This is a genomic window from Dyadobacter sp. 22481, assembly GCF_052044875.1.
In the GTDB taxonomy this organism is placed as follows: Bacteria; Bacteroidota; Bacteroidia; order Cytophagales; family Spirosomataceae; genus Dyadobacter; species Dyadobacter endophyticus.
Window position 1 is genome coordinate 980,414 of record NZ_JBQENV010000003.1, and the last position, 115,343, is coordinate 1,095,756.

Here is a 115,343-nt window from a genome sequence, read left to right on the forward strand (position 1 = left end):
ATCATGTACCACGAAGCCCCCTCGATCCATTCGTCGAGCACTTCGGGGGTCATCAACACAGGTCTCGACATCAGCCCTGCCAGGTACATCGCATCTGAATTGCCGGTTTTGAACAATTCCAGCGCCAGTTGGTGGTTATTTCGATGTTTTTTGAGGATCGGCTTCATGTCGCCGATCTTCACGCCGTACAATGGCTCCGCCGCCCCATGGTTCCTGAAAGTTTTGAGGGTCTGCTCACTTCCCAGCAGCGCCAGCTCGTTCATTATTTCCCTTACCTGGTCCATTTCCGGATGATTTGGTTTTCATTCAAAATATAATGTTTTTAAAGAAAAATTTACTTTTCATCCCATTCTAAAAATACATTTATCATGACATATACCGAAGGAATGCTTCGCGATGGGGCACTCGAAAACAAAACGATCATCGTCACCGGAGGCGGCACCGGGCTGGGAAAGTCAATGGCCTCCTATTTTCTCCGTTTGGGCGCGAATGTGGTGATTTGCAGCAGAAAAGCGGAAGTGTTGGAAAGAACCGCATCCGAGTTGAGAGTGGAAACCGGCGGCAACATCATTTTTGCAGAATGCGATGTCAGAAAGACAGAGCAAATCGAAAATGTGATCGCAAAAGCCATTGAAACATTCGGCCGGGTCGATGGGCTGGTCAACAACTCCGCTGGGAATTTCATCAGTCCCACGGAACGGCTTTCGTACAAGGCTGTCGATACCGTGGTCGACATCGTGCTGCGCGGAACCTACTATTTTACATTGGCTCTGGGTAAATACTGGATCGAGAACCATATCAAAGGAACTGTGCTCAATATCGTCACCACCTATGCCACCACCGGTTCGGGCTGGGTAGTACCGTCGGCCATGGCCAAGGCAGGCGTATTGACCATGACCAAGTCGCTGGCATTTGAATGGGCCCGGCATGGTATTCGCCTCAATGCGATCGCTCCCGGCCCGTTTCCTACCAAAGGTGCCTGGGACCGGTTGTTTCCCGAGGAGCTGGCCAGGAAACTTTCCTTCGAAAACCGCATTCCGCTCGCGCGCACCGGTGATCATCAGGAATTGGCTAATCTCTCCGCCTATCTGATTTCCGACTTTTCGGCCTATATGACGGGCGAAGTCATTACCCTCGACGGCGGAGAAGTATTGGGTGGCGGGCAATTCAATTTCCTGAAAGAAGTAACTGACGATCAATGGGATGCCATCGAAGATCAGGTCAAATCGGCAACCCGCGGCGGGAAGAGTCCCGAATAAAAATTTTATTACCGTTTTATTGGGTAATTTTGCCCGTTCGTTCGTTATTTGACAAACGATGAATACACGTACATGAGAACAAATCTTCGCTTTTGTATCTATATAATGTCTGTTTTGGTGATGGCCGGGTGCGCATCATCGAATAAGCCGATGAAGCAGATCCCGGAGGCGCAAGTGCGTCCGATGGAGCAACAGCAGGCATCGGCGCCGGTCAATGAGGAGCTTACCCTGGTGGCAATTCAAAGCAAGTATTTGTTGAAAGACACGACGCAGACGTCGGTATTTCTGTATGTGGACGCTTTGAAAGGCAAGAATCCCATTAGCGTGGCCGATTTTGTCAGGCTTTACAACCTCAACTACGTCATTTATTCGGATTACGGTACACGCGAACGCCTCGGTTACGGCAATGTAAAGCTCGATTCGACGAATGTTTCCCGCATGGGCGATAAAATCGTGATTTCCTACGAATTGAAAAGTCCGAACCGTGACTATGGTGTGTTGCTCAGCGAAATCAGCCAGACCGGTACGCTGAAAAAAGTACTGAACGACCTCACGATCCGGTTCAAAAAACTGGCCGTGAACCAAATGTATGGCGTCTATACGGGCAACTCCACTCAGCCGTTACAGAGGCATTATATAAGTTCAAACGAGCAGTTTACGATCAAAAAAGCGGGCGAAAGTGCCGATCAGCTGCATGTTTACTACTATAACCACGACTTCGAACCGGCAGGTTCGCCGATGAACATCGCTCCGAAGGGGGGCAACAAATCACTCGAAGTGGATAGCACATTTACGATCTCCGCCAATCAGCCTTTGCAATTCACCAGAGAAGGACTTTACAATATTTTCGCAGACACCACCCAATCGGAAGGACTGGGACTTTTGGTCGTAAATGAGCGCTTTCCGAAAGTCACACGCCCTCAATTGCTGCTGGGGCCCTTGCTTTATATGAGCACCAACAACGAAATCAACGAGATTAAGAAGGCAGAGGATTATAAAAAGGCGTTGGATAAATACTGGCTGACGCTCATGAATGGCAATGCGCCGCTGGCTCAGCAGTCGATCCGCTCGTTCTATGGCAGGGTTGAAGAAGCCAACCAACTGTTTACGACTTACAAAGAAGGCTGGAAGACCGACAAAGGAATGATTTACATCGTATTAGGCCCGCCGGATAAAGTACAACGCAGCAAAGACCGCGAAGTGTGGACCTACGATCACAGAGGTAACGCTCAAAACGTCAATTTTACATTTAACAGAAGAAACAATCAATTTGTGGATGATCATTATGAACTGGTTCGCTATGCCGAATACCAGCCGATTTGGTATCCAGTAGTAGAAGCATGGAGAAACGGAAGTATACGGTAAGAAAACCAGCCCCCAGACAGTCCCAGGCCGACATGGTCTTTGGTACGCAATCGGTATTAGAAACCCTTCGTTCGGGTAAAGAAATCGAAAGGCTATTTATTCAGCGCGAGTTCGGGCTCGCGGAAATTGAAAAGCTCGCCAAAGAGCTCGGCGTCCCCTATCAGCGCGTACCGGTCGAAAAACTGAACCGCGTAACCCGCAAAAACCATCAGGGAGTCATTGCATTTGTGTCGCCGATCCAGTACATGCCATTGCACAATGTGCTTACGCAGGTATATGAGGAAGGCAAAACCCCACTTCTGCTCCTGCTCGACCGCGTCACCGACGTGCGGAACTTCGGTGCCATCGCGCGTACGGCCGAATGCGCAGGCGTGCAGGCGATCATTGTCCCTACCAAAGGTGGTGCACAGATCAATGCAGACGCAATGAAAACCTCATCCGGCGCATTGAATTTCCTTCCCATATGCCGAGAGCCTAACCTCTGGGAAACACTCATGTACCTCAGAAACAGCGGCTTGCAAATCATCGCTTGCACAGAGAAAACCGACAAATCGCTCTATGATATTGATTTTTCCATCCCTACGGTGATCATCATGGGCTCGGAAGAAGATGGTATTTCAAAAGAATTCATCGACCTCGCCGACAGCGGCGCGAGAATCCCGCTCGCAGGGCACGTGGAATCGCTGAATGTGTCGGTAGCGAGTTCTATTGTTTTGTATGAAGCTGTGAGGCAGCGAATAAAATAGCCAAAAGATAGCTTTTTATGTAAATGTTTGCTATATTCGAATAGCACCTGAACCGGCATTGGATTGCAACTCCTCTAAGCACGTCGGGTGCTTTTTTTATTCGAGGAATCCCAACGTAAAGATTCAGTAATTGAGTATAGGAAATACCGTCCCTGAACGGTCATCTGGGATATTAAAATAGGCGGTTCTCCCGCCTATTTCTGTTTCAAAATAATGATATCCGGCCACATGCTCTTTGGGATGTGTTTGATAAGTTGTAAAGCCAAGGTAAACAGCGCTAGCTAACGCTTCTTCAAGTCCTTCCAGTCCAGATAGGAATTAAATGGCTGGTTAATGCATTCTTTAATTCCCGACATGTTGAACTTGATCTCAGCACCAAGCTCATCGCGAAAGATCCCGATATTTTTAGCCACCAAATCTTCCTTTACCCTTTTTCTCGCCACCCGGCGCAAGTGATTTAAATCCATCTGTAAGTTTGTTGATGACGAAACTGTACAGAGGAACTATTGAGTAGGATGAATGATGTAGAGAACTAAATTACAGACTAAACCAAATTATCTCACTCCTGCCGGAAACTCTTCATAATCCAGCCACCGCCGATAACGTCGTCGCCTTCATAAAAAACAGCCGCCTGACCCGGCGCGATGCCATTGACGCCGTCGTGAAAACGTGCCACGATTTGATCAGGGCCGGTTTGCTCGATAATAGCGGGGGTTCCATCGTGCTTATAGCGCACTTTGGTTACCGTTTCCAGCGGCTTCTCAATCGATGCGTATTTTTGAAGATTCAATTTGCTTACATTCATCCCGTCGCGGAAAAGGTCGGGCATGTCGCCCAGCACCACTTCATTGGTATCTTTCCGGATCTCGGTCACGAACACCGGGCGGCCTAATGCAATACCAAGCCCTTTTCGCTGGCCAACCGTGTAGAACGGGTAACCCTCATGCTTTCCTACGACCGTACCATCGGCGTAGACGAAGTTACCGCCTGCTACTTCCGCTTCCAGGCCCGGAATGCGCCTTTTCAGGAAGCCACGGTAGTCGTTATCGGGCACGAAACAGATTTCATAGCTCTCCGATTTGTTTACCAAATCGATAAAGCCTCTCTGACGGGCCATTTCGCGGATTTCTGTTTTATGCAAATAGCCTAACGGCAGTTTAGTGCGCGCCAGACTTTCCTGCGATACACCCCAAAGTACGTAGCTCTGGTCTTTCCAGGCATCGATACCTTTGGATACATAATGACGGCCGTTATTAAACTGCATATTGGCATAATGCCCGGTAGCGATAAACTCGCAATCGAGGCGGTCGGCGCGGCGGAGCAGCGCATCCCATTTGATGTGGGTATTACAAAGCACGCACGGGTTAGGTGTGCGGCCTTCGAGGTATTCGCCTGTAAAATGGTCGATTACATAATCGCCGAATTCGGCACGAATGTCCAGAATATAATGCGGGAAGCCAAGCTCTACCGCGATATTACGCGCGTCGTTGATGGAATCCAGCGAACAACAGCCGGTCTCCTTCTTGGTACCACCGCTACTGGCATAATCCCAGGTTTTCATGGTCATACCAATGACCTCATAACCTTGTTCGTGGAGAAGAACAGCTGCAAGCGAGCTGTCGATGCCGCCGCTCATGGCGACAAGAATGCGTCCGTGTTTACTCATTGTAGTAATCTGCCGAAGGTTGAATGCCTTCCGATTGATGATTTGAATTGACAACTTCAACAGCTGCGAGCTGCCGAATGGTTCCGCAAAGGTAGGGATTAATCGCCGGAATACTGCCTGAGCGTTAAAACTTCACGCACTCACCATCCTGATCACATTCTTAATATTCAATTCGATGATCTCGGTCATCGTCTCGCATTTGTGATAGTGCCCGTCCGAATAATGCATGGCAAGGCTTTCGCGCAATTGATGGATATTGTCCGACGTCGAGATTTTGTCTTTGATACTTACGTCCCGCAGGTCGCGCAGGCGATAACGCTCGGCTTTGGCCTGATACATAATCGACGATTGCTCTTCCTGCTGGTATTGGACCACGGTTTTATCGGTCAGATATTCCATAGCCAATTGCACATATGCCCGGTTTTCTTTAAAAAACTGAGGCATATATACTTTAAGATTGCCCTCGTAAAACTGCTGGTCGAAGTCGATGGCGCGGAGGCGGAACTGAAAATCGTCGAAATCGGGGGTAATCTGCATCACAAAATTGTAGGAGCGCATATCGCCCAACAAGGTGATCTTGCAACGCTCGTTGAACTTCACAAATTCTTTTGCAATCCGGATCGGGTTATAGTCGGGGTCGCGCATGCGTGTACGCGCGAACTCGTCGCCGGGAATGCCGGCAATATGCTCCTCGATCAGCGTTTCTCCGTCAACGATATAATTGACCTGGTTGGGCGAGAAGATTTCTTCGAGCTCCAATCCGTAAATGCGGGAAGAATCGGCCTTCTTCACATAGAAATAGTCGTAAATATCGTTCAGCCGGTTCACGATCTTGACGCGGAACGGGTTGGAATTGCCGAACTTGCAGTAGTCGATGCGATCGATGTATTTATGCTCGACAATGCGCAGGTTACCGGACGCTTTGAGCATCGCATACACCTTTTTCAGCCCGGAATGCAGCCTTTCCAGCTCATGCGGCGGGTAGAGCGGACTCTCCCATAACGTATCCCTGCCGTTCTTGTCGGTCACCGGAAACGACTCGTAGAAGTTCTGCAGATCGTGGTAAGCTACCGGCAACCGGGCGTCGCGCTGGTAAAAACGCAGGTATTTGCGCAGCTCCGGACTCACCGGATAGATCGGTTTTTTCTTTAATATTTTAACATCACCCATTTCCATAAAAGGAAGTTACGCATATTTGATCGATTAAAACCATCGAACTGCCACTATGAGCTTATACGGACTGGTGATTTGCGGCGGCGAAAGCACGAGAATGGGTACCGACAAAAGCCTGCTGGTTTATTACCAAAAACCACAGTACGAACACGTTGCCGATCTCCTCGCACCTCTGTGTGAGCGAGTAATCCTCTGCTGCAATGCGGAGCAGCACAAGACCTTCCGTACCGGCTACCCAAAATTGACTGACATGCCGAAATTTGGTGGAGCAGGACCTATGAGCGGATTGCTAACCGCATTCGAAACCTTTCCGGGAAACGACTTCCTGGTGGCCGGTTGCGATTATCCTTACCTCACGACCACCGATCTGGCTAATTTTCTGCATGATACTGATAAGGATTTGACGGCTGTGGCCTTTTATAACCAAAACGCATTCTATGAGCCGTTGTTAGGATGGTATTCCCGGTCGGCAGGTAATGCTTTGCTGAAAACATTCGAAAACGGCTCGCGGTCGTTGCAGCGTTTTCTTCAAGCGGAGAAGGCGGGAAAATACCGGCCCATGTCTGAACAAACGATGCTCAGCGTAGATACAATGGAAGATTTCCGGGCCGTAAAGCAAGCGCTTGAAGCCCATAATGACTTTCAAAATGGAAACCAGTTCGATAACCAACCATAAAATCGTCCGCATTAGCGGATACGACGCCGAAGTGCTCGACGACCAGCTCGCCGTGGAGGAGCCGCTCGAAATACAAATTGCGTTTCGGTCAGGAGGGCGAAAAGAGCGTAAAAGTATTTCGGTTACCATGCGTACGCCAGGTAACGATCGCGAACTCGCCGCCGGGTTTCTGTTCACGGAAGGCATTATCGATTCCCAAAAACAGATCGACGGTATTGCGCATTCACCATTCGACGAAAACCGGGTGATAGTAACCTGCGCACCTGATTTTGAGCCACAACTGGGTTCCATGGAGCGCAACTTCTACACCACATCCAGCTGCGGTGTGTGCGGCAAGGCGAGCATCGATGCGATCAGGACCCGATCCGCTTATACGAATGTAAATGAGGGCCTGGTTTTGAAAAAAGAACTGTTGTACCAGCTCACGGAGCAGATCGCCCAACACCAGAATACGTTCGAAACCACCGGCGGGCTGCATGCCTCTGCGCTTTTCGACGTTTCCGGACAGTTTATGATGTTGCGGGAAGATGTAGGGAGGCATAATGCGCTCGATAAACTTATTGGTGCGGCATTGATGTCGGACCGGTTGCCGCTTAACGAACACATTCTCCTCCTCAGCGGCCGCGCGAGTTTTGAACTCATTCAAAAAGCTACGATGGCTGGCATCGCAGTCGTAGCTACGATAGGTGCTCCGTCGAGCCTGGCGGTGCAACTGGCAGAAGAGAGCGGCATTACATTGGTAGGGTTTCTTAAAAAAGACAAGTTCAACATTTACACCGGTCACCACCGGATCTTATAACTATGAAAATCCGCATTCACCGGAATTCCGTGCGTTTCAGGCTTTCCAAAACGGAGGTCTCACTGCTTGAAAATGAAGGGTATCTGGAAGAAATAACCGATTTTGGTTCCGCTCAATTGCGCTATGCAATCGCAGAATCAGCCGGTGCTGACCTGCAAGCGCGGTTTGAACAAAACAAAATCACGCTGGACGTCCCCGGGAAACTCCTCGCAGGCTGGGGGGCGAACAATACCGTCGGGTTCGAGGGAAATATGCTGTTGGGCGACGGTAGTTCGTTGTTTATGTTGATTGAAAAAGATTTCAAATGTCTGGATAATGTCGATGAAGATCAGTCCGACAATTATGACAATCCCAAAAGCTGCTGAACCATGTCCGAAAACATACTCCCTGTTCCGGGTGCCGAAAATCCCGAAAAACTGACCGGTTTGAAACAAGGCCCGATCAAAAAAGTGGCTGCCGGCATTCCTGCCGTGGTTTCCGCATTGGAAATGACGGTCAGTGAAGCAGGTTTGCAGCGCGGGATGAAAGCGCTTTTCAACCTCAATAAAAAAGGCGGCTTCGACTGTCCCAGCTGCGCCTGGCCCGACCCGGACGATGAGCGCTCGGGCATCGCCGAATATTGCGAGAACGGTGCTAGGGCCGTCGCAGAAGAAGCCACCACAAAAAAACTGACCGCTGAATTCTTCTCGCAGCATTCCGTGCATGAGCTGGGGAAACTTTCGGATTACGAAATCGGCGGGAAGGGTCGCATTGCCGAACCGATGTTCCTGCCCGCAGGCGGCACGCATTATCAGCCCATTACCTGGGATGCTGCTTTTGAAAAAATTGGAACACAACTGAACGGCCTTGCCTCGCCCGACGAAGCCGTATTTTACACCTCGGGCCGCACCAGTAATGAAGCCGCATTCCTCTATCAGCTTTTTGTGCGGGAATTTGGCACGAATAACCTGCCCGATTGCAGCAATATGTGCCACGAAAGCAGCGGAACCGCATTAGGCGAGTCGTTGGGCATAGGAAAAGGCTCCGTTACCCTAAACGACTTCTACCAGGCCGAGGTGATCATGATCCTCGGGCAGAACCCGGGTACCAACCACCCGCGCATGCTTTCCGCATTGCGAAAGGCGAAAGCGAACGGCGCCACCATCATTTCCATCAACCCATTGCCCGAAACGGGGCTGATGGGTTTCAACAATCCGCAAACCGTTGCGGGAGTGCTGGGCATTAACCCCACGTTGACGGACATTTTCCTGCAAGTGAAGATCAATGGCGATTTGGCATTGATCAAAGCCATTGAGCTGCTGTTGCTGAAAGAAGAAGAAAAAAAACCGGGTGGCGTTTTCGACCAGCATTTTATAAACCAGCATACACAAGGATACAACGATTTCCTGCGGGACCTAAAAGAATACGATGCCGAACAACTCGCCGCGCAGGCGGGCATACCTTACGCGCAGGTGCAGGAGGTGGCGAGCGTGCTCGCAGGGAAAAGCAAAATCATTGCCTGCTGGGCCATGGGACTCACGCAACACAAGAATGCGGTGGCGACCATTAAGGAAGTTGTGAATTTGTTGCTGCTTAAAGGCAGCATCGGCAAGCCCGGCGCGGGTACTTGTCCGGTACGTGGGCATAGCAACGTCCAGGGCGACCGTACGATGGGTATTTTCGAGCGTCCGTCCGCCAGGTTCCTCGATTCGATTGAAAAGAATTTCCATTTTTCGCCGCCTCGAGAGCATGGGTATGATGTGGTGGAATGTATTAAGGCAATGCATGCCGGCGAAGCGAAAGTGTTTTTCGCGATGGGCGGCAATTTCCTTTCCGCCACGCCCGATACGCGTTTCACTGCCGAAGCATTGCAGAACTGCAAACTCACCGTCCACGTTTCGACGAAACTGAACCGCAGCCACCTGGTTCACGGCCAGGAAGCATTGATATTGCCCTGCCTCGGCCGGACTGACAAGGATATGCGCAATAACGAGAACCGGTTTGTGTCATGCGAGAACTCCATGGGTGTGGTTCAGTTATCGCGCGGCGTGCTGGAACCGGTTTCAAACGAGCTTTTGAGTGAACCGGAGATCGTTTGCAGGGTGGCAAAAGCTACATTAGGCTCGCGGAGCAAGGTTAGCTGGGACAAGTACATCGAAGATTACGATCTCATCCGTACTGACATCGAACGTACCATTCCCGGTTTTGCGGATTACAACGAGCGGGTAAGGCAGCCCGGCGGATTCTATCTGCCCAACTGCAACCGCACTGGCGACTTCGACACGCCTACCCGCAAGGCGCATTTTCACATCGCTGCACCGCAAATGCAGGAGTTGAAAGCAGGCGAGCTCATGATGATGACCATCCGCAGCCACGACCAGTTCAATACCACTATCTACGGCCTGAACGATCGCTACCGGGGCATTTACAACGAGCGGCGGGTTATTCTGATGAATGCGAGGGATATGCAGCAACGCAAACTCAAAAACGGAGACCTAGTCGATTTGCATAACAACTACGATGGCGTGGAACGCGTGGCGCACAAGTTCGTGGTGGTCGAATATCCCATTCCCGAGCAATGCACAGCTACCTATTTCCCCGAAACCAACGTGTTGGTACCCATTACGAGCGTCGCGGAAAAGAGCAACACACCAACGTCCAAAATGGTGATCCTGACGCTTAAACCTCACCAGGGCTTTTAGGATAAACTTAATATTACCCTAACAGACGGACGCACAAGTTGCCGTAATTTCGGGCCTGTTTGCCTGATGGGGGTAAAAAGAGCCGGAAAATATCTTTTTAAAGGAAGTTTAATTTGAATACAATGAAAAAAGGATTTTTAATGCTTGCAATCGGGCTGATGAGCCTGGTGTCGATGGAAGGTATGTCTCAAAAGAAAAACAAGGTGATCGCGCACCGCGGTGCCTGGAAAAATACGGGTGCTACCGAAAATTCAATCGGCGCGCTGGAACACGCCATCAAGCTGGGTTGCTATGGCAGCGAGTTTGATGTGCACATGTCGGCCGACTCGGTTTTGTATGTTTTGCACGACCATTCGATCCAGGGAACCAATATCGAAACGACCAATTCAGCCGAGCTTTCGAAGATCAAATTGGCGAATGGAGAAGCATTACCGACTTTGGAGGCCTATTTGAAGGCGGGTTCGAAGCAAAAGAAGACTCGTTTGATTCTCGAAATTAAAACTTCCAAAATCAGCAAGGAACGCTCGTTGGCATTGGCTACCAAATGCGTCGAACTGGTGAAGAAAATGAAGGTGGAAAAGATTACCGACTACATTGCATTCAGCTGGGACGTTTGTCTGAAAGTGAAAGAACTCGCGCCGAAAGCACACGTGGAATACCTGAACGGCGACAAAACGCCTGACGAAATCCAGGCGGCCGGCCTCGACGGTATCGATTACCATTTGAGTGTTTTGAAGAAAAAAGAGGATTACATTCCCGCAATGCGCCAGAAAAAGCTGACTACCAACGTGTGGACAGTAAATGATGAGGCAGATTTGAAATACTTCCTCGAAAAGGATGTGGATTACATCACCACCAACGAGCCGGAGCTGTTGCTGAGCCTTTCGAAGTAGTATTTTGGAATACATTCAAATCAAAACTCCCGACCGGCAACCGATCGGGAGTTTTGATTTATAATATCACCAGGAATGCATTAACGAATGCGCGCCATCTGCAACTGCCCGTTCGTTTCCTGCCACGCCCTGATCACCTGCGTAAGCTGCTTGTACTCGATCAGGAAGCCATCGTGGCCGTACAGCGAATCGATCTCCTGGAATGCGGCATCCGGAATGTGCCGGGCCAGGAATTGCTGCTCCGAAAGTGGAAAAAGCAAATCGGACTTAATGCCCAATACCAGCGTTTTCGCCTTCACGAGCCCGAGCGCATGCACGATCCCGCCGCGGTTGCGACCCACATTATGCGAATCCATGATTTTGGACAACGCCCAGTAAGAGAATGCATTGAACCGTTTCACAAATTTGTCGCCCTGGTATTGCTGGTACGACGACGCACGGAACTCGTCGATCTGGTCGGGATTGTCGCGCGCTTGCGTAAAGTTGTAAGTATCATAATTACGGTACGAAAGCAATGCAATCGACCGCGCCGCGCGCATGCCCATTGCTCCCGCGTCCGGGCCTTCCTCCGCAAAAGTCGGATCGGCCTCGATCGCCATCCGCTGGGACTCATTGAACGCGATACCCCAGGGTGAATGGAGTGCATTGGAAGCGATCAGGATCAGTTCTTCGAACAAATCGGGCTTTTCGACCGCCCACTCCAGCGCCTGCTGCCCGCCAAGCGACCCGCCGATGCAGATCTTGATCTTGTTGATCGCCAGCTCCTGCCGCAAAAGATCTAATGTTCCTACGACATCCCGTACGGTAAGTGTCGGAAAGTTGCGGTAATAGGGATGGTTCGTCCTTGGATTTACAGAAAGCGGCCCCGTGGAGCCGTATGCCGAGCCGAGCACATTCACACAAATGATAAAATGCTGCGCAGGATTGAAATATTTGTCGTCGCCTACGAGCCCATCCCACCACTCGGTCGCATTGGAGCTACCGGTAAGCGCATGGCAAATCCAGACGATATTGGTGTCGCTGGCGTTCCTTTCTCCATAAGTGGTGTATGCGAGTTCAAACCCTGGCAATTCACCACCCATTTCGAGTGTGTAGGGATACGGGTATTTAAATGTCTTCTGTTCCGCTTGCATAAGAGCCACAGCACGTGGTTAAATTCAACACATGGTAAAATGGACAGCCGAAATACAAATTTTCGGTTGTAGCTGCGAGACTAAAGCCAATCGGCTTACGGAAATTTCTAACTGTAAGAGCACACGAATTGATTTTATATCTCCTAATAACTTAGGTGGGAATTAGCACCTTTCTCCGATGTGGTAGCAGGTTGCCAGAGGTTCATAGAGCCCATTCTCTCGCCTCTTCTTTATAAATCAACCGCCGTTCAAGGGAAGCAATTGATTGATGGTGCAATATTAAGTGCGGATGCCTGAAAATACAAATAAATGCAAAAATTCTGTCGGTCGCCGGAGCTCGCCCGGGCTGCGAGAGCTTATCTTTGCCCGTCAACTATTTTATATCGAATGAGAATCTTTTTTCACAGTCTGCTGCTCGTTTTGGGCGCTATGCAGGCATCCGGACAGTCTGTAACCCCTTCACCGGAAAGCATCCGCAAGCACATTTCCTACCTGGCTTCCGACAAAATGAAAGGCCGCGGTACGGGAAGCAAAGAGAACGAGAAAGCTGCGAAGTATGTGGCGAAACAATTCAAAAAGTACCATCTTTTACCCAAAGGAACCGAGGGCTATTACCAGCCTTTCACCGCGAAAATCCGACGAATAGTCGTTCCCGATAGCGTTCGCCAAACCCGGAATGTGATCGGCTTTCTCGACAACGGGGCCCAATATACCATCGTCATAGGCGCTCATTTTGACCACCTTGGCCTCGGCCGCCAGGGAAGTTCCAAAGCCGAAAAACCCGAAGGACAAATCCATAACGGCGCCGACGACAATGCCTCCGGCGTGGCCGGATTGCTCGAACTGGCGCGGTATTTTTCAGGAAATGATAAAAAGGAGCCGTATAACTTCCTGTTTATCGCTTTCGGAGCGGAAGAACTGGGGCTCGTCGGCTCGCGGTATTTTGTGAATAACCCGACGTTACCCTTGGCCGATATCAACTTTATGTCGAATATGGACATGATCGGCCGTTACGATCCAGGCCGGGGCGTGGGCATCGGCGGGTATGGTACCAGCGCGGAATGGCCCGTAATTTTTAAGGATGTGAAAAGCGATACGAAGTTTTTTACAGACAACGCGGGAAGCGGCGGCTCGGATCACGGTTCGTTTTACGCCAAACAAATACCCGTGCTATTCTTCCATACCGGCGGACACGACGACTATCACAAGCCGACCGACGACACGGAGAAGGTCGACGCAAATGCGGAGGCTGGCATCCTTGGTATTCAGATCAAACTCATTGAGAATGCGATGTTATTACCAAAACTTAAATTCACAGAAGTCAAATAAGTTATAATCCAGTCTGAAACCCTTTAAAGTCAGTTTGTTTTGTACGGTTTTGTTGCTCCATCATTCACTTATGGCCAGGCTCACATCTCTCCCGAGGAGTTGTACGGAACGCTGTTTCGTGACGTCCAATGCAGCCACATTTTCTCCGACTCCAAAACATTCGCGGATGCCGTCCCACTAGAAGATCCGGTCCTGATCATCGAACGGTATCACCAGGAAAAGGACGAGCCCGACTTTGATATGGAAACATTCATTCGGGCGCATTTCAGAATGCCGGTGCATATTGCTTCCGATTTTGTTACTGACAAGGATGATGCGGTGTCCGAGCATGTTGGTAAGCTCTGGTCCATTCTAACGCGGCAACCCGAGAATCAGGAACGAGGCGGGTCACTCATCCCCCTGCCCCATCCGTATGTGGTGCCGGGTGGGCGTTTCCGTGAGATTTATTACTGGGACAGCTATTTTACAATGTTGGGGCTCAAAGAGTCGGGCCGGGCGGAACTCATTGAGAATATGCTCAATAACTTTGCTTATCTGGTGGATACCCTGGGTTTTATACCCACTGCCAACAGAACGTACTACCTCAGTCGCTCGCAACCGCCGTTCTTCTCATTGATGGTGAGGCTGTTCAGTGAAATGGAAGGCAAAAAGGTTTTGAAAAAATACCTGGCCCAGATGCAAAAGGAGTATGATTACTGGATGGATGGCTGCCAGGAGCCCTGTGAGCCTTTTACGGCACACCGGCGCCTGGTATACTTGCCCGACGGCGCACTGTTGAACCGCTATTGGGATGACAAAGCAACACCACGGCCGGAGTCGTACAGCGAGGACATGGATCTCGCGCACGAGGCGCAAGAAAAGTACGGCACCCCGCCTGACGAGCTTTTCCGGCATATCCGAGCCGCCGCTGAATCGGGTTGGGATTTCAGCAGCCGCTGGTTTGCCGATGAAAACGATTTTGCATCCATTCACACCACCGACATCCTGCCCATAGACCTGAATTGCCTGCTATACCACCTCGAAAAGGCCATTGCGGAAGCCTACCTGTTGAACGACAACCGGCGGATGCATTTGCTCTACGAAGAGAAAGCCAGACAGCGGAATATCGCCATTCAGACCTATTTCTGGGATGAGTCGAAGCACTATTATATGGATTATGATTTGAAGAAAAGGGATTTCACCAAAGCCGTGACCATCGCAGGTGCCTTTCCGCTATTTTTCAAACTTGCGCCCAAGCCCCACTCACATTATGTGCGGGCGTATATCCGCCTGAACTTTCTGAAATCGGGTGGGCTGCTGACCACCACGGTACGCACCGGCCAGCAATGGGACGCGCCAAATGGCTGGGCCCCGCTGCAATGGATCGTTTACAAGGGGTTACGGAACTACAATTTTCACAGGACTGCCAACGAACTGAGCGACGAATGGCTAGGGCTGATCGAGAAAGAGTTCAGACATTCGGGAAAAATGCTCGAAAAATACAACGTGTCCGACACCAACCTGATCGCCGGAGGAGGTGAATACGAAATCCAGGAGGGCTTCGGCTGGACGAACGGCGTTTACCTTCGCATGAAAAACAGAAAACGTTAGGAGTACTTCGTCGTCTAAATGCTTTGATTTTTTATCCATTTCCAATATATTATATTAAAAATTGCCAAAAAAAGCACCCCGTAGCCGATATTTTTAATACATTGCCGTCACCAAGCCCATTTGACTTCATGAAACTCCCCATATACCAAATCGATGCTTTTACTGACAAGTTGTTTGGTGGAAACCCTGCTGCGGTAGTTCCTTTGGAACAATGGCTACCCGAGGAAACGATGCTCGCCATCGCCTCCGAAAACAATCTTGCCGAAACGGCTTTCTATGTCCCGACAGAAAACGGTTTCCATATCCGCTGGTTTACGCCCTTGGTGGAAGTTGATCTCTGCGGCCACGCCACACTTGCGGCTGCCTATGTGATTTTCAATATTCAGAACTACGAAGGGCAGTCGATCAGCTTCGAGTCGAGAAGCGGCGTGCTCACCGTCGACTGCAAGGAAGATTGGCTTACGCTGAACTTCCCTGTCGATCAATACCACATCGCCGTGCCGCCACCAGGGCTGGTTGAAAGCCTGAAAAACACGACGCTTCTGGAAGTTTACAAAGGCAAAACTGATTACCTCGTTGTACTGGAATCGGAGGATGAGGTCAGGAACCTGGATCTTGACATCATTATCCTGTCGACCATTCCTGCGCGTGGTGTGATCGTAACCGCCACCAGCGACGACGTGGATTTCGTTTCGCGCTTCTTCGCGCCGCAATCGGGCATCGATGAAGATCCGGTAACCGGCTCCGCGCACACGACTTTGATACCCTACTGGGCCGACAAGCTTTCTAAAACGCAACTGAATGCACGCCAGCTCTCGCGCCGTGGCGGCTTCCTGAAATGCGAACTGGATGGCGACCGCGTTTACATCGGCGGCCAGGCGAGGTTGTATCTCAAAGGCGAAATCCTCGTAGATTAGGCGCGGACGGCTAGTCGCGGACGGCCATTCGGGGACGGCTAGTCGCTCTTTTTCCCGGAAAATTTCGTCCGTTGGCCGGCATACAAGCCTGCAACGACAAGTACCGTCCCGAAAATGGTGTAAATCGTCACGGGCTCGCCCATGAGCCACCAGGCGAAGAAAAATCCGAACAACGGGCAGAGGAAGAGCCACAACGATGCCTTTACGGTATCAATGCGGAGCAGGTAAAACCAGCAGATCAATCCTACGATCGAAACCGCCAGGCTGAGCCAAAGTACTGAACCCCAGAAAACAGTATCCAATTTGGTAGTACTGAGATCGGCCATTAACAAGGTGACCGGCAGCAGAAAAACGCCACCCAGGAACACCTGCCAGCCGTTGATAAGCAAGTTAGGGAGCTCCCATTTCACGGTTGCATAATAAACGCTGGCCGCAGAAACGGTTACCATGCTGACGAGCAAGAGGGTAATGCCGCCTATTGTCGTGTAACTGTCGGCGAGCAGTGGATAAGTCGCTACGGCCACGCCACCCATTCCGAGGATTATCCCCGTCCATTCTTCTGCTTTGGGTTTTCGTTTCAGCCACCACGATGAGAGCAATACGATCATCAACGGGTTGGTGGACACTGCCAGGCTGCCGATTCCGGCCGCGGTATACTTCATCGCGTACACGTACAGGCCCAGGTAGAGCGTTGTATTCAGAAAACCGAACAACGCCAGTTGCTGCCATTCTTTTCTGGTGGGCAACCGGTAAGCTTTATTTTTGACAAATACGTACGAAAATGATAGCAGCAAGATACCAGCTATAAAGAACCGAACGTTTGCCAGTATCAAAGGAGATGCCGATTGCACGCCAAACTTCGTTGCTACGGATGCCGACGACCAGAGAATGGAAAAGAGAAGACCGATACCAATGTTTTTCACGCGCAAGAATAATAAGAGTCCAAAATTACAAGTTGTACTTCGGCTTCCGCCCCCACTTTTTATATTTTTGGGTATGATTAACAAAAAGAATGCGCTACGGGCGGTGCTGATTGCTCTGTTTTCTGCCCCGGCGCTGCATGTTCACGCCCAGAACCAGTGGACTTATGACTTCAATAATGGCTTCCTGCCTATCGAAAGCGGCGGACCGGCACTGAAACCGCTCGGGCAAGCGGGGCAGATCATCAAAGAGCAGATTCCCGGCTCCGATTATCTTTCACGATCGATCTATGTTTTCGAGAAAAACAGCGGGCTGCAATTCAACAATGCCGAAACCAAGGGTTTCCTGAACAAGTCGTTTACTGTCGAGATCTATTTTAAACTCGACGAACTCGATAGCTGGAAGCGCGTGCTCGATTTCAAGAACCGCAAAAGTGACTACGGCACCTACATTTACAATGGCAAGCTCAACTTCTATGACTTTGCCGTGAGCGAAAAAGCACCCGTGCGCGCAAAACAGTACGTACATTATGTGTACTCGCGAGATCATGAGACAAAGATCATCAAAATGTACATCAACGGGCTTTCGAAAGTGGAGTTCAAAGATCCGGGTACCGAAGGCGTTCTCGACGCGGACCAGGTGCTGAACTTGTTTCAGGACGATCTGATTGCCGGCAACGAATCCAGCGCGGGCACTGTGGCACTCGTACGCATTTACGACCGCGTGATGACGCCTGTTTTTGTGCGCCGGAGCTACCAGACAATCGCCAAGAACTTTAAAGAACCGGTCGCCAAAAAAGAGGAGCCCAAGGAAGATCCGAAGCCGGTGGAAGAAAAACCCGAACCCACCCGGAATAGAAACCTTGCTATCGTCACAGGAAGAGTTTATGACAGTCGTAACCTGAAACCCGTCAATGATGCCGAGGTTCATGTCCGGAAATCAGCGAATGATTCCCTGGTAGCGCACACCAAAACCGTTGACGGCGTCTATAACGTAGAACTGCCGCCGCACGAAACCTACCGCATTACCGCACAGGCCGACGGTTTCCAGTCGAAAAGTGTGGTTGTCAGCACCAATAATCGCTTCGAAGAGATCAAAGCATTGATGAATATGGTTCCTGAAACGCATTCCACGCCGCTTTCGACGCTGTATTTCAGTCAGGGTACCGAGGTGCTGGAAGACAGCGCCCTGACCGACCTGGATTCGATCGTCACCTATTTCCAGAGACGGCAGGATTTGAGGCTAGTACTGAAAGGCCATACCGACAATACCGGAAGCTTCGAGAAAAACCTGGAACTTTCCAACAAGCGGGTGGAGACCGTGAAAGCCTATCTGATCGGAAAAGGCATCCTGGCCGATCGTATTGAAGCATCAGGTTACGGCTCGGCACAACCGAAACTGATGAACCAGACTGAATTGACAAAAAAATCAAACAGACGAGTGGAAGTGTGGGCAGAGCAGATAAAAAGATAAAGCCATCTCATGGAGATGGCTTTATACTGACTATTCCTAAACCCTTAACCTTTTCTTATCTTATATATTTTCTAGCTTTAAAAGCTGTCTTTTCTTTATCTGTTAACGTTTCAGGCCTGCTGATCGTTTCATTGTTTCTGTAAAGTAAGAATACTATCAATAATACTCCAATTTTTCTTCTTTACAAAATTCAGAGAACTTAACCAATATACGGCGTTAATTATTCTCCAGATCTGACGAAATTTTGCTGTTTCGCTCTTTTAAACGTTTTCTACACACTTAATTTCGCAGACATAGAACTCCGAAATTCCATTATTATGCAAAGATAACAGTATTTCAGTCTGGCGTCATGGATTTATTCAATTCCCCTTCTGCCTTATTGCATTACAAATGTCCGCATTAATTTTGAAATTACAAATTATCCAAAATGCAGTCATCAAAATTTTCTTTGGAATTTTCTCGCAATTTCAACAATTTAAAACTTATTTTATATTAAAAATCAGCGATTAACTTTTATTAAATTTCGAAAAAATGATCAAAAACCAAATAAATACAATTCTTGAAATATTTATATTTTCTTTAAAAAGTACAATCATTGGTTATAATTATTCATTGTCGATTGTATCCCCAAAGTGCAAAATGATGTAACCATATCCCCGGCTTTGTCCAAAATAATGGGCAGCTCCGCCATTTCCTCTTTGGAAAAAGGTTTAAGTACATAATCTACTTGCCTGCCTCGCGGAAAATTATTTCCGATCCCGAAACGTAGTTTGGGGTATTCTGTAGTGCCCAGTAATTCCTCAATATTCTTCAACCCGTTGTGCCCGCCATGGCTGCCTTTGGGCTTGATCCGCAGTGTTCCAAACGGCAATTGCAGCTCATCCACAATGGTTAACGTATTTTCGGTCGTGACTTTGTACTGGTCCATGTAATACCGGATTGACTTACCGCTCAGGTTCATGTAAGTAGTCGGCTTGATAAAATAAATATGCCTGCCTTTATACTTCCACTCGGCCACAAAGGCTAGTTTTTCAAAGGAAAACTTGAAGTCGTGCTGCGCAGCAAGGCGATCGAGCACCATAAAGCCGGCGTTATGTCGGGTGAAAGCATACTCCGGACCAATATTTCCGAGCCCGGCAATCAGATATTTCATTGAATAAAAGTTTTAATTTCGTCTAAGAGCACATTAATTTAGGCTAAAATTCAGGGAAATTTCATGATACCCCAAAAACGATTAGTACTTAGCAGCCCTCTTCTGGAAATAATGATCAGCCGGCTATGCCAGCAATTGATTGAGAATCACCAGGATTTTTCAAACACGGTCGTCATGGGTTTGCAGCCCAGGGGAATCCATTTTGCCGAACGTATTGTGACGGAGCTGCGTGAAAAAACCGGGCAGAATATCTTGGTAGGGCATTTGGACGCTACGTTCTATCGCGACGACTTCCGCCGCCGCGAGTCCCCGCTTGTGCCGAACAAAACCAATGTGCCCTTCCTGATCGAAGGCAAAAAAGTGATCCTGATCGACGACGTGCTGGCCAGCGGCCGCATGGTACGCGCCGCGCTCGACGCCATGACGGCATTCGGTCGCCCCAAAGCAGTGGAATTGCTCGTGCTCATCGACCGCCGCTACAACCGCGAGCTGCCCATCGACCCTGATTACGTGGGAATGGAGGTTAGCACGGTTGAAACGCAACGCGTGCAAGTCGAATGGAAAGAGCAGGGATTCGACGCCGATCATATCTGGCTCGTCGACTAAAATGCATTATGGTTGGTGACCGGGCCGGGAAGCTTCTTCCTTGGCCTCTATTTTCCCGATTTCGTCGGTCTTGTAAGTCAGCTTATTGACGTAAAACACCTCGCGCCCCTGCACTACCGACGACGTGCCGATGCGCTGCATGCCGTAGGCAAGAAAATATTGGCCATACCAGGGCGAAAGGTAGCCGTCTTCATTGTTCAGGACCTTTTCCTTTTCCGATTTCGGATTGATTTTGAATTTTTCCGTCTCCACCACCACTTTATTGCGACTGATCACCTCGGTATGGATCTCGCCTTCCTGTGGATAAGCCAGTACAAAGTAATCGTCGACCGGCGTCACCTGTACCATTTCCTGTAAATCGAAGCTGGTGAGGTCTTTAATCGTAATGGTGTTATCCCAGATAAATTTTCCGCTCCGGTCGAAGCCGCATACGATGGCATGGGTGTAGCGGTAGCCTTCGAGCGCTCGCGCCACGTACGGGCGCGAAATGCCTCCGGAAATAATCGGGCTAGTGGAGCGCTGATTGGGGTAATACACTTCCGCTACCAACACAATTTCCTTCTCCGTCTGGATCAGCTGGTGCACCAGTAACCGATACCTGAACCGGTTCTCCTTGCCGAGACTTTTCCGCTTCCCGATCTTTTCGAGCACCCGAGCACGGCGCTTGGGTTTCATGTAATTGAAAAAATTCTGCAATTCGGAAAACTCGATGAACTGCGGCTCCTCGGGCGTATCGTCCGAAATGTGGGTCACGTAAAGCCCCTGCGAATACTGGGTACATCCTACGGAATAGTTACCGATCAGGTAAGAATCATTGGGGTTCAACGGGACGATCTGACCGGAAATGAAGCTGTAACGAGGATCGCTTAATGTAGTCTTTTTCAGTAGCTTACCGTCATAATTATAGGTCTTTATTTCAAAAACACAATTCTTCTTCCTGTAAGCATAAGTGATCACGTTGATGTATCCGTCGATCTCATTGATATCCACATTGTTCAGTTCGGTATTCTTTTCAAAAAGACCCGGCAGCACGCGGGTGGTATGGTCGAAAAACGAATGCACGATCACGACCGGCCGCGAGCGGTAGTAGCCGGAGACCAGCGCCTTGCTACCGATCACCTTGAAATGCTGCACATCCACCCCCGAAAGCAGGTTGCCTTTATAGGTATCGATGGAACCGTCGTTGAAATTCAGTTGCAGAAACAGGAACTTGTCGGTATCCGGCTCGGCGAAGAGCCAATAACCGCTTTCGTCGGCCTTGTAAGCCATTACGGGGATGTATCGAAAGTCAAGCTTGTACGAAGTACGCCAAAGGGCTTTCAGCGTCGTATCGTATTTCACAAATTCCCATTGTTCGTTGCGATTCGAAAACTCATTGCCCCTGATTACCGACAAAATACCCCGCTCGCCCAGGCTGAAAACCTCAAATTGCTCGGAAGAAGAAGAACTAGTCGGGATTTCGAGGCGGTCGGATTGTTGCAATTGCGCCCAGGCACCCCAGAGCGGCGCGAACACCAGTAGCAGCATTAATTTCAACCCGGAATAATTTATAGAACGGTTATGCATAACTTCTTCCTTCTGGGGTGTGACACAGATCAATAATTAGCCTAATTTTGCATCCTGCAAGGCTTACATTGCTATTAATATTAGAAATAATTTCACTTAAATAAAAACTTGCGGGAATGTATCTTTTAAAACGAGAAAGCGTTTCCGGAATACCCGATTTTTCATGACAATTGAAGCAATACTTAAAGAGGATATTCAAAAAGCGGTCCAAAAACATTTCCAGCTGGACAATCAGGAGATCCTTCTGCAACCCACCAAGAAAGAATTTGAGGGATTTTACACATTTGTCACTTTTCCTTTGACCAAAGCCGCCCGCAAGGCCCCAGCCGAGATCGGGCAGATCATTGGTGATGAGCTCCTTGCATCTTCATCAGTCGTCGCAGGCTTCAATGTCGTACAGGGATTCCTGAATATTAGTCTCAAAGACAGCACCTGGCTCGACCTGTTCGGCAAGATCTTTACCGACGAAAAATTCGGCTCGCTGCCTTCGAACGGAAAGTCTGTCATGGTGGAATTCTCTTCCCCTAACACCAACAAGCCGCTTCACCTCGGCCATTTGCGCAACAACTTCCTTGGCGATTCGCTTTCGAGGATCCTGAAAGCAAGTGGTTACGATGTGGAAAAAACCTGTTTGGTCAACGACCGCGGTATCCACATTTGCAAGTCGATGCTAGCCTACCGCGAACTGGGCAACGGCGAAACGCCTGAATCCAGCGGTATTAAGGGCGATCACCTTGCAGGCAAGTATTACGTCTTGTTTGATGTTGAATATAAACAGCAGATCAAGACACTGGTCGAACAAGGTTTGAGCGAGGAAGAAGCCGCTAAAAAAGCTCCCTGGATTTTGGAAGCGCAGAAGTTGCTTCTGCTTTGGGAAAATAATGACCCGGAAACGGTAGCGCTCTGGCAAAAAATGAACAACTGGGTTTATGAAGGCTTTGCGGAAACTTACAACAAAATCGGCGTGAGTTTTGATAAAACCTATTATGAATCAAACACTTACCTATTAGGCAAGGATATTATCGAGGAAGGACTCGAAAAAGGGGTATTCTTCAAGAAAGCGGATAACTCCGTCTGGATCGACCTTTCGGAAGAAGGGCTCGACGAAAAGCTGGTACTCCGCGGCGACGGCACATCCGTCTACATTACGCAGGACCTGGGTACAACCGAGCTAAAAAACAGCGATTTCGGCAATGACCGTTACCTGTGGGTGGTAGGTAATGAGCAGGATTATCACTTTAAGGTATTATTTGCCATTTTGAAACGCTTTGGCCGGACTTACGCCGATGGCTGCTACCACATCAGCTACGGAATGGTGGATTTGCCCTCCGGCAAAATGAAATCCCGCGAGGGCACAGTTGTCGACGCCGATGACCTGGTAGCGCAGATGGTGCAAACCGCCGCCTCTCGTACGCAGGAACTTGGTAAAATCGACGACTTCAACAGCGAAGAAGCCAAACGGCTCTACAACCAGCTCGCATTGGGCGCATTGAAATATTTCCTGCTGAAAGTAGACCCGAAGAAACGAATGCTGTTCAATCCCGAAGAATCAATTGATTTTCAGGGACATACAGGACCATTTATCCAATACACGTACGCACGTATCCGCTCGATCATGCGCAAGGGTGAGCAGGCGGGCATCCCTGCGGAAATTCCGGGTGACAGCTACGTGATGCACCAGGCCGAACGCGAGCTGGTATTTGCGTTGTCGCAATATCCTGTGAAGGTATTAGCGGCAGCCAACGAGTTCGCCCCGTCACTCATTTCCCAGTATGCATTCGACCTCGCGAAGGTTTATAACCAGTTCTATGCGGAGGTTTCGATCTTCTCCGACCCGGATCCCGAGGCGGTAAAACTGCGCGTCGCATTATCAGGTGCTGTTGCGGAAACGATTCGCAAGGCTTTGGGGTTATTGGGCATAGACGTTCCCGAAAGAATGTAGGAAAATAGTTACCAAAATCTGCTGATCAGTGCGTTTTGGATATGGTAACAACTCAAATATGTGCCAACCGTTTTATTCATATATGTACTAACCATAACCAAAACTACGATGAGCCTTATTAAGACACTTTTCATTATGATTACTTCACTGATTACCGGACTTTTCGTTGATAAATCCGAAATAGCGAGCCGTCCAGAGAATGCTCCTGTTGCAAAGCAAACGCTTTATGATTTCAAGGTAAAGTCGCTGGTAGGCGGCAAAACCGTTGATTTGAGCAAATACAAAGGCAAAAAAGTAGTGATCCTGAATGTGGCTTCCAAATGCGGTTACACGAAGCAGTATGCCGACTGGGAGAAATTCTACAAAGATCACGGCGACAAAGTGGTGGTTTTGGGCTTCCCTGCCAACAACTTCGGTGGACAGGAGCCGGGCACGAGCGATGAAATCGCTACTTTCTGCTCTGCAACCTACGGCGTTACATTCCCGATGTTTGAAAAAGTATCGGTACTCGGCGACGACCAGGCACCTATTTACAAATGGCTGAGCAGCAAAGATTTGAACGGCTGGAACGACAAAGTTCCTACCTGGAATTTCTGTAAATACGTGATCAACGAAAAAGGCGAGCTGACCAACTTCTTCGCCTCCAAAGTATTGCCTACCGACGAGGAATTTACGAAGGCGGTTGGGATTTAATTTGCAACTGCCGTAGGTCGCACCCGAAGACGGCTTACGGCAGTTTTACTCACACATAACTACACGCAACTATGAAAGACATTAACGAAGCCCGCCGCTACCTCTCCAATGCCAAAGAAATCCTTCGCGAAAAAGCTGTCAAAGAAGACGGAGTTTACAAAGACCGTAAGTATGTAAAAATAGCCGGACATACGGCTTATGTCGGTGTTCTGGAAGCATTGGATGTGGTTTTCGGAAATAAGAGGAAAGGCAGAAAAAGTGTTGACTGGTACAAGGAAGAGTTGGCAAATATCGACCGCAAAGTTTTGACCAACTTCTTGGTTGCATACGACGTTCTTCACCTTTCCATGAGCTACGACGGTAATTTAAGTGCCGCTGTATCAAAAGAAGGCATTGAAGTCGCCGAAAAAATTATTGAATGGGCTGAACAAAAAACAGCAGCCTGATACTACCGATCAAAATTACCTCTGATGAATCCCTGGATTGAAGCCGCACGTCCCCGTACATTACCTCTTGCATTATCCTGTATTTTAATGGGCTGCTTCCTGGCTGCGGCCTCGGGGCAATTCAGCTGGCCGGTAGCGGGTCTGAGCGTTCTGACGACGATACTTCTGCAAGTACTTTCCAACTTCGCCAACGATTACGGCGATGCCGTGAATGGTAAGGATACCGAACTCCGGGAAGGGCCGCAGAGGGCTGTGCATTCCGGGCAAATTACGGCTGCCAAAATGCTGCGGGCGATCATTATTTTCTCGGTACTGGCATTGATTTCAGGCATTACCTTGCTGACGATCGCATTGAAAGGCGCGCCAGCCAATACATTCTGGGTGTTTCTGGGCATTGGAATTGCCTGCATTATCGCGGCTATCACCTACACCGCCGGCAAGCGGCCTTATGGCTACGTGGGCCTGGGCGACCTTTCGGTACTGATCTTCTTTGGTTGGGTGGGCGTCATCGGCAGCAACTTCCTGCATACCCATATCTGGAATTGGGGATTGCTCCTGCCGGCAACAAGCTGCGGCCTATTCGCCGTAGGCGTATTGAATATCAACAATATCCGCGACATCGATTCGGACCGCGCGACCGGGAAAAACTCGATTCCCGTACGCATCGGCCGCGAAAAGGCAATTGTATATCACTGGTGCATTCTGCTGATCGGCATGCTTTGCGTGACGGTTTACACGGCGCAGCATTTTTCCAGCTACACCAGCCTTATCTTTTTCCTCAGCTTTCCATTGTTTGTCAAAAACGGTCTGGCCATTTCACGCCTCACCAAAGCAAGCGACCTCGATCCGTACCTGAAACAAATGGCACTTTCGACGCTGCTTTTTGTGATCCTTTTCGGGATTGGAATTGTACTTTAATGCCTATTTCAAGTAAGGTTTGATCGCATTGCCCAGCAGGCTGTAACCTTTTTCATTCGGATGTAAGCCGTCGGAAAATAGCGCTTCGTCGATCTTGCCGTCGGATTTCAGGAATACTCTCCCCGGATTTACAAACATCACATCGGCCTCACCGGTGATCTGTACCAGTTTTTCATTCAATCCCGCTACGCGTTCTTCCTGTTGGCGACGTGGGTAAATGCCCATCATTACAACCTGTGCCTGTGGCTGACGATATTTGATCGCTTCGATCAGCTGCTTCCAGCCCGCCGCGATCTCTTCGTCGCTGTTAAAACCGATATTGTTTGTACCAATATTAATGAAGATCTGTTTAGGCCTAAAACCGTCCAGCTCGCCATGGTAAATGCGCCATAGCACGTTCTCAATGCGGTCCCAGCCGTAGCCCATATTCACCGAATTCTTGCCGAAAGTGCTGCCCCACGACGATTCGCCGACCGCCCTAGGTCCCTTCGGCATACCGCCCCAAAAATGCGTGATCGAGTTGCCGATCACTACCGTTGCAGGTGATGATTTGCTGTTTAGCTCCAACACTTCGGAATGTCGTTTCTCCCAATCATAATTGTGCAGCTCGCGCATTTGGGTTGTCGGACGTGTTGTAGAAACATCACCTGACGACTCATGCAGGATCTTTCTCAAATGCATTTCGTAGCCATCGGCATATTGCAGCATTCCAAGGTCGGTAGGATGTGTTCCGTCCACAGTCGACTCGTAGGTTTGGCCGAAATCCTCTTTCGGGATCAGATAAATATCCTGAAAGCCCTGCGACTTCAATGCCGCAAAAGCGTCTTTCAATACTTCATTTACCTCTACATAATAATGCTTGCTTTGCGGATTAATATCCTCGTCGGTGTAACCTGCATGCTCCGCGAGCGCAATAGGCACGTCCGGCCGCTTCTTGCGCAATGCCGTAACAGTGTTGATCACCCGCTTCTTAATCTCTTCGGTAGTCAGTCCCAGCTTGGAGTCGGGCCTGATCGTCAGATTGGGAAGACAATCCAGTACATAGACTTTCGCGTCGATCTCCGCTACGAGGTCTACAACTTCCTGTTCCAGTCTGCCATTTCCTGAAAAACCGAGGTTGATCGTCGGCCGATCCATTTTACGGCCTAATATCGACGTCCACGCCATTCCCGGCCGGGATGCGCAAGCGCCTTGCGCAATGGACGTCCCGTAAATGACGATTGGCTTATCAGGCCTTACAGTGAGCGGCATGAACTCGGTTCCCGCGGGCGTGCCAACTTCCAGCCATTTCACACTATTGTAGAGGGGAAGGAACAAACGATACTCTCTCCCATGCTTATGGTAATTGTCGTTCGGGGCCAGGTTTTTAAAATCGTAGGTAATGGTATCTCCGAATGCATACTTCCCCGCGCACCAGCGCCATTCGCCATCATTGCTTACCGCATACAGATCAACCCCGCTCACACCCGTCGCGGGCATATGCGGGAGCGCGTGCTTGCCTCCGACTGTATAACGGATCTTGATCTCGGAAGAGTTGGCGCGAAACCTGATCATCAATCCGGCCGATTGGTTAGACAAATTCCACACCACATCACGCACCTGCTTTTCAGCACGCGCCGGCAGACGGTCGTACGGATTTTTCAGCTCCTTTGGCCAGGCTTGCCCCTCGACGACAGGAAAAGGTGCAGATTGCGGATTCCACCAAACATACTGGCTATTTTGTGCCAAGACCTGAATACCCAGCAACAGGCACAGGCACACACTTGAAATAGATCTGAAAAGCATAAAAATGAAAACGGACACCGATGTATCGCTACAAAAGTGCCCGTAAGGCTATTTCTCCCGTTTAAGGAAAGATTATTATTTCACGATTACGCCCTCGGCAACAAACGTCAGTTCATCCTTCGGTTCGGTAATTTTCGCAATTTCTTCTTTGCTCTGGCCCGCATCCTGCGCGTAATGCCTCAAATGCTCTACCGACGCTGTCGTTTTCTTCGCCTCTCCCTCAAAGACCACGGTTTTGCCGGTTATGTCTTTCGGCACAAAAAACGCATAATCCTTGAATACAACGCGCATGGTCTCGCCATTATCCAGGTTCACCTTCATCCAGCAACCTTTTGCCTGGCAAACCGATTCTACGACACCCGTCACTTTGGCCTGCATTTCGTTCTTATCGCCCATCTTAGCCGGAAGCGCCGTCGCTGCAATCGCGCTTTTATCATCAATATGCTTCCCGAAGTTGCTTTGAGCTTTTGCGAAGGTTACTGTTAATACTAAGCAGAGTATCGAAATAAGTTTTTTCATTTTGATCGAATGTTTAAAAGTGTGTTAATCAACATAAAGTTAACACCTCTCCCAATACAATCAAAACCCCGCTATTCCAAGACCTCTACCCAGCCTTTGCAATGATTACCCCGCGGCGTGTCGACTACGTAGAGGTAAGTCCCATTGGCAATTCCCCTCCCCCAATCATTCTTGTAATCAGCCGATTTGAAGATCGATTTGCCCCAGCGGTTGAAAACTTCCAGGGACGACGAGGCCACCGGGACGATAAAAAAGTCGTTCTTCCCGTCGCCGTTGGGGGTAATGACGTTGCTTAATGTAAATGCAGGCTCAGCGCTGATTTTTTTGGACGCCGTAAGCGAGCAGCCGGCTGCATTGTAGGCTGTGAGTGTAATCGTGTATTCCCCCGGGACTTCGTAAATGTAGTTCTTCACCTCTTGGGCAGTCATGGGGTTACCGGTACCCATATTCCACTCGTAGCGCTGCGCATGGCCGCCTTTGCTGGCCAGTGAATAGGAAAACGGCTCGTTACAGGCACCACCGGATTGCACTACTTCAAAATCGGGAGCATAAGACTGGTCGACCTTCACGGTAATCTCGCGAAGCGGTCGGCAGCCGTCCTCATATAAGCCTTCGATGATGTAGGTCGTCGTTTGCGTTGGTTTTACGGTCACGGATTTCCCCGTCGTTTCCTGCAAACCGGTCGTAGCATGCCATTTGTATTGCGGGGCCGTGCCCGACACGGTGAGCGTCACAGTCGCGCCCTGGCATACTTCGGTATCAGGCATGTCCACGAAGTCCGCCTTTTTCTCGACGCCTACTTTCACCCGCTCAGTGACTTTGCAGCCCGTAGCATTGCTGATTTCAACCGTGTATTCAGTTGTTTCTTTGACCGTTGCAGTCGGCGCGGCGATGTTTGCATTGTTCAACCCGGCGGTCGGTGACCATTTATATTGCGTACCGCCGCTGGCGCTCAGTTTTACCGTGCTGTTTTCACAGACCGTGGTATCCCCTGTTACCTTTGTCGCCAATGTCTCGACAATGATCTTCTTTTCAGCCACATCCATTCGCTTGCAGCTCAACCGGTTGTAGGCCGTAAGGGTCACTGTATATTCCCCCGGTTTCGTAAAAACATATTCCGATTGCCCCTCTTCTCTCGAAATGGTATTTCCATTGACTTCCCAGATATAATCTACCCCGCCTTCGCTCGTATTCACGAATGTCAGTTCCAGCGGCGGGCAACCGCGCAGCACGTCTTTGGTTTGCCCGGCATACACGTCGAAATCCGCTTTCAAACGGTCGATATCAATCTTGAATGCCGCATTGTTACAGTTGTCGCTATTGTTAGTTTCCGACCAGGCCTGGGGCGTGGCGGGAAAGTGGCTGCCTCCGCAGGCGCATGTAGCGTGGTAAATCATACCATTTTTATCGAACCGGCTGGTTCCGCCGTCCACATGATCGCCTTGCAGGCGCGGGTCTCGCGCGAGGCTTCCGAAAAATGTGGCATATAGCAATGATTTTGCGCCTTGTTCTAGAATTGCGATGTAAAAGTTGTTTCCGTTCGTGGTAGGCTGAATAGCATCCTCGGTGACGGGCAGGCCCGTGGTACTGCTGGTCACGTTGTTATTGGTGCCGCTGTTTACATTTCCACCCCAGCCGGCGAGGTAAATATTCCCGCATTCACTCACCAGGAACGCCGTCGGGGAAATATCCGGGGTGCCGCGTCCGGAGCCTATCACCGTCGAGAACAACGATTGCGACAATGAAGCATTCAATGCTTGCACAAACTGCCCGCTTTTTGCATTCTGGTACACGCTCTGGCTGACCGGATAGCTGCCCATCGTAAGACCGTACACATAAACCTGATTGGCCTGATCGATATCTAGCAAATAGGCCCCATCCTGCTTATCGGTTCCAAGGTAAGTCAATGCCGAGAGCTGGTCATTCACAAAACGGGCCACAAAACCGTCCTCGTTCCCTTTCAATGCCTGTTGGTAAGCGCCTGTTTTGGTGGGCAGGTTACCGCTTTGCGAAATGCCCGCGGTGTATACTTCTCCACTAGCTGTTACTTTTAATGAATAGGCTGCATCCCATTTATCCCCGCCCAGGTAGGTCGACCATAGCAATTGATCAAGCCCGGCGGAAAGTTTGACCACTATCCCGTCCTGGCCACCTCCCAACTTGCCTTGCGAAGGATTTTTCAGTGGGAAATTGGCTGAATTGGTGGAAGAAACAATATAAACGCGGTCGCTGTTGTCGACTCCTATTTCGCCACGAAAACTATCGCCGTAATTCCGGATCGCCACATCGTCCGTGACGCTCACGCCGTCATTACCGCTTCCTCCCAGAAATGTCGAACCGGTAAGCTGTTTTCCGTCTGTACTGAGCTTTGAGATGAAAAGGTCACTGCCATTGAGCAGGTCGAGGCCCGAGATAGGCGTCATACGCGTTCCTCCGCCAAATGTTGATTGAAATGCCTTCGTTAAGGGATAATCTTTGGAGGAGGTTGTTCCCAGAATGAGCAGTTCTTTTTTACTGTTCACGATCAGGCTGGTAGGCACGTCTGTCGCGTCGCCCCCCAGGAAAGTAGCATACAGGAGGTCCGAACCGGCGGGGTTGAACTTCATGATCGAAACATCGACAAATCCAGCAAATTTGACCTGAAATGCACCTGTCGTCGCGGGAAAATTATTACCGAATACCGTGCCGCCGGAATAGAGGTTACCTTCATCGTCATACGTCGCGGTGTGGCCCCAGTTGTCGACCATTGAACCCGAGTAGGTCGAGAAAATCAGTTCCGGGTCGATCGTAAGCGGCAATGCTTTGTTATAACCGGCAGGCAGTTCGAAATGCGCGATATGATTTTCGGACATGCGAAATGCAGAAGCCACCTCCGCAGTGCGGGCATTGCTACCCGTTTGAAATGAATACGGCTGGGCTTCTTTGATATCCCCCACCGAAGTTTTAATCACAATCTGTCCTGATTCATTCAAAGACACCTCCTCAGCGCCTTTATACTGAAAACTGATCCGGGAAGCGTCGGCCCCGGGCTTGACAATGAATTCATATTTCAGCTTCGCCTGGTTGACGTAAATGCGGAGGTCGATATCGGGGTAAATATTTTCATATACAACCTCTTCAAAACCCTTCACACCGCTCGCCCAGTTTTTGGCATCATTTCCGAGAAAGTAATTAAAATGCCCTTTGCCTTCCTTTAAAGGCTTATATCGCACATTCGGAGATGCATGGAGGAACGATACTTCCACTCCGTGCGCGCGCAGGTCAGGTACGCTCGCGTCCCCCCGTGCACCCGGCGCCTGGGTGTGTCCCTTCGCGTGCATTGCGGAGATTTTCGAGCCCTCATACAATACGTAAAGCAGTGAATGCGATTTCAAAAACAGGAACCCGCCCGGAATGGCGGCGCGGAAACGGACGTCACTGTCCCATTGCCCCTTGTTTTCGATAAAATAAGCCGAAGCAGCCTGCGAATGGTCGGCTGTGCGGACGATGATCAGAAACGATATGAAGAGAAGCCGTAAAGTTTTCTGCATAGTCCGCGCGGCATGTTTTTTCTATTTGAACGCAGAAACCGAGATGATATTTTTACAAAATTCGTATTCCTGCTGCACATTTGAACCCAGTAAAACCAACTGGTTCTGTGTATTATCCATTACGTGATCGAGGTACCAATTGATGCCTTGCACGTCCAGATTTGTTGTTGGCTCATCCAGAAAAACCACTGGCACATCCGACAGGAATGCCAGCCCCAGTTTCACCCGCTGCTTCATACCCGACGAAAAATGCCGGATAATCTTCCCGCTCGCATGAGGCAGTTGGATAAAATCCTCAAAATCTCTCGCCGAAATGCCGTTTTTAAAGGGTTTGAACTTGTTATGAAATTCGATCTGCTCCCGCAACGTAAACTCCTCGATCAGTTCCAGATAAGGCGCCGCGATGACAAGGTGTTTATACCAATGGTCGGTTTCGATTTCCTTACCGGTAACGTCGGTATAAGCGATTTTCCCTTCCGAAACCGGGATCACACCCGTTAACAGTTGTAACAATGTAGATTTCCCGCTTCCATTCGGGCCCACAAATACATATTTCTCGCCAGCAGCGAGTTCGAAGCTGGCATTTCTGACAATCCACTCTTTGATGAACTTCTTGCCTATTTTCTCGACTGTAATCCGCACAGGTTTTCTTTAATATTCTTATTTATTTGCTGCCGTAGTAGTCCCAAACGGACTTCGCGATGCGGGCAATCACCAGCTCGCGCGTATCCATGTTCGCGGCAGCGTCGGAAACGAACACTACGACCGCAATGTCCTTTCCATTGGGCAGCCTGATAATCCCCGCATCGTTGGTTGCTGCGGATATTCCTTTGTCATTCGTGCCCGAAGTGCCCGTTTTGTGCGCCACTTCCGTGCCTTTTGGAAGCAACCCTTTTATCCTTTTTAATCCGGTAGGCCCTTCCACCATCATTTTCCAAAGATAATCATGGCTCGCTTTCGACAGCTTTCTACGTTCATACGCGATTTGCAGCAATTGCAGGTAGGCCGAGGGGCGGGCATAGTTGGTATACTGCACGTCCCAGCCTGCTTTCATTTCCTTTTCGGTCGCTACGATCGCAATATCTTTCACGCCCAACGAATGAATATACTCATTCACTTTTTTAGTGCCGCCGGCGAGCTCGAAAAGAATGTCGCATGCATTGTTGTCGCTTTCAGAAACCGAGTAGCTCAGGAGTTCGCCGATCGTAATGTCGAAATCCTGGTTCGGACGTTTGTCGCGCATCGGGCTGTGCGTCTCCGGGTCGAGCCCGGCACTTTTTACGTGAATTTTCTGGTTGATTTTATATTTCCCCTTATCCACCAGATCCAGCACCGCTATTGCCAGCGGAAATTTAAACGTGCTCTGCATGGGAAACTTATGTTCCTGGTTCATCAGCAGCGTTTCCCTTGTCTTTAAATCCATTACCCCCACGCCCACAATGCCTTTTGCGTCCTTACTAATGGTCTCGATTTCAGATTTGAGCTTTGCCTGCTGGGCAAATGCGAGGATTGGAAATAGTAGTATTAAAACTAAAATCCGGGCAAATCTGATCATAGGAATCGTTTTAGGCTTGATAATCTCTGATTAATTGTGACCGGTGCGCTCGGATCTTCGGTCTTCGATCGTCAGTTTTACTAATTCAATGCGCGTATCCTGTACGGAAACGATCTGAAAAGAATACGGCGGCATTTCGACAACTTCGTTTTCATCGGGCAAATCGCCGTAGAAGTGGATCAGCATACCGGCGACGGTGTCGTAGTCTCCTTCCGGAAGCTCCCAGCCATATTTTTCATTCAGGTAATCGAGCTCATGACGTGCGCTGAGCATATAGGTGTGTTCGTCGAGCTGGCGTTCCGTCCAGTCTTCCGTCGTATCGTATTCATCCTGGATCTCCCCGAAAATCTGCTCTACCACGTCCTCTACGCTCACCAGGCCCGATGTCCCGCCGAATTCGTCCACTACCAACGCAATACTCCTGCGCTCTTCCAGAAAGCGCAGCATCAGGTCGCGCGCAGCCATGGCTTCGGGCACGATCAGAATGGGCGTAATGATGCTGCTGATCTCCTTGGGCTTTTTAAACAACGACAATGCATGGCAGTAGCCCAGCACCTCGTCCACCGATTCTTTATGTACAATGATTTTGGAGTGACCGCTGGTGAGAAAGGCCGTCCGCAAATCCTCGATGCTCGCATTCACATTCACGGCCGATATTTCCGTGCGCGGGATCATACAATCCCTGATTCGCAAATCTTTGAAGTCCAATGCATTGATAAACATCTTTTCCTCAATACTGTGGTCGTCGAAATCGGGGTCATCGGCGGATATGATGTCGTCACGTAATGAAGGCGACAGAATATTTTCTTTCACAAACGGCTCGATCACCCAATACAGCGGCGTCATCAGCCACTCACCGAACCTAACCGGAAATGCTTTTAAATCGAGCACCTTTGGAAAACTCCGGCCGATTTTGACCCAACTCGAATAGCAGACCATCCACAAAACTGCCATCGCCGCAAAAAGCAGGGCGATTAGCAACCAATTCTGCGTTTCTGTGTTCAGTTCAAACAAAGGAAAAACGGTGATTACACCCATAAAGCAGCCTAATGCAACGGCCAGCAGACGGATCATCCTCAGAATGCGGCGCCAGTAGAGCGTTTGCTCCACCTGCTCGTTTTTTTCATGGCGGAGCGAATACCGGTCGATCCACACATCCAGCAACACCGACCGCACGGCCCCGTAGTAGCCCGCCAGCATGAAGAATATGATGGTCGTAACCAGGAGTATCAGGTTCATTTCTTCGGATTTTTACCAGGTTTGGAATGGACCAACGGACTGGTGGATTTTTTAGATACAGCCTCCGGCTCCCCTGCCTGTTTCGCAAGCGTGGCAGCTTTCAACCGGCTGAATTGGAATAGCAAAAAGCAAACAATGCACAACAGTAACAGCCAGTAGCTTTCTAACAGCCCGGCGCGCCGGAATTCGAGCACCCAAAGCACCAGAAAGCCGAATGCGAGGGCCAGGAAAATCGTCCGGATCAGTTTGGAATTCATTCGTGAAGGTTCTTCTTAAACATGCGGGCTGCGGCCCCATTTTTTGCAATGATTTTCAAAGATACACAGATTGCGCCAAAACGGTCAATGCTGGATTAATCTTCGTTTCAACCCATAATAAACCATACATAACTCGGTCATTTCGCCCTAAAATAGCTAACTTGCGAAGATTGCCGTACAATTCAGGGCCGACACTTGAATTGTAAAATTAATTCTTGAAAAAATATCCTTTATTACTATGAGCGAAACGACAAAACGCTTTGCACCCGGTGTTGTAACCGGCGATGGAGTTAGTGAAATTTTCCGCCACGCCAACGAAAACAACTATGCCCTTCCGGCGGTTAACGTGGTAGGTACCAACTCGGTAAATGCGGTCCTGGAAACAGCCAAAGCGGTTAACAGCCCTGTCATTGTACAGTTTTCGAATGGCGGTGCTATATTTTATGCAGGAAAAAGCCTTTCAAATGCCAACCAGCAAGCGGCTATCGCAGGCGGTATCTCGGGTGCGATGCACGTACACCAGATGGCGGCATTGTACGAAGTTCCGGTGATCCTTCACACGGACCACTGCGCTAAGAAACTCCTTCCCTGGATCGACGGTTTGCTGGATGCTGGCGAGCGTTATTTCGATCAATACGGTAAGCCATTGTACAGCTCGCACATGCTCGACCTTTCGGAGGAGCCTATCGAGGAAAACATCGAGATTTGCGCTAAATATTTCGAGCGCATGGCGAAACTGGGTATGACACTTGAAATCGAACTTGGCGTGACCGGTGGCGAGGAAGACGGTGTTGATAACTCAGATGTTGACAGCTCGAAACTGTACACGCAGCCTGAGGAAGTGGCATTCGCTTACGAAGAACTTTCTAAAATCTCCCCTAACTTCACCATTGCAGCTGCATTCGGTAATGTTCACGGGGTATACAAGCCAGGTAATGTGAAGTTGGAGCCGAAAATCCTTCGCAACTCACAAGAGTACATCAAACAGAAATTCGGAACCGGCGACCTGCCTGTTAACTTCGTATTCCACGGAGGATCAGGCTCATCCCGCGAAGAAATCCGCGAAGCGATCGAATACGGTGCGATCAAAATGAACATCGACACCGACATGCAATGGTCGACCTGGGAAGGTGTTCTCAACTATTACAAAGCGAAAGAAGGCTACCTGCAATCCCAACTCGGCAACCCCGAAGGCGCAGACTCGCCAAACAAAAAATACTACGATCCACGCGTATGGCTACGCAAAGGCGAAGAGAGCATGATCTCGCGTCTGAAAGTGGCGTTCGAAGATTTGAACTGCATTAACCAGTTGGGGTAATCGGTTTTCTGATTTTGACATTAAGTAAAAAAGCAACCTTCACCGGTTGCTTTTTTGTGTTATCAGCGCTTAACTCTCCACCATCATCCGCTTCCGGTGCGCGGCACCCCAATCCCGCAGTGTCGCGATCACGACTTTCAGCGAATGCCCGTACTCCGTCAGCGAATACTCCACAACCACCGGAATAGAATCATAAACCGTCCGCTTCACAAGGTCGTTCGATTCCAGTTCACGCAGCTCTTTCGAGAGCATTTTGTCGGTAATGCCCGGCACTTCCTTCGCGATTTGCGAGAAGCGTTTGTTACCGAACATAAGGGATATAATGATAGGCAGCTTCCATTTGCCGCTGAGTACTTCCAATGCGTCGCGTACGGGGAGGATGCTTTTGGTGCATTCGTCCAGGGTGTGCGGGTGCGATTCCTTTGTCTTTTCCATAGCTGATTTTTTCACTATCCTTTTGTATACTACTTACAAATGTATAGCAAATTTAATTAAGTTTGCATGTCGATTCGTAAACGGCACACCAAACTTAGATAAAAATGAGCGAGTTAATAGAAAAATTGAACTGGCGCTATGCTACCAAGCGCATGAATGGCCAGACAATCCCCCAGGAAAAACTGGACAATATCCTTGAAGCGATCAAACTGGCACCTTCTTCGGTAGGTTTGCAACCTTACAATATCGTGATCGTAGAAGATAAAGCACTGAAAGACAGAATATATCATGAAGCCGCGACCCGCCAGGCGCAAATACCGGACGCTTCACATTTGTTGATTTTCGCGGTGTGGGAGAAGCTGACTTCGCAGCATGTAGAGGATTATCTCAAACTTGTTGCCTCGACCCGCAATGTGAGCATGGAATCGCTGGCAGGTTTTCACAGCAGCATTAATGGCGGTATCCTCAGCCGCAGCGAGGATGTAAATTTCGACTGGTCTGCACGCCAGGCTTACATTGCCCTGGGCCACGGGCTGGTGGCTGCCGCTACCGAAGAGGTGGATGCTACGCCGATGGAAGGCTTCGACGCAGCCAAGGTAGATGAAATCCTCGGACTTCGCGAAAAAGGTCTGCGCAGCGTGGTGATCCTCGCATTGGGCTACCGCGACGCGGAAAAAGACCCTTATGTGCATGCGAAGAAAGTGCGCCGGGCGCATGAAGAACTTTTTATATCGATATAGGCTTTTGTTTTAGTGGCTTTTAGGTACCACGGATAACAACGCGGCAGACCGCGAATTAACACGAATGTTATGAAAGTTGAAATATGGAGTGATGTAATGTGCCCGTTTTGCTATATCGGCAAGAGGCGCTTCGAGCATGCGCTGGCAGAATTTCCGCAGCGGGACCAGATTCAAGTGGAATGGAAAAGTTTTCAGCTGAACCCTCAGATGAAAACCGAACCCGGCAAGAGCATTAACGAATACCTGGCCGAAACGAAAGGCTGGACGCCCGATTATGCGGCACAAATGAATGATCATGTGACCAATATGGCCGCAGAAGTGGGTTTGGAATATAATATGGACAAAGCCGTGCTCGCGAACTCGTTCGATGCGCACCGGTTTTTGCAATTTGCCAAAACAAAAGGGCTGGGCGACGCCGCTGAGGAACAATTGTTCAAAGCCTATTTTACGGATGGTAAGAACACGGCCGATCACAATACGCTGGTAGAACTGGGCACCGCAATAGGCCTCGACGCCACTGAGCTGAGAGCGGTACTCGAAGGGACGCGTTTCAGCGAGGACGTGCGCAGGGATGTGTACGAAGCACAGCAGGTTGGTGCGCGAGGCGTTCCGTTCTTCGTGCTGGATCGCAAATATGCGGTTTCAGGAGCACAACACACCGAAACTTTCCTTGGGGCTTTGCAGCAATCGTTCGGCGAGTGGGAAAAGGCGAATCCGAAACCGCTCGTGAGCCTGGCCGATGGTGCGAATTGTACCGTCGACGGCGAGTGTGACTAAGTCAAAAATATCTGTTTGAAAGCGGCATACCGGAACTCCGGCATGCCGCTTTTTTGTTGCCCGCCACATCGCTGGTACGGTTCTATAAGTAAAGTGAATAGCGGTGGTCAGGATTGTCATGTAATTTGTGCTAATTGCGCTAATTTGTTGCACAACATACCTGCCCTCTAACCACCGCTATCAGCACTTTACACCCGACTATATGCGTTTTCTGGCATTCTTGATGCTTTTACTGGCAGTGCAACAATTCTCCCGGGCCGGTGGGATCAGGGGCCGCATTACGACAAAAAACGGCGAGGCTCTTCCCTACGCGGGCATCGCGGTGAAAGGCACGAGCAACGGCACGATGGCCAATGAAGAAGGTGAATATGAATTCAGCCTCGCGCCCGGCAATTATGAGATCATTTTTCAGTATTTGGGTTTTAAAAGCATTTCCAAAACGCTCACAATCGGCAACAATTTCACCGAACTGAACGTGACCATGGAAGAGCAGGCACTCAGCTTACAGGAAGCCACCGTCGGCAAATCGAAGGAAGATCCGGCATACAGCATTATGCGGCGGGCTATTGCCAAAGCACGTTTTCACCAGTTGCAGGTACGAGGTTATACGGCGAAAGTATATTCAAGAAGTACGGGCGTAGCCACCAAGATCCCTTTCCTGCTTCAAAAAAGGTTGAAAAAAGAGGGCGTGCAGCAAGGTAAAGCCATTCTGAACGAAAGCGTGGCGGAGATCAAATACCGGCGCCCCAACAATTACAGCCAGCGCATTATTTCCACACGCAACAGCCTCGACAACAGCATTCCTTCCCCGAACGAGTACATTCTCGCCAGTTTGTACAGCCCTGAAATAGCCGGCACGATTTCTCCATTATCCCCCAAATCTTTTGCCTATTACAAATTTGAATACGAAGGCTATTTCGAAGAAAGAGGCCAGATCGTCAATAAAATAAAGGTTATCCCAAAAGCTTACGGCGAAGGGGTTTTTAAGGGAAGCCTGTTTATACTTGAAGACCGTTGGGCAATCCATAGCTACGACTTGCAAACTACAACCAGCGGCTTGAACATTTCGGCCAAACAGCTATTCAGTCCGGTGCAGGGCGCCTGGATTCCGGTCAATCAACAGTTCCGGCTGAATGGCAGCTACCTTGGCTTCGCGGGTGAATTCCGTTACCTGGTTTCATTAACCTACGAGAAACTCGACGTAGATCCCGGCCTGCGGGAAGACATCAACATTGCAGATCATAAAAAAGAAGATGCCCCCAAAGTAAAAGGTGGCAAAGATCTCGAAAACCTAATCCAGGCACAGAAGGAGTTTTCAACCAAAAATTTCAGAAAACTCACCAAACAATACGAAAAACAGCAGAAAAAAGAACAAAAAGAACAGCTGGGCAACGACCGGCTCGTGCGGCAGGATTCCATCGTGATCGATTCGATGGCGAACAAGCGCGACACTATTTACTGGCAGACGTTGCGCCCCATCCCGCTGACAAAATCGGAAGTTTCGAGCTATGTCACCCAGGATAGCATCAAAGTCGTCAAGGACTCTGTCAGGGTCAAAACAAAACCTGACTCGACACATTTCAAACCTGTGCATCTGATTCTCGGCAATACTTACGCGCTCGGAAAACGAAATTCTTTCTATTTCAAAAGTCCGTTGCTATCCATCAGCTATAATTCTGTCGAAGGAAACGCGATTAACTTCATCACCGAATGGCAGAAGCGATGGGGTAAATCGGCGTATTTCAGTCTGCGGCCTTTGGTGCGCTATTCTTTTGGCCGGAAGCGGCTGTATGGAAATCTCGAAACGAATATCGGCGGGAGAAACTGGAATCTGGGACTTTCCGGCGGAGAAATGGCGTCGCAGATTAACAATCGTGACCCTATCCCACCCTTGCCCAACAGTATTGCCGCGCGCTTTGTCGACCGCAGCCTGATGAAGGTTTACCAGAAACAATACGGCCATATCCAATACACGCTCCGCAATATCGGCGACGTACTGAGCCTGAACGCAAGCCTGGATTTTGAACATCGTAAGGAGCTTTTCAACCAGGAAAGCGCGCGACCGATTATTTTCTGGAATCAATTCGGGTTTACGCCTAACAGGCCGGTTAACCGCGAGTTGGATAACACCGGTTTTGAAGAACATAATGCGTGGATATTCGATATTACCGCCACATTGCGGCCGTGGAGAAGATACCTGATCAGAAATGGTGAAAAACGCTATTTGAGAAGTCGGGGGCCGGCTTTTATTGTCAATTACAAAAGTGGGTTGGGCTTTCTGGGAGATTCCGATTATTCGTTATTGCAAGGTACCATCCGGCAGGATTTGAGCCTCGGGCCGCGCAGCAACCTCGAATATCTGATCAACGGCGGTGGTTTCTTAAGCACAAAAAAGATGTACTTTCCGGACTATCAGCACTTCATGGGCAACGAATTCTTCTTCCAGTATGTCTACCCACCCGATCAGTTCCGGATGTTGCCCTATTACCGTTACAGTACTTCGAAGTGGTTTTTCCAGACACATTTAACCTGGACCATGCAGCATTTCCTGCTCACACGCATACAGGCATTGCGCGTAACCGGCATTTCGGAGACGTTGCAGCTGCATTATCTGCGTGTACCCACAATGCGAAACTATTCAGAAGCGGTTTATGGAATTGATAATATCATGCGGATCGTCCGGTTGGAGGCCGTCGCGCAATTCCATGGCTCCCATTTCCAGGGGATGGGATGGCGCGTCGGTGCCTCTTTTCGGTTCGGACGGTAACTATTTCACTTTTGAAGCCTTGAAACGCGGAGCGGTTTTTGGAACCGTAGGCCAGGTATTGTTATCAACTTCGATATCAGCCATGCGCTGGCTCGGGTCGATCACGATCGTCTGAATGTCGGCAATGTTCCGGTCAATGGTGAAGGAATATTCAGGATAAGTCCAGCCCCAGTCAGCCATTTGCGTGGTTTTAGAATACCATTTCTCAGCCTTTTCGCCGCGCATAATTTCGAGCGGAATGTAAAAATTCTCCTGTGTTCCGTCCTTATAGCTCACGACCACATCCAGCGGCATGGGCATTTGCCCGATCCTTTCCAGCACCACATCGGTTTTGCCGGCATTAGCCAACACTTCACGGATGCCGTAATCGATCGTCTTGGTTGTTCCCACAAAATTCTCCCAAAACCAATCCAGTTCCAGGCCCGATTCCTTTTCCATAATGCGTTTCAAATCGGTCGGATTGGGATGTTTGAACTTCCATTCGGCGTAATATCGCTTTATGGCGCGCTGAAATATTTCCTTACCCATAATATAATTCAGCTGGTTAAGGAAAACCGCGCCCTTGTTATAGCTGGCAATGCTGTATGCTTTGTTGGTATTGTAATGATCGGCGTGCGTAGTAAGCGGCTCTTCCGTTCCCGACTTCACTAAACTGCGGTAGCTAGTGGTAGCAGCGCGTTGCGGATCGCCTTTCGAAGGAAACAACTCGCCCATCACAATATTTTGCGCATAGGTCGTAAAACCTTCATCCATCCATGGGTATTTGGATTCATTGGTTCCCAAAACCCCCTGAAACCAGCTGTGGATCGATTCATGCACCGTCACGCTCGTCAATGCGTGGAGGTTCAGCCGACCGGTGATCAGCGTCGCCATCGGGTACTCCATTCCGCCATCGCCGCCCTGGATCACCGAATATTGTTTGTAGGGATAGCGTCCAAACTGCTCGTTCATGATCTTGAACGAACGCACCGCGAGCGGCTCCATTTGCTTCCAAACATTAGCCAGCGTATCGGTCTGATAGAAGAAATGCAGGTCAAGGTTATCATCCACTTTCACGACATCGTGCTGATAATCGCGGTCGGCTGCCCACATAAAGTCGTGAACGTCCGGCGCTACGAAATGCCAGGTAAGGCGCTCGCCCGGTTTGTGCGTCACATTTTTATTGGAATACCCGTGACCGATTTTGTCAGGGTTCTGCAGATAGCCCGTTCCGGCAATGGTGTAGGCCGCATCCATCGTAATTTTGACATCGAAATCACCCCAGATTCCGTAGAATTCGCGACCGATGTAAGGATTGGCGTGCCATCCTTCATAATCGTATTCCGACATTTTGGGATACCACTGCGCCATCGAGTAGTCGATGCCCTCGTTGTTGTTACGGCCCGTGCGACGAATTTGTAACGGTACCTGTGCTTCGAATTCCATTTCGAAAGTATGATTCGACTTCGGAAGGATTTTCTCGTTGAGAGTTACTTCCAGAATCGTCCCTACCACCTCGTATTTCAGCGATTTGCCATTCTGTTTCAGCGAAAGCACTTTTTCATAGCCGATTTCCGAAGGCGATAATTTGGAAATGCGGTCCTTCACCCTTGAATCCGGGTCGCTGATGGAGCGCGAGCGCACGTCCATCTGGCTGCCTGGCTGGAATGCATTCAGGTATAAATGATAAAATACCTTTTGGAGCGTGTCGGGAGAATTATTAGTGTAGACGAGTTTTTGGGTGCCCTTGTACTGGTGTTTGACCGCATCAAAATCAATTTCCATCTGATACTTCGCGCGCTGCTGCCAACGGTCACTTTGTGCTGAAACCCGGAACGCAAGCGCGACCAGCAATAGCACAGATAAATTAAACTTCATTAGAACATTAGTAATTTGATTAAACCGCAAATTAACGGAATCCCTTGAAACTGTGCATCATTCTCCACAAAAAACCTCATTTTTAAGCGATTCCAGCCGTTTAGGGCATTTGGAGCGGCTGTGAGATGCTGGCACATATTTGGTAACTATTGAATCAGAAATCAATAATTAAAAACCTAAATACTTGTCAATCATGCTTAGATGGACCGTAATATTTCTCGTCATCGCTATCATTGCCGGTATCCTTGGATTCGGCGGAATAGCCGCAGGTGCAGCCGGAATTGCTAAAATTCTTTTCTTCGTATTCCTCGTTCTTTTCGTGTTGAGCTTACTAAGCCGCGGAGTCGGGCGATCCTGACATTTTACGAAAACACCACATATAAAAAAAGCGGACGATGTCCGCTTTTTTTATATTCGTTATTCCCATTCGATGGTAGCCGGCGGTTTCGAAGAAATGTCGTAAACGACCCTGTTCACCCCTTTTACCTTATTGATAATGTCATTCGAAACTTCCGCGAGGAAATCGTATGGCAAATGCGCCCAGTCGGCTGTCATACCGTCGACCGAAGTTACGGCCCGCAGCGCGACTACGCGCTCGTATGTACGCTCATCGCCCATAACGCCTACACTCTGCACAGGCAGCAGCATGGCACCGGCCTGCCAAACGTCTTTATAAAGATCCCATTTGCGGAGACCTCCGATGAAGATAGCGTCCACTTCCTGCAAAATCGCCACTTTCTCGGCAGTGATTTCTCCCAAAATACGGATCGCCAGGCCTGGGCCCGGGAACGGGTGACGGCCCAGTATCTTCTCGTCAATTCCCAGTGTACGTCCAACCGCCCTTACCTCGTCTTTGAACAGTGTATTCAGCGGTTCGACAATTTTCAATTTCATAAAATCGGGCAAACCACCCACGTTGTGGTGCGATTTGATGGTAGCCGAAGGTCCCTTCACCGAAACGGATTCGATTACGTCGGGATAAATAGTACCCTGGCCAAGCCATTTCACGTCTTCGATCAGATGCGCTTCCTGATCGAAAATATCGATGAACGACTTTCCGATCGCCTTACGTTTCGCTTCCGGATCACTTAGCCCGTCGAGTGACTGGTAAAAGTGCGATTTAGAATCGACACCTTTGATATTGAGGCCCATATCCTGGTAAGAATGGAGCACCTGCTCAAATTCATCCTTACGCAAAAGGCCGTTATCAACGAAAATACAATATAAATTCTGACCGATCGCGTGGTGTACGAGCGTTGCGGCAACCGTAGAATCCACACCTCCCGACAATGCCATTACAACCTTGTCATCGCCTAGTTTTTGACGAAGCTGGTCGATGGTGTGCTCCACAAATGACTCGGACGTCCACTCCTGCTTGCAACCGCAAATGTTAACAACGAAGTTATGCAACAGCTTTTTGCCTTCGGTGGTGTGTGTAACCTCCGGGTGGAACTGAATACCGTAAGTGAGTTCGTCCTCCACCTTGAATGCCGCCACCTTTACGGATTCCGTGGAAGCGATCACGTGGAAGTTCTGAGGCGCGCGGACGATCGTGTCACCGTGTGACATCCAGACTTGCGAGGATTCCGACAAACCTGCGAGCAATGAAGAATCGGTATCATCGATTTCCAGGCGTGCACGGCCGTATTCGCGGTGTTGTGAGGGCTTCACATCGCCGCCCAGCTCCTGTGCGAGCAATTGCGCACCGTAGCATACGCCCAGCAGGGGTAGTATTTTGCGAAATTTGTCGAGATCGATCCGGGGAGAGTCTTCGTCCCTTACCGAACAGGGGCTTCCTGAGAGAATGACGCCTTTGACGTTGGGAGTGAGTTCGGGGAAGTTGTTGTATGGGTGGATTTCACAATAAACATTCAGTTCGCGAACTCTGCGTGCAATTAACTGGGTGTACTGCGAGCCAAAATCTAAAATCAGAATTTGTTCAGTCATATATATATGCTATCTAAAACGCAAAGGTAGGGAGATTGGGGGAAAAGCAAAAAACGAAGTTGAAACTTCGCCACTTCCGTCGTTCAAACAGCTATTTAACCGTTTAAACTTTTTTACAACCTATATGCAACTTCCTTTTATCCCTTTGTATCTATAAGCCGAAAGATAGACACACACCACTTATATAATATTAGAACCATTTATGTAATCAAAGGTTCTATGCTATACCAAGTACCTATCTTTGCAGTGTACCTAATGGAACAACTCACCCACGGTACACTGAACTTTCAACTATTAGCCATGAAAATCTTAATGAACCTAACTGCAGCGCTGCTGCTGGGCAGTGGATTTGTGCACGCACAAGCTCCCCAGCCTCTTACCGGAAAAGGAAAAGTCACCGGCGCGGTGCTGGATGAAAAGTCGCAACCGTTCCCGTTCGTGAATATCCTCCTGCTGCAAGCCAAAGATTCTTTGCTTGTAAAGGGTATTGCAGCCGATGAGGATGGCAAGTACGCATTCGATCAGGTTGCCGCTGGCAAGTACCTCACGCTAATCTCGATGGTAGGTTATCAAAAAGCTTACAGTGACCCCTTCAATATCAAAGACGCTCCCGTAAACCTTCCTACTGTCACCCTCAAAACCGACATAAAATCGCTGAACGAGGTGACTGTCGTAGCTAAAAAGCCGTTCATCGAACAGGAAATCGACCGGACGGTTGTGAATGTCGAAAACAGCATTGTGTCCGCAGGCGCAACGGCATTGGAAGTGCTCGAACGCGCTCCCGGTGTGACGGTCGATCAGCAGAACGAGCAGCTAAAACTGCGCGGCAAAGAAGGTGTGATTGTTCAGATCGACGGGAAACAGACCTTTTTATCCCAACAAGAGCTCATCACCCTCCTGCGTAACACGCCCAGCGATAATATCGAGAAAATTGAGTTGATCACCAATCCTTCGGCCAAATACGACGCTGCCGGTAACTCGGGGATCATCAACATTAAAATGAAGCGCAACAAGAACTACGGCACCAACGGAAATATCAATCTCGGCGGCGCGTGGGCAAAATATGGCCGTGGGAATGTGAACGGAACGCTTAATCACCGCGCCGGAAAAGTGAGCTCGTTCATTAGCGCAGGCGCATTTTATAACAAAGGATTTAACAACAACGACATCTACCGCACCATACCCTACGAAGGTAAAGTCACCATTTTCGACCAGAAAACGGAGCGTATCAACAGATCGGAATACTATAATGTACGTGCCGGTCTTGACTACTTTGCAACGGACAAAACTACGGTAGGCGTACTAGTTTCCGGGTTCTACAACGATTGGAGCAACCCTTTCGGACAGACCAATACCCGGATCCTGAATGAAGACCTTATCCTTCAGCGCTCATTCCGGACCAACGTTTTCAATGGCGGCAAAATGAATAATATCAGTTCCAACGTGAACCTGAAACACCAGTTCAATGACAAAGGCAAGGAATTGACGTTCGATCTCGACTACGTGCATTACGGCGGTAAAAAGGAGAGCAACCTCGATACCCGTTATTTCAATGCGAACGGCACGCCAGATGATGCCGCCACTGAGATCGTCCGCAACGATATGCCCTCGGACATCAATATCGCCATGGCAAAACTGGATTATACGCAGCCGATCGGCAAAGGCAAGTTTGAAACCGGTTTGAAATCCAGCTTTGTGACTTCGGATAATGACATGGTGTTCGAAACTTTCATCGACAGCTGGAAGCTGGACCCCAGTCGCTCCAACCGGTTCAAATACACCGAAAATGTGAATGCAGCTTATGCGAATTATGCGGGTGCATTTTCCAAAAAGATCAAATATCAGGTTGGGCTCCGCGCCGAGCATACGCATTCGATCGGTAACTCGGTCACCTTGAACCAGAAACGCGACAGAAACTATGTAAACCTGTTCCCGAGCGTGTTCCTGTCGAATCAGCTGGACACCAACAACGTGATCAACCTTTCATACAGCCGTCGGATCGACCGTCCCAATTACCAGTCGCTTAACCCGTTCGAGTTCTATCTTGACCCGTATACGTTTCAGCGTGGTAACCCGAACCTGAGACCGCAATACACGCATTCGTTCCAGTTGGTACACGTTTACAAAAATGCTTTGAACACGACGCTGGCTTACAGCCGCATTAAGGATATGATCGCGGATGAGCTGCCTCAGCAGATCGCTTCGGAGAACAAAACATTTGTAACGTCGGATAACCTTGACAATCAGGACAACGTCAGCCTGACAGTCTCTTTCCCGATACCGGTTACTAAATGGTGGCAAGTGCAGGCGAACTTTACGGGTGTTTACAACCATTACAAATCATATTACCTCGAACAACAACTGGAAATCAAGCAGGTATCGTGGAATATGTACGCCAGCAACCAGTTTACGATCGGCAAAGGTTGGTCGGCCGAGCTCTCGGGATGGTATAACAGTCGGCAGTTCTACGGCTTGTACGCAGCCCATCCGATGGGGATGATCAATGCAGGCCTGCAAAAGAATATCCTGAACAAAAAAGGAACGATCCGTTTGAATGTGAACGACATCTTCTGGACTAACCGCTTCAATGGTACCGCGGTTTACAAGGATATCGATTTCAAAGTGCGTTCCGAATGGCCAAGCCGCCAGTTCAGATTGACCTTCACGTATAACTTCGGTAACCAGAATGTGAAGGGTGCCCGCCAGCGCAATACCGGCTCTGATGATTTGCAGAAGCGCGCAGGTGGCAATTAAGAGTGGAATCCCGGCCGAACGAGGCCAGTGTTCATAAATTAGTTAGGTTTGTTATGCAGAAAATCCATCCCGCGATGTGCGGGATGGATTTCTTTTTTGCTATAAACCTAAAAGGAATGCTTATGCCTGAAGTGCAGCTACACCCGGAAGTACTTTGCCTTCCATGTATTCGAGCAAAGCGCCGCCGCCGGTTGAAACGTAGCTCACGCGGTCGCCGTAGCCTGCATTGTTGATCGCAGAAGCTGAGTCACCACCGCCGATAAGCGAGAATGCGTCGTTTTCTTCTGTTACCGCAACTACCGCCTTAGCGATTGCGTCGGTGCCGATTGCAAAGTTCGGGAACTCAAATACACCCATAGGACCGTTCCAGAGAACAGTTTTCGAGTTTTTGATAATATCCGCGAAAATCTCAATGGTTTTTGGACCAATATCCAAACCTTCCCACTCATCAGGAATACTACCTGCTTCAACTACCTTACGCTCCGCGTCGTTTGAAAATTTGTCGGCGATCACCGTATCCAGAGGCAGGATCAGGTTTACACCTTTTGCTTTCGCCTTCTCCACGAGTTCAAGCGTAAGCTCCTGCTTGTCGGCTTCGAGCAACGACTTGCCGATGCTTCCGCCTTGTGCTTTGGAGAATGTATAGGACATCCCGCCGCCGATGATCAGGTTGTCGACCTTATCAAGAAGGCGTTCGATGATCAGGATTTTATCGGAGATTTTCGCTCCACCCATAATAGCGGTGAAAGGTCTTTCTGAATGTTCGAGAAGACGCTCTGCGTTATCCAGCTCTGCTTGCATCACATAACCGCAAACTTTATCGGTGAAGAATTTACCGATCACGGCTGTGGAAGCGTGCGCGCGGTGTGCGGTGCCGAATGCATCCATTACCCACACGTCGCCCAGTTTGGAAAGTTTCTCAGCAAACGCTTCGTTACCTTTTTCTTCTTCTTTATAAAAACGCAGATTTTCGAGCAACAGAACTTCTCCCGGCTGCAATGCAGCGGCAAGCTCCGTTGCACTTTCACCAATGCAATCGTCGGCGAACTTCACTGTCTTTCCGAGGATCAGCGACAATGGGTTTACCAGGTGTTTCAGAGAGTATTTTTCGGTCGGGCCATCCTTGGGGCGACCCAGGTGTGACATTAAAATGACGGAACCGCCGTCATTAAGAATCTTGCTGATTGTCGGAATGGTCGCACGGATACGTGTATCGTCCGTGATCTCAAATTTGTCATTAAGCGGGACGTTAAAATCCACGCGGACCAGGGCTTTTTTCCCTGAAAAATCATAAGAATCTAATGTTGTCATGGGCAGGTAAAATTGTTTTCCATAGGTAGCAAATGTAAACCAATTTCTTAATTATATACTACGCATTTAACAAAACACAGCATCCATCATACGTATAATCCAATTTTTACCTTTCATTTTTCTATAAAAGCTTTAATTAACCAAATATTAATATAACCGTCCTTCACTTGCCGGGTTCAGAACGCCCGTGCCCCTTTTTCCATGAAAAGCATTGATAATTTTAATATCCTGAAAAAGATATTTTTGGTAACTTTATTTCTTCATCAACTAAAAAAGTAACCGTTTTGTCTGCCCAGTTAACCGACCCGTTCGCCGGGGAACAGGTGTTTCCCACGGATTTGCCGCCCAAGTACTATCTCGAATATTTCAATTACGTGCTCGCGTTCGTACGCAAGCGCTACGTGCACATCCTGCATGAGAGTGAGCTGGAATTTCTGGACAATTACGAGTCGCTTTCGGAGGATGCTCAATGCCTCTTCATCCGTTTCAGCAACCGCAGCAAATCGTTTTTCCGTACCAACAGCCTTTCCTATTCCGAAATTGAGGACATGCCTGCCGTGCTTACGGAACTCCTCGAAGGCGGCTTCATCGAATCCCTCTGCGAAGCGCATGATGGCCGGTTTGCGGAAGTAATCGATCTTTTTACCAAACCCGAATTGCTTGAAGTTACCCGGCTGCTCAAACCGGAAATAATGCCTTCCAAAAGCATTAAAAAACCGGACCTGGTGCGGTGGCTGCTGTATGAATATGATTTCGCGGTGCTGTGCGAGGTAATCAGTGAAATTGAACCGGTGGTAAAGGTGTCGTTCGAAGCGGAAGTAATGCTGATGAAATTCCTGTTCTTCGGCAACCGCTATGCCGATATGACCGAGTTCGTAGTCCGCGACCTGGGGCATGTGCGGTTTCAGTCATTCGATGAACAATACCTATCCATCCAGTTCGATACGCGGAAAGATGCGGACGACACCTTAATGGTGTCCCTGATGAAGGAAACTTTCGACGTCATCAAAAACGACCGCCCACCGGAGGAAATCTACGACTGGTTTATGAACTGGCACGTAGCTAGCGGCACCGGACTGAGCCATAAGGCTTTACCATCGTTCAATACATTCATATTAAAAGTCAGCGCCTGGCTGGAACGCAAGAAAATGCTCTCGCAGGCGCTCACGATCTACCAGCTTACCGGCGACGCCCCCGCCCGCGAGCGGCGCGTGCGATTGCTCTATAACCTGGGAGAGATCGACGAGGCACTGGCATTGTGCGAGGAAATTGCCGAAAGCCCGCAAAACGCCGACGAGCGCTTTTTCAGCCTCGATTTTTATGAGAAGATCAAAAACAAAAAGGCCCGGACCGTCAAAAGGACGACCCAGGCTTTGAAGGCTGCCGAAGCGATTGAAGTACCGATTTCTTTCCGTTTCCGTGTGGAATTCGGGGCGATCACTTACTACCAGGAGCAGGGTTACAATGCATTTTTCAGCGAAAACGAGCCGTGGCGTGCATTGTTCGGACTGCTCTTCTGGGATATTATTTACGATACCAATGTGCAGACGATCCATAATCCGCTGCAACGCATTCCCTCGGATTTCTTCCTGCCCGATTTCTATTTCAAACGGTCGGAGCAATTGAAGGAACGGCTCGCCGCCGCGCATTCGCGCGAGATCATCGACGAGCTCGTAAGCCAGACATTTGCGGATAAATACGGCATTACCAATGTACTCGTGCCCTGGTACGACGGCGCATTGGACAAGGTATTAACATTAACATCCCTTTTAAGCCCCGAAAAGATCCACAAGATCATGCTCGAAATGGCGCTGAACCTCCGCGAAAACACCCGCGGCTTCCCCGATCTGCTAGTCTGGAATGAGGACGACTACGCATTCATCGAAATCAAATCTCCTACCGACCACCTTTCATCGCGGCAGCTGCATTGGCAGCATTTCTTTGCCGAACATGGTGTGCAGAGCCGGATCGTGCGGGTGAACTGGATCAAGGAAAATATCAGTCTAATGTAAACTCGGCCGTCACGGGCAGGTGATCCGAGGCATATTTCTCGTCGATTACCTTCGTGTTGGCACTTTTGAGTTTGCTGCCTTGCTTGTGCATAATGAAATCGATGGTCTTCTTAGGCACTTCAACCGGGATAGTCGGCTTGCAATCGGTGCAGGAGCGTGTGAAATATTTATCAAAATAGGCGATTACCGGGCTTTCTGGGGTCGCATTGAAATCGCCTCCGAGGATCATCGGCAGTTCCGTTTCACGGAAATGCTTCCAAATGGTTTCCGCTTGCAGCATGCGGTTGGGTTCTTTCAGACCCAAATGCGTGCTGGCGAAAATCAGTTTGCGGTTATCAGGCAATTTCACGGTTACCGCGGCTATCGTACGGTCTTCTTCCTTCAATTCCGGGCGGATCGGCAATGCGAATTTCGCCGAATCGACGATCGGAAATCTGGTCAGAACAGCCACGCCGTAATCGCCTCCCTGGTGATCGATCGCTTTGGAAAAATAGAATTTCATGCCTGTGAGCTCGGCCAGTTGCTGCGCCTGGTTCTTGCCTTTTCCGGAACGTTCGGTATTCACATCCACTTCCTGCAATGCCACAAAATCGGGTTTTTCAGCATTGATCACCTTCGCAATAGCTTCCACGTCGATCTTATCGCCGGCCGACGGCGGGTTACAATGGTGGATATTGTAGGTCATTACTTTAAAACGCTGCTTTTTGGCAGGCTGGTCGGGCGACGTACTTGCTACTGCGCTGAATGCTAGGAGCGTGAGTAAAGAAAAGAAGTAATTCTTCATTGGTGGTACAAAGGATTTAGGTCTATAATGTGCCAAAAATAGCTATCATTACACATTCATTAACAATCCCTGCTTCATGAAGCTCCGAAAAATTCTATTCGCCGCGGCCGCGCTGACGGGCCTCGGCGTGGCGCATGCGCAAACCCGGCCCGAGGATGTGAAAGGTTTCACACTCTCCAACGGCATGAAATTCCTCGTCCTGGAAGACCATTCCATCCCCACCGCCAATATGTACCTTTTTTGGAAGGTAGGCTCGCGCAACGAGGTCCACGGAATTACCGGCCTCTCCCATTTCTTCGAACACATGATGTTCAACGGCTCCAAAAACTACGGCCCGAAGCAGTTCGACCGCGTGATGGAAGCCAACGGCGGTTCCAACAATGCCTACACTTCCGAAAACGTGACGGTCTACACCGACTGGTTTCAGAAAGACGCATTGGAAACGATTTTCAAACTCGAATCGGACCGCATCGGCCACTTGTCCATTGACCCTAAAATGGTGGAAAGCGAGCGCGGCGTAGTCCTTTCCGAGCGCAGTACCGGGCTCGAAAACAGCAACTACAGGCTGCTGGGAGAACTCGTTCAATCCGTGGCGTTCCAGGAGCATCCGTATATGTTCCCCGTGATTGGTTTTGAATCGGATATTAAGAGTTGGACGCAAGCCGATCTGGAAAATTATTTTAAGACCTACTATTCGCCCAATAATGCGACCGTCGTAGTGGTGGGTGATATTAAATTTGACCAGGTAAAAAAACTGGCCGACCAGTATATGGCGCCGCTTCCTGCGCGTGGCCTGCCGCCGAAGATCCGAACCGTGGAGCCGCCTCAGAATGGGGAGCGGCGCGTGACGACTTACAAGGACATTACTACGCCAAATATACTCCTGGCATACCACGTCCCCGAAACCGCCCATGCCGATTACTATGCGCTGGATTTGTTCAGCAGCCTGCTGAGTTCGGGCAACTCTTCGCGGCTCGTGAAATCGCTGGTGATGGACACTACCATCGCTTCCAGTGTGTCCACAGGGCTCGATAACGGCTTCGATCCTACGCTGTTCATTGTTTTTGGCGTGGCCGGTGACAACGTTTCAGCACCGGATCTTGAAAAAGCCATTGAAAAACAGATCGATATGATCATTCAGAATGGCGTGACCGACACCGAATTGCAGAAAGTGAAGAACCAGAAACTGATGGAATTCTACCACACGCTTGAAACCATCAATGGAAAGGCCAACAGTCTCGGGACATACGATGTGTTTTTTGGTGATTATAAAAAGATGTTTGAAGCGCCGGAAAACTACAAAAAGGTCACAGTGGACGACATTAAGCGCGTTGCAACCCAATACTTCACCGAGCGCAACCGCACCGTAGGCTACCTGCTTCCCGAAAAATCGAAATAACAGCCATTCAAATTCAAATTGGAATGAAAAACATATTGATGCTACTGCTCGCCCTCTGCGCATTCGCGGCCAAGGCGCAGAATAATTTCAAAGTACCGCCTTACGAGACTTTCAAACTCAAAAACGGGCTCACCGTGTATCTCATGGAGCAGCACGAGGTGCCGCTGATCAACGTTTCGGCTGTATTTGATGCCGGTTCTATCAACGACGGCGAGCGCTATGGTCTCGCCAGCCTGACAGCCGACGCATTGCTTTTCGGCACGCAGAAATACACCAAGGCGCAGATCGAGGAAATGACCGATTATGTCGGCGCGAGCATTTCCACATACGCTTCAAAAGACAATGCGGGCCTGGCGGCTTCATTTGCCGTGAAAGATCAGGAAAAGCTTTTTGAACTGATCCAGCAGGTGCTTATACATCCGGTTTTCGATGCGACCGAATTTGATAAACACAAACAACGGACTCTGCTCGAACTCGCGCAGGCCAAAGAAAGCCCGCGTTCGGTGATTGGAAATTACTATAATGCATTCCTGTTCAACAACTTCCCCTATGCGACGCCCACAACCGGCAGTAAATCGACCGTTGAAAAAATTGATGTAACAGCGGTGAAAGCATTTTACCAAAGCAACTATACCACCGGAAAAGGCGCTATTTCGATTGTGGGCGACTTCAAAGCGGCGGATATGAAGAAAAAGGTAACCGCATTGTTTGGCGAATGGAAAACCGCGCCTGCAAGAATGGTGAAACGCGTGGCCCCCAATCTGGAATTCGACAAAGCCCGCGTGCTGCTCGTGAACAAGGACGACGCTCGCGAGACTACATTCATGATCGGCGGCAAGGGAATTGATTATAATTCACCGGACTACGTACCCGTTACCGTGATCAACACCATTCTCGGCGGCCGGTTTACTTCCTGGCTGAATGATGCATTGCGGGTCAATTCCGGCCTGACTTACGGCGCTGGCAGCCGTTTTACCCGTTACAAATATGCCGGTACATTTGGCATCAGTACTTTTACAAAAAACTCCACGACCGTTCCGGCGATCGATATGGCGCTAAGCGTGCTTGATAGTCTGCATAAAACCGGCATCAACGAAGAAATCCTCGCATCCGCGAAGGCCTACGTGAAGGGTGATTTCCCGCCTGACTACGAATCGGCGGGTGCATTGGCCCGGTTGCTGACGGATATGTTCATTTACAATTTCGATGAAAGCTTTATCAATACTTTTCAGAATAAGGTCGACGGGCTGACGGTCGCGCAGGCGAAGAACATTATCGCCACCTATTTTCCGAAGGATAAGCTGCAATTTGTGTTTGTAGGCAAGGCGTCGGAGATTAAGGAGCAAGTCAAAAAGTACGGCGAGCTAAGCGAAAAGCAGATCAAGGCCGACGGATTTTAGTATATCAATAACAGGTATTGCTTTAAACAGAGACCGGGTCTCGCTAGACCGGGCTCCCGGGGCCCGGCCCACCGGTAACTTTTTGGCAATACCTATCTAAAACAATCAACGAGATGACAATGAAAAAACTAATCGGTCTGGGCTGTCTGGCTGCTGCATTGCTGACGGGCGAAAGCGACCTTTTTGCACAGGGTAAGCCGGTGTACACCGCGCCAATCGGCTTACAGGCATATACATTCCGCGGCAGCTGGGGCAAAGGCATCGAAGCGACGCTGGATACGATCAAATCGCTCGGCGTTACGGAAATGGAAGGAGGCCCCATCGCTGGCATGACCACCGAAGAACTTCGCAAGCAGCTCGACAAGCGCGGTATCAAAATGCGCTCCATCGGTGCTGATTACAAGAAATTGAGCGAAAGCACCGCGCAGACGATCAAGGACGCCAAAATCCTGGGCGCAACGTATGTCATGGTAGCCTGGATTCCTCACGAAAAAGGCAATTTCAACCTCGAAACCGCAAAAAAAGCAGTAGCTGACTTCAATAAAGCCGGAAAAGAGCTGAAAGAAGCCGGCATTTCGCTGACCTACCACAACCACGGCTACGAGTTCGTGCCCTACGAGGACGGTACGTTATTCGACTACATTGTTAAAAACACCAATCCTGAATACGTAAACTTCGAAATGGACGTACTCTGGACCGCATTCCCAGGACAAGATCCGGCGAAGCTCCTTCTCAAATACCCGACAAGATGGAAGCTAATGCACCTCAAAGACCTGAAAAAAGGGGTTAAAGGCGACCTTTCTGGCGGCACGCCCACCACCAACGACGTAGCATTGGGAACCGGCCAGATCGACATCGCTGCAACGTTGAGAGCTGCGAAGAAAGTGGGTGTGAAGCATTATTTTATTGAGGACGAGAGCCCGTCGTATTTGAAACAAATCCCTGTGACGATTGCTTATATTAAGAGTATTAAGGAATAGGGAGGAAAGGGAGGATGGAGGAAAGGGAGGATGGAGGAAAGGGAGGATGGAATTAGTTCTGTCCTCCCTTTTGCATATTCCTTCCTCCCTTCCTCCATCCTCCCTTTCCTCCTTTCAAAGTTACCAGCCCGGATTTTGCTTCAATGTCGGTGTGCGTTGCAACTCGTCCTGCATGATCGGGAAGAGATAATGCCTTGGCGTTACGAAAACGCGGCTTTCTACGAAATAGCGCTGCATCCGGTATTTTTTACCATCCACTTCGATTTTTCCATTCGGGTCTTCGACGGGCTTCATACCATTGATCATACGTTGCGTCTTCGGATAGGGCCAGTAGCCTTGCGAACGCTGTTCGTTGGTCGAACCGGCACCTTGCCACGCCTGCTCGCGTGCGAGTTCTTTTGGCGAGCTGGCTTCCAGGTACAGGCGCGACGACCAGATCCGGTTATTTTCATAAAACAACTCCACCCTTCTTTCGCGCTTGATGTACTCGTCCATCAACGCCTTGCTGCTCTGTGCTTCTGGTGGAATGGGCGCCATGAATGAGCGCTTTCTTACATCATTCAGCATTTGGTAAATCTCCGCATTGGGCCCCGCCGACTCATTTACCGCTTCCGCATAAATGTAAATAAACTCGGGGAGGCGCCACACCGGCGGACCGCTGATGGCAAAACTCTTATCTCGGTTCCAGGATTCGCGCAGGATTTTGCGCAAGAAATAACCGGTCGTCGAAGAGTTGGAAGCTCCGATCTTGTCCGCACCGGTAGCCGTGTTGATCACCTTTCCTTTGAATGTAGAACCGTGATACACGATGTCGCGGTAAAAACGCGGGTCTCTTTTCACGCTTTCGTAAGGGTTACCATCGTCGTAACCGTCGGTTTTCGCGCGCGAACTGTAAACCGGGTAGCCAAATCCATTCGCCGCAATGTATTCATATTCATCCACTTGCTCCTGAACCGGCATCTGGCGTGAGCTGCCGCCCCAGCTTGGTGGGTAAATGTCGCCCTGCCAGTTATTATCCTTGTCGCGGGTGACGAAGAAAACAGCCTCGTTCTGGAATGACTGCATGTCGTGGTACAAATCCCAGAGCCGCGCGGGTACTTTGGAATTATTATTGTTCACCCCGGCGTCGTCGCGAAAATCGGCTGCGTCGTGCCCCTGGTAGAGGCTGTAACGCTGGCGGCCATCGACCTTGAATTCGATTACCGCCTTAGCCGCTTCTTTGGCTTTCACCCAGCGATCCACATTATAAGTGTATTCGCTGGCAAACTGGCGCGTATCGTTCGGGAATGTACCGCCATTCCACATCGGCGTAGCGGCCATCCAGGAAATCATCGCTTTCAGGCCCAGGCACGCTCCTTTATCCACCCGGCCGAAATCGGCACCGCCCCAGCTGCCCGGCACCAATGCAAATGCGGAATCGCAATCCTGCTTGATTTTGGCAGCAATGGTATGGAAAGACTCCTGCTTGAAATCCATCGGATCGGTGGGCTGGATGGTGTGGGTAATATAAACCACCTCCCCGTACATCCGTGCGGCCAGGTAATGGAAGTAGGCGCGCATGAAGTAGGTCTCACCGAGGCGTTTATCGAGGTCGCCAGCTTGCAGCGGGTTATCCGGTGTCTTGTATTTTCTAACGCCCTCCAAAATCACATTCGCCTTGCGGATGCGGGCATACAAATCCCACCAGTACTGCCCGCGGCTGCTGCGATCGGGCATGGCGTTGGGGTTCCAGTCGCCGGTATTGAACTTGTTGGTAAGGCTTCCTTCCGCTGTCGAGCCTTCCGCCTCGTCCGTTACCGGCGCAGACGAGAAGTGTGAGAAAAAAACCAGTGGACTGTTAGAACCTTTGGCATTGTCGTAGAGGTCCGTTACCAATTGGTTCATTTTGTTATATCGGGTAAAGACCTGCTCGGCATCTACCTGATCGTCGGGTTTGCGGTCGAGGAAATCCTGCTGGCAGCCTGACAACACTACAAGGCCGAATGCGATGCTTGTAAATATTCTTCTGGTATTCATAAAAATCAGGTTAAATCAGAATGAAATGTCGACGCCAAAATTCACTACCTTCTGGATCGGGTACCAGTCGCCTGAGCCCTCGCGGGTTTCGGGGTCCATATCCACGTCTTTGAGCCCGTCCCAGGTAAGCAGGTTCATGCCTTGCACGTAAATGCGGAAGTTGTCGATACCGATCTTTTTGATCGCCGTTTTAGGCAGATTATAGCCTACCTCCACCGTTTTCAGACGGATGTATTTCGAATCATACAAAAACAAGCTGCTGTTATTATTCTTGTTGTTGCTATGATCGCCGAAATGCAATGCGGGATAAGTCGCGGTCGCCGCGGTTTCAGGCGTCCAGCGTTTCAGGTGCATCGGTTTCACTTTACCATATTTATCCTGGCTGAAAAGCGGAAAATCGTACACTGCCGCGCCGGACAGCTGCACCGCCGCTCGCGACGCGCCCTGGAACAATGCGCTGAAATCGAAGTTCCTGAATCGCCCTCCTACCGGCAGACCGAACATCAGCTCCGGGTTGCGCGGGTTGCCCACGGCGGTGCGGTCGCCCAGGTCGTCGATTTTACCATCGCTGTTCAAATCCTTGTAAACCACATCTCCCGGGCGGAGCGTACCGAACGATTGAAACCCGCTGCCGTTGTTCATCGCATTCAGTTGATTCGCCTCTTCCTGGTTCGCTACGAACCGGTCGAAAATGTAATCGAAATGCTCGTCGATGCGCTTGCCGGTGTTAGCCCTTCCTGGTGATGCGTAGGGAATCTCATTCATGAAGATGATTTTGTTGCGGGCAAAAGTCATATTCGGACGAACAAAATAGGTAAAATGCTTACCAATGCTGCCGGTCCACCCGAGTTCGAAATCGAAACCTTTGTTGTTCACGATACCCGAGTTGAGGAACGGTGCGTCCTTACCGACGATGTCGGGAAAGCCCAGCTTGTTACCACCGCCCATATTGGTGATAATGTCGTAGCGGTGCTCGCGGAAGAGGTCGAGGGTCAATGTAAGGTGTTTTAGGAACGTAGCGTCGATACCGATATTGGTTTTACGTGCCTTTTCCCAGGTCAGGTTCGGATTCGCCAGGTCACCTTCCGACAGGAAACCGCCCGCGCCCGAGCCGAAATTGTCGGTACCGAAGTTGTAGTCGCCACCACGTCCGCCAAAATATTGGAGGTAAATAAAACGCTTGTCGTCGGGAATCTTGTCGCTTCCTACCAGGCCAAACGAGCCGCGGATTTTCAGATTATTGAGCCAGTTTTGGGTATTGGTCATGAAACGTTCCTTCGTCAGCACCCAACCGGCCGCTACCGACGGGAAGAAACCGTAACGTTTCCCTTTGGCGAAGTTCTCCGATCCGTTATACGCCGCATTCACTTCCAGCAAATAGCGGTCGTCGTAGCCGTAAGTAGCCCGGGCCGTAACGCCCTGGTAGCTAAATGGCACCTGGTTGTTGATAACCCGCTTAGACCGGTTGAAAAGTACCATTCCCGTCACATCATGCAGTCCGAAGTTGCGCATATAGTCGAGTTTGGCCTGAAAATAGGCCCGGCTTTCATTGCTGTTGTTGTTATACCCGTTCCCGATCGTCTGGTCGATATTGTACTTGTTCCCCGACTTGTACGCACCCGCATAATGCCCGGGCGTGCGGTAAATGTCGCTTCCAGCCGTCGGTACGAATGTCGCATAACCTGGGTACTCGCGGTAACCTTCCGAGTAAGTGCCCACTTTACGATCGATCCAGCCGCCGTCGTTGGCGTCGTAAGAGAACATTCCTTCAATGGCCAGGCCTTTGGTGATAAAATTCAGCTTATGCCCCAGCGAGAATGACCCATTGAGATAGGTGTTTTTCTCATTCAAAAACCCGGTGCGGCTGAGTTCGCCCAAAATGTTGAAGCGGTAAATCTGGTCGCCGTACAGCATTCCGAGCGGATTGTTGGTCTGGAAAACCCTGTTCGCGGGATCGTCGTTCTGTTCCACAACGATCGGCAGGTACGAAGGCTGCGTGTTTGCCAGCTCCACAATGCGCGCAGCTGTGGTGCCGGGTGCATTGCGGTCGGTAATGCGGGCTCCGAGGTCTAGCTTGGCGTAAAAGTTATCCGTAATGTCGATATCGATGTTCGAACGGAAATTGTAGCGTTTGAAAACTGCCTGCGTATTGTTCGTCGTCAGATCGGTGTGGCGATAATTACCATCCTGCTGGAAGTAGTTGGCCAGGACAAAATACCTGGCCCTCAACGATCCACCGCTAATAGATAAACTGTAATCGTGCTGTACACCCGGCTTGAATGCGTAATCGAAATAATTCCAATTGTAGCCCAGGCCATCGGAGTTATCGCCCTTCGCCTTGCGGAAGTCGGCAATGGCTTGCTCGGAGAACAAGTTCAATGTCGTAGGATCGGCGTCCGGGTTATCGTTTCTTCTTGCTTCGTTATAAAGCATCGCATAATCCGCTGAGCCCAGGTAAGTCGGGAATTTCACCGGCTGGTTAATCCCCACCGATCCCTTGAAATTCACCGTCGCCTTATCCTGTACCTTTCCGCGCCTCGTCGTGATCAGGATTACCCCATTCGCACCACGCACACCATAGGGCGCTGTGGCAGAGGCATCTTTCAAAATCGTAAATGTCTCTATTTCGGAAGGTGCGAGGTAATCCATGCTTCTTTCCAGACCATCGATAATCACAATGGGTGCCTTGTTGCCGTAGGTGGCCGTTCCGCGGATGAAAATGTCGCTCCGGTCCACACCCGGCTCGCCGCCGCTGAACTGATTGGCGAACAAACCCGGCAACCTTCCAGCCAATGCATTGGTAATGCTGGCCGTAGGGCTTTGCTTCAAATCCTCTGTGGTAATGGTCGCGATCGAGCCGGTAATGGTCGCTTTACGTTGCGAACCGTAACCTATGATCACGATCTCTTCCAATCCATTCAAATCTTCTTCCAGCTGAATGCCCAGCGCCGTCTGGGTTCCTACTGTCTGTTCTTTTTTGAGATAACCAATAAAAGAAACCACCAAAACATCGCCCGCCTCTGCTTCCACGGTGAACTTGCCGGTGACATCGGCTGAGGTTCCCTTATCGGTACCTTTCACGATCACCGTCGCACCGGGCAACGGATTGCCTTTCGCATCAGTAATGGTTCCGGTAATTTCGCGGATCACCGTCTCGGGCACTGCCGGCACATTAATTTTCGGCACGGGACCGACCCCGTCGTTCACCTCCTTTTTGTAGATCGCGATTTGCTTACCTATTACCTTATACGTCAGGTCTGTTCCTTTGAACGCGGCATTTAGGATAGCCGGTACAGTTTCGTTTCTCAGGTTGAGATTAATATTGATATCCTGCTTTCCTGAAAAAAGATCATCCCTGTAAAATATATGGTAACTGGTTTGTTCCTGAATTTGCCTGAACAGCGTAGCCAGATTTCCGTTGCGGATTTTGACATCCATCCGGCTTTTCTGGGAATACCCCGTCGCATGCACGCTCATCATCGCGATCCATAACAGCAGCACTGTTAGTTTCATGATTCTCAGCAATTTTGATGGGTGCAATTCTCCCAATGGGCAATACCCTTTTTGGTCAAATTTTTTCATAAATTTGAATCGACTTTTGTGAATACAATGGTTTAAGGATCACTTGCTTGCCGGCAAGTGTGAAGATTCGGGAAACGTTGCCGCGTTTCCCGTTTTTTATGGTTTGATAGTGCTTTCCTCCAATACGTACCTCCTTTCGTTAGGTTCCTGTTTGTAAATGAGCCCGGTGGTCAGCGAGATTCCCTCCAGCGTTTTGCGAATGTCCTCTTGCAGTTCGAGCGATCCGCGGAATGTAACTCCCGCGAGTTTCGGTTGTTTTAGTTCAATATCTACCCGGTAATACCTTGATAGCTTTTTCAGGATTTCGGCCAGCGGCGCACTGTTCAATTCCAGATAGCCGTCTTTCCAGGAAACATATTCGCGCACATCCACCTGTTGCGTCTGCAATGCTGCCCGCTCCTGGTCGAAAACGGCCCGTGTGCCCGGCGTGATCTTCGTCTTTTTCGATCCGAACAATGCCTGCCGCTGGGTGGTGAGCTCCACACTCCCTTTGGTAAGCACGGTCGCCGTGTAAGGATCATCATCATAGGCACTTACATCAAATTCGGTCCCCAGCACTTTTACCTCCATATCTTTGGTATGTACATAAAAAGGCGCGTTTTCGGCGTGGGTAACCGAGAAGTACGCCTGGCCTTCGAGGTATACCTCACGCTGGCCTTTGCCGAAATGCGACGGATAAACCAGCTTGGAGCCGGAGTTCAGCCAGATACGCGTCCCGTCGGAAAGCGTCAGCACCGACCGCTTGCCGTAGGGCACGATCAATGTATTAAACTGCTGATCCCCGGCCACTTGCTGGCCTATTGTCGATGAAGAGTCAACTTGAATGAGCGCACCGTTGTCCTTATAAACGACGCTCGAATGGTCTTTCCGCAGGCTCACCGCGCGTTCATCGGCGAGAATGAGCCGGGTTTCTTCCGGTATTTCCTTCGCTTTCGCGGCCACATCCTGCATTACCCGCGCGGAATCTTCGTAGAAAACCAGGTAGCCGACGCCCGCGAGCAACAGCAACGTCACCGAAGCCGCAGCGGCGATCCAGAATGTATTAAATGATCTTTGCTTTCTCCGCGAGATGGTTTCTTCCACCTGGTTCCAGAGTGCATCCTTTTCGGTTGGAGAAAAGGCTTCGTTACGGAGGGTTGTAAACAGCAGCTTCGCCCTTTCGCCGGCCACTCTTTCCGCTTCGGTCAGATGTTCCGGCTCCGGTATCGGCTCCTGTTTGTTGCTTTTTCTTTTCATGGAAGCGCTTGTTTAAACTACAAGAGCGCAACCGGTTGCAGATATAGACTTCTAAAAGGATTTATTTTAACAAAAAATAGAAAATATTTTCTTAACAACACATTATCAGGAAGATAGCCCCAAATTCCAGCTTACCTCGCAGCTCTTTGAGGGCCCGGTACACGAATGTGCGGCACGTAGGAACGGAAATCTGCATGATCGCCGCGATTTCGTCGTAGTCGAGGTCCTGGTGGAAACGGAGGTAGAGAATCTCGCGCTGGCGATCGGGAAGCAGGTTGATCTCCACAGCCAGGTGGTGCAGGATTTCGCGCTCCTTCTCGTCGGTGATCAATTGCTGCTCTATACTGAAAGTGAATGCATTAATGGCAAGTGAATCCTCCGTATCCCAGCGGTCGAAACGCAGCATGGACGATTTCCGGTGTGCCAGGTGCAGCTTCCTGCGGAGTGATTTCAGGAGATAGAATTTCACATTGACCTCCTGTGCCAGATTTTTCCGGTAGCCGTGCAAATCGATGAACAAATCGTGAATGCAATCCTTCACCAGGTCACGGTCGGTACTGTACCGCATACCGAATGCATACAGCACGTCGGCGTACTGGTCATAAAGGTCGCTAAACGCATCTGAATCGCCGGAAATGAAGCGTAGCCAGGTATCATGGTCCGGGTCTGAATGTGTCATAACTCAAGTTCAATGCATATTTCCCGAAAACGTCTCTCCAAAAGGTTTGCCCAAAAGGGCATTAAATTTAGTGAGTATCTATTAAACTTATTAAATATCTCCTGTTTCTTCTCCCTATTTTTATACCAGAAGAATTGGTGCAGCCGGCATATTTGCCAAGTCTGAAGATACTTTTTACTTTGCATCAAAAAAGCAATCAACATGGAACCAGCACTATTGAATGAAGTCCCGTCGCTCGATTTGGCCGATTTTACATCGGGAGATGCCCGGCGAAAGCAGCAGTTTGTGGAAGACCTGGGCGCGGCATTTACCAACATCGGTTTTGTAGCTATTAAAAATCACGGGTTAAGCGACGCGCTGCGTAACGATCTTTACGAAAATGTAAAGATATTCTTCTCGCAGCCGGACGAAGTCAAAAAAAAGTATGAGTTCCCTGAGCTTTTCGGTCAGCGCGGTTACATTGCCAAAGGCAAAGAAACGGCAAAAGGTTTCAAAGTAGCCGATTTGAAGGAATTTTACCACGTAGGGCAGCCCGAGCCGATCGGCCAGATGCCTTCCAATATTTTTCCGGAAGAGCTTCCCGATTTTAAAAAATACACCCTCGAAGTGTACCATACTTTCGAAAATACGGGCAAAACGCTCCTCCGCGCCATTGCCATTTACCTGGGTCTACCTGAGGATTATTTTGAAGATAAGGTTAAAAATGGCGATAGCCTGCTGCGTGCATTGCATTACTTCCCTATTCCAAACCCCGAGCTGGTACCGGAAGGTGCGGTAAGAGCTGCGGCGCACGGCGATATCAACCTCATTACCCTGCTCATGGGTGCCAGCGCCGAAGGCCTCGAAGTACTCCGCCGCGACGGAGAGTGGATCGCTATTACCGCATTGCCCGACCAGATTGTCGTGAACGTGGGCGATATGCTCGACCGGCTGACGAACCATAAACTCAAATCGACCATTCACCGGGTGGTGAACCCGCCGCGGGAGAAAATGGGGAGCTCACGCTATTCGATCCCGTTCTTCATGCACCCCCGCGCCGACATGGACCTGACGAGCCTGGATAGTTGTGTGACGACGGAACATCCGAAGCTGTATACTAACATGACCGCCGGGGAGTTTCTCGATGAACGTTTGCGGGAACTCGGTTTAAAAAAATAAAAGCTCCTCAGCTTGTCCTATCCACCCATCCGTCGCTTTCGGTACATCATTTACCTGATGGACATCCTGCTGCTGTCGCTGACGGCATTCGGAGGACCGCAGGTACATCTGATGATGATGATCGAGCGGCTGGTGCACAAACGGCGGTATGTCACTGAGGAAGAGTTGCTTGAATTACAAGCACTTTGTTCCATCCTGCCTGGCCCCAGTTCCACGCAGACGGTCACGGCAATTGGTTTGAAAATAGGCGGGCAGCCGCTCGCCTACCTGACGTTGCTCGTATGGTCGCTGCCTGCGATGGTACTCATGACGCTCGCGGCCATCGGCATACATTACCTCGAACGGAATTCCATTTCGCTGGATTTCACACGGTTTGTGGGGCCTATGGCGGTTGCATTCCTGATGTACGGAGCTTCTTCCATTGCCAGGAAAGTCATCCACAACACCCAGGGCTGGACATTCCTCGTCATTTCTACAATCCTCGCGTACATGTACCCGTCGCCTTACATGACGCCCGTACTAATCGTGTGCGGGGGCGTGGCGTCTTCGCTTAATTTCAAGAAGCACGAAAAGATGGAAAAGGCCGAGATCCGTATCAAATGGCGGCCTATCATCTTCTGGATTTCCGTGCTGATCGCGGCAGCTATTATCGGTAAAATCACCAATTCATTGCCTGTCAGACTTTTCGAGAACTTCTACCGGAACGGCAGCCTGGTTTTTGGCGGCGGACAGGTGCTGATCCCTATTTTGTACAACGAATTTGTGGAGTTCAAGCATTACCTGACCGAGCAGGAGTTCCTGGCAGGCATGGCGCTCACGCAGGTGGTGCCCGGGCCTGTGTTCTCCATTGCCACGTTTGTAGGAAGTGTATCGCTGCAATCCCACGGCTGGTTCGGCCAGATCGTCGGCGGATTTGTGGCAACCGCTGGCATCTTCCTGCCCGGCACGTTCTTCATCTTTTTTGCCTACCCTTTCTGGGACCAGCTGAAACGCTACCGCGGCATACGGGCTTCCCTGGAAGGCATCCACGCCGCCAGCTGCGGCCTCACCATCGCCGCCGCCATCTCGCTCTTTCAGCCTATGATGACGGATATGCAGCCCGTGGCTACCGTTATTGCGACGCTAGTAGTGGTTGCATTCGGGAAAGTGCCTTCGTATTTGATCATTCTGGCCGGGTTGTTGCTGGGGTTGGTGTTTTGATGGCGGATTTAGGCTGAGAAAGAAATTCATGTGTATATTTACTTGAATAGTTTTCCCAAACCCAATGACCAGACACCACCTTATCCTACTAACACTCCTTTTCCTAGCAGCATTTACTTCAAAAGCTCAAATCAGCACCCCGCCCGGCTTTTTGCAAAACAAAACCAGCACTTCCCGACAATGGGTCGATTCCGTTTTTGCGACTTTGACGCCCGACGAGCGCATTGCCCAGCTGATTATGGTCGCGGCGGTATCGGATACCAAGCGGGCATTGATTGATCCCAAAACGAGTAATCCGGCGGTAGTGGAGAAATTGATCCGCGAAAATAAAGTGGGCGGGATCGTATTTTTTCAAGGCGGGCCAATGCCACAGGCGAGATTGACGAACTATTATCAGTCGATTTCCAAGGTACCGCTTCTGGTGGCAATGGATGCGGAGTTTGGTCTGGCGATGCGGATCGATAGTACGGTCCGGTACCCGTATCAAATGACTTTGGGTGCCATTCAGGGCAATAACGACCTGATTTACGAAATGGGCGCACAACTCGCAAAACAGGCGCGGAGGCTCGGAATGCATATTAATTTTGCTCCGGTTGCCGATGTGAACAATAACCCAAATAACCCGGTTATCAGTTTCCGGTCGTTTGGGGAGAATAAATACAAAGTAGCTGAAAAGGCCGTCGCCTACATGCGGGGAATGCAGGACAATGGACTACTGACCAGCGCAAAACACTTCCCTGGCCACGGCGATACCGGCACCGATTCGCATTACGACCTTCCGTTGATATCCCATTCGGCACAACGCATTGATTCACTGGAACTTTATCCGTTCCGCGTGCTCATTAACAATGGTTTGAGCGGCATGATGATCGCGCATTTGAGCATTCCGGCACTGGACAAAACGCCTAACTTGCCCTCTACCCTATCCAAACCGATTGTAACAAACCTGCTGCGCAGCCAGCTCGGATTTGAAGGGCTGATTTACTCCGACGCGATGAATATGAAGGGGGTAACCAAATACTTCCCCGACGGCAAAGCCGATGCAATGGGCCTCGAAGCAGGCATGGATCTGCTGGAATTCACCGAGGACGTGAACAAATCCATTGCAGAGATTAAAAAGAGTATTGCCGAAGGCAGAATCACACAGGCGGAGATCGACTACCGCTGCCGCAAAGTGTTGGAAGCGAAGGCCTGGGCGGGTCTTAACCATTACAAACCGGTTGATCTGAACAATCTTTACCAAGACCTGAACCCAAAAGCCGCTGAGCTAACTAACCGCCTGCTCACTGAAAAGGCCCTTACAATACTTAAAAACGATAATAGTATCCTGCCGCTTCGGGCGCTGGATACGTTGAAAATCGCCTCCGTTTCCGTAGGAGCTGATACTGCTACGACGTTCCAGAACACATTGGGGCTTTATACGACCGTCGACCATTTTCAAATTCCCGCTAAGGCTACTGCCGATCAGATCGAGGCGGTGCGTTCGAAATTGAATGCGTACAACCTGCTGCTGGTAGGCGTGCATTTGGGCAGCATTTCCCCGCGGACAAGCTATGGCCTCACCGAGCCAATGAGCGCAGTTTTGCAGGAACTGATCGCCACCAAAAAAGCGGTGGTTTCTGTTTTTGGAAATCCATATGCTTTGAACAAAATGCCGAAAACCGACGACGCGAAGGCGCTGATCATGGCTTACCAACTTACGCCCTATACGCAGGATTTGTCGGCCCAGTTGATTTTCGGCGCTATTCCGGCATCCGGCAAGCTGCCCGTGACGGTCAATGCACAATATCCTTATAATGCAGGCATCGAAACTCCGGCGCTCGGCAGATTGAAATACACCATTCCCGAAGAAGTCGGGCTGGATTCGAAGGTTATTACTTTTAAAATAGATTCCATCGCCAATGCTGCTGTAACCCAGAAGGCAACGCCGGGCTGTGTGGTGCAGCTGGCCAAAGACGGGAAGGTATTTTTCCGCAAAGCCTATGGGAAGCATACCTACGAGGGTAATCACGCGGTAAAAGTGACGGATTTGTACGACCTGGCCTCGGTAACCAAAATCACCGCTTCGACCCTCGCATTGATGAGCCTCTGGGACGAGAAAAAGTTTGATCTGGATGCGACTATGAAGGACTACCTGCCCGATTTTGAAGGTTCCAATAAAGCAGACTTGCAATGGCGCCGTGTGCTTACGCACAGCGCCCGTCTGAAAGCATTTATCGTACTTTGGAAAGAAGCACAAAAAGCCGACGGCAGCTGGAAAAGGAAAACGTTCAGCACTAAACAATCCAAAAGATACCCTACGTCGGTAGTGGGTGACAGCCTGTTTATTTACAAGAATTACGACAAAACCATTTTCAAATCGATTCGTGATTCTCCTTTGAATGAAAAGGAAGGTTATGTTTACAGCGACCTTTCATTCATCCTCTACCCACAGATTGTCAAGCGGTTAAGCGGCGAGAATTTTGAAGATTATCTTAAAAACCACTACTACCACAAACTGGGCGCCAATACGCTCACTTTCAACCCGAAACGCTTTTATAAACTGGACGACATCGTGCCTACCGAGCGCGACACGTTCTTCCGCATGACGCAGCTACACGGCCAGGTACACGACGAAGCTGCTGCAATGCTTGGCGGATTGAGCGGCCACGCGGGGCTTTTCGGCACTTCCAATGATGTGATGAAAGTGTGGCAGATGTATTTGCAGGATGGCTATTACGGTGGCCAGCAGTTGTTGAGTAAGGATGCATTGATCGAGTTTACACGCTACCAGTATCCTGAGGAAGGCAGCCGCCGAGGTATAGGGTTTGATAAGCCGACTTTCAAATACACCGGCAATGCGCCGCGGTACGCGAGCCCGTCGAGCTTCGGGCATACGGGCTACACCGGCATTATGACCTGGGCGGATCCTGCCTGGGGGTTGAATTATGTCTTTTTGTCGAACCGGGTGTATCCAACGCGTGAAAACAATAAAATCTCGTCGATGAACATCCGCACGTCGATCATGGATGTGGTTTACGAGCAGCTTTTAAAAAAGTAACCCCGGTTATCCGCAGCGAACCCTGAACTCGCTACCTTTGCAGTATTCACGAACAAGGCTACAACTATGTACTATCGGTTTGACAAGGAAAAAGCATCGCGACGGCCCGGAATCACGCCGTTGAAGGAAGCTATTGACCAAATGCTCGACAGGTACAAGCTCCGTAACCGGTTCGACCAATCGTACGTGGTTGCACACTGGGACAAGATCATGGGTTCGGCGATTGCCACCCGTACCAAGAAAGTGTACATCAAAGACGGCACCCTTTTCCTGCAAATCGAATCCGCGCCGCTGCGCAACGAACTTTTCCGCGCAAAAAGCAAAATCATCGAACTCATCAACCGGGAAATGGGTAGTGCGTTGGTGCAGGATGTGGTTTTTGTTTAGCATTGCTTATTACTCTGAATGAATCTAATCCAATTTCCTGCATTTCTGAAACCCGGTGACCGCATTGGGGTTTTGGCTCCTGCCAGTATTGTGAAATATGAAGATGTTCTTCCCGGCATTAAGTTGTTTACCGAACAATGGGGCCTGGAAGTGGTCGAGGGGAAAACGCTGAGAACTTCATTTAACCAGTTTTCGGCTTCCGATGAGGACCGGCTGACGGATATGCAGCAAATGCTAGATGATCCTTCCATTAAGGCCATCATTGCCGCCCGCGGAGGGTACGGTTGTTCACGGATTGTGGATAGCCTTAATTTCGATAGCTTCCTCCAAACCCCGAAATGGATTGTCGGTTTCAGCGACCTGACGGCCTTTCTTTCGCGAACTTTCCAGCTAGGCTTTGCGAGCATTCATGCGCCGATGGCCAAAACCATTACTTGCGCCGGCGCAGAACTGGCAGGGGAATCGCTCAGACAGATGCTTTTCGGCGAAATGCCCGCCTATGAGATACCCGCCCATCCCTTGAACCGCTCCGGCCACGCAACTGCCCAGGTGGTAGGCGGAAATCTGTGCCTGCTTGCGCATATGATCGGCTCCGACACAGAGACGGATACGGATGGCAAAATACTCTTTATCGAGGATATCAATGAATATCTGTACAATCTCGACCGGATGATGATTCAGCTCAAACGGTCGGGCAAGCTGGCGAAACTGGCGGGACTCGTCGTAGGGCAGTTTACAGACATGAAAGACAACAACAGCCCGACTTTCGGAAAGGATTCCTACCAAATAATCGAAGAGCATGTGGCGGCGTTCGGTTATCCTGTATGCTACGATTTCCCCGTTGGCCACGTCGGCGACAACCGCGCGATGGGCGTGGGTATGGAGGCTGCGTTGAGCGTCGATGGCGATGGCGTGCAACTCCGTTTTCTATCAAATTCCGCAGCTGTTTAGCTAAGAGATATGACAAATTTCAAGGACAAGGTCGTGTGGATCACGGGGGCGTCGTCGGGTATCGGCGAGGCATTGGCAATGGCTTTTGCCAAAGAAGGTGCGAAGCTCGTATTAACGGCCCGCCGCCGCGAGGAATTGGAGCGGGTGAAACAGCTGACTGCATTACCTAATACGGACGTATTGGTATTGCCTTTAGATGTCACCCAATTCGATCAGGCCGGGCCTGCCGCCGCGCAGGTAGTAGCCCATTTCGGACGCATTGATATAATGGTGCATAATGCGGGCGTCAGCCAGCGTTCGTATATAGACGACACTGACCTGGAAGTTTACCAGAGCCTGATGAATGTCAACTTTTTCAGCACGGTAGCGCTTACAAAAGCAGTATTACCGCACATGATTGCCCGGCAATCCGGCCACTTCATTGTCATGAGCAGCGTTGCAGGAAAGATCGGCACGATCATGCGTTCTGGTTACAATGCTGCCAAACACGCCTTACATGGCTTTTACGACTCGCTGCGCGCTGAGGGTTATCAGCATAACATCAAAGTCACGACCATTTGCCCCGGCTATATCCGCACAAATATTTCCTTAAATGCATTGAATGCATCGGGGGACAAATTCGGTAAAATGGATAGTAACCAGGCCAAGGGCATACCGGCCGATGTTTGCGCCGAAAAAATACTGGATGCCGTCAGGAAGGATAAAAAGGAAATCTATATCGGTGGTTTTAAAGAGGTTGCAGCCATTTACCTCAAAAGGTTCTTCCCGAACCTGCTGTTTGACCAGGTCAGGAAGAACATTCCGGAATAGCCATAATGGAATAGCTGCTATTTTCCCTTCGCTTTTTCGAGATAATCGGTAGCCAGGCGGGCGATGGAGCGCACGCCGAGCACGAGGCTGCCTTCGTCCACGTAAAAGTCGGGCGTGTGGTGTGGTGCAGCTTCCGCTACGCTTTTACCTTTTGGCATACCTCCCAAAAAGAAGAAAAAACCGGGTACTTTCTGCTGGTAAAAGGCGAAATCTTCGGCTCCGGTTTTAACAGGAATTACATTTACATTCTCTTTTCCTGCCACATTTTCCAGTGTCCCGATCATTTTGGCGGTCAACGCTTCGTTGTTGACTGTTACCGGATACATCACATCGATATCAACCGACGCAGTAGCTCCGGCGCTTTCCGCTATGTTGGTTGAAATCTCGTGGAGGCGCTTGTGCACATAAGAATGCATTTCTTCATCAAAGGTCCGGATGGTACCGATCATTTTGACGGATTCCGGGATAATATTCTGTCGCACGCCGCCATGTATTGCCCCTATCGTCACCACGGCGGGTGCTTGCGTGAGGTTCAGGTTACGGCTCACGATGGTCTGCAATGCAGTCACGATCTGCGAAGATGTCACGATCGGATCAACGCCCGACCACGGATAGGCACCGTGCGTTTGTTTTCCTTTTACGTCAATACTGAAAAAATCCACCGCAGCCATCGTCGCGCCGGAGCGGTAGGAAATCTTACCGACTTCAATCTGCGAATCGATGTGTAGCCCGAAAATGGCATCGACCTTCGGATTCTCGAGTACTCCTTCCTTCACCATCAGTTCAGCTCCTCCCTCCTCACCTTCCGGCGCTCCTTCTTCGGCCGGTTGGAATATGAATTTGATAGTCCCGGGAAGTTCGTTCTTCATAGACGCCAGCACTTCGGCCACGCCCATCAGAATCGCAATGTGCGTATCGTGCCCACAAGCGTGCATAACACCCGTAGTCTGACCTTTGTATTCGGTCGTCACTGTCGATTTGAACGGAATATCCACCCGCTCCGCTACCGGCAGACCGTCCATGTCCGCCCGCAAGGCAACGACCGGACCTGGTTTCCCGCCTTTCAGGATTCCTACCACGCCCGTATGCGCAACGCCAGTTGTCACTTCGATCCCCAACCGTTTCAGGTGGTTGGCAACCTTCTCAGCCGTTTTGAATTCCCTATTGCCCAATTCGGGATTCTGATGAAAATCGCGCCGCCATTCCACCAGCTTCTTTTCCAATACCGGTGCTTTCTGATCGATCGATTTTGCTAATGGTGATTGTGCGTAACCTGACTGTCCGACCGCAACCGCGATCAGGACCGCTGCCGACATCCGGCAGAACTTGTTTGAAATCTTGCTCGTAAAAGGAGTTGTCATAGGAAGTTGTTAAAGGACCAGGTTTTCAAGATCGGAAAGAAATGCTATGGTTCCAAAATAAAAAAGGCCTTATCCGCAGTGGATAAGGCCTTGAACATGCAAATGTTTGAAATCAATGCTCGTCTTCCAGGAAGCCTGTGCGACGGTAGCCAGCGTATTCATACTGCTCTCCCGGCACTTCTTTGAACTCGAATTTTACATATATCGAATCCGTTTTGTTGCCTCCGGGAGTGGTTGCCACTCCTTTGATGATTTTACCTTCCAAAATCGACACTGCACTCTCACCTGTATTAAGGTTGGGCAGATCTGTGGATGCATTAAAAGTCAAACCGGGAAGGTTAACTTTCGATATCACTTTGATCGGTGGATAATCGTAATCTTCCAGCAAACCGTGATCGTCCACAATGAGGTCCGTCTCATTGTTTTCGGCAGTATTAGAAGTTGTTACCAGGTGGTAACCAATGCCCTGGTCTTCGCCGGCTGCATAAAGCTGAACCCACCATTCGCCCGCCATTGCTTGCAACTTTGTGCCTTCGATAGCCGGTTCGCTGCCCAGGTCGCAGGAAGCCATTGCAAACACCAATAATATCAGAGAATACTTTATATATTTCATAACGTCAATTTTATTGTTTTTCAAAAACACGAAGTGCTGTACCGAAGCCCGGGTTGATTACGACCCAACTGTAAGACACCCCTTCTTTGATTGTTGCATTGGTACATTCGAATGCATTACCGGGTGTCAGCTGGTATGGAACGCCCAGTTTGCCTTTATCGAAATAATAAAAGAAAACAGCATCGCCGGGAGACGGAACTGCAACGCCGCCGACGTTATCCGCCTTATAGAGGTTATCCGCAACTTTTGTCACTTTGGAAACCCCAAAGGCGCCGGCATTCCGTTTGTAAGAACCTGAGATGTCTACTCCCCATGCGGCGTTTGAGATTACCCCTACATAGCGGTATTCGGTAGACGAGTATCCGTCCTTGTTCACCGCATCGTATTGAAGTGTATAAACGCCCGGTGTTTTGGTGTCTACCGTTCCGGTTACTTTCACCTCGATGTCCTTGTCGCCTTCCTTGGCACCGGCACCCGGGTCCGTAAAGGTGGCACCTGCTTTTACCACATTCCACTGTTCACCTTTCAGAGTGATAATGGGGTAGTAAGTAATCGTAGAAATGCCTTCCGTCACCTTATCCTCCTCGCACGAAAACGCCGCAAACAAGGTCAAGGCTATCAATATAAGTTTTAGTCCTTTTTTCATAATATCAGTTATCAATGACCTTCAATTATTTCATCCACCAGATCTTCGCGGTAAGCGGTACCGCAGCAGGGGTATTTACGTTACTGTCACGCGAAGACGACGCATATGGTACGCGCTTCGGAAGATCCGTTTTGTTATCCAATACCGATTTCTTTGCAACAGTCCATTGCCCGGGGACATAGTTAGCAGCCGTGGAGGCAACAGGTGATTTCTCAGGATAGCCTGTGCGGGCCTGATCCCAGAATGACTCGTATCCCTGGCGGAACATTGCTACCCATTTCTGGTAGATAATGGCTTTTAGCTTCGTTTCCATGTTACCGGTCGATGGGTATTCGTAAACTCCGCCTTTGGCGATTTTTTTCGCGTCGAACGCAATGTTGAATTTCGCATACGCTGCCGCTACCGCCTTATCATAGAACTCTTTTGCTTTGGCATCGTTTCCGATGCGCAGGTATGACTCGGACAGCATAAAATAGACCTCATCAATACTGAAAAAGTAAAATGGATCGGTAGCCGCCATTTTTGCGACGCTCGGCGTGTTGGCCGCAACGCCGCTGAGGAAATCCCCTTGTTCCAAACCTGCCTGGCCGGTTGTACCTGGCGTAAAGTAGGCTGCGAGCCTGGCATCGTCGTTATTGGCCTGCAAATAGGTTTGAAGCGTGCGGCTCAAACGCAGGTTGGTGCCTGTATTGAGCTGGCGTACATTATTCTCATACAGCGGGTTACTGCGATTCGGCTCATCGACGAACTTGGTCACTGCTGCGTGATCTTCCAGTAACGATGTATTCGCATCCAGCATTGCCTTTATTGCAGCAACAGCCTGAGTTGCATTCGGGCTTGCGGTTTGGCGGAGATACATTTTCAGCTTCAATGTGTTCACGAAACGTTTCCACTGGTCAATCTGATTGGCCGCGCTTAGACCTCCGTACACCAGGTCGGACGCCACCGCAGTTGATTTGCCATTGTTAAAATCAAGTGCCAGAGCAGCGTCGAGCCTTTTCAGCAATTCCGCGTACACGGCAGGACCGTCGTCATACTTCGGTGCTTTGATTGTTTCAACCTGTAATGCCTCGGTCAACGGAATTTTGTCGAACCAGTCAGCCAGCATCTGGAAACCATAAGTCTGAACCGCTACCGCCTGCAGCATCATATTGTTGTTACCAATAACAGCAGCTTTGTTCTTCACATCTTCGAAGTCGTTCAAGCCCCCAGCGTACATTTCTGTCCATGCGATACTATAGTCCGATGGCTGAAGGTCGTAAGAGTCGATGCCGCGGTATTGGTTACTCGCATTGGATTGCGTCCAGTGCTGCGACCAAAGACCGCCAATGATTGCAAAATCCCCTCCGACAATCCCCAGAACCGATGCCTGCGCCGCCGGAAGCACGAATTCCGGCGCCACGTTAGTCGGATTGTTGGGATCTTCGTTTACATCCAGCCAGTCGTTGCAGGAGCCCAGCGAAAGCGCCGCAAGAAGCAGGACACTATTTTTTATAATACCTTTCATTTGAATCTGAATTAGAATGATAGATTTAACTGAACGCCGTACGTTGCGGTAGAAGGACCGGCAGCGAATTCACCGTAAAGGTTTTTCAGGCTGGTCCCGAACGTGTTGGCTTCCGGGTCGACAACGTGGTTGCCCTTAGGCGTCCACAGCACGAGGTTACGACCGAAAATACCCACAGATGCACCTCTTACCGGCAGCTTTTCCAACGACTTCTTAGGCACTGTGTATGTGAGCGACACGTTTCTCAGTTTGAAGAATGTCTTCGGCAGAACGTGATTGTATTCGTTAGCTGATGTAGATCCACCGTAGTAAGTGAACACGTCGGCGCGGGATACAGGCGTTGTGTTGGTTGCATAAGTGTTATCACCTGTTTTGACTACCGAACCTGGCACAACAAACGGCTCGCGGTCGTTGTATTGCGTCATATAGGCGTTTCCGTTGAAGTAGTTCAAACGGGCTGTATAGGAGTAGAACACCCCGCCATTTCGATAGTCGCCGTTCGCACTGAGTTTGAATCCTTTATAATCCAGGTAGGTTGAAATCCCCAAAGTGTAATTCGGGTTAACCGAACCTCTGTAAGTTTCTTCGGAACTTACCAGAGGCAGGCCGGTCGTCGAACTCACAATAGTGTTGCCGTTCGGATCGCGCTGTACATCGGGCGAATAAATAGCTCCCAAAGGCTTTCCTACTACGGCGCGTAGTTTCACATTATAGCTGCTGTTCAAAAGGATATTTCCTGATCCGCCTTCCAGACCGAGTGATTCTACTTCGTTCCAGATCTTGTTGTAGTTCACAGTAACACCCCATTCGAACTTCTCGGCGCGTACCGGGATCAGATTCAATGCCAATTCAACCCCTTTATTTCTTACACTACCAAGGTTAACCGTCTGCGTGGTTGCACCTGTTGCAGGTTCGAGGCCAAGGCTGATGATCTGGTTTTTTGTCAGCTTGTTATAGTAGCTCAGGTCAAGACCGATACGTCTTCCGAAGAAGCCCAATTCAAGACCTCCTTCGTATTCGGTCGAGATCTCTGGTTTCAAGCTTTGGTTTCCGAGGTTGTTTGATACTTCATAAGCATTCAAACCACCGAATGGAAAATTGATGTTGCCAAAGCCACCCGCACGCGTAGAGCCCGGCACATATACAGAATAGACCTGATAAGGATCAGCGTCGTTACCCGCAGATGCGGCCGCGAAACGTACTTTCACGAAAGGAATTTCTGCCGGCAGTTTGAAAACGTCGGACAATACGGCACTGATGCTAGCGCTCGGATAGAAGTATGAGTTTTTGCCTTTTGGCAGCGTGCTCGTCCAGTCATTACGCGCACCTACTGTGAGGTATAACCAGTTGTCGAAACCGAATGTGGCCTGACCATAGATACCTACGAGGCGGCGCTTGCTTGATGTAGCAAATGTAGTAGGCGTCACAGAGCTGTTCGAGAGGCTGTAAAACCCGGGAAGGTCGAGGTTGGTCACCTTCGCAAAGTTGGTCAGCCCGGTTCTTTCATTGAGGTTGTGCCCAAAGAATGCCTGCACGTCAAAACGGGATCCGAAATTGTGTTTGAAATTAAAGATCAGGTCGCTGTTGAACTGGCGGTTTTGTTTTGCCAATTGAGAAACACCACCAAATACGTCGTTGGCAGTACTGTTTGGCGTGCCGTCAGCGATTTTTCCAACATTACCCCAGTCTTTCTGGAATGCGTCGGAATAGTCACCGCCCACTCTGAATCTCACATCCAGACTTTTGAGCAACTGATAACCAAACTCGATGTTACCGAAAATACGGTCCTCATCATAGTTGTTACCCTGGTTGTACAATGTCCAGTAAGGGTTCTGAGCGTATGGGGTGAAATAGTTATCCAACGTCATGAACTTGTAGTACGGGCTGCTAGGATCCAGCAGCGCTTTTGAATCGACGATCGAGTGGTCGCGCGGGATCTGGATGATCTCCTGCCATACTACTTTACCTCCGCCCGCATCGTCGCCCTGGCCGGTCGCTACCGCCTTCTGGTTTTTGTGAACGTAGTTGATATTGGAGTTCACAAAGAACTTATCCAGTTTCAAACCACCATTCAGGCTCAAAGTGTTACGCTTATACGAGTCGGCATTGGTAGGCACTACCCCGTCAGCCGTTGCATTGGAATATGCTACACGGTAGTTGGCAGTTTCGGTACCACCCGAAACGGCAATGCTGTTGTTCCACTCATAACCTTTGTCGAAGAAATCTTTCAGGTTGTCTTCCTGTGCCGAGAAAGGTTTCAGCATTTGTGAATTGTCCACAACATTACCCCAAAGGCGTGTCTTGCCATCGAGTTTTGGGCCCCACGAACCGTTTTCGATGCGGTCGAACAAGCCGCTCCATCCCTGGCCATAAGTATTTTGCAGGTGGGGAACGCGCAGGATTCGGGATTGTGCGAATGATGACGAAATATCCACCTGCGTTTTACCCGACTTACCTCTTTTGGTAGTAATCAGGATCGCACCGTTGGCTGCGCGGCTACCATACAATGCGGATGCCGAGATACCTTTCAGTACGGTAATGCTTTCAATCTCATTAGGGTTGATATCGTTCATCTGGTTACCGAAGTCCATCGAACGGTTGAAGTCATCGTTGCTGTTTTGCGCGTTGGTCGATGAAGTATTACCGCGGTTGTTCATCGGCACACCGTCGATGACGAATAGCGGCTGGTTGTTACCGGTCACAGAGTTGAAACCACGGATGTTAAGTACGGTCGACGCGCCCGGTGCTCCCGAAGCGGTGTTGACCGAAAGACCGGGCACGCGGGCGTTAAGGGCGTCGAGCGGGCTGGTGTTACGGGCTTCTGTGATAGATGTGTTGGTAATCGTGGCGGTACTATAACCGAGTGACTTACGCTCACGCGAAATACCGAGCGCGGTTACGACCACTTCTCCCAGTTGCTGGGCATCGGCTGCCAATGTTACGTTGATCGTCGATTTCGAACCTACCGCAATACTTTGGCTCAGGTAACCTACAAATGAGAACACGAGTGTTCCGGAAGAAGGGACTGAAATGGTGTACTTACCGTCGATATCACTGGTGATACCTCTGGTTGTACCTTTTAGGGTAATGTTCACACCGGGTAGCACGCTTCCGTCATCGGCGGTTACAACTCCCGATACTTGTTTATCCTGGGCAAATGCCTGCCAACCAGGAATTAACAAGCACCCTAAGAATAGAAACAGTAGAGTCTTTCTCATACAAAGGATTTAAAGTTTGTTTAAATAGGACATTAATTGCGTCAAGGTTACAAAAATAATCGTTGTTTCAATCAATTACAATGCCGTACAAATCAATGTCCAGAATATAATTTGGCATAAATCAACTTTCATTGTCAGTTTGTTAGCGCGAAGCAGCAAAATGCTTCTATAAACGTATTTGTTAGAACTTCACGCTTTCCGCCACATTCGCAATCAAAATTGCAACACGCTCCCCCTTTCCTTAGATGAATTTCAAACAATTCAAATATTTGCTAAAAGCGGCTTACCTCTGTGGGTGCAGTTTTTGATCCAAAATAAGCCGCTTTTTGGACCAAAAAAATTTATATTAATGTACAAACAATATTAAAAAAATCCAAATATTTATCAAAAATTCCTCGATAGGCGGGGCATTCTTTATCTTCAAAATTTTCAACTGCCGCTTTATTTAGATTCATTCTTTCAAAATGCCGCGTATACAGGTACCGTACTTCATATGCCCGTATTTACACCGTCCGGTATGTTTGGTACTTATAAATGTAAAATCCTCAAAAAAAAGCACGCTCAGTTAACAATTAGTTAAAATCAAGCCTATTTTTGAAAAATTCGCATATTTAAAAAAATTGCAAAAAATTACCACAAATGCATATAAAATTCTCCATTTAACCCCCTATAACCAAACTAAATTTTGATATTTCGCAAACAAATGGTTGTAATGGTTAAACTAATAGTTATTTTTGCAACAGTATGTTTACATAACAAACCTAACTTTAAGACTAATTTATGAGGAAGACTTTATGCTCCTTATTGGGGTGTTTGCTGCTATTAGTGACGCAGCTTCATGCCCAGGATCTCGCCGTGACCGGCAAGGTCACCGCAGACGACGGCTCGATACTTCCGGGCGTCAACATTTCTTTGAAAGGTACTACTCGCGGTACCACCACCGACACCCAGGGCCAGTACACGATTTCCACTACTACCGGGGCTACGCTTGTTTTCAGTTTTATCGGTTTTCAAACACAGGAAGTGATTGTTGGAAACCAGTCGGCCATCAACGTAACGCTAAAAAATGATGTCAGCCAGCTTCAAGAAGTGGTGGTAACCGCCCTTGGACAAGAGCGTAAAAGAAACGAGCTCGTGTACGCGGCCCAGCAGATCAACAACGAACAGATCGTACAGGCGCGTAACCCGAACGTAATGAATTCGCTCGCGGGTAAAATCGCTGGTCTTGATATCAAAACCAACAACAACATGGGTGGATCGACCAGCGCGATCATCCGTGGTTACAAATCCATTACAGGCAACAACCAGGCATTGTGGGTAATCGACGGTGTGCCTGTGTCGAACGCCAATACCAACTCGTCCGACCAGCAGACAGGTCGCGCCGGAACCGACTACGGTAATGCGGCTTCCGATATCAACCCAGACAACATTGCATCCATCAACGTCCTGAAAGGCGCTGCTGCAACCGCACTTTACGGTTCACGTGCTTCAAACGGTGTGATTTTGGTAACTACCAAACAAGGTCGCAAAAACAGCTTCGACGTAACAGTGAACAGCGGTGTTACCTGGGGTAAGATCGACAAGAGCACTTATGTGAAATACCAGAATGAATATGGCGCAGGTTATGGCGGCGATGGTTCAAAAAACCAGTTCTACCGGGGTAACCTGGGTTCAGGTGAAGGCGATATCGCTGTTTTTGACGCGGATGCCTCTTTCGGGCCCAAATTTGATCCGAGCAGAATGGTGTATCAATGGGATGCATTTGATCCTTCCTCCCCGACTTTCGGTAAAATGACCCCGTGGGTTGCTGCTAAGAACGGTCCGGCCGCATTCTTTGAAACGGCGGTAACCTCCAACCAAAGCATCAGCATCCTCGGTGGCGGTGAAAACACGACATTTAAAGTAGGTTATACCCGCAGCGACGAAAAAGGTGTTCTGCCTAACAGTAAACTCGGCAAGAACCTTTTCAATTTCTCGGCTTCTTTTGACCTGACCAAGAAACTGACCATCTCAGCCAACGCAAACTACTCGCAGGTAAAAGGTATAGGACGTTACGGAACCGGTTATGATGGCAAAAACCCCAACCAGCAATTCAGACAGTGGTTCCAGACCAACGTGGACCTGCTTGAGCAGAAAGCCGCCTATTTCAGAAACAGACAGGATGTGACCTGGAACTGGGGCAGCCCTACCAAGCCCTTCGATCAGAACGGCCCTATTTACTCAGAGAACCCGTATTTCTCCCGTTACGAGAACTTCTCGAACGACTCGCGTGACAACATCTTCGGTTACGCCGCTGCGGTTTACAAAATCGCCCCATGGGTTGACCTCACCACCCGCTTTGCTTACAACGGCACGCAGGATATGCAGGAAGAGCGCATTGCATTCGGCAGCTCGGACCCTGCTCAATATAAACGCTACAACAGAAGCTTCAACGAGACTAACCTCGATGTGATCTTCAACTTCCGCAAAGCGATCACGAAGGATATCAACTTCTCCGGTTTGGCGGGGGGAAGCATGCGCCGCTCGACTGAAAGTGCAATCCGTGCACAAACTAACGGCGGTATGGTCGTACCAGGTCTGTTCTCCCTTTCGAACTCGATTAACCCGATCGAAGCACCGACCGAAACTTACAGGAGAATCGGGGTGGATGGTCTTTATGCGCAGGCATCATTTGGTTACAAAGACCTTGTAAACCTCGACCTTACCGCAAGACAGGACAAATCGACCACGTTGGTCAAAGGGGAAAATACGTACTTCTACCCTGCGATTGGTGCCAACTTCAACATCTCCAACCTCGAAGGATTGAAAAGACTTGGCTGGCTGACCATGGCGAAACTGAGCGCCAACTACGCAGAAGTAGGTAACGATGCGCCATGGGGAAGCACCATCGACGTGTACGACAAGCCAACCGGGCTAGGCAGCATCCCTTACTTCACGCTGAGAAACACAAAAAACAATCGGGAACTGAAACCGGAAAGGACCAAAAACTATGAATTCGGTCTTGAAAGTGCATTCCTGAACGACCGCGTAGGTTTCAACTTCACTTATTACCGTTCGTCCACGCTCGATCAGATACTTCCTGTATCCATCACCGCTGCAACCGGCTATGCATTCCGTTACGTAAACTCGGGTGAAGTACAGAACAAGGGTATTGAGATCTCCGCTTATGTAACGCCCATTAAAGTGCAGAACTTCTCGTGGACATTGAATCTGAACTTTGCAAGAAACCGTAACAAGGTGATCAGCCTGTACGGCAAAGGCGACCAGGAAGTAACCAATGTTACAATCGCTAGCCTTCAGGGTGGCGTTTCTATCAACGCGGCAAAAGGACAACCCTTCGGTATCATTCGCGGAACGGATTTCATGTATCATGAAGGAACAGGCGAGAAAATCGTTAAATCTAACGGTATCTATGCGGCTACTTCCGCTTCCGACAAAATCATCGGTAACCCGAACCCAGACTGGATCGCGGGTGTAAGCAACACATTGAAATACAAAACATTGTCACTGAGCTTCCTGCTCGACATCCGTCATGGCGGCGACATATGGTCGCTTGACCAGTGGTATGGCGAAGGAACCGGTCTTTACCCGATTACGGCAGGCTTGAATGAGCTGGGAAATCCTAAAAGATCGCCTGTTGCACAAGGCGGTGGTGTATTGTTCCCGGGTGTACAAGCCGACGGAACGAAAAACACCGTACGTGCTGCGAACGTTGACGGAAACGGCGCCACGGCATATGGTTACCCTGGCAACCCGCCAAGAGCGATGTACATCTATGACGCGAGCTACATCAAACTCAGAGAGGTTGCCCTTACTTACGCGCTTCCTCAGGAGATCGTAAGCAAACTGCGCGCATTCAAGTCGATCGACATCTCGTTAATCGGACGTAACCTTTGGATCCTTCACAAAAACATGGAATTCCAGGATCCGGAAGAAGGTCTGGGTTCCGGTTTGCTGAATGGTGCGGGCGGTTACCAAAGCGGTGCTTACCCGGCTGTAAGAAACTATGGTTTCAATGTTAAATTCCGTTTCTAAGCGATATGAAAAAATTAATCATTCTTTTCCTTCCGTTCCTGTTGCTGACGGCTTGCGTCGACAGCCTGGACGATTATAATGTGGATACCAAGCGCCCGTCGACGGCACCGCCTGTTACCCTGTTCTCCAATGCACTGAAAGGCCTGGCCGATACGCTGACCAGCCCGAACGTCAATGTAAACAACTATCGTTTATACACCCAGCAATGGACGACCACCACTTACCTGGACGAACCCCGGTACAACGTTACTGCACGTATCATTCCGGAGTCATTCTGGCGCGGACTGTACAAGGGTGTTATCTCAGATTTGAATGAATCGAGAAGACTGATCAACGCGGATGCGCTCATGACGCAAGCTACCAAGGATGTGCAGCTTGCGCAGATCGAAGTGGTAGAGGTTATGACCTGGGCTGCATTGGTTAACACCTTTGGTAATATCCCGTATTCGGAATCAATGAATCCGGAAAACCCGCTTCCTAAGTATGATGACGCCAAAACTGTGTACGACGCGATCCTGGCCCGTCTGGACGCTGCGCTTCCAAAGCTCGAATCGAAAGGAACACCGTTCGGCGGCGGCGATTTGCTTTACAAGGGCAATATCCCACAATGGGTTAAGTTCGGTAACTCGCTCAAACTCAAACTGGCGATGATCATCGCCGACAGCGACCCCGACAAGGCGAAAAAAATGGTAGCAGAAGCAGCCCCGAAAGTATTTACGAGCAACTCGGACAAAGCGGCCTTCCCATACATTTCGACGCCCCCGAACTACAACCCGATCGCGCAAAACCTGAATGCGCTCTACACCAGCCGTCAGGATTTTATTCCTTCGGCAACGATCGTCACTCCGATGAACGACCTGAACGACCCGAGAAGGCCTTTCTTCTTCACGACGCTTGAAGGCAAATATGTGGGTGGCCAATACGGTTTCCTCAACACCTATTCGAGCTTCTCGCATATCAGCGACAAAGTCATCGATCCGGCTTTCGAAGGGCTACTGCTCGACTACTCCGAAGTTGAATTCCTGCTTGCAGAAGCTGTTGAAAGAGACTTCATCACCGGTTCGGCTGCTGAACACTATAATAAGGCGGTAACTGCATCTATCACTTACTGGGGCGGAACCGCGGCAGAAGCTGCTGCTTACCTCGCACAGCCTAAGGTTGCCTATGAAAGAGCCGGAGCAACCTGGAAAGAAAAAATCGGCTTCCAGAAATGGATTGCGCTTTACAACAGAGGCTGGGAATCATGGGTTGAATGGAGAAGGCTCGACTACCCGAAACTTTCTCCGCCATCGGGTGGAAACGTTCCTGCTGGCCTGGCGATCCCTGTGCGCATGATCTACCCGATCATCGAACAGACCCTCAATGGCGCTAACCGCAGCTCTGCGGCAGATGCTATCGGCGGCGACCTTGCTACTACCAAATTATGGTGGGATAAATTCTGACAGTAATTTATAGTATAAACACGAACGGCGGGCCTAGGTCCGCCGTTCGTGTTTATAGCCTAATGCAAGCCTCTATGTTATAGTATACCGATTAAAAATCCAGACATACCGCTTGCTGAATAAATGCTGGGGATGCCCGATTGATGGTTGTAATTCGGAGTCATAAGGTTTTTTGAAAACCCTTCATTACAAAACCTAACTTCGGATGAAATCACCACTACTCTTAATCGGAGTCGGCGTACTCCTATTCTTTCTTGAACCCGCCCGTGCCCAAAACCACGAGGTTGTGGGAAAAGTAAAATCTGCCTCCGACAGTTCATGGCTCCCCGGTGTAACAGTTAGGATAGCCGGGAGCCAATCAGGAACCCTCACCAACGAAAATGGCGAGTTCAAAATCAACGCCCGGCAGGGACAGACGCTGCTATTTTCTTTTGTCGGCTTCCTAAATCAAAGTGTCAAAATTCCCCCTGCCGGCACGCTGAATATAAGCCTGGAACTGGATGAACTTTCACTCAATGAAGTGGTCATAACCGCAGGCGGGCTTACCGCCCAGCGTCGTGAACTAGGAAGTCAGGCTACTACACTGAAATCCCAGGATCTGACACAAGGAAAACCAACAAGCGTCGCGGCTAGTCTGGCAGGAAAGGTCCCGGGCCTGCTCGTAATGGGCGTAAGCAGCGGTGTTAATCCCGCATTCAGACTCGTCCTACGTGGAAACCGTTCTCTGACAGGCAATAATCAGGCGCTGGTAATCATCGATAACATGATTTCTTCGAATGACATTCTCGCGAATATGAACCCCGAGGACATCGATGACATCCAGGTGCTCAACGGAGCGGGTGCAGCGGCATTATACGGATCCGACGCCTCCAACGGTGCATTGATTGTCACGACAAAAAAAGGGAAATCCGGAAAAACCGAAGTGCGTCTCGCTCACACAGCCACACTCGAAAGCGTAAGTTTCCTTCCGCAGTTACAATCCGGTTTTGGTTCAGGCACTACACCCGATGATGTTCCTACATATACTCCCTATGAAAACCAGCAATTCGGGCCGGAATTCGACGGTTCCATGGTAAAAATCGGCAAGCCGCTCCAAGACGGATCTATTCAAACCATTCCCTATTCCGCGCAGAACTCCCGGAAAGATTTCTGGAAAACTGGTCTTACCAATCAAACCGACCTGAGTGTTTCGTCGGGCGATGAAAAAGGCTCTTATTATCTTTCCGCACAATATACCAATCAACACTCCACCGTCCCTTATGAGGGATTCAAGCGTTACAGCGTGCGGGCGAATAGCACCAGGCACGTCTATAAAAATCTGACCGCCTCTTTCAATACCAATTTTGTGGCTACCAGAACTGACATTAGCAGCGCTAATACATCGGCATATCAAAACTTGCTAATGTCTCCCTCGCAAGTGGATATAACGAAATACAAAGACTGGGAGAACAATCCATTTGCAAATCCGAACGGCTATTTTAACGAATATGCACCGAACCCGTACTTCTCGCTGGCTAATAACCGGAACGTTTCACGGCAGGACTACTTTCAGGGTAATCTGGAATTAAAATGGAAAATCCTGAAACCGTTAACGATTACATATAGGTCCGGAATCACTACCCGGAACTTTACCGGTAAAAGCCGGAGCGGAAAGTTTACCTACTCCGATTACACCAAAAGCATTTCTGGTAGTTCCAAAACCGATTTGCCAGGCAATGTGGGCGATTTCAGCGGTTTTACGATGCAATTTGTCAACGATCTGATCAGCGAATTCAAAATGCAACTGACACGAAACGTTAGTCTCAGCTCGGCACTCGGAGTCACATTCCGTGAAAACAGCAGCAAAACCTTGTTTGCGCAGGCTAACGGATTGGTCCTCACCGATCTTTACAACATCGGTAACAGCCTTTCGAACCCGATAGCGGGAGAAGAAAATTTCAAAGCTCGCCAGGCAGGTGCCTATGGAGAGGCCAGGCTGGGTTTCAAGGACTTTCTTTACTTGCACGTTACCGGTCGGAACGACTGGCGATCCATTCTCTCAAAAACCAACAGATCGTTCTTCTATCCGTCTGTGGACGTTTCGCTTATCATAACGGACGCATTTCCCGCACTCACACAATCCGGTTTTCTGCAAACACTTAAATTAAGAGGAGGGTACTCAAAAGTAGGTCAGGTCAATCTGGGAAACATGTTTAACCTGGGTGCCTACTCGTTGAAAAGCACATTTTCTCAGACATCCGGCTACCCCTATTCGAGCGGAGCGGGTTTTACGCTTAACGATAAAATGGTGGCTGCCGAGATCAAACCCGAAATGACCCTCGGGTCCGAAGCCGGGCTAGACTTTGAACTCGGGCCTCTTTCCCTGTCCGGCGGCGTGACTTTCTACAAAACCAATACCATGAATCAAACGATTTCTGTCATGGTGTCGACCGCGACGGGATATCAAAGTCTAACAACGAATGTGGGTGAGGTCAAAAATGAGGGGATTGAAAGTTATCTGCATATTACCCCTTTGAAACTACCAAACGGCCTTGAGGTTTCACTTTCTGCGAATTATACATTCAATAGCAATAAGGTATTATCACTTTCCGATCAGGCCGATCAGCTTACACTTGCCAGTGAGGGGAGCACCGCACGCATCCTTGCGAAAGTTGGATCGCCGTTTCCATTATTACAGGTTACCCAATACAATCGTGATCCTCAGGGGCGGATCATTGTTAATCCAATCACCGGGTATCCCGCTACCGACGGTTCCTTCCATAATGTAGGCATCACCAATCCACCCCATATTCTGGGCTTAAACGGTACGATCAAATTCAAAAAACTCCGCCTCTACGCATTGTTAGAATACCGGAACGGTCATTTCATCTACAATTCTATCTCAACCGGCTACGATTTCTCGGGCGCCGGTGTTCGGACAGCCTGGTATAACCGCGATCGTTTTGTAATACCTAATTCATCCTACAAAAACGCCGAAGGTGAATATGTGCCCAACACGAATATTACCGTCCGCAGCGGTGGCGCCGATTTCTGGACAGACGCCACAAGAAACCGGGGAATCGGTGAAAACTATGCCAATTCTGCCGGGTTCTGGAAACTGAGGGAAGTATCGCTCCGATATGACCTGCCAGCTTCGATCTTATCGAAAACGAATTTTATTAAGGGAGTAACCATGAGTGTCCAGGGCAGGAATCTGTTTATATGGGTCCCTAAATCAAACCTCTACACCGATCCCGAATACAGCCAAAACGGGATCGAAAGTAACGCCGTCGGCTTTACGAATTTAGCGCAAACACCGCCTGCCAGGTACTATGGAGCGACTTTGTCATTCACCTTCTAATTCCCCTGACATGAAACTTACATTCAAATACTGGATACTGGGAGCATTGGTCCTGGCCTCCACTTCTTGCGACAGCTATCTCGATATTAATGAAAACCCGAATGCTGCTACCAGCGCTTCCGCCTTGCTGGTACTTCCACAAGCGATCACCTCTTCCGCCACGCTTTCCAGTTCGTACAATTCATACGGAGGGCATTTCGGAGGATTTATTGCCAACGCGGGCGGGTTTTCAGGATTTGGCAACCTATTTAACTATCAGATCGTGCCGGGTGATTATAATACATTGTGGACCAATACTTACGATAACTTACAGGACTATCGCTATGTCATCGAGCAAACCGAAGGTAACGATGAACTTGCCTATGCCAATGCGGCGGCAAAAATCATGACCGCTCTCAATTATCAACGGCTAGTTGATGCTTTTAACGACATTCCTTATTCGGAAGCATTAAATAGCAACACCACCCTTACGCCTAAATACGACAATGCTGCCATAGTCTATCAGGATCTGGTAAAGCAATTGGACGACGCCATCCAGACGATTGCCACGGCCAAATTCCCTAAAAACCTGAATTCCTCGTCCGATCCCCTGTTCAGTGGTAACATGACCAAGTGGAAGCAGTTTGCCAACACGCTCAAACTCCGGCTTTTCATCAGAGTTTCGGGTGTAGCCTCCCTCTCCGATTTTGCACAAAAAGGCATCAGGAGCATCGATGCCAGCGTAGGCTTCATTGCGGATGACGCTATCGTAAATCCCGGATATGTCAAAGACAAACCGAATCCATTATGGAATGCCTGGGCTTATTCCACAACGGGTACGCTTTCCAATTCTTCCCGTACTGCCACGAAGTTCTCATTTGGATTTTATAAAGGACAAAAACTAACGGACAATGGTCGCGGAAGTGTGATCTATAAGAATTTCGAGACTAACACACCCGTCAATCAGCTAGGCAATGAGGTGGACGCCCCTACTATCGTCACCAATTACTCGACATGGTACACAGGTACATTTGGAAGTGCGTCCAGTATTTCGAACTCTTTTGGCATTATGAAAGGACCTTCACAAGGTCAGCCGCTAATACTTGCAGCTGAGTCGCATTTCCTGCAAGCGGAAGCACGTTTAAAAGGCTATCTCACGGGCGAACCCAAGGACAGCTTCAATGACGGCATTACTGCCTCATTTAAATATTTATACAAAGACGTCACCAACGCAGTCCCGGCAACAAAAGACGTTGCTACCGATGTGGCAACCTATAAAAAGGATAATCCTGACAGTTATCTGGTAAATATAGAATTATCAAAAACAGCTGCCGAGAAACTCGAAGCCATCATTACCCAAAAATACATCGCATTGAACATGATCAACTCGGATGAGGCATGGAATGAATTCAGGCGAACCGCTTTTCCTGTAACTGATCCAAAAGGCGATGCATATCACAATATCGCTTCGCTGCTATCCAATTCTTCCCGGCCCGACAAACTTCCCTCACGCGTATTGTATCCCTCATCCGAACAATCATACAATGCGACGAATTACAAGAGCGTCAACCAATTTTCCGATCTCATTTTCTGGGACCCAAACTGAACCGACCTATGAAAAGAATACTACAAGCAATAGCGCTGGCGACTTTTTTCAGCTCACACATATCCTGCCTGAAAGATGAGATGACGCTTGATCCTGAAAATTCGGTCAATGTTATCGAATTTAAAAACCCTTCCAGCTTTGTGTCACCATCTGGTAGCAAATATGCCTTATACACGAGAGCATTCGATCTGGCGGATGAAAGTGAGTATCCGATCACGATAAGTTATTCCGGCGCACAGGTAGCCCCCGAAGATATAACGGTCAAACTGGGTATAGACACCGCAGCATTGAGCCAATACAATGCCGAGCAACACAAAAAATATGACCTGATCGACGAAAGGCTCTATACACTGGTAACATCCGTGGTGATACCGAAAGGAGAACGAACTGCGGTCGCCAAACTGAAATTTAAAAGCTCAGCATTCGATTTCAGTAAAAAATATGTGCTTCCCATCCAAATCCAGTCTGCCTCGGCGGGCGTTGTCAGCGGAAATTTCGGAACGATCCTCCTGAATGTAAATGCGAAGAATAAATATGACGGCGTGTATACGGTCACGGGCAAAATGTCCGACGCTTCCAACGCGGCATTTACCGGGCTTTACAGCGTTGGTAAAAAAGTCGAGTACACGCTCGAAACCATCTCCGCCACCGAATGCGTCGTTACTGACCATATCAATTGGGGTGGGGCAGCTTACGTCCCTATTTGGACAGGAACGGGAGTAAGTGGCTACGGCTCCTTCTCTCCTGTCGTTGAATTCGACCCAGCAACAGGCAAGATTATCAGCGTCAAGAACTTTTACGGCCAGCCGGCTTCGAATACGCGTTCGGCACAGCTTAACCCGGCAGGAATAAATATCTATGATGCGACCGCAAAAACTATCAAAATCAGCTATTGGATGTTGCAGCCCAGCGTTGTCACAACTCCGCCACACATCCGCACCACCTGGGAGGAAGAATGGAAATTCCAGAAACCAAGATAAATTACAAGTTTCCCAATAGTCTATTTTCAGCCACGCGGTTTGCGTGGCTGAACTTTTTTTGGCAAAAAACAGGGCAAAGTCTTCAAAACAATGCCCTTGTGTCGTAGTGTCGTTTGATTTTATTTAACTTTGAGGGTTATCCAACTCTTGAAAAAATGGAATTTCTAAAAAGCGACCGCCTGAATCATCTGAAATACGAGATCCGCGGAGCTACCTACCAGAAAGCGTTAGAGCTTGAAAGTCAGGGCTACAAAATCCATAACCTGAACATCGGCAACCCCGCACCGTTCGGTTTCGATTCGCCCGACGAGATCGTCCACGACATTATCATGAACATCCGGAATGCGCAAGGCTACTCGGATTCCCGTGGCTTGTTCGCGGCGCGCAAGGCGATCATGCACTATACGCAAACAATTGGTATTCAAGATGTTGAAATCAATGATATTTTCATCGGCAACGGTGTAAGCGAGCTCATTCTGCTTTCGATGCAAGCACTGCTCAACCCCGGCGACGAGGTATTGGTACCCTCCCCCGACTACCCATTGTGGACTGCGGCGATCTCACTCAGCGGCGGTACACCGGTACATTATATATGCGATGAGGAGTCAGACTGGAACCCCGATCTGGATGATCTTGAAAAGAAAATTACTTCGCGCACCAAAGGAATTGTAATTATTAACCCCAACAACCCAACGGGAGCGGTTTACGATAAAGAAGTACTTGCCCGCATCGCTCGCATGGCGGAAGAGCATGGCCTGATCATTTTCTCGGATGAGATTTATGATAAGATCCTTTACGACGGGGCCGCCCACTATCCGATGGGCTCTTTCGTAAACGATACCCTCTGCGTGTCGTACGGCGGACTTTCTAAAAACTATCGTTCGGCTGGCTTCAGAGGCGGCTGGATGATCCTCAGCGGCGCGAAACAAAAAGCCAAATCCTATGCGGAGGGCTTGCTCCTGCTGGCGAGCATGCGACTGTGTGCTAACGTACCGACGCAGTACGCGATCCAGACCGCACTGGGTGGTTACCAAAGTATCAAGGAACATGTGGTACCAACAGGCCGTCTGTACAAGCAAATGAACCTGGTATACGATAGGTTGACGTCCATTCCGGGCATTACATGCGTAAAACCGAAGGGCTCGCTGTATGTCTTCCCAAAAATCGATTTGAAAAAATTCGGCTTCAAAGCGGACGATCAATTCGTTTACGAACTGCTGGCAGACCAAAAAGTACTCGTTGTGGCCGGAACCGGATTTAATTATCATCTGGACCCGCATTTCCGCATTGTGTTCCTACCTACGGTCGACGAACTGAACCAGGCGATGGACAAGCTGGAATTCTTCCTGACCAACCGCCGCATCATGTCGACGCGCACCGTTGAAGACGTTATTGCCTGACGAAAAATTAAACCTTTACCTCCACTGAAAGTACACATCGCCCAATGACCATACCCGACAGAACCATTCAGGAGGCCAAACGCCAGCGGCTGTTCCTCCTCCTTTGCGGTATCTTTCTTACCAACGCGCTTATCGCGGAAATCATTGGCGGTAAAATATTTTCAGTGGAGACCCTTTTGGGCATTGCTCCGGCCCAGCTGCCGATCGGCGGCCAGAAGCTCGACTTCAATATGACAGCTGGCGTAATCAGCTGGCCGATCGTGTTCATTACTTCCGATATTATCAACGAATATTTCGGTCGCAAGGGCGTCAAAAGGATTTCATATGTTACCTCGGCCCTGATCGTCTATACATTCCTGATCATCTACGTAGCCACCCAACTTCCCCCCGCACAGTTCTGGCTCGACCTTAACAATACCGACAGCCACGGTAACACGTTCAATATCAACGACGCATTCTCCAAAATCTTTAACCAGGGACTCGGCATCATGATCGGCTCGATCACCGCCTTTTTATTGGGGCAGTTGTTGGATATCCTCGTATTCTCGTGGCTTCGCAGAAAAACGGGCAGCCGCTTCATCTGGCTCCGAGCGACCGGCTCTACCATGTTTTCACAGTTGATCGACAGCTTTGTGGTAATCGGGATCGCATTTTATGTTTTCGGGAACTGGGATTTGAAGCTGGTCTTTTCAGTTGGTACAATCAATTACCTGTATAAAGGTGTAGTGGCCATTCTGTTGACGCCACTGTTGTATGTAGCCCACTATTTCATCGACAATTACCTCGGTAAGGAGTACGCAGAAGAGCTTTCTCACCACGCCGCGCACGAGTAAGAGGCTTAAAGCGGCACCTGTCTCCGCATATTATCCAGCATAACGGCGGTTGCAATGCCGACATTCAGCGATTCCGCGGCTCCAAATCTCGGGATCATGATCTTGTCTGTCACAAACCTACCGACCTCTTCGCTAATCCCGTTGGATTCGTTGCCCATTATGATGATCCCTCCATGGGCAGGATATGCAAATTCATACAGCGAATCGCCTCCCAGAAAAGCACCGATAACTTGCTGGCCCCCGCCTTTTATTTCTTGAAAATACCGGATTAAATCAGTGTAGTAGAGGTTCACGCGCGTAAATGAGCCTTTCGCCGCTGCTATAACTTTGGGATTGTAAACATCGGTCGTGTCGCGTGAGCAAACGACCTTGGTAATGCCGTACCAATCGGCGACGCGGATAATGGTACCGAGGTTGCCGGGGTCACGAACGTCGTCCAGCATAAGGATATATTCGGAAGGCGAGGCAGACAAAAAAGCATTTTCCTTCGTTCTAGCCACAGCCAAACACGAATCGTTGGTTTGGAAAGATCCAAGCCCTTCCAGCTCCTGCGCTGTAACCGTTTCGACGGCTACGTTATGCCGGGTTAAAATACTTGAGTATTTTTGCTGAAATTCCTGTGTTACCAGTACAAACTCGATTTCAAAGTCGGAGTCAAACAGTTCCAGTACACTTTTGGCGCCTTCTATCAGGAACGCCTCGTGAAGCTGTCTATACTTCTTGATTTTCAGCGAGTTGATATACTTGATACGATTTTTTGACAACATTGAATATTAATTGTAGGACTATATACGGCTGGTTGATTCTCCTGATTCTGACGGGGCTATTTTCCTGCGCACCCAAACCCACTTCCAAAGGTTACCTGTTGGGTAATTCTTCCATCAAGGGCAATCGCGTGGTGAGCGACTCAGAACTGGACGCATTAATTCCCCAAAAACCGAACCGACGGTTACTGGGTCTTCCTATCTTCCCTTACGTTGGTCTTTACCGTTTTGGCGAGCTGTTTTACAACCGCGAGGAAAAACAGCGCAAGGTGATCGAGGTGACGCAAAATTACCAGAAAGAATCCCAGGAACATGCAGATTCCCCGCGAAAGCTTGAAAGAATCAACACCAGGTATGCCAAAAAACTGGAAAAAGCGCAGATACGGGCTACACAGGGCAACTTCTGGATGCGGGTGATGGGGGAAGCCCCAGTCTATTACATTCAGGCCGACGTAAGGCAGAATGCCGAGAAAATGCAGAAATACCTGTACAACAACGGTTTTTTTGATGCGAAAGTAACTTTTGATCCTGATACGATTTTTAAGAGGATACGGGTCAATTACCTCGTCGCAGAAAACCGGGCGACAATGATCCGCAACATTCAGTATGTGGTCAACAACGACCTCGCTGATAGCCTCATCAAAGCCGATGGGAAGAATGCAGCGCTGCAACCACGCAAACGTTACGACGGCGACGCGTTCGAAGAGGAACGTATCCGCATTGAAACTTTGCTTCGGAATGATGGTTACATGGGCTTTTCCCGGCAGAATATCAGTTACATCGTGAACGATACAATTACGAACGGGCCTACCGACAGCCTGTTCAAATCGGTGGATGTGCGCGTCAAGGTCGATATGCCCCCAGCAGCCAACAAGCGCTATTCGGTCAATTCGGTCAATTTTGAGATACTCCCGCCATCGGGAGTGCCGGATTCGATTTTCAGGAAAGATACCAGCATGTATGAAGGCATCAGATATGTGTTTTCGGATAAAAAATTCTCCCGGAAAGTGCTCGACACTAAGATGCAGGTACGGCCCCAGGCTTGGTACAGCCAGAAAAAAGAGCGCGACACCCAGCAGCAATTGTCGCTAACCGACCAGTTTCGCTTTGTCAATTACAACTACACGCTCGATTCGACCGGTCGGGGTATTAACAGCTATTTCAAAGCCATCCCGCTCGACAAGTATCAGATCTCGACCGACCTCGGCCTGAATGTAATCCAGTTACAGGGCACACCGGGTCCATTTGCCAACCTCTCTTACAAGATCCGGAATGTCTTCAACGGAATGGAAAACTTCGAAACCAACATCCGGGGGGGTATCGAACTCGTACCGAATTTTGTGGGTAACCGCGAGATTTACAAGAGTGAAGAGATCGGCGTCAATGCGTCTTTAACCTTCCCAAGGTTGCTTACCCCGCAGAATTTATTCCAAAGGCAGACTGCCAACAACAATCCGCGAACTCAGCTAAGCCTCGGCTACAATTATGTGAACCGACCGGAATACACGCGTACCAACGTCAAGATTAATACCAACTATTCGTGGCAGCCGTCCCGGACCACACTCGTCAATGTATCGCTGGTCGACCTTAACATCATTAATAATACGTACCTCCGCGACAATTTCCGCGTGCTTCTGGACACCTTGAAAAACCGGGGCAATAACCTCATTTACAGCTTCAAATCAGCGTTCGTTTCGGACCTCAATGCCAATTTTGTTTACAATACCAACTCGCTCATCGGGCCGCAAAAGAAAGCCCATTACTTTCGGATCGCAGTGGAATCGGGTGGCACGACGCTGAACTTCTTACCCCGGCAACGCGAAGTGATCAGGGGAATGTTTGGTGACAGCCTTCAATTTTACAAATACATCCGCTGGAATGCCGACTACCGCCGTTACTGGCCTGCTGGAAGAAGATCGGCATTGGTGGCCCGCGTGAATACCGGCGCGATTTACAGTTATGGCGATAACAAGGTCCCTCCGTACGAAAAGTACTTTTTTGCGGGTGGTTCGAACAGCCTGCGTGCCTGGCTGCCCCGGCGGCTCGGCCCCGGCTCGGCCAAACCGATTACCTACAACGACCTTTCTATTGAAGCCCCGGGAGAGTTCTTGCTCGAAGGAAACCTGGAATGGCGTGGCTATCTGGCCAAGTTCTTCGGCGATATCAACTATGCTTTGTTCATTGACGCCGGAAATGTGTGGCGATTAGGGAATAATGCTACATCTGATGACCAGAAACTCAAAGCAGATAAATTCCTCAGGGAAATCGCTGTCGGAACGGGTTTTGGGATCCGGTATGACCTTTCTTTCTTCGTTCTCCGCTTCGATTTTGGTGTGAAGGTGTACGATCCTGCATTGGAGCGCTTTGTCCTCGATGAATTACAATTGAAACACCTTTTCAGGCGTACGGAGGCCAATTCCCTGAATATCAACCTTGGGGTAGGTTACCCATTCTGATCGAATTCCGGCTATCGCCAACATATGACAGTTTGTCAGTTTTCATCCAAATTTTCCTATCTTTGCGCTTTGAGCGTTTAAGAATTCCTTCTCATGGAGCATAGAATTGCAGATTCACTAAAAATTTTGACAGCGGCGGACAAGGAAGCCTGCGAAACCGTGAGGGTTTCGGAAGACGAACCGGTTTCAGGAAAGAAGAGGCTGTTTATCGAAAGTTATGGCTGCCAGATGAACTTCTCCGACAGCGAGATTGTCGCTTCCGTTATGCGCGAAGCAGGCTTTGCTACAACCTCGGACGTCAACAATGCGGATCTGATATTTCTGAATACCTGTTCCATCCGCGACAACGCGGAACAAAAGGTAAGGAACCGTCTGAAACATCTCAATTTCATTAAAAAAAATAAGCCCGGAACACTCATCGGCGTGCTCGGGTGTATGGCCGAACGCCTCAAAACGAAGTTTCTGGAAGAGGAAAAGATGGTCGATATCGTGACCGGGCCGGATGCTTACCGCGATCTTCCACGACTCGTAGAGGAGGCAGGAACAGGGCAAAAAGGTGTAAATGTATTCCTTTCGCGTGAGGAAACTTACGCAGACATTTCCCCTATCCGACTGAATTCCAACGGCGTATCTGCATTTGTTTCGATCATGCGTGGTTGCGATAATATGTGCAGCTTCTGTGTGGTACCGTTCACACGTGGCCGCGAGCGCAGCCGTGACCCATATTCTATCGTCAGGGAAGCCGAAGATCTTTTCAATGACGGTTACCGCGAAGTAACATTGCTCGGCCAGAATGTCGACAGTTATAAATGGACGCCCGGCGGGACGCCGGAAGGCGGCGCTGCCGACGAAGCTGCGGGCCCAGCCCTGGTAAACTTCGCAAACCTGCTCGAAATGGTGGCGAAAGTCAACCCCGAACTACGCGTCCGGTTCAGTACTTCACATCCCAAGGACATTACCGACGAGGTGTTGTATACCATCAAAAAGTACGATAACATCTGCAACCACATACATTTACCTGCCCAAAGCGGTAATACCCGCGTGCTGGAAATCATGAACCGGACTTATACCCGCGAATGGTATATCGACCGCATCGACGCGATTCGCCGGATCCTGGGTGAAGATTGCGGTATCTCGCACGATATGATCGCGGGATTCTGCACCGAGACGGAAGAAGAGCACCGGGATTCAATGTCGCTGATGGAATATGCCCGATTCGATTTCGGATATATGTTTACCTATTCAGAACGTCCGGGCACGCTCGCTGCGAAGAAATTTGCGGACGACATTCCGGAAGACGTCAAGAAAAGAAGGCTTGCGGAGATTATCGAAGTACAGCGGCGCCTTTCACTCGAGCGCAACCAGCGGCTGCTGGGTACCGTTCAGAAAGTGCTGATCGAAGGCCCTTCCAAAAAGTCGGATGAGGACTTCAGTGGGCGGAGCGACCAGAACAAAATGGTCGTTTTTCCCCGCGAAAACCATAAAAAAGGACAATATGTTGACGTGCTCATTACCGACTGCAACGCCGCTACCCTGCTCGGACGGGTGTTACAGCCCGAGCCGGTTTTGGATTAGCACATTGCCCTGTCTTTAAACCCGTTTTGACAAATTAACTAAGGCTTTCGGCCTGCCGGAAGCCCTCAGATATTTCATGGATTCATCGGAAATACAAGCTATAAAGAACCGCTTTGGGATCATCGGCAACTCGTCGGGCCTGAACCACGCGATCAATGTAGCCGTGCAGGTCGCAGCGACTGATCTGACGGTTTTGATCACCGGTGAAAGCGGAAGTGGAAAGGAATCATTTTCAAAAATTATCCATAGCATCAGCTCGCGCAAGCACGGGCCGTTTATCGCCATCAACTGCGGCGCGATCCCGGAGGGCACGATCGACTCAGAGCTCTTCGGGCATGAGAAAGGTGCATTTACTGGTGCATTGGATGCCAGAAAAGGATATTTTGAAACGACCAACAGCGGGACCATTTTCCTGGATGAAGTGGGTGAAATGCCACTTGGAACACAAGCAAGGCTGCTTCGTGTTTTGGAAAATGGGGAATATATTCGTGTCGGTTCTTCCAAAGTTTTAAAGACAAATGTCCGCGTAGTGGCAGCCACAAATGTCAATCTGCTCGACGCGGTGAACAATGGAAAGTTTCGGGAAGATTTGTATTACCGTCTGAATACAGTCCCCATTTACGTGCCGCCGCTGCGCGACCGTGGCGAGGATATTCTGCTGCTTTTCAGAAAGTTCACCAATGATTTCTCCGAGCGCTACCGTACCAAACCTGTTAGGCTGGACGGCGAAGCGCGCGATTTGCTGATCCAATATTCATTTCCGGGAAATATCCGTCAGCTCAAAAACATCGCCGAGCAGATTACCATTCTTGAAACCGATAAAGAACTGCCCATCAACGTTCAAACCCTCAATCATTACCTGAACCCGGTGCAGCCGTCGAGCCGGAAGGCATTGGTACCACTTCGTTCAGGCGACGACAATGGCACTTCGTTTTCGGAAAGAGAGCTTTTATATAAAGTACTTTTCGATATGCGGCGGGATATGACGGAGTTGAAAAAACTCGTCAGAAATGTGCTTGAAAACGAGAAATATGGTGGCGACATTCTCAAAGACCATCAGGATCTGTTTAGTTCGATCAATAATGTGGAGCCTGTTATCACCACCCCTACGATTGAACCGGCGCGGCTGCTCACCCCTCCCCCGTCGCGAACGGTGGACCTGGACCGCTACTCCGATGAACGTGATGAAATAGAAGATGTGGTGCACGTTACTGCAGAGGAAGAATCGCTTTCGCTGGAAGATAAAGAGAAAGAAATGATCATTAAGGCGCTTCGCAAGAATAATAACAAGCGAAAATACGCCGCGAATGCATTGGGCATTTCTGAGCGCACGTTATACAGGAAGATCAAACAATACGACATTGAAGAATAATAGTAACGCCCGGAAAATGTGGGCATTCCTGATACTGATTTGCCCGCTTTTCATGTCGGGGTGCGGAGTGTATTCATTTACTGGGACTAACCTTTCTCCTGATATCAAGACATTCAGCGTGCTCAACTTCACGATGGGTACCGCGGGCGGGCCGAGCGATCTGCCGCAGCGACTGACAGAAGACTTGAAAGAATACTTTCAACGAAATACCAGCCTTGTAAGCCAGCCGGGCGGAGGCGACCTCGTGCTCGAAGGTTCCATCACGGGTTATGACGTAACGCCCGCAGCGCCGACAGCCAATGACCAGGCGGGGCTGAACCGATTGAACGTAACCGTACAAGTGCGTTATACCAATGCAAAGGACGAGACGAAGAACTTCGATCAGTCGTTTACTTACTACGCCGATTTTCCTCAGGATCAAACACTTAACCAAAACGAAGCAAGACTTTTGCCAACGATCCGCGAAAACATTGTGCAGCAGATCTTTAATAAATCCGCTGCCGACTGGTAGGAAAAGCCCGGCCCGAACTTTCAATTTCAACAACTCGACTTTCTCATTAATAACGGAATATGGCGCTCATCGATAAGGAAACATTTGATCAGCTGGTGAAAAACCCGGGGCTGATCACGGCAGATGTGATCCCGCAGCTGGAAGCCACGATCAAGGCATTTCCGTATTGCCAGATCCCCTACTCCATGCTGGCCAAGGCATCCAGCCTCGCCGGTACTGAAAAACTGGAAGAAACCCGCCCGCGTGCAGCCGCATATGCGCTCAGCCGCGTGGCATTGCAGCAACTGGTGGAAAGCGACAACGAGCGTTACGATGCTACCGTGGACGTGGACGATATCCTCGAACCACAGATCGCGCCAGAGCCGCTCGACAGCGACGACATTCTGATCACGACCGTCGAACAACAAGCTTCTGCCGAATCGCAACGCTCCGAAGAGCAGCGCAGGCAACAGCAGATCATCCAGGGTTTTATGAAAAAGAACCCGCGCATTGCCCGTCAGGACAACAACCTCGAACCGGTAAGCATCGATCTGACCAACCGTTTAGCAGCCGGCACGGAAGGCAGTATTGAAACCGAAGCATTTGCCAATATCCTCATCCGGCAAGGCAAAATTGAAAAGGCGATAGACGTCTATCAAAAATTGATTTTGAAAAAACCGGAAAAAAGAAATTACTTTGCAAAAAAATTGAGCGAACTATACGCGAGATCATAAAGAGTTCATTGACACATCACACATTCAAAATTCAGTCATTCAGTCATTCAAAATTGTTTAAAGCATGTATTTGGGTTTAATTATTCTGGTTGCCATTGTTGCAGTGTTGTTGATTTTGGTTGTTCTCGTCCAAAATTCAAAAGGTGGAGGACTTTCAAGCGAGTTTAGCGGCGCAGGAACTACCCAAATGTTCGGTGTTAAAAAGACGACCGACCTTCTCGAACAAATCACGTGGGGTCTGGCGAGCGCGGTGATCCTCATTTCACTTGTATCCTATATTATGGTAGGCGGTGCCAACACTGGTGCCGGAATCAACAGCGTGAACGTGGATAGAGCTCAGAATGCAGTAGTGCCAGGTGGCAAGATTGCGCCTGCACCCGCTACACAGGAAGGCGCGGCTCCTGCGGGAACGACAACTCCCGCTGCTACTCCCGTCGACACAGCTAAGAAATAATCGGGCGTTAGCCGATAAAAGAAAATCCTGCGACGAACATCGCAGGATTTTTTTATGCCCAATATTAAAATCAGATTTACGCCACATTGATCTCCCGCAGCATCAGCCTCTCCGCCACCGGCAGCAGCGTTTCGTGCAAAGGATATTCATATTTGGATTCCACCACATAAGTCGCCGGGTTCGGCATAGCCCGGTTCTGCTTCGTAAGGTCGACTTTTATCTGCGAAATCGTGTTTCCGAGGCCGATACGAACCGTATCGATATAGCTGGTTATCAGGTAACGCTCTTTCAATGCATTGTACAAGGCAAGCTGGTATTGAAATATGCTCACCATCGGCTGAAACGTATGCAAAAAAAGCAGGTAACCTTCCTGCAAATGCAACGGCACAATACCCACGGGTGAAACCCGCACATTTTCTTCCACCTCCGAAAACCGCTCCGAACCTTCTTCAATGGATTTGGAAAAACGGGGGATCGCAAAGTCGAGCATGTGGTTCAGGTCCGACATAAATGTGTCGTCCTGGTGCGTCTCTTCGTACTGCAACTGCCAGGTTTTGACATCGATACCTGTAAGGTTTTTAGGCAAGCCCATCCTGATCCGGCTTTTATTATTCCGGACGCTGACACACGTATCGAGGTGCAACTTCAATTCTGGCAGACACGGATGTAGTCGGTTGTGTGTGAACTGGTCCCGGACGTGCTGAAAGTAGGCCATCAGCACATATTTTTTGTATTCAAAATCAAAAATTCCTTCGGTAAGCCAGTTTTTATCGAGCTCTGACATAGGGTTCTTAATTTGGTGCCGATAAAATTTAATCAATTCCTTTGCTGAAAGCAAGATTTCAGCATTCCTGACACGCAAATGACATTATAATACTATAACGCCACGCCTGAGTACAAATTTGTCACACTAGCCGGAAAAAATGTCAGAGCAAACAGGCTGGCACGAATTGTGCTAACGGGATGGAAGTCTAATCATTACTGACAATTAAAAATAAACGTTTAATATTTATGTCAACTTTAGCAGAAATACAAGTGAATGTACAACCGCTAGCTGACCGTGTTCTGATCGAACCAGCCCCAGCCGAAGAAAAAACAGCATTTGGTATCATTATCCCTGATACTGCAAAAGAAAAGCCACAACGCGGAACCGTTCTTGCAGTTGGCCCCGGTAAAAAAGATGAGCCGCTTACAGTAAAAGTTGGAGATACCGTATTGTACGGTAAGTACTCAGGTACTGAATTGGCGTATGAAGGAAAAGACGTCCTGATTATGCGCGAGTCGGATATCTATGCTATCATAGGTTAATCCAAATTACTCAGATTCAATAGTTTCTCTTAAAGTTTTTCAAATTCAAAACAATTATGTCTAAGAAAATATTTTTTGACACAGAAGCACGCGATAAGATCAAACGCGGTGTGGACACCCTGGCTGACGCCGTTAAAGTTACATTGGGACCCCGCGGTCGTAACGTTGTAATCGACAAGAAATTCGGTTCTCCAAGCATCACCAAAGATGGTGTTACTGTTGCCAAAGAAATCGATCTGAAAGATCCTATCGAAAACATGGGAGCTCAGTTGGTGAAAGAAGTAGCATCCAAAACTGCTGACTCAGCTGGTGATGGTACTACAACTGCTACCGTGCTTGCACAGGCGATCTACTCGATCGGTGTGAAAAACGTAGCCGCCGGTGCTAATCCGATGGACCTGAAACGCGGTATCGACAAAGCGGTTTCAGCGATCACTAGAGATCTGGAAGCTCAGAAAAAAAATATCTCTACCTCCAAAGAAATCGCTCAGGTTGCTACTATTTCTGCAAACCATGACGAGGAGATCGGTCAAATGATCGCTGAGGCAATGGAGAAAGTTGGTAAAGAAGGTGTGATCACCGTTGAAGAAGCACGCGGAACTGAAACAGAAGTTAAAACTGTGGAAGGTATGCAGTTCGACCGTGGTTACCTGTCTCCATACTTCGTAACCAACACCGAGAAAATGGAAGCCGAACTGGAGCGTCCGTTTATCCTCATCTCTGAGAAGAAAGTTTCTTCTATGAAAGAACTTCTTCCAGTATTGGAAGCAGTTGCACAAACCGGCCGTCCTTTGCTTATCCTTGCAGAAGATGTTGACGGAGAAGCACTTGCTACATTGGTAGTAAACAAAATCCGTGGTGCATTGAAAGTAGCTGCTGTTAAAGCGCCTGGTTTCGGTGACCGTCGTAAAGCAATGCTGGAAGATATCGCTATCATCACTGGCGGTACAGTTATCAGCGAAGAGCGTGGTTTCAAATTGGAAAACGCTACGCTTGACTACCTCGGTACTTGCGAAAAAGCGATTATCGACAAAGACAACACCACTTTGGTTAACGGTAGCGGTGCATCTGAAGATATTCAGGCACGTGTAAACCAGATCAAAGCGCAGATCGAAAACACTACATCTGATTACGATCGCGAAAAACTTCAGGAGCGTCTGGCGAAACTGTCAGGCGGTGTAGCGATCCTTTACATCGGTGCTGCTACTGAGGTTGAAATGAAAGAGAAAAAAGACCGCGTTGATGACGCCCTTCACGCAACACGTGCTGCGGTTGAAGAAGGTATCGTTGCAGGTGGTGGTGTAGCGTTCATTCGTGCAACAGCTGCTCTTGAAGGCGTTGTAGGCTTAAACGAAGACGAAAAGACCGGTATCAATATCATCCGTGTTGCTTTGGAAGCTCCGTTGAGAACTATCGTTTCCAACTCAGGCCAGGAGCCATCCGTAGTAGTTCAAAAGGTTAAGGAAGGAACTGGCGCTTACGGATACAACGCGAAAGATAATACCTACGGAGATCTTCTCGAAGCAGGTATCATCGATCCTAAGAAAGTATCCCGTTTGGCTCTTGAAAACGCGGCATCTATCGCGGGTCTGTTGCTTACAACAGAATGCGTTATCGCTGACGAACCAGAAGAAGCTCCTGCGGCAGGTGGCCACAGCCACGGCGGCGGAATGGGTGGCATGATGTAATCAGCCTCCGTTTCTTCGGAAAATATTAAAACCGGCTGTCAGGAAACTGGCAGCCGGTTTTTTGTTTAGCTAGTTAATATGAAAAGAAAGTTAAACTGAATGCTGGACCATCAAGCCATCCTGCATCACTAACCTCCTATCGGCCATTTCGGCCAGTTCTTCATTGTGTGTCACGATGATAAACGTCTGGCCCGTCTCATCGCGCAGTTTGAAAAACAGCTGGTGCAAATCCAATGCATTATGTGAATCCAGGTTACCGCTTGGTTCATCCGCTAACACGATGGCCGGCCGGTTCAGTAGTGCCCGCGCTACGGCCACGCGCTGCTGTTCACCGCCTGAAAGTTGGGAAGGCAAATGATCCATCCTACCGCCGAGACCGAGCAGTTCGAGCAGCTCTTTGGCGCGCGCCTGAATGTCCTTTTCATTGGCATTGCCATTGATATAACCCGGCATACACACGTTTTCCAATGCGGTGAACTCTGCAAGCAGGTTATGAAATTGGAAAATGAAGCCGATCTTCTCGTTACGGAATCGCGCGAGCTCTTTATCCTTTTGGGTAAAGACATTTATACCTTCGATAAATACCTCCCCCTGCTCCGGTCTGTCGAGCGTTCCGAGAATATGGAGAAAGGTACTTTTCCCCGCGCCCGACGGCCCTACAATGGCAACTACTTCCCCCTTTTTTACTTCCAGATCAATGCCTTTTAAAACCTGCAAGGAACCATAAGTACGCCTGATCCCACTCGCCCGAAGTAGCTCCATAATGAAAAGATAATTGCGCCGAAAACTCGCCCGTTTTGATTAATTCCTTAATTTGCCGTGAAAATACCAATTTACTTTTACACTCATGAATATTCACGAATATCAAGGCAAAAGCATTCTTAAAAAATACGGTGTGCGTATTCAGGAAGGCCTCGTAGCCGACACTCCGGATAAAGCTGTGGAGGTTGCACGTGAGCTCAGTCAGCAGACAGGCACCAAGTGGTATGTTGTAAAATCCCAGATCCACGCAGGTGGCCGCGGCAAGGGCCGTATCGTCGGCAGCGAACAGCGTGGTGTGGCATTGGCTAAGTCTGTTGAAGATGTCAGGACCATCTCTAACAATATCCTGGGAAAAGTATTGGTAACGCACCAAACCGGTGCAGAAGGCAAGCGAGTAAACAAGGTCCTGATTGCAGAAGACGTATACTACCCAGGGCCAAGCGAGCCGAAAGAATATTACCTGTCGATCCTTCTGGATCGCGGCAGAAACTGCAACGTGATCATGGCCAGCACCGAAGGCGGTATGGACATCGAAGAAGTGGCAGAACATACTCCTGAAAGAATTATCAAAGAATGGATCGATCCCAAAGTTGGATTGCAGCCTTTCCAGGCTCGTAAAGTGGCATTTGCCCTGGGTTTGGAAGGTGACGCGTTCAAGGAAATGGTGAAATTCATTTCTTCTCTTTATAAAGCATACGCGGAAAGCGATTCGTCCATGTTCGAAATCAACCCGGTTTTGAAAACATCCGACAATAAGATCCTCGCCGTGGACGCCAAGGTAGACCTGGACGACAACGCATTGTACCGTCACCCCGAACTGGCTGAAATGCGCGACACCAACGAAGAAGATCCATTGGAAGTAGAAGCGGGAGCCAACAACCTGAACTATGTAAAACTGGACGGAAACGTAGGTTGTATGGTAAACGGAGCCGGACTTGCAATGGCAACGATGGACCTGATCAAACTGTCGGGCGGTGAGCCTGCCAACTTCCTCGACGTTGGAGGTGGCGCGAACGCACGCACCGTAGAAGCTGGTTTCCGTATCATTCTCAAAGACCCGAACGTAAAAGCGATCCTGATCAACATCTTCGGCGGTATCGTTCGTTGCGACCGTGTTGCTGCGGGTGTAGTAGAAGCTTACAAAGCGATCGGCGAGATTCCAGTGCCTATCATCGTTCGTCTGCAAGGAACCAATGCAGAAGAAGGTGCACGCATCATCAACGAATCCGGTCTGAAAGTTTACTCTGCGATCGAGTTCAAAGAAGCAGCGGCGAAGGTTTCTGAAGTTCTGGCTGAGCTGGGCGTTTAGAAAACTGCCTTAGAGGCTGACATAATGTAAAAACGTTAATGTCACCCTGAGGGAAGTCGAAGGGAAATTGCGATAGCGCATTTCCCTTCGACTTCCCTCAGGGTGACATTCGTTTTATACTTGCATCACAACCTCCTGACAACACCTGACCTTTTAGCCAATTAGCAGGTACAACACCATCGTAGTCATAAAACTAACCACGCCCTGCAATCCCGTCAGAATGGTATGCGTACGGTAGGTGTCCTTCGCCGAAATGCCTGTAAACTGTGATACTACCCAGAACCAGGCGTCATTGGTATGTGAAACTATCATGGCTCCACTGCCTACTGCCATTACCACCAGGGTTATTTGAACGGGCGTTACAAAACCGAGGGTTGCCAGTAGCGGCGCCAGGATACTCGTCGTGAGCACCATAGCCGATGTGGTGGAGCCCTGGGCTGTTTTGAAAAAAACTGCAATCAGAAAGGCAATCACGAGCAGATAACCACCCGACATTTCATTGTGCAGCAGCCACTCACTGACCATCTCCTTCAAAGAAGTTTCCTTCAAAATCGCTCCAAATGCCCCTCCCGCGCCTACCAGCACGAGGGTGGTGCCGCAATGCTCAATACCGCTTTTGAAACAGGCCATCATGCGTTGCGACGCGTTTTCCGGAAAAAGGGAATAGCTGAAAAATATAGCCAGCAGGAATGACACCAGTGGACTGCCGAGAAAGCTTAGCCAACGTGTGAGATCTTCCGAAAAATGCAGGATCTTGGCAAAAGAAGCCAGGGTGATGAGTAAAATAGGCAGAACGATAGGCATGAATGCTTTCCAGGCCGGCGGCAGCAGCCGCTCTTCAATCACCTGTGGCTCTTCCACTGCCGCATCGTCAATCAGTTTTACATTCCTGGCATATTTACCTGCAAACCAGGTCGACAAGAATAGGCTGGGAATGGAAGCAACCAACCCGATTAATATTACCAGCCCAATCGAATCGGGGATACCGAGGTTGCCGGCAGCGGACAAAGGCCCCGGTGTGGGCGGTACGAGTGTGTGAGTCGCAAATAGGCCGCCGGATAGCGACAATGCAATGGTGGCAAGTGGCATCCCTGTTCTTTTGGCTACAATCTGGTTCAGTTTATGCAAAATAATAAACCCTGAATCACAGAATACCGGGATACCGACAATCCCGCCGATAACCGACATCGCAAACGCCGGGCGCTTCTCACCGAACAGCTTCAATATCACATCCGCAACCTTAATGGCGGCGCCCGATTTGTCGAGAATCGCCCCGATCACGCAGCCCAGAATCACCATTAGCCCGATTTTGGACATCAATTCTCCAAAACCTTTCCCGATCGTTTCGGCCAGCTTGTCCATGGGCAGCCCTGCAAAAACACCGACGCCAATGGCCGCGAGCAGCAACCCGATGAGCGGATGCATTTTTAATACCGTGGAACTGAGGACTATAAACGCAATAGCAGCCAGTACGATAATGAAGATCATGCGCTTACAAAAGTTTAAGCACCGCCTCGTCGCCCATTACCGCATTGGCCGGACGCGGATGGCCGGCATCGAAAACAGCCAGGTCTTTCTGTTCTAACACTTTGGCAGGTTCTTCATCGATTTGTCCGTCCTTGCCGGTCACTGCTTTGAGGTCCAGTTTCAGGTGCTTGGCCATGAATGCATACATCGCCTTGCGTTTCGATGGGCCGTAATCGTGCTTCTCGTTGGCCAGATGTACAGCTTCCAGGTTATCCTTTTTGTTGTACAAGGCATAAACCTTTTGCATGAATGGGTATTCCACTTCCCGCGTGTTCTTGGTCCAGTCGCCGCCGTCCGAAATCATGATCATAGGGCGCGGGGCGGTTAATGCAGCTATTTCTACATTATTGGTCTGATAGTCACCTTTTTTGTGGATAGGCAAGCCGCTTTCGCAGACACAGCCGCCGAAGAAATAGGCCGAAACCATCACCACCGGTACCGATACCTTCACGCGGTTATCCAATGCGGCGAGCAGGAACGTTTGCGTCCCTCCGCCCGATTCGCCCGTGCAGGCAACGCGGTTGGGGTCGACGCCCGGAATCGATAACAGGAAATCGAGTGAGCGGATGCTGTTAATGGTCTGCAATTTCAATGCTTTCGCCATTTTATGCTCGCATTGCTTCGCATCGCCCTGCCCTACCATGTCCCACACGAAGACGATCGCGCCCATACGTGCGAGCGTGGCGCAGCGCTTCTGCGTCTGCTCGCGGAAACGCCCGTGCGGGTTCTCGCCATGCCCGTGCGGCGCGAGGATGGCGGCGTAGGATTTCTGTTGTTTTAATGGTCTGTACAAATTACCCGTCACATAAATGCCCGGCATGCTTTCGAATGCTACATTTTCAATGGAGTATCCATCCATTTCTCTTTTGGAATGGATAATGGGCTTCGAGGCTGGCTTTTCAGGCAATGATTGCAAATCCATTCCATTGCGGATCTGCTGGCGAATCTGCGCCGCGCGGACTTCCCATTCTACTTTGGAAGCCGGAATATGTTTTTCGAGGAAAGCCTTGCCTTGTTCTTCGGTGAAATAGGCGCCCTGGCAGAGTTCGGCTTGCTGGGCGAAGCTCTGAAATGCGAGGCCAAGGAGGCCGAAAAGGATGGTATATGCGATTTTCATAGGAATGCCGGTTTGGTCAGAAAAGCGCAGGACCTCGGTGGGATACTGTTGGCAACCTAGGATTTTGACCGCGGACCACTGACGGCCGACCGCTGAATGCATAATTATGTGATCTGTCGTCCGCGGTCAGCCGCCGGCGGTCATTCTCCCTCCCGCAACCCTACCGGAATAGCGACCTTCACATATCCCTTCAAAATGACAGCCTCCAACTTTTCCACCAGGCCCTTATATTCTCCATCAATCTGGAAATGCGCAGACTTTTGAACACATTCGATCGTCGCTTTTTCCACCGAAATCACCTTCATGATCTCCGGGTTAAAGTCGGTGCTGCCAGCGAGGATTTTGGCTGTTTCAATGAAATCAAGCTTTTTGGCAATGACCAGCTCGAAGAACCCGTCGCACATATCCCCGATAGGATTGATACTCACGCCGGTACCGTATTTTTTGGCATTGGCTATAATGACGATCAATACCTCGGTTTCGAGCACTTCGTCGTCTGTGGTAATCTTTACGTCAAAGTTCTCGTGCTCGCTGAGTGTCCGCAGCATTTCGCGGGCGTAGCCCAGCTTACCGCGGGTGTCGCTGTCCTCGTAGTTTTTAACAAGCAATGCATTCAAACCAATATCAGCTAAATGCAGACTAATTTCGCCATTAATCGAAACGGCGTCGATAGCGGATACTTCGCCTTCGAACGCCACTTCCAATGCCTGATCAATGGAGCCCGACAATCCGAAATCGGCGGAAAGACCGTTGGCGGAACCGGCAGGGATAATGCAGAGAATGGCGTCCGTACCGTGTAATGCTTGCGCGACCATGGAAATCGTGCCATCCCCACCGGCTACCAGCACACGCTCCGGCCTGATATTTTCAACCATTTCCCTGATGGTCTGTTGATCGTCGTCGCCGGTGGTGGAGTAAATGCGCAGGTCGCAACCCTCGGCTTCCGATTTTTCAATAACCCTTTCAAAAATGACATCCTTGTTCACGTCTCCGGAAATGGGATTTACTACCAGCAAAACTTTCGGTTGTGAAGACATATTCGATAAATTAGGGACCTGATGTCGCAGAGGATAAAGATAGTTATGAAACGTTGTGACTTAAAACTATACCGTGGCTACGCCAATAAAAAGGAATTGACCGTATTTGGCCACGTGGTGAAAAAATACCCCTCCGGTGACCGGAAATATACCAGGCGTGGCTTTCGGTACGCAAAAACCATCATCGAGCTGTTCTCTATTAAAACCATTCCGTTTTTGAAGATCGTGCTGCATGTGGGTGAAAAGACCTTCGAAACGACTGCCGAGGCCGATGGCTATTTCCGTTTTCAGGTGCCTCTCAGCGATGAAATGCCCAGCGGCTGGCATACCTACCGTGTTACCCTGGACGACGAGATCAATGGCAAAAAGTACCATGCGGAACGTTCGGAAGAGTTTTTTCTGCCTTATAAAAGTTCCTACGGCGTCATTTCCGACATTGACGATACGTTCCTGATCTCGCACAGTCGCCGTTCGTTCAGGAAGTTATTTGTTCTGCTTTCCAAAAATGTACAAGCCCGAAAGCCATTTGATGATGTGGTAAAGCACTACCAGCTGCTTTCGTTCGCCAGCCGTGTTCACCCGCACAAAGACAACAATATCTTCTTTTACGTGTCAAGCAGTGAATGGAATTTGTACGACATGATCGTCCGGTTTGCCGAGTTGAACGGCCTGCCAAAAGCGGTTTTAAAGCTCAACAAAATCAAATCAGGACTCGACGATTTCGTGATGACCGGCAGTGGCTCACACGACCATAAGTTGCGAAAAATCCACAATATCATTGATTTCTATCCCGAATTGCAGTTTATTTTACTCGGTGACGATTCCCAAAAAGACCCTGAGATTTACGAGGAAATTTGCCGGACATTCCCCCAAAGCATCCGCGCGGTATACATGCGCCAGACGCGCAAACGGAGCAAGCCGCACACGGCCGCATTGCTGAAAAACATTCAGGATCTGGGAATAGACACCTGCTATTTCGCGCACAGCAACAAGGCGATCATCCATTCCCTCGACACCGGCATTGTTTTCCAGACGCCCACGGAGCCGGAGGTAAAGGAAATTGTGTCGAACGCCATTTCCTGACTTACTTTGCCGTTCCGGTAGGGATTATCTGCCGGCTGGTTTTGGCATATATCCGCCGTTTTGTAACTTGATCCCTCCCATTATTTGGAATAACCATGAAAAAAATCCTGATCGTTGAGGATGACCGCAGAATCGCTCAGAACATTTTCCGTGGATTGGCGGCGGAAAATTTCGAAGCGGAGATCGCCTATGACGGCATCACGGGCAAGCAGGTCGCCCTGGAAAAGAAATTCGACCTGGTGTTGCTCGACGTGAACCTGCCCGGAATGAAAGGCTATGACGTTTGCCAGCAGATCAGGATTTACAAGCCGTCGCTGCCCATTATTATGCTTACTGCTTTCGGCGAGATTGAAGACAGGGTGGAAGGGCTCAACAGCGGAGCTGACGATTACATTGTTAAGCCGTTCGATTTCAGGGAATTGCTGGCGCGTATCAATGCGGCATTACGGGTTTCCGATCTGTTGAACCCCGAGACTTCCGACAAAATCCTGCGCATTGCCGACCTGGAAATGAACCTGGGTACCAAGCAGGTAAAACGGGCGGGGAATGTAATAGACCTCACGGCCAAAGAGTTTGCATTGCTGGAATATTTCCTGCTGCACCGTGGGCGCGTAGTTTCGAAAATGGACCTTGCGGAGCACGTGTGGCATCTCAATTTTGACCCCGGAACGAATGTAGTGGAAGTGTATATCAATTACTTACGCAAAAAAGTAGATAGAGACTTCGCTACCAAGCTTATCCACACCCGGCCGGGCATGGGATATATTATGAAAGAAGAATAGGCCTCCATATGAAGATCAAAGACCGTATCGCCCTCCAATTCACGCTCCTGGTAGCGGGGGTGCTGCTGTTGTTTTCCATTGTCATTTACAGCGTTTCGGAACATTACCGCCAGGAGGAATTTTACGATCGACTACGGAGCCGCGCGCGTACGACGTGCCGTCTGCTCGTGAAAGTGAAAGGAATTGACAAAGACCTGCTCAAATCTATCGACCAGAACACGCTTTCGGAAATGCTCGATGAAAAGGTCTTGATTTTTGATTCGAAAAACGAGCTCACCTATTCCAGCGTCGACGACAAGCTGCTTACCTACCACACTTCACTACTCAATGAAGTGCGCGAAAAGCAATATATGGAGTTTCACCAGGGCGAAAACGAGGTAATCGGCCTGCTTTATCAGGAAGGCGACGATCCGCTCGTGGTACTAGCGTCGGCCTATGACACTTTCGGACATAGCAAGTTACAGAATTTGAAAAGCACACTCGGCTGGGGATTGCTGGCGGGCATCGCGGCCACGGTAGGGCTGGGGATTTACTTTGCCGGGAATGCATTGAAACCGATTAGCCGCATCAATGCCCAGGTATCACTCATTACCGCCCAGAATTTGTCCCAAAAGCTCGACGAAGGCAACCGGAAGGACGAGATAGCACAGTTGGCAATCAACTTCAACACAGTACTTTACAGATTAAATAAGGCATTTGAACAACAAAAAAGCTTTGTATCCCACGCCTCCCACGAGCTCCGAACCCCATTAGCGGCTTTGAAATCCGAAATCCAGCTCGGGCAGCGCTTCAACAAGGATAACCCTGAAATAGAAGAGGTTTTTGCAAATCTGTTCTCGGATACCGAACGGCTCATTAGCATTACCAATAACCTCCTGTTCCTGGCCCGCTCCTACGAGAATATGGGTAATATGAAAATGACGCATATCCATATCGAGGACCTCGCTTTTTTGGCCAAAGAAGAACTGCTCTCCTCCCACCCCGAATATACGATGGTGATTGATTATGAAACGATCCCCGAGAATGAGAACGAGACGGTCATTGAAGGCAACGAGGAGCTATTAAAGAGGGTTTTCACCAACCTGCTCGACAATGCATGCAAATATTCGTCCGATCACAGCGCGCAAATACTGATTTCTTCCAACCACAAATCCTGCGTAGTAAAAGTCCGCGATCGCGGCATAGGTATCAGCGGAGACGACCTTCCGCATATTTTCAACCCGTTTTTCAGGTCTACCAACGCTACTGAGCTACCTGGGTTCGGAATTGGGCTCTCCATTTGCCAGCGTATTGTGGAGCTGCATCACGGCACTATTTCCGTAAGGAGCGAACTCGGTAAGGGCAGCGAATTTCAGGTACGGCTGAACCATATTTGAGGCCCGCGGGGCGCGGCCCCCGGGGCATTCTAATTTTTTTCTAAGGTTATTTTAAGGCTGGTGTAATACCGGTGTCGGAATATCGCACATTCTAACACGGAAATTATGCGAATATACCTCACCGGGCTCCTTGTACTCCTAACAACTGCCTTACACGCACAGGACACACTGCGGCTCTCGATCCGGCAGGCCGACAGCCTGTTTTTGCAAAATAATCTTGAAGTCCTGGCCGAAAAGTACCAAATCGACATTGCAAAGTCGGTCGAGATACAGGACAAGCTCTGGAACAACCCGACATTCGGGGTCGAAATCAGCGCCTATAACCCCTCTCGCGGAGCGCTGGACGTGGGCAAAAATGGTCAGAAAGCATTCACCATCCAGCAGCTCATCACCCGGGCGGGCAAGCGCAACAAGCAGGTCGCGCTGGACGTGGAATCGACCCGCAAAACTGAATTCCAGTTTTACAACCTGATCCGCACATTGAAATTCGAGCTCCGGCAGATTTTCTTCGAATCGTATTATCTCGAACAGACCATTGCGCTCTACGACAACCAGATCTCGACGCTCAGGACGACCGTTACCGCGTTTGACAGAGAGTATAACCGCAAGAATATCTCTCTGAAAGAGGTCGTTCGCCTGAAAGCACTCCTTTTCGAACTGACCAACGAGCGGGCCAATATCCTTTTTGAATTACAGGAAAACCAGCGCGACCTCCGCACGCTGCTGAGTACCGAACAACCTATCAAATCACTGGTCGATAGCACAGAAATCCAGCGCTATCACCTCGACCGCTACAACATCGCCTCATTAAAAGAAAAGGCATTGCAAAGCCGTGCCGACCTGAAAGTGGCGCAATCGGAGACGAAACAGGCAGAATTAAACTACACATTGCAAAAAGCATTGGCAAAACCTGATATCCAGGTGGGTGCCGTGTACGACCAGGCGAGCAACTACGTCAATAATTACTTCGGCTTGAATGCTTCCATTGCGCTGCCGTTCTTCAACCGCAACCAGGGTAATATCCGCGCAGCCAGAAGCAGCATCAGCTATTACAAAACGGCCGAGAATGCGAAGCAAAATACGGTGAGCAACGAGGTCGACGCGGCCGTTCAGAAAGTTGGTATTGCAGACAAGGCTTTCCAGAGTGTGGAGGGCCAGTTTACCGACCAGTTCCAGCTTCTGAACAACGGTATTTACGACAACTTCCAAAAGCGGAACATCTCTCTGCTCGAATTCATCGACTTTATCGAAACCTACAACGAGAGTATCAAGGAGTATAACCGCCTCCAAGCCGACCGTATCAAAGTATATGAAGAACTCAACTACGTCGTCGGGGAAGAGCTATTCAACTAACCCATTCAAACTGAACACAACTTATTCACGGCATTGCCATTAATGCACTTTCCAATGAAAAATTCACTGTATATCGTCGTCCTGGCCGTTGTTGGCGTGTGGCTGACTTCCTGCGAGCAAAAAAAGGCAGAAAACGACGAGTCGAAGGCGTTTATGCTTTCGGACACCATGATGAGCCGCATTAAAATCGACACCGTGCGCACCGAGTCGGTACGCAACGAACTTACGCTTGTAGGCAAGGTCGTACCGGACGAAAACCAGGTTATTAAAGTATATCCGCTGGTGGGCGGTAATGTGGAAGAAGTGGATGTGGAACTGGGTGACAACGTCCGCAAGGGACAGAAACTGGCGACGATCCGCTCGGGAGAAGTGGCAGATTTCGAGCGCCAGATGATCCAGGCGCAATCCGATCTGCTCATTGCGCAGAAAAACCTGTCGTCGACCGAAGATCTTTTCGAAAGCAAGCTCGTGCCGGAGCGTGATGTGATTTCCGCACGTCAGATCGTAGACAAAGCGCAGGCCGAACTGAACAGGGTTAAGGAAGTCTTCTCTATCTATGGTTTAGGTAAATCCACCAACTACACCGTAAAATCGCCGATCAATGGCTTTATCATCGACAAAAATGTGAACCGGGGAATGCAGCTGCGCTCGGATAACTCGGAGAGCCTGTTTACCGTAGGCCAGATCGCCGATGTATGGGTGATGGCGAATGTAAATGAAAGCGACATCCCGCGCGTGACGCTGGGGATGCCCGCGGAAGTACGCACGATCAGCTTTTCCGACGAGGTCTTCAAAGGGAAAGTCGACAAGATTTATAATGTCCTCGATCCTGAAACCAAGGCGATGAAAATTCGCATTCAGTTACAGAATGTCGGTTTCAAACTCAAACCCGAAATGCACGCCACGGTTACCCTCAACTTCGAGGAAGGCGACAAAATGCAGGCAATCCCATCGCAGGCCGTCATTTTCGACCGCAGCAAGAACTGGGTAATGGTTTACCACAGCCGCACAAAAATCGAAACACGCCCGGTAGAAGTGTACCGCTCCCTCGCCAACACCACCTACGTCAGCGAAGGCCTCAAACCCGGCGAGACCATTATTTCAAAAAATCAACTCCTCGTTTACGACGCGCTTAACGACTAATATCCCATGAACAAATTCATCCGGGGGATCGTCGGGTTTTCTTTGAAAAACCGGTTCTTCATATTCTTCATGACAGGCCTGCTGATCATTTCGGGCATTGTCAGCTACCAGAACACGCCGCTCGAAGCGTTTCCGGACGTCACCAATACGCAGATCATCATCGTAACCCAATGGAACGGGCGCAGCGCGGAGGAGATCGAGCGCTTTGTAACGGTCCCTATCGAGGTCGCCATGAATTCCGTGCAGCAGAAAACCAATGTACGGAGCACCACGATGTTCGGTTTGAGCATTGTCAAAATCATTTTTGATGATAATGTAGAAGATTTTTTTGCCCGCCAACAGGTTAATAACCAGCTGCGCACGGTCTCGCTCCCCGATGGCGTAGAGCCCGACGTGCAACCCCCTTACGGCCCTACCGGCGAAGTTTTCCGGTTCACATTACAAAGCAAGGACCGCGACAGCCGTGAGCTACTCACCTTGCACAAATGGGTGATCGACCGGCAGCTTAGGAGCGTTCCGGGTGTGGCCGATGTGGTTGCATTCGGTGGTCGCGACAAGATTTACGAGGTGCAGGTAAATCCTACCAAGCTCGTCAAATACAACATTACACCTCTGGAAGTGTATCAGGCCGTTACAAAGAGCAATATCAACGTCGGCGGCGATGTGATCGAGAAAAACGGGCAGGCCTATGTGGTGCGGGGGATCGGGTTGCTGAACTCCATTCCCGACATTCAGAATATCATTGTAGAGTACGTGAAGGACAACCCGGTACTCGTGAAAGACGTGGCCGATGTGCGCGAGTCGGACATGCCGCGTGTGGGGCAGGTTGGGCTTGACGGTAATGACGACGTCGTGGAAGGCATCGTAGTACAGCGCAAGGGCGAAAATCCGAGCGAGGTACTGGCGCGGGTGAAGGACAAAATTGAAGAATTGAATACCAAAATACTCCCGCCCGATGTCAAAATGGTCACGTTTTACGACCGCGATAACCTGATCGATTTTTGCGCACACACCGTGAAACACAACCTTGTGGAAGGGATCGTGCTCGTAACCGTGATTGTGTTCCTCTTTATGGCCGACTGGCGCACGACGGTCATCGTGTCGATCATCATTCCCCTCGCGCTGCTGTTCGCGTTTATGTGTTTAAAATTGAAGGGCATGTCGGCCAACCTGCTGTCGATGGGGGCGATAGACTTCGGGATCATCATCGACGGCGCCGTGGTGATGGTGGAAGGTATATTTGTGGCGCTCGACCACCTCGCGCACAGGAACGGCATGGACAGGTTCAACAAACTCTCGAAACTCGGCCTGATCAAACGTACCGGCGGCGAGCTGGGTAAAGCCATTTTCTTTTCCAAACTGATCATTATAACCGCATTGATCCCCATTTTCAGTTTCCAGAAAGTGGAAGGTAAAATGTTCACACCGCTGGCCTACACGCTGGGTTTTGCATTGCTCGGCGCATTACTGTACACCCTCACCCTCGTGCCGGTGCTATGTTCTATTCTGCTGAAAAAGAATGTGCGTGAGAAGAGCAATCCGGTGGTGCGCTTCTTCGACAATACCGTGACCAGGGGTTTTGAATGGTGCTATGCCCGTAAAAAGCTGAGTGTCATCTTCGCATTTGCATTCCTAGGCGCAACGCTCTTTTCGGCTAGATTCCTCGGTACCGAGTTCCTGCCT

General features: G+C 49.5%; 90 protein-coding genes and 1 riboswitch (2 of these 91 running past the window's edge). Of the genes, 55 read left to right on the forward strand and 35 right to left on the reverse strand.

The features are described from left to right. Positions 1 to 284, reverse strand: partial view of a DNA alkylation repair protein gene (locus ACTJJJ_RS22775; RefSeq protein ID WP_188935924.1) — the start only. Its footprint begins 427 nt before the window's first position; 284 of the gene's 711 nt are visible here — the first part of the coding sequence; it begins with the start codon at positions 282 to 284; its stop codon lies beyond the left edge, outside the window. 84 nt (positions 285 to 368) lie between these two features. Here ACTJJJ_RS22775 and ACTJJJ_RS22780 point away from each other — a divergent pair, with 84 nt between their 5' ends. The 3 genes from ACTJJJ_RS22780 (at position 369) to rlmB (ending at position 3,370) form a co-directional block, all read left to right on the forward strand. Then, positions 369 to 1,259: an SDR family oxidoreductase gene (locus tag ACTJJJ_RS22780; protein ID WP_440703120.1), complete on the forward strand. Its 891-nt coding sequence runs from the start codon at positions 369 to 371 to the stop codon at positions 1,257 to 1,259. Between the two features lie 150 nt (positions 1,260 to 1,409). Next, complete coding sequence (locus ACTJJJ_RS22785) at positions 1,410 to 2,624, forward strand: GWxTD domain-containing protein (RefSeq protein WP_188935928.1); 1,215 nt, start codon at positions 1,410 to 1,412, stop codon at positions 2,622 to 2,624. Then, positions 2,600 to 3,370, forward strand: coding sequence for a 23S rRNA (guanosine(2251)-2'-O)-methyltransferase RlmB (rlmB, locus tag ACTJJJ_RS22790; protein WP_188935930.1), 771 nt, complete (start codon positions 2,600 to 2,602; stop codon positions 3,368 to 3,370). Before ACTJJJ_RS22785 ends, rlmB begins: the two co-directional genes overlap by 25 nt. A 281-nt stretch (positions 3,371 to 3,651) precedes the next feature. On the opposite strand, the gene ACTJJJ_RS22795 is transcribed toward rlmB, so the two are convergent. The 3 genes from ACTJJJ_RS22795 to ACTJJJ_RS22805 all read right to left on the reverse strand — a co-directional run bounded on the left by ACTJJJ_RS22795 (position 3,652) and on the right by ACTJJJ_RS22805 (position 6,212). Beyond that, a complete protein-coding gene (locus ACTJJJ_RS22795; protein ID WP_440703121.1) occupies positions 3,652 to 3,837 on the reverse strand; it encodes a hypothetical protein in 186 nt (61 codons plus the stop codon). Between the two features lie 92 nt (positions 3,838 to 3,929). Beyond that, on the reverse strand, positions 3,930 to 5,036 hold the full coding sequence (mnmA, locus tag ACTJJJ_RS22800; protein ID WP_188935934.1) for a tRNA 2-thiouridine(34) synthase MnmA: 1,107 nt from the start codon (positions 5,034 to 5,036) through the stop codon (positions 3,930 to 3,932). Positions 5,037 to 5,168: 132 nt separating this feature from the next. Continuing rightward, entirely contained in the window at positions 5,169 to 6,212 is a 1,044-nt protein-coding gene (locus ACTJJJ_RS22805; RefSeq protein WP_188935936.1) for a hypothetical protein, read from the reverse strand. Between the two features lie 49 nt (positions 6,213 to 6,261). Here ACTJJJ_RS22805 and mobA point away from each other — a divergent pair, with 49 nt between their 5' ends. The 5 genes from mobA (at position 6,262) to ACTJJJ_RS22830 (ending at position 11,258) form a co-directional block, all read left to right on the forward strand. Continuing rightward, positions 6,262 to 6,885, forward strand: coding sequence for a molybdenum cofactor guanylyltransferase (mobA, locus tag ACTJJJ_RS22810; protein ID WP_440703122.1), 624 nt, complete (start codon positions 6,262 to 6,264; stop codon positions 6,883 to 6,885). After that, positions 6,857 to 7,684 carry a formate dehydrogenase accessory sulfurtransferase FdhD gene (fdhD, locus tag ACTJJJ_RS22815; RefSeq protein ID WP_440703123.1) on the forward strand — a complete coding sequence of 276 codons (828 nt, stop codon included), beginning with the start codon at positions 6,857 to 6,859 and terminating at the stop codon, positions 7,682 to 7,684. Before mobA ends, fdhD begins: the two co-directional genes overlap by 29 nt. A gap of 2 nt (positions 7,685 to 7,686) precedes the next feature. Further along, complete coding sequence (locus ACTJJJ_RS22820) at positions 7,687 to 8,049, forward strand: DUF7009 family protein (protein WP_440703124.1); 363 nt, start codon at positions 7,687 to 7,689, stop codon at positions 8,047 to 8,049. 3 nt (positions 8,050 to 8,052) lie between these two features. Continuing rightward, positions 8,053 to 10,365 (forward strand): FdhF/YdeP family oxidoreductase, encoded by a 2,313-nt coding sequence (locus ACTJJJ_RS22825; protein WP_440703125.1) that lies wholly within the window; start codon positions 8,053 to 8,055, stop codon positions 10,363 to 10,365. Between the two features lie 122 nt (positions 10,366 to 10,487). Continuing rightward, positions 10,488 to 11,258, forward strand: coding sequence for a glycerophosphodiester phosphodiesterase (locus ACTJJJ_RS22830; protein ID WP_426291663.1), 771 nt, complete (start codon positions 10,488 to 10,490; stop codon positions 11,256 to 11,258). A gap of 80 nt (positions 11,259 to 11,338) precedes the next feature. Here the strand turns inward: ACTJJJ_RS22830 and ACTJJJ_RS22835 are convergent, their stop codons facing one another. Further along, entirely contained in the window at positions 11,339 to 12,391 is a 1,053-nt protein-coding gene (locus ACTJJJ_RS22835; protein WP_188937316.1) for a homoserine O-acetyltransferase family protein, read from the reverse strand. 131 nt (positions 12,392 to 12,522) lie between these two features. Further along, positions 12,523 to 12,630, reverse strand: a riboswitch (SAM riboswitch). Positions 12,631 to 12,778: 148 nt separating this feature from the next. Here ACTJJJ_RS22835 and ACTJJJ_RS22840 point away from each other — a divergent pair. The 3 genes from ACTJJJ_RS22840 to ACTJJJ_RS22850 all read left to right on the forward strand — a co-directional run bounded on the left by ACTJJJ_RS22840 (position 12,779) and on the right by ACTJJJ_RS22850 (position 16,227). Then, on the forward strand, positions 12,779 to 13,720 hold the full coding sequence (locus ACTJJJ_RS22840) for a M20/M25/M40 family metallo-hydrolase (protein ID WP_440703126.1): 942 nt from the start codon (positions 12,779 to 12,781) through the stop codon (positions 13,718 to 13,720). 39 nt (positions 13,721 to 13,759) lie between these two features. Next, a complete protein-coding gene (gene treA / locus ACTJJJ_RS22845; protein WP_440703127.1) occupies positions 13,760 to 15,310 on the forward strand; it encodes an alpha,alpha-trehalase TreA in 1,551 nt (516 codons plus the stop codon). 128 nt (positions 15,311 to 15,438) lie between these two features. Then, positions 15,439 to 16,227, forward strand: coding sequence for a PhzF family phenazine biosynthesis protein (locus ACTJJJ_RS22850; protein ID WP_188935948.1), 789 nt, complete (start codon positions 15,439 to 15,441; stop codon positions 16,225 to 16,227). Positions 16,228 to 16,265: 38 nt separating this feature from the next. Here ACTJJJ_RS22850 and ACTJJJ_RS22855 read toward each other — a convergent pair whose 3' ends face one another. Further along, positions 16,266 to 17,150, reverse strand: a complete 885-nt coding sequence (locus ACTJJJ_RS22855) for a DMT family transporter (protein ID WP_440703128.1) — start codon at positions 17,148 to 17,150, stop codon at positions 16,266 to 16,268. A 73-nt stretch (positions 17,151 to 17,223) separates the two neighbouring features. On the opposite strand from ACTJJJ_RS22855, the gene ACTJJJ_RS22860 reads away from it, so the two are divergent. After that, entirely contained in the window at positions 17,224 to 18,621 is a 1,398-nt protein-coding gene (locus ACTJJJ_RS22860; RefSeq protein ID WP_440703129.1) for an OmpA family protein, read from the forward strand. 592 nt (positions 18,622 to 19,213) lie between these two features. On the opposite strand, the gene pth is transcribed toward ACTJJJ_RS22860, so the two are convergent. Continuing rightward, a complete protein-coding gene (gene pth / locus ACTJJJ_RS22865) occupies positions 19,214 to 19,774 on the reverse strand; it encodes an aminoacyl-tRNA hydrolase (RefSeq protein WP_440703130.1) in 561 nt (186 codons plus the stop codon). 63 nt (positions 19,775 to 19,837) lie between these two features. Between pth and pyrR the strand changes: the two genes are divergently transcribed. Further along, on the forward strand, positions 19,838 to 20,380 hold the full coding sequence (pyrR, locus tag ACTJJJ_RS22870; RefSeq protein ID WP_188935956.1) for a bifunctional pyr operon transcriptional regulator/uracil phosphoribosyltransferase PyrR: 543 nt from the start codon (positions 19,838 to 19,840) through the stop codon (positions 20,378 to 20,380). A 6-nt stretch (positions 20,381 to 20,386) separates the two neighbouring features. Here pyrR and ACTJJJ_RS22875 read toward each other — a convergent pair whose 3' ends face one another. Then, positions 20,387 to 21,907: a hypothetical protein gene (locus ACTJJJ_RS22875; protein WP_188937319.1), complete on the reverse strand. Its 1,521-nt coding sequence runs from the start codon at positions 21,905 to 21,907 to the stop codon at positions 20,387 to 20,389. Positions 21,908 to 22,109: 202 nt separating this feature from the next. Here ACTJJJ_RS22875 and argS point away from each other — a divergent pair, with 202 nt between their 5' ends. The 4 genes from argS (at position 22,110) to ACTJJJ_RS22895 (ending at position 25,945) form a co-directional block, all read left to right on the forward strand. Next, on the forward strand, positions 22,110 to 23,888 hold the full coding sequence (argS, locus tag ACTJJJ_RS22880; RefSeq protein ID WP_440703131.1) for an arginine--tRNA ligase: 1,779 nt from the start codon (positions 22,110 to 22,112) through the stop codon (positions 23,886 to 23,888). Between the two features lie 135 nt (positions 23,889 to 24,023). Next, a complete protein-coding gene (locus ACTJJJ_RS22885; protein ID WP_229222862.1) occupies positions 24,024 to 24,581 on the forward strand; it encodes a glutathione peroxidase in 558 nt (185 codons plus the stop codon). Between the two features lie 71 nt (positions 24,582 to 24,652). Next, positions 24,653 to 25,027, forward strand: a complete 375-nt coding sequence (locus ACTJJJ_RS22890) for a DUF5618 family protein (protein ID WP_440703132.1) — start codon at positions 24,653 to 24,655, stop codon at positions 25,025 to 25,027. A gap of 24 nt (positions 25,028 to 25,051) precedes the next feature. Continuing rightward, positions 25,052 to 25,945, forward strand: coding sequence for a 1,4-dihydroxy-2-naphthoate polyprenyltransferase (locus tag ACTJJJ_RS22895; protein WP_188935964.1), 894 nt, complete (start codon positions 25,052 to 25,054; stop codon positions 25,943 to 25,945). A gap of 3 nt (positions 25,946 to 25,948) precedes the next feature. On the opposite strand, the gene ACTJJJ_RS22900 is transcribed toward ACTJJJ_RS22895, so the two are convergent. The 7 genes from ACTJJJ_RS22900 to ACTJJJ_RS22930 all read right to left on the reverse strand — a co-directional run bounded on the left by ACTJJJ_RS22900 (position 25,949) and on the right by ACTJJJ_RS22930 (position 34,830). Further along, positions 25,949 to 27,730 (reverse strand): SGNH/GDSL hydrolase family protein, encoded by a 1,782-nt coding sequence (locus ACTJJJ_RS22900; RefSeq protein ID WP_440703133.1) that lies wholly within the window; start codon positions 27,728 to 27,730, stop codon positions 25,949 to 25,951. Positions 27,731 to 27,805: 75 nt separating this feature from the next. Continuing rightward, positions 27,806 to 28,249, reverse strand: a complete 444-nt coding sequence (locus ACTJJJ_RS22905; protein WP_440703134.1) for a DUF4920 domain-containing protein — start codon at positions 28,247 to 28,249, stop codon at positions 27,806 to 27,808. A 71-nt stretch (positions 28,250 to 28,320) separates the two neighbouring features. After that, complete coding sequence (locus ACTJJJ_RS22910; RefSeq protein WP_440703135.1) at positions 28,321 to 31,779, reverse strand: PKD domain-containing protein; 3,459 nt, start codon at positions 31,777 to 31,779, stop codon at positions 28,321 to 28,323. 21 nt (positions 31,780 to 31,800) lie between these two features. Beyond that, a complete protein-coding gene (locus ACTJJJ_RS22915; protein WP_188935972.1) occupies positions 31,801 to 32,421 on the reverse strand; it encodes an ABC transporter ATP-binding protein in 621 nt (206 codons plus the stop codon). Positions 32,422 to 32,443: 22 nt separating this feature from the next. Beyond that, complete coding sequence (bla, locus tag ACTJJJ_RS22920; protein WP_440703136.1) at positions 32,444 to 33,334, reverse strand: class A beta-lactamase, subclass A2; 891 nt, start codon at positions 33,332 to 33,334, stop codon at positions 32,444 to 32,446. Positions 33,335 to 33,364: 30 nt separating this feature from the next. Next, the gene (locus ACTJJJ_RS22925; RefSeq protein ID WP_440703137.1) at positions 33,365 to 34,573 is read right to left on the reverse strand and encodes a hemolysin family protein; all 1,209 of its coding nucleotides are present in this window, start codon (positions 34,571 to 34,573) and stop codon (positions 33,365 to 33,367) included. Continuing rightward, complete coding sequence (locus tag ACTJJJ_RS22930) at positions 34,570 to 34,830, reverse strand: hypothetical protein (protein ID WP_188935975.1); 261 nt, start codon at positions 34,828 to 34,830, stop codon at positions 34,570 to 34,572. Before ACTJJJ_RS22930 ends, ACTJJJ_RS22925 begins: the two co-directional genes overlap by 4 nt. Before the next feature lie 238 nt (positions 34,831 to 35,068). On the opposite strand from ACTJJJ_RS22930, the gene fbaA reads away from it, so the two are divergent. Beyond that, positions 35,069 to 36,148 carry a class II fructose-bisphosphate aldolase gene (gene fbaA, locus ACTJJJ_RS22935; RefSeq protein ID WP_106597385.1) on the forward strand — a complete coding sequence of 360 codons (1,080 nt, stop codon included), beginning with the start codon at positions 35,069 to 35,071 and terminating at the stop codon, positions 36,146 to 36,148. A gap of 69 nt (positions 36,149 to 36,217) precedes the next feature. Here fbaA and ACTJJJ_RS22940 read toward each other — a convergent pair whose 3' ends face one another. Beyond that, positions 36,218 to 36,583 carry a winged helix-turn-helix transcriptional regulator gene (locus ACTJJJ_RS22940; RefSeq protein WP_440703138.1) on the reverse strand — a complete coding sequence of 122 codons (366 nt, stop codon included), beginning with the start codon at positions 36,581 to 36,583 and terminating at the stop codon, positions 36,218 to 36,220. Between the two features lie 104 nt (positions 36,584 to 36,687). On the opposite strand from ACTJJJ_RS22940, the gene ACTJJJ_RS22945 reads away from it, so the two are divergent. The 3 genes from ACTJJJ_RS22945 (at position 36,688) to ACTJJJ_RS22955 (ending at position 40,867) form a co-directional block, all read left to right on the forward strand. Continuing rightward, complete coding sequence (locus tag ACTJJJ_RS22945; protein ID WP_188935979.1) at positions 36,688 to 37,323, forward strand: NAD(P)H-dependent oxidoreductase; 636 nt, start codon at positions 36,688 to 36,690, stop codon at positions 37,321 to 37,323. Between the two features lie 69 nt (positions 37,324 to 37,392). Next, the gene (locus ACTJJJ_RS22950) at positions 37,393 to 38,100 is read left to right on the forward strand and encodes a DsbA family oxidoreductase (protein WP_188935981.1); all 708 of its coding nucleotides are present in this window, start codon (positions 37,393 to 37,395) and stop codon (positions 38,098 to 38,100) included. Between the two features lie 202 nt (positions 38,101 to 38,302). Next, positions 38,303 to 40,867: a DUF5686 and carboxypeptidase regulatory-like domain-containing protein gene (locus tag ACTJJJ_RS22955; RefSeq protein WP_440703139.1), complete on the forward strand. Its 2,565-nt coding sequence runs from the start codon at positions 38,303 to 38,305 to the stop codon at positions 40,865 to 40,867. On the opposite strand, the gene ACTJJJ_RS22960 is transcribed toward ACTJJJ_RS22955, so the two are convergent. After that, the gene (locus tag ACTJJJ_RS22960; protein ID WP_188935985.1) at positions 40,868 to 42,724 is read right to left on the reverse strand and encodes a M1 family metallopeptidase; all 1,857 of its coding nucleotides are present in this window, start codon (positions 42,722 to 42,724) and stop codon (positions 40,868 to 40,870) included. A 193-nt stretch (positions 42,725 to 42,917) separates the two neighbouring features. Here ACTJJJ_RS22960 and ACTJJJ_RS22965 point away from each other — a divergent pair, with 193 nt between their 5' ends. Beyond that, complete coding sequence (locus ACTJJJ_RS22965; RefSeq protein ID WP_083769210.1) at positions 42,918 to 43,082, forward strand: DUF1328 family protein; 165 nt, start codon at positions 42,918 to 42,920, stop codon at positions 43,080 to 43,082. Between the two features lie 59 nt (positions 43,083 to 43,141). Here ACTJJJ_RS22965 and guaA read toward each other — a convergent pair whose 3' ends face one another. Beyond that, positions 43,142 to 44,671 carry a glutamine-hydrolyzing GMP synthase gene (guaA, locus tag ACTJJJ_RS22970; RefSeq protein ID WP_188935987.1) on the reverse strand — a complete coding sequence of 510 codons (1,530 nt, stop codon included), beginning with the start codon at positions 44,669 to 44,671 and terminating at the stop codon, positions 43,142 to 43,144. A 312-nt stretch (positions 44,672 to 44,983) separates the two neighbouring features. On the opposite strand from guaA, the gene ACTJJJ_RS22975 reads away from it, so the two are divergent. Continuing rightward, positions 44,984 to 47,425 carry an outer membrane beta-barrel protein gene (locus ACTJJJ_RS22975; RefSeq protein WP_440703140.1) on the forward strand — a complete coding sequence of 814 codons (2,442 nt, stop codon included), beginning with the start codon at positions 44,984 to 44,986 and terminating at the stop codon, positions 47,423 to 47,425. A gap of 120 nt (positions 47,426 to 47,545) precedes the next feature. On the opposite strand, the gene ACTJJJ_RS22980 is transcribed toward ACTJJJ_RS22975, so the two are convergent. Then, positions 47,546 to 48,736 (reverse strand): phosphoglycerate kinase, encoded by a 1,191-nt coding sequence (locus ACTJJJ_RS22980; protein WP_188935991.1) that lies wholly within the window; start codon positions 48,734 to 48,736, stop codon positions 47,546 to 47,548. A 284-nt stretch (positions 48,737 to 49,020) separates the two neighbouring features. On the opposite strand from ACTJJJ_RS22980, the gene ACTJJJ_RS22985 reads away from it, so the two are divergent. Next, on the forward strand, positions 49,021 to 50,748 hold the full coding sequence (locus ACTJJJ_RS22985) for a VRR-NUC domain-containing protein (RefSeq protein ID WP_440703141.1): 1,728 nt from the start codon (positions 49,021 to 49,023) through the stop codon (positions 50,746 to 50,748). Here the strand turns inward: ACTJJJ_RS22985 and ACTJJJ_RS22990 are convergent. Then, entirely contained in the window at positions 50,735 to 51,532 is a 798-nt protein-coding gene (locus tag ACTJJJ_RS22990; protein ID WP_188935995.1) for an endonuclease/exonuclease/phosphatase family protein, read from the reverse strand. The two genes, ACTJJJ_RS22985 and ACTJJJ_RS22990, sit on opposite strands and share 14 nt — an antisense overlap. A 76-nt stretch (positions 51,533 to 51,608) precedes the next feature. Here ACTJJJ_RS22990 and ACTJJJ_RS22995 point away from each other — a divergent pair, with 76 nt between their 5' ends. The 3 genes from ACTJJJ_RS22995 (at position 51,609) to ACTJJJ_RS23005 (ending at position 55,311) form a co-directional block, all read left to right on the forward strand. Continuing rightward, positions 51,609 to 52,931, forward strand: a complete 1,323-nt coding sequence (locus ACTJJJ_RS22995) for a M16 family metallopeptidase (RefSeq protein ID WP_188935997.1) — start codon at positions 51,609 to 51,611, stop codon at positions 52,929 to 52,931. A gap of 23 nt (positions 52,932 to 52,954) precedes the next feature. Next, positions 52,955 to 54,331: a M16 family metallopeptidase gene (locus tag ACTJJJ_RS23000; RefSeq protein ID WP_440703142.1), complete on the forward strand. Its 1,377-nt coding sequence runs from the start codon at positions 52,955 to 52,957 to the stop codon at positions 54,329 to 54,331. A gap of 119 nt (positions 54,332 to 54,450) precedes the next feature. Beyond that, the gene (locus ACTJJJ_RS23005) at positions 54,451 to 55,311 is read left to right on the forward strand and encodes a sugar phosphate isomerase/epimerase family protein (protein ID WP_440703143.1); all 861 of its coding nucleotides are present in this window, start codon (positions 54,451 to 54,453) and stop codon (positions 55,309 to 55,311) included. Between the two features lie 120 nt (positions 55,312 to 55,431). Here the strand turns inward: ACTJJJ_RS23005 and ACTJJJ_RS23010 are convergent, their stop codons facing one another. From ACTJJJ_RS23010 to ACTJJJ_RS23025, 4 genes are all read right to left on the reverse strand, one after another. Next, entirely contained in the window at positions 55,432 to 57,327 is a 1,896-nt protein-coding gene (locus ACTJJJ_RS23010) for a RagB/SusD family nutrient uptake outer membrane protein (protein WP_440703144.1), read from the reverse strand. A gap of 15 nt (positions 57,328 to 57,342) precedes the next feature. Further along, a complete protein-coding gene (locus ACTJJJ_RS23015; protein ID WP_440703145.1) occupies positions 57,343 to 60,840 on the reverse strand; it encodes a TonB-dependent receptor in 3,498 nt (1,165 codons plus the stop codon). A gap of 165 nt (positions 60,841 to 61,005) precedes the next feature. Continuing rightward, the gene (locus ACTJJJ_RS23020; protein ID WP_440703146.1) at positions 61,006 to 62,145 is read right to left on the reverse strand and encodes a FecR family protein; all 1,140 of its coding nucleotides are present in this window, start codon (positions 62,143 to 62,145) and stop codon (positions 61,006 to 61,008) included. Between the two features lie 91 nt (positions 62,146 to 62,236). Further along, complete coding sequence (locus tag ACTJJJ_RS23025) at positions 62,237 to 62,824, reverse strand: RNA polymerase sigma factor (protein WP_188936009.1); 588 nt, start codon at positions 62,822 to 62,824, stop codon at positions 62,237 to 62,239. 201 nt (positions 62,825 to 63,025) lie between these two features. On the opposite strand from ACTJJJ_RS23025, the gene ACTJJJ_RS23030 reads away from it, so the two are divergent. From ACTJJJ_RS23030 to ACTJJJ_RS23055, 6 genes are all read left to right on the forward strand, one after another. Next, a complete protein-coding gene (locus ACTJJJ_RS23030; protein ID WP_188936011.1) occupies positions 63,026 to 63,982 on the forward strand; it encodes an isopenicillin N synthase family dioxygenase in 957 nt (318 codons plus the stop codon). A 57-nt stretch (positions 63,983 to 64,039) separates the two neighbouring features. Beyond that, the gene (gene chrA / locus ACTJJJ_RS23035) at positions 64,040 to 65,182 is read left to right on the forward strand and encodes a chromate efflux transporter (RefSeq protein ID WP_440703482.1); all 1,143 of its coding nucleotides are present in this window, start codon (positions 64,040 to 64,042) and stop codon (positions 65,180 to 65,182) included. Positions 65,183 to 65,246: 64 nt separating this feature from the next. Continuing rightward, positions 65,247 to 68,222, forward strand: coding sequence for a glycoside hydrolase family 3 N-terminal domain-containing protein (locus tag ACTJJJ_RS23040; protein WP_188936013.1), 2,976 nt, complete (start codon positions 65,247 to 65,249; stop codon positions 68,220 to 68,222). A 66-nt stretch (positions 68,223 to 68,288) separates the two neighbouring features. Then, positions 68,289 to 68,609 (forward strand): DUF721 domain-containing protein, encoded by a 321-nt coding sequence (locus tag ACTJJJ_RS23045; RefSeq protein ID WP_188936015.1) that lies wholly within the window; start codon positions 68,289 to 68,291, stop codon positions 68,607 to 68,609. Between the two features lie 18 nt (positions 68,610 to 68,627). After that, complete coding sequence (locus ACTJJJ_RS23050; RefSeq protein ID WP_440703147.1) at positions 68,628 to 69,560, forward strand: S66 peptidase family protein; 933 nt, start codon at positions 68,628 to 68,630, stop codon at positions 69,558 to 69,560. A 9-nt stretch (positions 69,561 to 69,569) separates the two neighbouring features. Continuing rightward, on the forward strand, positions 69,570 to 70,370 hold the full coding sequence (locus tag ACTJJJ_RS23055) for an SDR family oxidoreductase (protein ID WP_440703148.1): 801 nt from the start codon (positions 69,570 to 69,572) through the stop codon (positions 70,368 to 70,370). Positions 70,371 to 70,387: 17 nt separating this feature from the next. Here ACTJJJ_RS23055 and ACTJJJ_RS23060 read toward each other — a convergent pair whose 3' ends face one another. The 5 genes from ACTJJJ_RS23060 to ACTJJJ_RS23080 form a co-directional block, all read right to left on the reverse strand. Continuing rightward, positions 70,388 to 71,731 (reverse strand): amidohydrolase, encoded by a 1,344-nt coding sequence (locus tag ACTJJJ_RS23060; protein WP_440703149.1) that lies wholly within the window; start codon positions 71,729 to 71,731, stop codon positions 70,388 to 70,390. Between the two features lie 112 nt (positions 71,732 to 71,843). Beyond that, a complete protein-coding gene (locus ACTJJJ_RS23065) occupies positions 71,844 to 72,344 on the reverse strand; it encodes a lipid-binding protein (RefSeq protein ID WP_440703150.1) in 501 nt (166 codons plus the stop codon). A gap of 10 nt (positions 72,345 to 72,354) precedes the next feature. Further along, positions 72,355 to 72,990 carry a DUF5011 domain-containing protein gene (locus ACTJJJ_RS23070; protein ID WP_440703151.1) on the reverse strand — a complete coding sequence of 212 codons (636 nt, stop codon included), beginning with the start codon at positions 72,988 to 72,990 and terminating at the stop codon, positions 72,355 to 72,357. Positions 72,991 to 73,015: 25 nt separating this feature from the next. Then, entirely contained in the window at positions 73,016 to 74,497 is a 1,482-nt protein-coding gene (locus tag ACTJJJ_RS23075; protein ID WP_440703152.1) for a SusD/RagB family nutrient-binding outer membrane lipoprotein, read from the reverse strand. An 11-nt stretch (positions 74,498 to 74,508) separates the two neighbouring features. Then, on the reverse strand, positions 74,509 to 77,715 hold the full coding sequence (locus ACTJJJ_RS23080; RefSeq protein ID WP_440703153.1) for a SusC/RagA family TonB-linked outer membrane protein: 3,207 nt from the start codon (positions 77,713 to 77,715) through the stop codon (positions 74,509 to 74,511). A gap of 780 nt (positions 77,716 to 78,495) precedes the next feature. Between ACTJJJ_RS23080 and ACTJJJ_RS23085 the strand changes: the two genes are divergently transcribed. The 7 genes from ACTJJJ_RS23085 (at position 78,496) to ACTJJJ_RS23115 (ending at position 91,330) form a co-directional block, all read left to right on the forward strand. Continuing rightward, complete coding sequence (locus ACTJJJ_RS23085) at positions 78,496 to 81,750, forward strand: SusC/RagA family TonB-linked outer membrane protein (RefSeq protein WP_188936028.1); 3,255 nt, start codon at positions 78,496 to 78,498, stop codon at positions 81,748 to 81,750. A gap of 5 nt (positions 81,751 to 81,755) precedes the next feature. Continuing rightward, positions 81,756 to 83,192 carry a SusD/RagB family nutrient-binding outer membrane lipoprotein gene (locus ACTJJJ_RS23090; protein ID WP_440703154.1) on the forward strand — a complete coding sequence of 479 codons (1,437 nt, stop codon included), beginning with the start codon at positions 81,756 to 81,758 and terminating at the stop codon, positions 83,190 to 83,192. Between the two features lie 205 nt (positions 83,193 to 83,397). Next, positions 83,398 to 86,532: a SusC/RagA family TonB-linked outer membrane protein gene (locus ACTJJJ_RS23095; protein WP_440703155.1), complete on the forward strand. Its 3,135-nt coding sequence runs from the start codon at positions 83,398 to 83,400 to the stop codon at positions 86,530 to 86,532. Positions 86,533 to 86,542: 10 nt separating this feature from the next. Further along, positions 86,543 to 88,117, forward strand: a complete 1,575-nt coding sequence (locus tag ACTJJJ_RS23100) for a SusD/RagB family nutrient-binding outer membrane lipoprotein (RefSeq protein WP_188936034.1) — start codon at positions 86,543 to 86,545, stop codon at positions 88,115 to 88,117. 8 nt (positions 88,118 to 88,125) lie between these two features. Continuing rightward, positions 88,126 to 89,097, forward strand: a complete 972-nt coding sequence (locus ACTJJJ_RS23105; protein WP_440703156.1) for a DUF1735 domain-containing protein — start codon at positions 88,126 to 88,128, stop codon at positions 89,095 to 89,097. Positions 89,098 to 89,252: 155 nt separating this feature from the next. Next, positions 89,253 to 90,497 carry a pyridoxal phosphate-dependent aminotransferase gene (locus ACTJJJ_RS23110; protein ID WP_188936038.1) on the forward strand — a complete coding sequence of 415 codons (1,245 nt, stop codon included), beginning with the start codon at positions 89,253 to 89,255 and terminating at the stop codon, positions 90,495 to 90,497. 44 nt (positions 90,498 to 90,541) lie between these two features. Next, a complete protein-coding gene (locus ACTJJJ_RS23115) occupies positions 90,542 to 91,330 on the forward strand; it encodes a queuosine precursor transporter (protein WP_426291695.1) in 789 nt (262 codons plus the stop codon). Positions 91,331 to 91,335: 5 nt separating this feature from the next. Here ACTJJJ_RS23115 and ACTJJJ_RS23120 read toward each other — a convergent pair whose 3' ends face one another. After that, entirely contained in the window at positions 91,336 to 92,097 is a 762-nt protein-coding gene (locus ACTJJJ_RS23120) for a TrmH family RNA methyltransferase (protein ID WP_440703157.1), read from the reverse strand. A 32-nt stretch (positions 92,098 to 92,129) separates the two neighbouring features. Between ACTJJJ_RS23120 and tamL the strand changes: the two genes are divergently transcribed. From tamL to secG, 6 genes are all read left to right on the forward strand, one after another. Next, positions 92,130 to 94,550, forward strand: coding sequence for a translocation and assembly module lipoprotein TamL (gene tamL, locus ACTJJJ_RS23125; protein WP_188936044.1), 2,421 nt, complete (start codon positions 92,130 to 92,132; stop codon positions 94,548 to 94,550). Positions 94,551 to 94,643: 93 nt separating this feature from the next. After that, entirely contained in the window at positions 94,644 to 96,125 is a 1,482-nt protein-coding gene (gene miaB, locus ACTJJJ_RS23130) for a tRNA (N6-isopentenyl adenosine(37)-C2)-methylthiotransferase MiaB (RefSeq protein WP_426291697.1), read from the forward strand. Positions 96,126 to 96,201: 76 nt separating this feature from the next. Continuing rightward, the gene (locus ACTJJJ_RS23135) at positions 96,202 to 97,497 is read left to right on the forward strand and encodes a sigma-54 interaction domain-containing protein (RefSeq protein WP_188936046.1); all 1,296 of its coding nucleotides are present in this window, start codon (positions 96,202 to 96,204) and stop codon (positions 97,495 to 97,497) included. Then, complete coding sequence (locus ACTJJJ_RS23140; protein WP_440703158.1) at positions 97,487 to 98,008, forward strand: LptE family protein; 522 nt, start codon at positions 97,487 to 97,489, stop codon at positions 98,006 to 98,008. Before ACTJJJ_RS23135 ends, ACTJJJ_RS23140 begins: the two co-directional genes overlap by 11 nt. A 59-nt stretch (positions 98,009 to 98,067) precedes the next feature. Further along, positions 98,068 to 98,721 carry a hypothetical protein gene (locus ACTJJJ_RS23145; protein WP_426291699.1) on the forward strand — a complete coding sequence of 218 codons (654 nt, stop codon included), beginning with the start codon at positions 98,068 to 98,070 and terminating at the stop codon, positions 98,719 to 98,721. 64 nt (positions 98,722 to 98,785) lie between these two features. After that, positions 98,786 to 99,175, forward strand: coding sequence for a preprotein translocase subunit SecG (gene secG, locus ACTJJJ_RS23150; protein ID WP_188936052.1), 390 nt, complete (start codon positions 98,786 to 98,788; stop codon positions 99,173 to 99,175). Positions 99,176 to 99,251: 76 nt separating this feature from the next. Here the strand turns inward: secG and ACTJJJ_RS23155 are convergent, their stop codons facing one another. Further along, on the reverse strand, positions 99,252 to 99,959 hold the full coding sequence (locus tag ACTJJJ_RS23155; RefSeq protein ID WP_440703159.1) for a hypothetical protein: 708 nt from the start codon (positions 99,957 to 99,959) through the stop codon (positions 99,252 to 99,254). Between the two features lie 227 nt (positions 99,960 to 100,186). On the opposite strand from ACTJJJ_RS23155, the gene ACTJJJ_RS23160 reads away from it, so the two are divergent. Continuing rightward, positions 100,187 to 100,483, forward strand: coding sequence for a co-chaperone GroES (locus ACTJJJ_RS23160; RefSeq protein ID WP_019940524.1), 297 nt, complete (start codon positions 100,187 to 100,189; stop codon positions 100,481 to 100,483). A 56-nt stretch (positions 100,484 to 100,539) separates the two neighbouring features. Then, positions 100,540 to 102,171, forward strand: coding sequence for a chaperonin GroEL (groL, locus tag ACTJJJ_RS23165; protein ID WP_188936055.1), 1,632 nt, complete (start codon positions 100,540 to 100,542; stop codon positions 102,169 to 102,171). A 90-nt stretch (positions 102,172 to 102,261) separates the two neighbouring features. Here groL and ACTJJJ_RS23170 read toward each other — a convergent pair whose 3' ends face one another. Next, positions 102,262 to 102,933 (reverse strand): ABC transporter ATP-binding protein, encoded by a 672-nt coding sequence (locus ACTJJJ_RS23170; protein ID WP_426291701.1) that lies wholly within the window; start codon positions 102,931 to 102,933, stop codon positions 102,262 to 102,264. Positions 102,934 to 103,018: 85 nt separating this feature from the next. Here ACTJJJ_RS23170 and sucC point away from each other — a divergent pair, with 85 nt between their 5' ends. Next, positions 103,019 to 104,242 (forward strand): ADP-forming succinate--CoA ligase subunit beta, encoded by a 1,224-nt coding sequence (gene sucC / locus ACTJJJ_RS23175; RefSeq protein ID WP_188936060.1) that lies wholly within the window; start codon positions 103,019 to 103,021, stop codon positions 104,240 to 104,242. Between the two features lie 153 nt (positions 104,243 to 104,395). Here sucC and ACTJJJ_RS23180 read toward each other — a convergent pair whose 3' ends face one another. The 3 genes from ACTJJJ_RS23180 to ACTJJJ_RS23190 all read right to left on the reverse strand — a co-directional run bounded on the left by ACTJJJ_RS23180 (position 104,396) and on the right by ACTJJJ_RS23190 (position 107,923). Beyond that, positions 104,396 to 105,730: a GntP family permease gene (locus ACTJJJ_RS23180; protein ID WP_440703160.1), complete on the reverse strand. Its 1,335-nt coding sequence runs from the start codon at positions 105,728 to 105,730 to the stop codon at positions 104,396 to 104,398. Positions 105,731 to 105,734: 4 nt separating this feature from the next. Further along, entirely contained in the window at positions 105,735 to 106,886 is a 1,152-nt protein-coding gene (locus tag ACTJJJ_RS23185; RefSeq protein ID WP_440703161.1) for an alpha/beta hydrolase family protein, read from the reverse strand. A 140-nt stretch (positions 106,887 to 107,026) separates the two neighbouring features. Further along, the gene (locus tag ACTJJJ_RS23190) at positions 107,027 to 107,923 is read right to left on the reverse strand and encodes a diacylglycerol/lipid kinase family protein (protein ID WP_426291705.1); all 897 of its coding nucleotides are present in this window, start codon (positions 107,921 to 107,923) and stop codon (positions 107,027 to 107,029) included. Positions 107,924 to 107,968: 45 nt separating this feature from the next. On the opposite strand from ACTJJJ_RS23190, the gene ACTJJJ_RS23195 reads away from it, so the two are divergent. The 6 genes from ACTJJJ_RS23195 to ACTJJJ_RS23220 form a co-directional block, all read left to right on the forward strand. Then, on the forward strand, positions 107,969 to 109,006 hold the full coding sequence (locus ACTJJJ_RS23195) for an App1 family protein (protein ID WP_440703162.1): 1,038 nt from the start codon (positions 107,969 to 107,971) through the stop codon (positions 109,004 to 109,006). A gap of 95 nt (positions 109,007 to 109,101) precedes the next feature. After that, positions 109,102 to 109,788, forward strand: coding sequence for a response regulator transcription factor (locus tag ACTJJJ_RS23200; RefSeq protein WP_188936071.1), 687 nt, complete (start codon positions 109,102 to 109,104; stop codon positions 109,786 to 109,788). A gap of 8 nt (positions 109,789 to 109,796) precedes the next feature. Next, entirely contained in the window at positions 109,797 to 111,164 is a 1,368-nt protein-coding gene (locus ACTJJJ_RS23205; RefSeq protein ID WP_440703163.1) for an ATP-binding protein, read from the forward strand. 105 nt (positions 111,165 to 111,269) lie between these two features. After that, positions 111,270 to 112,517 carry a TolC family protein gene (locus tag ACTJJJ_RS23210; protein ID WP_440703164.1) on the forward strand — a complete coding sequence of 416 codons (1,248 nt, stop codon included), beginning with the start codon at positions 111,270 to 111,272 and terminating at the stop codon, positions 112,515 to 112,517. A gap of 54 nt (positions 112,518 to 112,571) precedes the next feature. Beyond that, positions 112,572 to 113,660 (forward strand): efflux RND transporter periplasmic adaptor subunit, encoded by a 1,089-nt coding sequence (locus ACTJJJ_RS23215; RefSeq protein WP_188936075.1) that lies wholly within the window; start codon positions 112,572 to 112,574, stop codon positions 113,658 to 113,660. Positions 113,661 to 113,666: 6 nt separating this feature from the next. Further along, positions 113,667 to 115,343 carry the 5' portion of an efflux RND transporter permease subunit gene (locus tag ACTJJJ_RS23220; protein WP_188936076.1) on the forward strand. Its footprint extends 1,431 nt past the window's final position, so 1,677 of the gene's 3,108 nt are visible here — the first part of the coding sequence; the start codon lies at positions 113,667 to 113,669; its stop codon lies beyond the right edge, outside the window.

Excerpts from the sequence above, each read along its gene's own strand:
- ACTJJJ_RS22965 (WP_083769210.1), top strand. The coding sequence starts at position 42,918 with ATGCTTAGATGGACCGTAATATTTCTCGTCATCGCTATCATTGCCGGT.
- ACTJJJ_RS22840 (WP_440703126.1), top strand. The coding sequence starts at position 12,779 with ATGAGAATCTTTTTTCACAGTCTGCTGCTCGTTTTGGGCGCTATGCAG.
- ACTJJJ_RS23135 (WP_188936046.1), top strand. The coding sequence starts at position 96,202 with ATGGATTCATCGGAAATACAAGCTATAAAGAACCGCTTTGGGATCATC.
- ACTJJJ_RS23065 (WP_440703150.1), bottom strand. The coding sequence starts at position 72,344 with ATGAAATATATAAAGTATTCTCTGATATTATTGGTGTTTGCAATGGCT.
- ACTJJJ_RS22805 (WP_188935936.1), bottom strand. The coding sequence starts at position 6,212 with ATGGAAATGGGTGATGTTAAAATATTAAAGAAAAAACCGATCTATCCG.
- rlmB (WP_188935930.1), top strand. The coding sequence starts at position 2,600 with ATGGAGAAACGGAAGTATACGGTAAGAAAACCAGCCCCCAGACAGTCC.
- pyrR (WP_188935956.1), top strand. The coding sequence starts at position 19,838 with ATGATACCCCAAAAACGATTAGTACTTAGCAGCCCTCTTCTGGAAATA.
- miaB (WP_426291697.1), top strand. The coding sequence starts at position 94,644 with ATGGAGCATAGAATTGCAGATTCACTAAAAATTTTGACAGCGGCGGAC.
- ACTJJJ_RS23005 (WP_440703143.1), top strand. The coding sequence starts at position 54,451 with ATGAAAAAACTAATCGGTCTGGGCTGTCTGGCTGCTGCATTGCTGACG.
- ACTJJJ_RS22830 (WP_426291663.1), top strand. The coding sequence starts at position 10,488 with ATGAAAAAAGGATTTTTAATGCTTGCAATCGGGCTGATGAGCCTGGTG.
- ACTJJJ_RS22795 (WP_440703121.1), bottom strand. The coding sequence starts at position 3,837 with ATGGATTTAAATCACTTGCGCCGGGTGGCGAGAAAAAGGGTAAAGGAA.
- ACTJJJ_RS23195 (WP_440703162.1), top strand. The coding sequence starts at position 107,969 with ATGAAACGTTGTGACTTAAAACTATACCGTGGCTACGCCAATAAAAAG.
- ACTJJJ_RS22990 (WP_188935995.1), bottom strand. The coding sequence starts at position 51,532 with ATGAAGAATTACTTCTTTTCTTTACTCACGCTCCTAGCATTCAGCGCA.
- ACTJJJ_RS22905 (WP_440703134.1), bottom strand. The coding sequence starts at position 28,249 with ATGAAAAAACTTATTTCGATACTCTGCTTAGTATTAACAGTAACCTTC.
- ACTJJJ_RS22925 (WP_440703137.1), bottom strand. The coding sequence starts at position 34,573 with ATGAACCTGATACTCCTGGTTACGACCATCATATTCTTCATGCTGGCG.
- ACTJJJ_RS23210 (WP_440703164.1), top strand. The coding sequence starts at position 111,270 with ATGCGAATATACCTCACCGGGCTCCTTGTACTCCTAACAACTGCCTTA.
- chrA (WP_440703482.1), top strand. The coding sequence starts at position 64,040 with ATGGACATCCTGCTGCTGTCGCTGACGGCATTCGGAGGACCGCAGGTA.
- ACTJJJ_RS22940 (WP_440703138.1), bottom strand. The coding sequence starts at position 36,583 with ATGGAAAAGACAAAGGAATCGCACCCGCACACCCTGGACGAATGCACC.
- ACTJJJ_RS22945 (WP_188935979.1), top strand. The coding sequence starts at position 36,688 with ATGAGCGAGTTAATAGAAAAATTGAACTGGCGCTATGCTACCAAGCGC.
- ACTJJJ_RS23185 (WP_440703161.1), bottom strand. The coding sequence starts at position 106,886 with ATGAAAATCGCATATACCATCCTTTTCGGCCTCCTTGGCCTCGCATTT.
- ACTJJJ_RS23055 (WP_440703148.1), top strand. The coding sequence starts at position 69,570 with ATGACAAATTTCAAGGACAAGGTCGTGTGGATCACGGGGGCGTCGTCG.
- ACTJJJ_RS23105 (WP_440703156.1), top strand. The coding sequence starts at position 88,126 with ATGAAAAGAATACTACAAGCAATAGCGCTGGCGACTTTTTTCAGCTCA.
- ACTJJJ_RS23080 (WP_440703153.1), bottom strand. The coding sequence starts at position 77,715 with ATGAGAAAGACTCTACTGTTTCTATTCTTAGGGTGCTTGTTAATTCCT.
- ACTJJJ_RS22910 (WP_440703135.1), bottom strand. The coding sequence starts at position 31,779 with ATGCAGAAAACTTTACGGCTTCTCTTCATATCGTTTCTGATCATCGTC.
- ACTJJJ_RS23200 (WP_188936071.1), top strand. The coding sequence starts at position 109,102 with ATGAAAAAAATCCTGATCGTTGAGGATGACCGCAGAATCGCTCAGAAC.
- ACTJJJ_RS22900 (WP_440703133.1), bottom strand. The coding sequence starts at position 27,730 with ATGCTTTTCAGATCTATTTCAAGTGTGTGCCTGTGCCTGTTGCTGGGT.
- ACTJJJ_RS23100 (WP_188936034.1), top strand. The coding sequence starts at position 86,543 with ATGAAACTTACATTCAAATACTGGATACTGGGAGCATTGGTCCTGGCC.
- mnmA (WP_188935934.1), bottom strand. The coding sequence starts at position 5,036 with ATGAGTAAACACGGACGCATTCTTGTCGCCATGAGCGGCGGCATCGAC.
- ACTJJJ_RS23030 (WP_188936011.1), top strand. The coding sequence starts at position 63,026 with ATGGAACCAGCACTATTGAATGAAGTCCCGTCGCTCGATTTGGCCGAT.
- ACTJJJ_RS23010 (WP_440703144.1), bottom strand. The coding sequence starts at position 57,327 with ATGAATACCAGAAGAATATTTACAAGCATCGCATTCGGCCTTGTAGTG.
- fbaA (WP_106597385.1), top strand. The coding sequence starts at position 35,069 with ATGAGCGAAACGACAAAACGCTTTGCACCCGGTGTTGTAACCGGCGAT.
- ACTJJJ_RS23205 (WP_440703163.1), top strand. The coding sequence starts at position 109,797 with ATGAAGATCAAAGACCGTATCGCCCTCCAATTCACGCTCCTGGTAGCG.
- ACTJJJ_RS23095 (WP_440703155.1), top strand. The coding sequence starts at position 83,398 with ATGAAATCACCACTACTCTTAATCGGAGTCGGCGTACTCCTATTCTTT.
- ACTJJJ_RS22825 (WP_440703125.1), top strand. The coding sequence starts at position 8,053 with ATGTCCGAAAACATACTCCCTGTTCCGGGTGCCGAAAATCCCGAAAAA.
- ACTJJJ_RS22995 (WP_188935997.1), top strand. The coding sequence starts at position 51,609 with ATGAAGCTCCGAAAAATTCTATTCGCCGCGGCCGCGCTGACGGGCCTC.
- sucC (WP_188936060.1), top strand. The coding sequence starts at position 103,019 with ATGAATATTCACGAATATCAAGGCAAAAGCATTCTTAAAAAATACGGT.
- mobA (WP_440703122.1), top strand. The coding sequence starts at position 6,262 with ATGAGCTTATACGGACTGGTGATTTGCGGCGGCGAAAGCACGAGAATG.
- ACTJJJ_RS23090 (WP_440703154.1), top strand. The coding sequence starts at position 81,756 with ATGAAAAAATTAATCATTCTTTTCCTTCCGTTCCTGTTGCTGACGGCT.
- ACTJJJ_RS22975 (WP_440703140.1), top strand. The coding sequence starts at position 44,984 with ATGAACCTAACTGCAGCGCTGCTGCTGGGCAGTGGATTTGTGCACGCA.
- ACTJJJ_RS23015 (WP_440703145.1), bottom strand. The coding sequence starts at position 60,840 with ATGAAACTAACAGTGCTGCTGTTATGGATCGCGATGATGAGCGTGCAT.
- ACTJJJ_RS23155 (WP_440703159.1), bottom strand. The coding sequence starts at position 99,959 with ATGTCAGAGCTCGATAAAAACTGGCTTACCGAAGGAATTTTTGATTTT.
- ACTJJJ_RS22850 (WP_188935948.1), top strand. The coding sequence starts at position 15,439 with ATGAAACTCCCCATATACCAAATCGATGCTTTTACTGACAAGTTGTTT.
- ACTJJJ_RS22875 (WP_188937319.1), bottom strand. The coding sequence starts at position 21,907 with ATGCTGCTACTGGTGTTCGCGCCGCTCTGGGGTGCCTGGGCGCAATTG.
- ACTJJJ_RS23060 (WP_440703149.1), bottom strand. The coding sequence starts at position 71,731 with ATGACAACTCCTTTTACGAGCAAGATTTCAAACAAGTTCTGCCGGATG.
- ACTJJJ_RS23145 (WP_426291699.1), top strand. The coding sequence starts at position 98,068 with ATGGCGCTCATCGATAAGGAAACATTTGATCAGCTGGTGAAAAACCCG.
- ACTJJJ_RS22885 (WP_229222862.1), top strand. The coding sequence starts at position 24,024 with ATGATTACTTCACTGATTACCGGACTTTTCGTTGATAAATCCGAAATA.
- ACTJJJ_RS22780 (WP_440703120.1), top strand. The coding sequence starts at position 369 with ATGACATATACCGAAGGAATGCTTCGCGATGGGGCACTCGAAAACAAA.
- ACTJJJ_RS23075 (WP_440703152.1), bottom strand. The coding sequence starts at position 74,497 with ATGAAAGGTATTATAAAAAATAGTGTCCTGCTTCTTGCGGCGCTTTCG.
- ACTJJJ_RS22980 (WP_188935991.1), bottom strand. The coding sequence starts at position 48,736 with ATGACAACATTAGATTCTTATGATTTTTCAGGGAAAAAAGCCCTGGTC.
- bla (WP_440703136.1), bottom strand. The coding sequence starts at position 33,334 with ATGATCAGATTTGCCCGGATTTTAGTTTTAATACTACTATTTCCAATC.
- ACTJJJ_RS22930 (WP_188935975.1), bottom strand. The coding sequence starts at position 34,830 with ATGAATTCCAAACTGATCCGGACGATTTTCCTGGCCCTCGCATTCGGC.
- ACTJJJ_RS23045 (WP_188936015.1), top strand. The coding sequence starts at position 68,289 with ATGTACTATCGGTTTGACAAGGAAAAAGCATCGCGACGGCCCGGAATC.
- ACTJJJ_RS22950 (WP_188935981.1), top strand. The coding sequence starts at position 37,393 with ATGAAAGTTGAAATATGGAGTGATGTAATGTGCCCGTTTTGCTATATC.
- groL (WP_188936055.1), top strand. The coding sequence starts at position 100,540 with ATGTCTAAGAAAATATTTTTTGACACAGAAGCACGCGATAAGATCAAA.
- ACTJJJ_RS22955 (WP_440703139.1), top strand. The coding sequence starts at position 38,303 with ATGCGTTTTCTGGCATTCTTGATGCTTTTACTGGCAGTGCAACAATTC.
- ACTJJJ_RS22835 (WP_188937316.1), bottom strand. The coding sequence starts at position 12,391 with ATGCAAGCGGAACAGAAGACATTTAAATACCCGTATCCCTACACACTC.
- pth (WP_440703130.1), bottom strand. The coding sequence starts at position 19,774 with ATGAAATATCTGATTGCCGGGCTCGGAAATATTGGTCCGGAGTATGCT.
- ACTJJJ_RS23160 (WP_019940524.1), top strand. The coding sequence starts at position 100,187 with ATGTCAACTTTAGCAGAAATACAAGTGAATGTACAACCGCTAGCTGAC.
- ACTJJJ_RS22895 (WP_188935964.1), top strand. The coding sequence starts at position 25,052 with ATGAATCCCTGGATTGAAGCCGCACGTCCCCGTACATTACCTCTTGCA.
- ACTJJJ_RS23190 (WP_426291705.1), bottom strand. The coding sequence starts at position 107,923 with ATGTCTTCACAACCGAAAGTTTTGCTGGTAGTAAATCCCATTTCCGGA.
- ACTJJJ_RS23115 (WP_426291695.1), top strand. The coding sequence starts at position 90,542 with ATGACCATACCCGACAGAACCATTCAGGAGGCCAAACGCCAGCGGCTG.
- ACTJJJ_RS23025 (WP_188936009.1), bottom strand. The coding sequence starts at position 62,824 with ATGACACATTCAGACCCGGACCATGATACCTGGCTACGCTTCATTTCC.
- ACTJJJ_RS23215 (WP_188936075.1), top strand. The coding sequence starts at position 112,572 with ATGAAAAATTCACTGTATATCGTCGTCCTGGCCGTTGTTGGCGTGTGG.
- ACTJJJ_RS23180 (WP_440703160.1), bottom strand. The coding sequence starts at position 105,730 with ATGATCTTCATTATCGTACTGGCTGCTATTGCGTTTATAGTCCTCAGT.
- ACTJJJ_RS22785 (WP_188935928.1), top strand. The coding sequence starts at position 1,410 with ATGAAGCAGATCCCGGAGGCGCAAGTGCGTCCGATGGAGCAACAGCAG.
- ACTJJJ_RS23085 (WP_188936028.1), top strand. The coding sequence starts at position 78,496 with ATGAGGAAGACTTTATGCTCCTTATTGGGGTGTTTGCTGCTATTAGTG.
- ACTJJJ_RS23120 (WP_440703157.1), bottom strand. The coding sequence starts at position 92,097 with ATGTTGTCAAAAAATCGTATCAAGTATATCAACTCGCTGAAAATCAAG.
- ACTJJJ_RS23050 (WP_440703147.1), top strand. The coding sequence starts at position 68,628 with ATGAATCTAATCCAATTTCCTGCATTTCTGAAACCCGGTGACCGCATT.
- ACTJJJ_RS23000 (WP_440703142.1), top strand. The coding sequence starts at position 52,955 with ATGAAAAACATATTGATGCTACTGCTCGCCCTCTGCGCATTCGCGGCC.
- ACTJJJ_RS23070 (WP_440703151.1), bottom strand. The coding sequence starts at position 72,990 with ATGAAAAAAGGACTAAAACTTATATTGATAGCCTTGACCTTGTTTGCG.
- ACTJJJ_RS22820 (WP_440703124.1), top strand. The coding sequence starts at position 7,687 with ATGAAAATCCGCATTCACCGGAATTCCGTGCGTTTCAGGCTTTCCAAA.
- fdhD (WP_440703123.1), top strand. The coding sequence starts at position 6,857 with ATGGAAACCAGTTCGATAACCAACCATAAAATCGTCCGCATTAGCGGA.
- ACTJJJ_RS23110 (WP_188936038.1), top strand. The coding sequence starts at position 89,253 with ATGGAATTTCTAAAAAGCGACCGCCTGAATCATCTGAAATACGAGATC.
- guaA (WP_188935987.1), bottom strand. The coding sequence starts at position 44,671 with ATGACTGAACAAATTCTGATTTTAGATTTTGGCTCGCAGTACACCCAG.
- secG (WP_188936052.1), top strand. The coding sequence starts at position 98,786 with ATGTATTTGGGTTTAATTATTCTGGTTGCCATTGTTGCAGTGTTGTTG.
- argS (WP_440703131.1), top strand. The coding sequence starts at position 22,110 with ATGACAATTGAAGCAATACTTAAAGAGGATATTCAAAAAGCGGTCCAA.
- ACTJJJ_RS23170 (WP_426291701.1), bottom strand. The coding sequence starts at position 102,933 with ATGGAGCTACTTCGGGCGAGTGGGATCAGGCGTACTTATGGTTCCTTG.
- ACTJJJ_RS23020 (WP_440703146.1), bottom strand. The coding sequence starts at position 62,145 with ATGAAAAGAAAAAGCAACAAACAGGAGCCGATACCGGAGCCGGAACAT.
- ACTJJJ_RS22890 (WP_440703132.1), top strand. The coding sequence starts at position 24,653 with ATGAAAGACATTAACGAAGCCCGCCGCTACCTCTCCAATGCCAAAGAA.
- ACTJJJ_RS22960 (WP_188935985.1), bottom strand. The coding sequence starts at position 42,724 with ATGAAGTTTAATTTATCTGTGCTATTGCTGGTCGCGCTTGCGTTCCGG.
- ACTJJJ_RS22860 (WP_440703129.1), top strand. The coding sequence starts at position 17,224 with ATGATTAACAAAAAGAATGCGCTACGGGCGGTGCTGATTGCTCTGTTT.
- ACTJJJ_RS23040 (WP_188936013.1), top strand. The coding sequence starts at position 65,247 with ATGACCAGACACCACCTTATCCTACTAACACTCCTTTTCCTAGCAGCA.